This window comes from Ruegeria sp. D6, from assembly GCF_056534365.1.
The window spans coordinates 677908-793250 of record NZ_JBQFPH010000002.1 but is presented as its reverse complement, the minus strand read 5'-3'; the positions used below and the strand labels follow the sequence as shown (position 1 = coordinate 793250).

The following is a 115343-nucleotide window of genomic DNA, read 5'->3' as shown; positions in this document are numbered from 1 at the left end:
GGTTCATCACAAGAGGTGTAATGGTTTGTTGCGCTGTCGCGTTCGTCGCGGTTGTTGTGGCATGGCTTTTCCTGTCCTCTGCGTTGTTTTCTTCTGTCAGAACCACTTTTGTTGAAAACCTGATCTCGAAGAAACTTGGTCAGGACGTGTTAATAGAAGATGAAGTGCGTCTAGGCCTTGGTCGGCAACTGCAGGTATCCGCAGCGGGATTGGTACTACCCGGCGCGATCAAGACCGAAGCGAACCTGGCAGCAATCGACAAACTTGAGTTCAAAATTTCCGCCCGTGACCTTTGGAACAGCAAATTGTCGCTGAGTGAGCTTTCTCTCTCGGGTGTCCACCTCAACTTGATCACGGACAAAGACGGTGTCGGAAACTGGCAGCCCACTTCCCAAACGGGCGCTAAAGCCGGGGATCCGGCCAAACCTGCAAACCTGTCTGTTGCTGGAATCCTAACGGACCACAAAATTGACCTGACCGATGTCACAGTTCTTTACCAGAACGATCTAAACGGGCTTGGTCTGGATCTGCAGCTTCTTGAGCTGAATCTAAAGCGTGATACGGAAACCGACGTTGTAACCGCGGTTGGGGCTGGTTCACTAAATGGAGAGAAGTTTGATCTGAACGCGAGCATTCCCGCGGACGACCCGTTTCAGGTCGCTGTGAATTTCGAACAGATTGCGATTGCCGCCGAAGAAGTCCCTCAAGAGAACGGGCTACAAGTGAATACGACCATAGAGGTTGCCGAACTTGGTCAGCTTCTTGATATCCTGAAACTCAATCGCGTTCTGGAGGGTTCAGGAAGCATTGGTGCAACATTCAAATCAGTCGACGGCGTAGCCCGGATTGATGACCTGGCTGTATTGACTGAATTGGATGGTGGGCAAAGCCTTTCGCTGACGGGACAAATCGGAGAGTTGGGAAACCCAGAAGACGTATCCCTGACAACCCGCATTCGGTTGTACCCTGAAGATGCTGAACCCGCCCCAGCCGCGTCGCGGTATGATCTAAAACTAATAGCAGTTGACATGGTTATCGATAGCGTACCCGGGCAGGTCCCGCAGCGGCAAATGGTCATTGAAACCAACGGGTTCACATTGGATACCTCTGGTGAAGGGCCGCCCCCGATTAAGTTTTCCGAGCTTTCCAGAACACCCGAAGGCGCCTTGAGTGTTGGAAACATCAATTTGAGAATTGGGAACCCTGCTGATCCATTTATCATTTTGGACGGTTCGGTCGAAGACGCGTTGCAATTACAAGGCATATCGGCCGACGGGTTAATGGATATACCCGCAAGCAGCTTGATCTCATCAGAGCTTCTGGGACCGGATGATCAACTTGGTCGATTTTCTGGTAACTTTCATTTGAACGGCGACATCAATCAGCTTTCGCTGACAAATTTGGATGGCCAGACAAGCGAAACGGAACTTTGGAACCTTGAGGTGCATGGCTCTGTCAAAAATGTGCTCAAATTCGAGAACCTGGACTTGGCAATTCAAGTAGAAGTCCCCTCCGGAGCGGACCTGTTAGAAGCCCTATCGCTTGAACGGGTGGAAACTGGACAGGCTATCTTTGAAATTGGCCTTGCCAGCGAAGGAACCGATTGGGATGCGAATGCCAAAGTCAAGGTTGCCGACTCTGTCCTGCAAATTATGGCCGATCTTGATGATGCAACGAGTGATCCTGTACTGCAGGGTTCCATAGAGAGTGACTTGATAAAGATAGATCAGATCCGAACCATCGTTCAGGCCGCTGCACAATTGAGGAAAATTGGCGGTCCAGAGCCCGACGAGGAAGACGTCATTGAGGAATCCGGCGACACTAGTCCTCTAAGAGACGTAACACTTAAACCTATTGGGCGTTCAATTCTCTTGTCCGGTATGGATATGGATGTCGACGTTGATCTTCGGCACATAGAGGGCGCCAAAGGCATCAGCAGTTTGCAGAGTGAACTGACGCTCAACGAAAATGAACTCAAGGCCGGACCTTTGAATTTTGAATACGGAGGTGCTCATTTCGATGTCAGCGGACAAATGGATCTATCGAACGACGCGCATCTGCTCACGCTGACCGGCACAGCAGGCGGCTGGCAGCTGGATGAAATTCTTCACAACCTGAACTTCAAAAAGGGCGCAAGCGGTACCATCTATGCAGATTTTTCGGTGACCGGCGGAACCGATTCACCTAAGCATTTTGCCAACAGCATGAACGGCAATGCCACGGTCTCAATGCGTGACGGCTCGATCGAGACCCAGCTTTTGGATCTGGCAGGGCTAGGGATACTACCTTGGGTGTTTACCAAAGAGAAACAAAAGGTTGCTCCGATCACATGTTTGCGTGCACCGATTAGTATTTCGAATGGAAATATTTCGACGAAACAAACCACATTGGAGACAGATCATGTCCAAGTCGTCGTCTTTGGCGGTGTTAATGTAGCGGGCAAGGTTTTGGACCTAAACCTGCAGCCCCGCAAGATTGGCGAACCGCTTTCGAAGAGTCCCTGGCCCGTGACCTTGAAGGGCCCACTAGCAAAGCCGAAGATCAAGGTAAAAGACGGTCCCAAGCGACTGAAACGATCGGATGGTGCGGACAAAATGCCGGCAAAAAGAAAACTTTGCGTTCCGGATATTTTACAACTGCAGTAGTGGCGAAGGCAGTCGACAAAAGAACACAAATAAAGTTCAAAAGCTTAGTTAAGCGTGACCGACACATAGTTCTGCCACCAGTGACAAAACTTTGCCATTTTCGCCTCACTTCTTTCATCTGGTATCCAATTCAACTTCATCTTTTGGGATTACTTCCGGCGGAATGCGGAAATTCGCAGCAGGTGAGAGGGATATCCGGCGAACTTAAGTAGCAAGCATTCAGGCTTAGGTGACTGTGCAGGCTGTACTCTGACGAGCCGACCACTCAACCAGAGAACGCCTCACATAACTCCCACAGGACGCTCGTGTTTCGACGTTTTTAGTAAACAACCAATGGTTTTGTATCCCGCCAATGAAGGCTTCTTTTAGCGATGATGTCGTTTTTCCCAAGCCTTGTAGCCAAGCGTTCCTTTCGACCTATCTGATCATGGAAGATAGATTACTGGAGCTTAAAATGAATCGGCACCGGTAGACTGAGGGTTACGACGAAGCGATTAAAACACAATGCGCGCTTCGCCGTACACTGTAGTTACTTCAGATAAGTGTTGAGCCAATCAAAGGTGCGGTACCAGGCTAGGTTTGCCATTTCCTCGTCATAACGAGGCGTGCTGTCGTTATGAAAACCATGGTTGGCATTATCGTAGATGTAGGCTTGGTAAACCTTTTCGTTGGATTGCAGGGCGGCTTCAAAATCCGGCCAACCTGCGTTGCTGCGCTCATCAAGCTCTCCCATCTGAATCAGCAACGGCGCCTGAATTTTGGCCACATCCTCAACTGCTGGCTGGCGACCATAGAATGGCACGCCCGCCGCCAATTTTGGGTAGGTCACGGCAATTGCGTTGACCACACCACTGCCATAGAAGAAACCCACAACTCTTCCCGCCCTGGCTCTGAAGCTTCACTAAGCCTTTGATAAAAATTGACACTTTGATCACTGGCGTAGATGCGGGCTGTCGCAGAAAGTTGATCCGCATCCAACTCAAGTTGGTCATTCAACTAGACAAAATAGTCTAGTTTCTCCGTATCATTCAGGGTGTGGCAGCGCCATAGGATCGTAGACGCGAGCATGAAGCCTGAAACTTCACCTTCGGCAGACAATAGCGCTTCGCATAGTTCGGCAATGGACCGTTTGTCATCTTGGCCACGCCTATTTCAGTACGCTCCAGAAATTGGTTCAATAGATCACCCAGAAACCAATTCCGCTGCATTTCAGGGCTCCATCTGACTACTCAGGTATTCGCCTGTTCGACGATAGTGATCAACCAGGTGCCGAGTTGCGCTGTCCGCGTCGTGGTTCAGTGCGGCGTCCAAGATTTGCTGGTGCTCAGCGGCAATGTCCCGCTTCTTGTAGCTCGAACCGCCAGCCGCCAGATAGCGATAGCGAATGTTCAGGTCGTAAAGCTGCGAGCAATACCGCATCAGCAACGGCAGATTCGAATTGTCCAACAAGGCCATATGAAACTCCTTGTGAGCGTCTTCAAAGTCACGCGCGCCGTTCTGGCCGGCCTTTTTCATATGATGGTGACGCAAAACAAGCCGATCTTCCCAGGCCTCATCCGCGTTGGTGATAGAGGCGCGCAACGCGGTTTCCTCAAGGTTGCAGCGCAACAGAAGTATTTCTTCGAAGTTACACTTGCTGACTGGTGCTGCCCGAAATCCGCGCTGATCAATCCGCTCGACCAACATGTCCGAAGTCAAAAGGCTAAGCGCTTCGCGAACCGGACTAGCGCCGGTGTCCAAAAGCCCCCGAAGCTGCTCGATCTTGAGTTTTTGTCCCGGAGGTAATTCTCCGGTCAATATCATGTCGCGCAGCCTTCGATACGCGCCATGCGTGGCAGATGTCTCTTTGCCCTCAGTATCAAGCATGGCGTCCATATCCGACCGTTCCTTTGTTCGCGGCAAAACTTTTGATTGCTCTTAACTGAGGGCACTCGTTCCAGTCGATAGGCCAACTGAAAGGCTCAGCGAGCCTTCGTTGATCATCCAGCGCCGAAGTTCAAATTCGCGCGCACCGCTTTGGTGCATCGGATCGTCCTCGGCCAGTTTTCGGGCAGCCTCAAGACTGTCAGCACGATAGATAATCAGGCCCATTCCTTGCATGTGCTCACCAGTCTCATCAGAAATTGGCCCTGCAAAAGCCAGCTGTCCCGCGCGTTCAAGCTGTGCCTGATAGGCCAGGTGGTCAGGTAGCGACGCCTTTACATCTTCGGGTTTTTTGGCAGGCGTGCTGAGTACTACGTAGAGTTCCAAAGCAAGTGCACCACGGCTTTTTGCTTCTGATTTGTAGTTCGCCCAGGCAACCATTTGCGTTCTCCAAAAATATCGATATTATTTGACATATGACAAAATAGTCGGCAAAAATCAAGCGAACTGACATGGATGGTGAAAATGAAATACCTGGTGGGAGAGACTTCGGAAGGCACAGCGGTTTTTGCTGTAGACGGTGAAAACGCAGTGAATCTAACGGCTTTGAACCCTGTCGTCGGTTCGGATTTGATGGGTTTGATAGCCAAGCCTGAACTGGCCGACACACTTGCCACCAAAATTGACGCGGCAGACAGTGTGCCCGTGTCTTCCATCACTCCGGCATTGCCCGTTGCCGCTCCTGGAACGATCATTTGCATGGGGTTGAACTACACGGACCACATCAAGGAAGGCGGGTATGATATCCCGGAGTATCCGACGCTGTTTATGCGTGGGAAGAATTCGATCATGGCGGCAGGGCAACCTATGGTGCGGCCTACCTGTTCCGAGAAACTCGACTACGAAGCCGAGCTTATGCTGATCGTTGGAAAACGCGGCCGTCATATCTCGGAAGAGGACGCATTGGATTATGTCTTCGGCTACACCGTGTTTAACGACGGGTCGCTGAGGGATTACCAGCGTAAAACCGTTCAATGGACGCCCGGCAAAAACTTCGATGACACAGGCGCGATCGGCCCTTTCACTGTAACGCCGGAAGACTTGCCGGAGGGAGCATCCGGCCTGAAAATCGAAAGCCGAGTGGGGGACGAAATCCTGCAAAGCTCGAACACCGCCAACATGATCTGGGGGGTTCGTCAGGTCATCGCGACGATTTCGGAATATACTACTCTCGAACCCGGTGATCTGATTGCGTTGGGTACGCCGCCGGGTGTTGGTCACGCCAAAAAGCCCAATCCACGTTGGTTGAAGCCGGGTGAAACCGTCGAGGTCGAGATTGAGGGCATCGGCATATGCGCCAGCCCCGTCATCGACGAAAAGGACGCCGAGACTAAGGTTGCCGCAGCATGAGCGCACCAACCGGGGCAGAGCTGGAGGCACTTCGCGCAAAGGCGCAGCAAGATCATCGCGATCTGCGCGAGCGCATCCCACGTCTTTCAGACGACGCAATTGCCCTGATCCTCCGCGGATCCAGATCTCATTACGCCTGGACCGACAAGGCTGTTTCTAACGAATTGCTTGAAGAGATCTATGACATCACGATCAACGGCGCGACCAGCATGAACACGCTGCCCGCCCGCTTCGTTTTCGTTAAAAGTGCGGAAGGTAAACAGCGCCTAGCCAAGTCGTTAAAGCCGAAGAACGTGCCAAAGATGATGGATGCGCCGGTCACTGCGATCATTGCTTATGACATGGACTTCTGGAAGGAATTACCATTTCTTTTCCCGCACGAAGATCGACGGCCACTTTTCGAAAATAATCCCGAATATGTAGCCGATACAGCGTTTCGCAATGGAACGCTTCAGGGCGCTTACTTTATGATCGCGGCCCGGGCTGTCGGGTTGGACGTCGGCGCCATGTCTGGCTTTTCAAACAAGATCGTCGACGAGGAATTCTTCGCGGGCACGACGCTCAAGTCGAACTTTCTTTGCAATCTGGGCTACGCAGACGAAACAGGATTGTTTCACAAGCTGCCTCGCTTCTCATTCGAAAAGGTTTGCTCTTATGCATGAGGAGGTGACCCTGTGGCGATGAAAGTCAAACCTGTCGTAACCTACCGTACGACAGCTCAATGCCCGACTCATGCGCGGACTGAGATACCAATTCGCGATCTTGATGTTGTTGTCGATGAACCCGTCGAACGCGGCGGGACAAATCTTGGTCCGTCTCCGACCGAAACCGCAATGGCAGCCCTGATCGCCTGTACGAATGTCATCGGGCACAAGAACGCACATCGGTTGGGAGTTGACCTGGGCACTGTGACAATCGACGCGAAATGCAGGCTGGACCGGCGCGGTGTCCTGATGGAAGAGGAGATCGATGTTCCGTTTCCCGAAATCGAACTCACTGTGAAGTGCGATACGCCCGCCAGTCAGGAGGATCTGACACGCGTGGGCGAGGAGACAGCCAAGTATTGCGCCATCGCAAAACTGTTTCAAGCGGCAGGCACGGACCTGACCGTCAACTGGGTCAAAACCAACCAATAAAAATCGACAGGACCCGACTTTCTGGGAGGAGAGAAATGAAAAACTGGACTAAACGCAGCCTAATGGGATTTGCTCTGGCAGGCACCATGGCGTTGCCTCTTGCAGCAGAAGAGACCATTTCCGCCGTCGTGATTGATGGCTATCCCGATCGGGCCTTGTGGGTGAAAGAATTCACCAATTTCTTCATTCCAGAAGTGGATAAGCGGCTGGCCGACTCCGGCAACTACAAGATGAACTGGCAAGAGAACTATGGCGGTTCGATCGTAAAGCCGAAGGGCGTGCTGGAAGGGATCCAGCTTGGCCTTGGCGACATCGGCATTGTCACAACTATCTTCCATTCGTCCAAGTTGCCCAGTCAGGGGATATCGGGGTCGACCCCCTTCGTGTCATCGGACTCTCGCGCGGTAGCCAAAGCCGTGGATGAGATCGCGCGCGAATACCCAGCGATGCAAAATGAGTTCGCTGCGCAGAACCAAGTCTATCTGGCGACCGGTGTAGTGCTCGATACTTATCAGGTTTTTTGTACAGAGCCGGTCTCGGCTGTTTCTGATCTGGAAGGCCGAAAAGTGGCAGGGGCGGGACTGAACCTCCGATATCTCGAAGGTATCAAAGATGCAGCGGGGGTTCGCGGTGGCCTGACCGATTTCTACAATATGCTGCAAACCGGCCTTGTTGATTGTGCGATGCTGTGGCCTGAAGCCGCCAAGACCTTCAAGATCGCCGAAGTGGCTCCCTACATGCTCAAAGCTGACTTGGGTGCCGTGAACTCCAAGACGATCACGGTGAATTCTGACTATTGGGCAAAGTTGCCGGATGAAGTCAAAGGCGTTCTGCAGGCCGTCGCAATTGACTACCGTGATCATGTGGCCGGCATCGCTATGGACCGGGCTGCGGCCTCAAGGGACGCATACACCGAAGCCGGCGGGACGATTGTCGAAGTTTCGGACGAAGACCGAGCGGCCTGGGCCAACGCAATGCCAAATGTAGCACAGGAATGGGCAGCCACGCTGAATGAGAACGGTGAACAAGGCGACGCGATACTGGCCGCTTATCTCGGCAAGCTGCAGGACGCCGGTTTTACCGGAGTGCGTGACTGGACGGCCGAGTAACAGTCTGGCGATCCACGAAAGGGGCCTTTCATGCTGAAGACCGCAGTTGCTGGCTTGTCGCGGGTCGCCAATTCGCTTGCTATCGCCGCCAACGCATTGGGTACGCTTGTCGTCCTTGCGTTGGTGGTCATTCTGAATGTCGACGTCATTGCGCGCGGTCTGTTTTCGGCACCTCTGCGTGGCACCTATGAAATGGTGCAGTTTTCGGTCGTGATGATCGTTTTTTTGCAGCTGGCCGACGTAGTCAGAGTGGATCGGCTGACGCGCTCGGACGGGTTTCTGAACCTGCTACACCACCGCCGTCCTGGGCTAACGGCCAACCTGAGGCGCATTATCAATGCCATCTCCGCAATCTTCATGGGTCTGATTGCTTATGTAACCTTTCCCGAGTTCCTGCATATGTGGGAGACACAGGACTACTTCGGAGTTCCGGGTCTTTTTACTCTGCCATGGTGGCCGGTCAAACTGGTCATCGCGTGCGGTACTGCGCTTGCCTGCGTGATCTTCCTTCTCAAGGTTGTCACGGCGCAGGACCGCCCGCATCTAATTCGCACCCCTGAACATGACGAGGCCGCAGAATGACGCCGATTGAGATTGGCCTGATCTCGGTCATAGCCATCGTCTTTCTGATTTACGCAGGCGTTTACATTCCCATCGCATTGGGCGTGGTCTCGTTCGTGTCGATCTGGCTGATGCGGGACAATTTCACGCTTGCGCTCAACCTGCTGAAAGTGGCGGTCGGCGACAGCGCGATGGAATACAGCTTTGCAACAATCCCATTGTTTACTTTCATGGGGCTCATTGTCTCAAAAGCCGGGTTGGGCAGGGACATCTACGAAGTCATGACCATGCGATTTCGCAAGGTCAAAGGCGGTATCGGTATGGCAACCGTTGGAGCCAACGCCGTCTTTGCCGCAGTGACTGGGTCGTCAATAGCCTCCGCATCCGTGTTCACCAAGGTCTCGGTCCCGCAGATGATGGCGCAGGCTTATAACCCACGCTTTGCTGTTGGCGTGGTCGCCGGGTCTTCGGTTTTGGGGATGATCATCCCGCCCTCGGCGATGCTGATCATCTATTCCTTTGTCGCCGAGCAATCTGTAGGGGACATGTTCCTTGCGGGGGTTATTCCGGGGATCATGCTGGCGATCGCTTATGTAGGCGCGATTTGGGTTATGGGTCGTTTCACCCCTGCATTCGTCGGTGGCCGCGTTGTCGAAGACACCGAGTGGATGTCAGGGCGCGAGATAGCTTCCAAAACACTGCCGACACTGTTCATCATTACCATCGTCCTTGGTGGTATCTACACAGGTTGGTTGACTGCCGTAGAAGCAGGGGCCGCCGGAGCTCTCGTTGCGCTAATCATCGCGGTTGCCCGCAAGTCGATGTCTCCACGCGCATTCTGGGACGCGTTGCTGGAAACCGGTCACATCACAGCGGCGATCCTGTTCCTGATCACGGCCGCTTCAATCTACAGCCGCATGCTGGGACTGGCCGGGCTACCCAATCAACTGCAGGATCTGCTTGCGGGGAATTCCGCATCTTTCTGGTCGATCATGCTGCTCTATGTTCTGTTGATGCTATTTCTGGGAACATTGCTCGACACCGCGTCGATCATTCTGATTGTAGTACCGCTGTTCTTACCCATGGCCGAAGCGCTTGATATGTCGCTGATCTGGTTTGGCATTATCACCGTGGTTGGGGCTGAAATCGGTCTTTTGACACCACCTTTGGGTATATCCTGCTTCGTTATCAAATCCACGATTAACGATGACCGCATATCACTTAAGGACGTGTTCATGGGCGCGCTTCCCTTTGCGTTCGTGATGCTGATCGTTCTGTTCATTCTGATCGAGTTCCCGATCCTCAGCCTTGCCCTGATTTAAGGAGGACAAGATGCGCTCTGTCACCAAAGACAATATCACCGACGTCTTCATGGGGTACCTGTCCAAAGATACTGATCCACGGATGCGTGAAATCATGGGCTCCCTGGTCAAACACCTCCACGACTTTGCGCGGGAAACCAACCTGACGCATGACGAGTGGCGGGCCGGGATTGCGTTTCTGGAAGGCTGCGCTGCGGTGGAAACCGAGGATAGGCATGAATTCGTGCTAGCCTCGGACGTGTTGGGCCTGTCGTCATTGGTTGATATGCTGCATTCCAGTGCCGATGCGACCAGTTCGTCCGTTTTAGGTCCATTTCACGTCTCGGGCGCCCCCCCGCTGCCAATCGGTGGCGATATGAAGCGTCACTACGGCGGGCCGGTTCTACTTGCAGAGGGCGTGATCCGCGATACCGAAGGTAACCCTATTGCCGGGGCAGAACTGGATATCTGGCAAACGGCACCCAACGGCCTCTACGCCAGTCAAGATGAAGAACAGGACACCTATTCTTTCCACGGGCTGATGTCAGTTGGCGATGATGGCAGATATGCGTTCACCACAGTTAAACCAGTTGAATACACCGTGCCGTCTGACGGGCCAGTCGGTGATATTCTGCGCGCTTGTGGTCGCCATCCATGGAGGCCCTCACACTTGCACTTTATCGTCAAAGCCCCCGGGTATCGCTCACTCGTGACGGAGATTTTTCCGGACAATGATCCCTATTTAGATCAGGATACTGTCTTTGGCGTTCGGGACGATCTGGTAATGACATATGTTGAACGACCTGCATCAGAATTTCCCGATGGCATGGAGCTTTCTGGTAAGATCGCCGAACCTTTCTTGCACGTGAATTTCGACGTGACGCTTGCCAGGGTCTGAATGATATTGAGGAGGCTTGAGGTGCTGAAACATATCTCCATTTTAAGTGCAGCGTTATTTTGCAGTACCGCCGTCGCAGAACAGCGACCGATCTTTGACGCACATATTCACTACAGCCACGATGCCGTCAAACTGGTTCCACCTGAACAGGTGGTCGAAATCCTTCGAGATGCAGGCGTGCGTAAAGCGCTGATTTCCAGCTCGGATGACAATGGCACTCAGCTATTGTTGGCCGTGGCACCGGACATCGTTGTTCCGGCGCTTCGCCCCTATCGTCGTCGCGGTGAGATCAACACCTGGATGCACGATGAAACTGTAATCGAGTATCTGGAAACAAACCTGGCAAAAAACAACTACGAGGCCATCGGCGAGTTTCACGCTTACGGAGATGACATCAAAACGCCGGTCATCCAACGTATGATTGCACTGGCGAAAGAGCGGAACCTAATCCTGCACCACCATGGTGATCGCGAGGCCGTTGATTTGATCTTCGAAACATGGCCGGAAGCTCGGGTATTGTGGGCCCATTCTGGGTTTGACGATCCAGCTAGTGTGGTCGATGCGCTAGACATCTATCCCGGGCTATGGGCCGATCTGGCATTTCGTTCGGACATGGTTTCGCGAGGCCGTGTCGACCCGGATTGGAGGGCTGCGTTCCAAGCCCATCCCGATAGGTTCATGGTCGGTACGGATACGTTCGCACCTGAACGTTGGTACTACGTAGGCCCTCATGCCGATTTTTCGCGTGAATGGTTGGATTTGCTGCCGGACCAGATCGCAGACAACATTGCCTATGCTAACGCAGAACGTTTGCTGGCATCAGAATGACCCACTGCGCTGCTTGGTTTCTTATATGGTCCAGCGCGGCGGTTGCTTGTGAAGCGACGGGGCAACGCATGAATTCGGAAGTTCAAAACGCACCCAAGGTTTATCTGGCGGTCGACGAAATTCCGTTGGCCCAACCGTTTTCGGTGTTGGTTTCAGTTTGTAGTGAAACTGCTGTGGGCCAAATGCGTGTGGATGCAATCATGCCTGCTCATCAACATGGTATGAACTATACTCCCAAGGTTACTGCATTGGACCGCGGAGTGTTCCGAATTGATGATATGTTGTTTCACATGCCGGGTTTGTGGGAGCTGCAAATCGATGTCGACGTCAGTGGCCAATCGGTGTTCTACACGTCAGAAATTGCGCTGAAATGAAGCTGTGGATGACAGCTGCGCTAATTTTTCTGACCGGGGCAGTACGTGCAGATGTCTTGTTGACCGAAGACGAAATTGAACAAACGTTGTCCTTTGGGCCGTGGCCACCATCCTTACAGTCGGATCCAAGCAATAGATTTTCCAAAGACGCCACGGCAATCAAGCTCGGACAGGCTTTATTCAACGATCCGGTGTTGTCAGTCGATGGTGCATTTTCTTGTGCAAGTTGTCATGATCCTGATCAGGCATTTACGACGCCGGAGGCGCGGGCACTCGGTCGTGATTTGTTAAATCGAAACACACCATCACTGCGAAACCTTGCCGGGCTGCGCTGGTATGGTTGGGGCGGCAAAAGCGATAATCTTTGGGCAGCCAGCCTGCATCCGATCATCGAAGAACAAGAGATGGCGCATAGTGCCGAAAGCCTAAAGATAGCTATCTCTGAAAGTACCTACATTGATGATTTTGAAGCCATATTTGGTCACCTCCAGGATCAAAGCCCTGAACTTTTTCTGGTGAATACTGCAAAAGTTCTTTCTGCTTACTTAGAGACCTTAGCCACCGACCGGACGATATTTGACGATTTTCGCGATGCTTTGGAGCGCCGAGATATTGCAGCGGCTAAGGAATACCCCGAAGCAGCTCAGCGAGGTCTTCAGCTCTTTTTAGGGCGCGGGAAATGCGTATTTTGCCACAACGGTCCGAGGTTTTCCAACAACGAGTTCCATGACGCTGGTGTGCCATATTTTCTGAATGAAACCGAGGTTGACCAAGGTCGGTTCGGAGGATTGAACAATTTACTCTCAAGCCCCTACACACTGGACAGCGACTGGAACGACGATCCGGAAAAGAAAGATGCCTGGGCCGTGCGAAATGTACGCAGGAGCCATTCTGATTTTGGAACCTTTCGGACGCCCAGCCTGCGGGGAGTGGCTGAAACCGCTCCTTACATGCATGACGGCAGCTTAGATGATCTGAAATCTGTGATACGGCACTACAGCAAAATTGATACTGAAAGGCTGCACGCCGACGGTGAAGCCATTCTTTCGGAATTGAATTTGTCTGAGCAGGAGATTGCAGACTTAGTTGCGTTTTTGGTCACGCTCTCCAAGGATTCTTAATAAAGCACTGGTGTAAAGGGCTTGGGAATGGGCTAATTGGCGAGCTATCTTAGCCTTTTCATCTCTGGGTCCAATTCGCTTCCGAAATTCTTAAACCTCCGCCTTTCACAAGCAGATCCACAATTGCGTCGACCCCGCTTCTGTGACGAAGTGACGAAAACAAGAAGGGCTTTCCTTTACGCATCATTTTCGCATCACGTTCCATAACCTGCAGCGAAGCGCCAACATGCGGTGCAAGGTCGGTCTTGTTGATTACAAGGATGTCTGATTTCGTAATCGCCGGCCCGCCTTTCCTGGGTATTTCTTCGCCTGCAGCGACATCGATCACGTAGATGGTCAGATCCGCCAGCTCCGGGCTGAATGTGGCTGATAGATTGTCGCCTCCGCTTTCAATCAAAACAATATCGAGATCCGGATGACGTGTCTGCATCTCGGCGACGGCGGCCAAATTGATCGAGGCGTCTTCGCGAATTGCTGTATGCGGGCAACCGCCAGTTTCGACGCCGATGATCCTGTCCCGCGGCAGGACCTGCATGCGCATCAGCGCTTCGGCATCTTCCTGCGTATATATGTCGTTAGTAATAACTCCCACCGAACAGACATCGCGCAGCGCTTCAGACAAGGCGGCGGTCAAAGTGGTTTTTCCGGCTCCTACTGGGCCTCCAATACCTACGCGAAGCGGGCCGTTAATACTGGTCATGTGCGGAAAATCCTCGAATATTGTGTTTCGTGCCTCATGGCCGCAATGTCCCCCAAGAACGCGGTAGAGCTTAACTCGTCCAGGCTCGCCTTTTTTGCCCTTTCAGCAATCTGGGCGCACAACGGTGTCAGCTGGCGGATCAACCGCTGCGCATCGGTCTGTCCCAGTGGTACAAGGCGCGTCGCACAGGCGACAAGGTTGCTTGCGAATGCTTGCAGAAACATCTTGGTCGTCAGCAGCAAGGGAAGGTTTTGAAGTCTTGCAGCCCGTCCAATTGAGACGGGGTAGGTGAATTGCCCAAGGTCCAATTCCCAGACACCTTTGGTGACATTTCCGAAGGCCTGTCCCAGCAACTCGGTTTCCATGAGCCTTTCGGATGTCGCACAAAAGGCGCGCGCCGCGATATCGACGTCGATCAGTTCTTCTTTGTCATGCGCGTTGAAGGCCGCCACAACGAACACAGCATCATTCCACCCAGAGCCATGTTCAAGCACATCTGAAATCCAGGCTTCAGTATCCCGAGAATTCGCGACAGTTCCCCCGTCAATCGCAGCTTCAAGCCCGTGAGAGTAGGCAAACCCCCCAACAGGATAGGCAGGGGACAACCATTGTGTCAGCGTCAGGATATTGGCGTCAGTGGGTGTGGCCATGGGTCCTGCCGTGGCCATAGGCCCCGCCTTCGGGGTTGAATGGTTCATTCACCTCTCGCACCTTTGCTCCGATTTTAAGAAGCATATCACGGATGACGTGATCGACTTGGATCAACAGGCGGGTCTTTTCGATCTGACAAGGCGTGTGCCGATTGCCGATATGCCAGGCGATACGTGTCAGGTCCGGTGCTTTTACCTCCAGCAACACTTCCGGTGCTGCCTGTATTTCCACTTCGCGACCGTCGTCCAAAACCAACGCGCCACCGTGGTTCAGTGAGGTCGTTTGCGCGAGATCGATGAGAATCTGTTCGCCGCTTTCGCAGGTAAGAACCTTACGCCGCAAAAAACGGTCGTCGTAGGTCAACGAGAGACAGTCTGCCGGATCGCCATGCGTGTGATCCGAATACTGGCGCGCAGTGCAGAGCAGGGCGGTCATACCATCACCTCCTCTGCAGCGGGAATAGTCAGAGCCAGATTGAGTCCGAGAACACCCGATGCACGATCCGTTCGCGCGTCAGACCGCGGTTTTTCAGCTCTTCGTCGCTGAGCGATTGCAGGAATTCGACTTGCCGGACGCGAGATTGAGCTTCGGCTACGCTGATCAGGGCCGAGTAAATTGACGACCCAATGGATACGATTAAACCGGCCAGCGAAAAGCGCGTGTTTGTATGTGTTGCTGAGTGTGCCATTTGGACCCTCGTAAACGTTGGTCCTCCCATGGGTTTTTATATCTGTCATATTGGCCTCACTTAGAAGTGCGTATTTGGTCATTGCTGCCTTGCACGCGCCGCAACGCAGCACATTTTTTGATCAGAACAAAAAATATCGTTGCGCCATCGGCAGCGTTTCGGCGGGTTGGCAAGTCAGCAATTCGCCATCCGCACGCACCTCGTAGGTTTCCGGGTCGACCTCGACATGCGGTGTCGCGTTGTTCAGCAGAAGATCCTGCTTGCCAATTTCTCGTGTGTTTTGGACGGCGACGGTTTGCTTTGCCAATCCCAGTGTATCACCGATCCCATCCGCATGGGCCGCCTGCGAGACAAATGTGATCGCCGAGTTTTCCACCGACCGTCCGTAAGCGCCAAACATCGGCCGACTATAAACCGGCTGCGGTGTAGGGATCGACGCGTTGGGATCGCCCATTTGCGCGCAGGCTATGGTGCCGCCTAGCAGAACCATCTCGGGCTTCACGCCGAAAAAGGCCGGGTTCCAAAGGACGAGGTCAGCGCGTTTGCCTTCCTCGATGCTCCCGATCTCGTGGCTGAGCCCATGGGCAATAGCAGGGTTGATCGTATATTTGGCGATATAGCGACGGACGCGAAAGTTGTCGTTCTCACCGGTTTCTTCGGGCAGGCGCCCGCGCTGTTTCTTCATCTTGTCAGCGGTTTGCCACGTGCGGATCAAAACCTCTCCGACCCGACCCATGGCCTGACTGTCAGACGCGATGATGCTAAATGCGCCCATGTCGTGCAGTATATCCTCGGCTGCGATTGTCTCACGCCGGATGCGGCTTTCGGCAAAGGCCACGTCCTCGGGGATGGATTTGTCGAGGTGGTGGCAGACCATCAGCATATCCAAATGTTCCTCAACCGTGTTCACGGTGAAGGGCCGCGTGGGATTGGTCGAGGACGGCAGAACGTGGTTCTCGCCGCAGATCTTGATGATATCCGGAGCATGGCCTCCGCCTGCGCCTTCGGTGTGGAAAGCGTGAATAGTGCGACCCTTCATGGCCGCCACGGTGTTTTCAACAAAGCCTGATTCATTGAGCGTGTCAGTGTGAATCATCACCTGCACGTCCATCGCGTCGGCCACCGACAGGCAGCAATCAATGGCGGCCGGGGTGGTTCCCCAGTCCTCGTGCAGTTTCAGGGCACAGGCTCCGGCTTTGACCTGTTCTTCGAGCGCGGCAGGCAGCGAAGCGTTGCCCTTACCCGCAAAGGCCAGATTCATCGGGAAAGCATCCGCCGCTTGCAACATCCGCCCGATATGCCATGGACCGGGGGTGCAAGTGGTGGCCAATGTCCCATGCGCAGGACCTGTGCCACCGCCCAGCATGGTGGTCAGGCCGGAATGCAGTGCGTCTTCAATCTGTTGCGGGCAGATAAAGTGGATATGACTGTCGAACCCACCTGCCGTCAGGATACGACCCTCGCCAGCAATGGCCTCGGTTCCGGGTCCTATGATGATGTCGACACCGGGTTGTGTATCGGGGTTTCCCGCCTTGCCGATCTTGGCGATCCGCCCGTCTTTCAGGCCAACGTCGGCCTTGTAGATGCCCGAGTGATCAACGATCAGAGCATTGGTGATGACCGTATCCACAGCGCCTTCGGCGCGCGTGGTCTGAGATTGCCCCATCCCGTCGCGGATTACCTTTCCGCCACCAAACTTGACCTCTTCGCCATAGCTGGTCAGATCACGTTCGACCTCAATCACAAGATCGGTGTCGGCCAACCGCAGCTTGTCCCCTGCGGTCGGGCCGAACATCGCGGCGTAGTCTGAGCGCTTGATTTTTGCTGGCATCAGAGTGCCCCCATGACCTTTTGATTGAAGCCGTAGACCCTGCGCGCACCACTGATCGGGATCAGCGAAACTTCGCGGGCCTGCCCCGGTTCGAACCGCACAGCGGTGCCTGGCGCAATGTCCAGGCGCAGGCCACGCGCGGCAGTTCGGTCAAAGTCGAGCGCCGGGTTGGTTTCGGCGAAATGGTAGTGTGAGCCGACCTGAACCGGGCGGTCGCCGGTATTGGCGACCATCAAAGTGATCGCATCAGTGTCGGGGTTCAGGGTAATTTCACCATCAGCCGGGAACAGCTCCCCGGGGATCATTTGTTCAGCTTTGTGATCAGCGCGACAGCAGCCAGCGCAACAACCGCCAGCCCAACGCCCATCGCCGCATAATCGGTGCCGTGCGCGTGGATATGCGTTCCGTTATGGGCGGCTGCCGGGCCAGCGAAGATCAGGGCGGGGAAAAGCATGCGTGTCATATTGGTTTCCTTTTCAGCGAATGGGGTTGTGGACGGTCACCAGCTTGGTGCCATCTGGAAAGGTGGCTTCGACCTGAACTTCGTGGATCATTTCGGGCACACCTTCCATGCATTGCTCTCGGGTGATCACCTCGGCCCCGGCTTGCATCATGTCAGCAACTGAACGCCCATCGCGTGCACCTTCGACCACGGCATCGGTGATCAGGGCGATCGCCTCGGGGTGGTTCAGTTTGACGCCGCGGTCCAGGCGTTTGCGGGCGACTTCGGCGGCCATGGCGACCAACAGTTTGTCTTTTTCGCGAGGGGTCAGGTTCATGTCAAAGCATCCAGCATCGAGGTAGCGTGTCTTTGTTTAACCGTCGCAAGATCGGCATCAATGTGCCACGGAGGGCAAAGCTGTTTTCGGCAAGAACACGAGCAACCAACAGGTCATTGCGGATCATAGTCGCACCTGCGGTGTCGGGCAGCATCTGACGAATGGCATTCAGATGGCCTTCGGCTGACTCCGATACAAAGACGATCAACGCCATCGCACCCGCGCCGTTTGCAATATGCGGTTTGGACAGATGTTTGTGCCAATCACCCGAGAACTGGATCGCGTCAAGGAACACCTTTTTTCCTTGGTACCGTATCTCGATCCGATCGTTTAGACGGATATCGGTCAGCGTCTCGCCCATCGCAATGCGGCCGAAGACCAGCGGCTCTACCATCAGCATCTCGGCATCTGGCGCCATCTCGATTTTCAGGCGTCGCTCCAGAGCGCTGCCATTGAACAGAATAGTCTCTTGCGGCAACCAGTTCAGCCGGGCTTCAGTCTCAACAGTCAGATGATTGGTAATCTGGCCACATTCTTGCGGCTTGGCCTTGTAGGCGCGCTCGCACGCTTGTGTTGTCAAAGTCAGCGCCGTTCCTTTTGCTGCCTTACCGGAAAGTCGAAATGAGTCGCCTCCGGTTACGCCGCCTGCCGTGTTAAGAAGAACCGCGTCAAGATCAGGTGTGTTGGTTCTGGGGAACAGACATTTATAAGACCCGGACTGGCGAAACTTGTTCAGCACCGTTCTGTCACCCAATTGCTTGGTACTCAAACTGACGGCGCCTGCAGCGCGCGGTGGAATAGCACTGTGCATAGGCAATATGGCTGCAACGTGGGTAATAGGGCACCTTTGGAACTTTGATTGGTGCCACTTGTTTCTCTGTTGAAGGGGCGGAACACTAATCTACAGAGTCGAAATCTGCTTAATTCGACATCGCGCGGCTAAATTTTAGACAGCGACCTCGGTCTTGGATGAAAAAATAGGCGCATCGCGCCGATTTTTCGAATTGGGTTAAAGGTAAGTTGCCAAGCTTGCTGCGATGCAGAAACCGTATGGGTGCCACCGCGGAGATGACCCGGGGGTGTGTGACGGCTGCGCGAATTGGACCTCGAACACAACCGCCACACGGAACGCAACAACAGTTGCGGGGATCAGGTAGAAGAAGAGTGTGCCTTTGTGCAAGCCCTCTCTCCCGGCCCCGCCAGGAGGATCACATGAAATCGCTCAAATCCACACTCGCCGGATCGGCAGTATTTGCTGTCATGGCCACCGCCGCCTTGTCGACCGAAGACACGATCAAGGTTGGAGTGCTGCATTCGCTTTCCGGTACGATGGCGATCTCGGAAACGACGTTGAAAGACACCATGCTGATGCTGATTGACCAACAAAACGCCAAGGGCGGTCTGTTGGGTAAACAGCTTGAAGCTGTCGTGGTCGACCCGGCCTCTGACTGGCCTCTGTTTGCCGAAAAAGCGCGTGAGCTGCTAACCGTCCATGAGGTGGATGTAATCTTTGGCAATTGGACTTCGGTGAGCCGCAAGTCGGTTCTGCCAGTGATCGAGGAACTAAACGGTCTTCTGTTCTATCCGGTCCAGTATGAGGGCGAAGAAAGCTCTAAAAACGTCTTTTATACCGGTGCCGCTCCGAACCAACAGGCCATCCCCGCCACGGACTATTTCCTGGAGGAACTGGGGGTCGAGAAATTCGCTCTGCTCGGCACAGACTATGTCTACCCCAGGACCACCAACAATATCTTGGAAAGCTATTTGAAGCAAAAAGGTATCGCGGAAGCAGATATCTTCGTCAATTACACGCCTTTCGGCCATTCCGACTGGTCCAAGATCGTGGCGGACGTGGTCGCGCTGGGCGCGGATGGTAAAAAAGTCGGTGTGATCTCGACCATCAATGGTGACGCCAATATTGGTTTTTACAAGGAATTGGCAGCGGCTGGTGTTTCGGCAGATGACATTCCGGTCGTGGCCTTCTCGGTCGGTGAGGAAGAACTGTCCGGTTTGGACACCACCAACCTCGTCGGTCACCTCGCCGCTTGGAACTACTTCCAGTCGGCGGATACTGAGGCCAACGCGGAATTTGTGGACACCTGGAAAGCCACCATGGGTGATGAACGCGTGACCAATGACCCGATGGAGGCGCATTACATCGGCTTCAACATGTGGGTAAACGCCGCGACCGAGGCCGGTTCGACCGAAGTCGATGCTGTACGCGCCGCGATGTATGGGCAGGAATTCCCGAACCTGACCGGAGGCACCGCTGTGATGCTACCGAACCATCACCTCGCGAAACCGGTTCTGATCGGTGAAATTCAGGAAGACGGTCAGTTCGATATCATCAGCGAAACCGACGTCGTGCCGGGTGACGCCTGGACCGACTTCCTGCCGGAGTCGGCTGTGCTCGTCTCGGATTGGAAAGAGCTGGGTTGCGGTATGTACAACACCGAGACCAAGACCTGCGTTCAGACCCTGTCGAACTACTAACAGACCACGCAAGGCGGGTTTGTTTGCCCGCCTTGCCACAAAAGACATTCGGGTTTCACCACATGGTACGACTTTTCCTTGCGGGCCTCGCAATCCTGTGCGCCTGCCTGACTGCCAACGCTCAAGAGGTCGGTCTACAACCGATCCTGCAAGAGCATCAGGAGATCATCGCCAAAAGCTCGCGCAAGACGATCAAACCGGCGATTGATGCGATTGCGTCAAGCGGCTTGCCTCAGGCGCAGGTGATGCTTGAGACATGGGCAGCCAAGAACATGTGGATGCGCAAGTCGGACGGTCTGTTCTTTTCTGGCCAGAAAGGAGAGGGGCGGTCGTATGAATTGACCGACTTCGATACCGGAGAAGTCGTCGGTACGTTTGAGAAATCCGAGCTTAGGCAGCTGAAGCCCAACAGCGGTATCCGCGCGATGATCGGGACCGCTCTGGTCCAGTTTCAATTGACCGATCCGGATCGCGCAAAACGTCTGGCCGCATTGCAATCCATCCAACGTGATCCCGAAAGTGCACTCTTGGAACCACTTCGCGCTTCGATAGGGGATGAACCCGAAGCAGAGTTGAAGGCGCAAAAGCAGCGGCTGGAACGGTTGCTGACGATTGGTTTTGACGAAGATACCGCAGCCCGCGTGGCGGCGATCAAAGAAATGTCCGGCGATCTGGGCGTAGACGTTCGTGCGGCTCTGAACCCGTTGCTCGTCACTGCCCGCCAAGCCGCTACCGAATTGCCCCAGGACCTGAACGTCGCCGTTATTCTTGAAGCGGGCTCAGACGCCTTAACGTCTGACGAAGCATATGACTTGCTCGTTGCAGGAAACCTGGCCGCACCGCGTGTTTCGGCGGAAGATATCAGATCGGCACTGGCGGCCAATATAGAAGGTGGTCGTGTAGGTGGTACTCCCGTCGCACAGCTGAATTCAGATGCAATGCGCGCGCGTGCGTATACCTCTCTGGCAGAGGCGGGGACTGTGCCAGCCTTGGTCACGAAGGCGGATGTCAACGCTGCAGTTAACACGCATGTATTCTTCGAAACCTACAGTGAGCCATCTGCCGAGGTCACTGAAGCAGCAGAGAAAGCCCTGCAACAGATCGAACTGAAGGTCGGCCTGAACCAAACACTCGACCTGACGCTGGACGCGATCTCACTGGCGTCGATCTATTTCCTCGCCGCCATCGGTCTGGCCATCACCTTCGGCGTGATGGGCGTGATCAACATGGCCCATGGCGAGTTCATCATGATGGGTGCTTATACCGGCTACGTGGTGCAGCAGATTATCCCTGATCATACGCTTTCGATCATGGTCGCTATTCCCATGGCTTTTGCTGTCACCTTCGCGATGGGCGTCGCTATGGAGCGGTTGGTGATCCGCTGGCTTTACGCTCGCCCATTGGAGACGTTGCTGGCGACGTTCGGCATCTCAATTGCCCTACAGCAGCTGGCCAAGAATATCTTTGGCACGCAGGCGCGCCCGCTGACTGCTCCCGATTGGTTGGATGGTTCGTGGATGCTGAATGACGTGGTTTCAATCAGCTACATCCGCATTGCGATCTTCGTTCTGGCGCTTATTTTTCTGGGACTTTTCCTCTACATCATCAAGCGGACGAGGCTAGGGCTTGAGATGCGTGCAGTAACGCAGAACTCGCGCATGGCGGCGTCAATGGGGATTAATCCCGGGCGAGTGAATATGCTGACCTTTGGGCTTGGCTCCGGCATTGCCGGCATCGCCGGGGTCGCGATTGGCCTATTCGCCAAGGTCACGTCCGATCTGGGCAGCGACTATATCGTGCAAAGTTTCATGACAGTGGTTGTGGGTGGTGTTGGTAACATCTGGGGCGCGCTTGCAGGTGCGGGCATGATCGGCTTCTTGCAGAAGGGGATCGAGTGGATGAACCCGTCGAACACCCTCGCGGCCCAAACCTACATGATCATCTTCATCATCATTTTCATCCAGTTTCGGCCGCGGGGCATTATCGCCCTCAAGGGTCGCGCGGCGGGGGATTGAGCCATGGAACGCAGCTTTATCGCCAAGAACCCATCCGTGCTGGTCTTTCTTGCCATCCTGTCCCTGTTCACCCTGAGCGTGACCATCCTGTCCGAGGGTTTCGGGGTCGGTGTAATCTCGACCAGTTTCGTCAAAACGCTGGGCAAAACCCTGTGCCTTTGCTTGATCGCAGTGGCGATGGATCTGGTCTGGGGCTTCACCGGCATCCTGTCACTGGGTCACTTCGCCTTCTTCGGGCTGGGAGGCTACATGATCGGCATGTGGCTGATGTACGAACGCACCCGCCTGATCGTGGTCGACTCGCTGGCACAGGCCGAAATTCCACCGACGTCGTCCGAAGTGGTGGACGCGATTGGAACACAAGTCTTTGGCGTTGTCGGATCGTCGGAGTTTCCGTTGATCTGGGCGTTCTCCCACAGCCTGACCCTGCAACTGATCCTGGTTGTGCTGGTCCCGGGTCTGTTGGCGCTGGTCTTCGGATGGTTGGCTTTCCGGAGCCGTGTCACCGGTGTATACCTATCGATCCTGACACAGGCGATGACGTTGGCACTGGCACTGTATCTGTTTCAGAACGACAGCGGGTTGCGTGGGAACAACGGCTTGTCCGGCCTGCAGAACCTGCCGGGTGTCACCGCCTCGCAGGACGTGGTGTCGATCTGGTTCCTCTGGGCCTCGGCGCTGGCCTTGGGTCTGGGCTATATGCTGGCAGCGTGGATCGTTTCGGCCAAGTTCGGCTCGGTCATCCGCGGCATTCGCGATAACGAGGCACGGGTGCGCTTCCTTGGCTATTCAGTCGAGGTATTCAAGCTGGCTGTCTTCACCCTGACTGCTTGTATCGCAGCCATTGCCGGCGCGCTTTATTACCCGCAAGCAGGCATCATCAATCCCGAGGAAATGGCCCCTATCGCCTCGATCTATTTGGCCGTCTGGGTCGCCATCGGTGGACGAGGCCGATTGTACGGCGCGGTAATTGGCGCAGCTTTTGTCAGTCTTCTGAGCACGTGGTTCACGGGCGGACAGGCCCCCGATATTCCGCTTGGGTTTTACACGATCAAATGGGTCGACTGGTGGCAGGTGCTACTGGGCGTAACTTTTGTGTTGGTTACGTTGTTCGCTCCGCAGGGCATCGGAGGATTGTTCGACTTGTGGACCGACAGCCGCCACCCGGACAGGCATGGGGCAAATCTGGGACCGGATGACGGCGCTCTGCGCGAGAAGGAGGCCATCGAATGAGCACTTTGCTTGAGGTTAGCGGCGTTTCGGTCACTTTCGATGGTTTCCGTGCTATCAACAACTTGTCGTTTCAGATCGGCGAGGCCGAGCTTCGCGCCGTGATCGGCCCAAACGGGGCAGGCAAGACCACGTTCATGGACATCATTACAGGTAAAACCCGGCCCGATGAAGGACGTGTCATCTGGGGGGAGAAATCGGTATCTTTGTTGGGGCTGTCCGAGGCAAAGATCGCGCAGGCTGGGATCGGAAGGAAGTTCCAGAAACCTACGGTTTTCGAAGACCAGACCGTGCAGGAAAACCTGTTGATGGCGCTTCAGAACAAACGTGGCTGGCTTCACGTGCTTTTCTATCGAACCTCCGCTGACGATTTGCAAAAAGTTGAAGATCTGGCTGTCGAAATCGGTCTGAATCAGAGTTTAAGCCGCAAAGCTGGTGAACTGAGCCACGGTCAAAAGCAGTGGCTGGAAATTGGCATGCTGCTGGCTCAGGAGCCACGACTTTTGCTGGTGGACGAGCCTGCCGCTGGCATGACACCGCAGGAGCGCGAACACACCACCGACTTGCTAGTACAAGCCGCCAGAACCCGTGCCGTTGTTGTGGTGGAACACGATATGGAATTTGTCCGACGCCTGAATTGCAAAGTCACCGTTTTACACGAAGGGTCCGCCTTGGCTGAAGGCAGTCTTGATCACGTGACATCTAACCAGGACGTCATCGACGTATATCTAGGGCGCTAAACAATGCTGAAGCTAACAGATCTGACTTTGCATTATGGGCATTCGCAAATCCTCAACGGGATTTCCATGGAAGCCAGACAAGGTGAAGTGACTTGCGTGATGGGGACCAATGGTGTCGGGAAAACCAGCCTGATGAAAGCAATATCAGGTACGCATCCGCGATCGGGCGGCAGTCTGGAACTGGACGGGGAAATTCTGGGCGTCCTGCCTGCTCATCAAATGGCGTGGAAAGGTGTGGCCTATGTCCCACAAGGTCGTGAGATATTTCCTTTGCTCACAGTTCGCGAAAATCTTGAAACGGGGTATGCCTGTCTGCCTGCCAGCGAACATTTCATTCCAGGTGATATATTTGATATGTTCCCGGTCCTCAAACAGATGCAAAACCGTCGCGGAGGTGACCTTTCTGGCGGTCAGCAGCAACAGCTGGCGATCGCACGGGCATTGATAACACGACCAGGCCTGCTTCTGTTGGACGAGCCGACCGAAGGTATTCAGCCCAACATCATCCAACAGATAGGCGAAGTCATCCGACACCTCAGAACCACGAGAGGAATGGCAATCATTCTAGTGGAGCAATACTTTGACTTTGCCTATGAACTTGCCGACAGATTTATCGCGTTGCGACGAGGAGAAGTCATAATCAACGGCACCAGGGAAGACGTGACACGCGATGAGTTGCTTCAGGCTGTAACAGTCTAGTGCTGATACTTGAAATTGCTTTCGGTATTGAAGGATGAAATCCAAAATTTGGCACAATCTAAGCTCGGCACATGGTGTGATCATCTGAACAGGTTCAATTGAAACTGTATTTTCTTCTGAAACCCGATCGTGCGATGTCTTCCGGCTTGAAGTGCAAATATTTTTTGATCAGATGACGAACTTCATTTCGTCCTAAGGCTCGACGTGGACGCTCCTCCAACTTGCACCGCAATTAACGTAGTGACGGCTTTCTAGACGCACCTTTGTTGTGGAAGGCTTTTGAGCCGCAAACGGCAAAACCTGTACGCCGAAGAATTGCCAAATGACTAACAGTCAATGACTTAAGTGTCATTGGAGGGTAAAACTATGTATCGCACAACTTTCCTGTTGAATGTCACACAAACCTGATCCAACCGTCATAGTCAGACCAGAAAAGCAGGGTACTTTCGACATCGGAAGGCGCTGCCAACGTTGGGCATCAGTTGAATTTGACCTTTGCGTCCTAAGCTTTCCGCAATAGCGGGGGCGCTGCAGCCGGAGGGCGGCCCGGTTACGCGAATCTACTCCGTCCGAGGCAGGAGCAAAGCAGTGCATCTTGATGGACTGTAAGAAGCCGCATCGCGTTACAACAATCTAACCTTTGTCCTGCGCGAAACATCCAAAGTGGACCGCCTCGACGCATCGGCCTTTTTCGGTTTCGCGAGAGACATGGTAGAAAAACCGTTTTGCATTGCGGACCCGTCACCCTTCGGGATGCATTTTGGAAAGGCCTTAAAGAAAAAGGCCAGTTCGCCCGACGCTTTCACTACGCGTTGTTCGAGATCCGACAGGTATTCAACGTCCGTTTTTGTTGTTGGCGGTGTAATCAAATGCTGCCTCCAGCTCTACACTCAGACTTGCGGCCAAATCAAAAAACCGTCGTCGGACGGTCTCGGCGTAGGGATTGGCCTTCTCAATCGCTTCGAATACCTCTGGCGCATCGTGCTGAACCATGGAAATCGCCTCAGACAGCAAGTCAAAACTCTTCGTGGTCATGCGCGTTGGCAGCGGTCCCATTCGCAGAAGCACTTTGGCGATGAGGTGCGTGAGCCCTTGGACTACTGCCGCTTCTTGGTCGTGATCTTCTGGAGTTGTCATGATGACAGTCAGACCCAGTGTCTTGCGCAAAAACGCAGCAAGTCTGGCATGTTGCCTTCCCTGAATGGGGCAGACGGCAATTTTCAAACCCTTAATACCTGTCGCAGCACTCTGAGGACCAAACAAGGGGTGGGTCGCGATTATGTCTACATCGTTCGGTAGCCGCCGCCGCATGATTTCCGAGGGAACTACCTTTACTGAGCCTACATCAACAATCAGCGCGCTGGGCTTACAAGCAGCCGCGATCTCGCTGACAACTTGCTCAAATGAGGACACTGGTGCAGCAATGAGGACCACGTCAGCCTGCGATACTGAGTATAATGATGACGGACGTACTCCGAGTTGCTTTGCGGCCTTGGCAACGTCTGGGGACGGATCGTAAGCAGATATTTCGAAGTGCTGGCTAAGATGAAGGGCTGCAAGCTGTCCGAACGCACCAAACCCCACGATACCTAGTGAAGTGTTTTGATTTCTTCTGTTGTTGTTCATTTTTCGACCTTTAAATTTGCCGCCCGGCACAAGGTCGATTGTTTGTTGACCGCTGTCAGGGGCAGCGGAAACTAATGATGAAGCACCCGCAGCTATCGAAGCTGAGGATAATAGTCCTGGAGTGCAAAGAACGATTTCATCATGACAACAGCGATAAGACACCCGAGAGAGCAGAGTCAACGATATTGCTGCATAGCGGCAATCGGCTAGGGCGCTGCGTTTTAGAGTTTTGGATTCTATGCGGCCGTACGACCAACTCGATTTGAAGCCCGCATTGCGGGTAAAGTAGATGTTGCTTTTGACTCAGACTGTCCTTCTGGCAGCCGATTACTCGGCTGCCAAAGCCTTGTGCCGGCAATAACATGATGCTTTGATTGGCACTTCGGCTCGGGCAGCGGCCTTGTCCAGTTGTAGTTTTATTTGGGGCGCTTCAACCGTTTCACCGCGCCGAGTCAGGCATTCGTACAAGCCGTGCAAGCTCCAGACATTGCCTGGGTGCTGGCAGGCCCGGCTAAGCGTTGCATCCAGACCAAGGTCGGCGCGATAGACGCTTTCCGCTTCCACCATATGGCCTTGCTCCAATAATAAAGCGCCGAGCGCATGCCGAGTGGGCTGCATCCAACCCCAGGGTTCGTCATAGGGCAGCGCATCATCAATCTCGACCGATCTGCGAAGATGCTCGAAAGCGCTCTCGTGCTCTCCCTTGTGATAGGCTAGCTCACCTAGCATCATTTGCTCAGCAACCTTCAAGATGTCGAGGCACGTGTTGTTGAACAGCATTCTGGTTTCAGGCACCCGATCCAAATCTTCATAAAACTTTACCTTTTCACCATCGGCTTCAGTGATCTTGTGCTGGTTCGCCAAGGCAACGGTTCGCGCGTACCGCATCATGGCGGTAGTGACGCAGAAAAGCTCTTCATCCACTGGCAGGTCCTGATCGAGTATCTCTTGCCAGCGTCCGAACCGGATCAGAACATGTTGCTTCATAGGGATGAAACCTTCGAACCAGTCGGCCATGGGGCGAAGGGTCTCCGCAGGTAATGTCGCAATCAATTCTTCCGCCGCTTCTATCGCTGCACTCGGTTGTCCGAGGAACATCGCCCCGTAGATCTTGAAGTGGTAATTGTGGCAGCGATAAACGGAGTAGAAGTTGTCGGGGCCTTCGTGCTTCAGAAACTTCCTGTCGGCAACGATGGCCGCTTGATTGCGAAGCACCACGTTCATGTAGTCACCGCACAAAACGTCGACATGAGTAGGCATATGCAGTAGGTGCCCGGCGTCCGGAATCAGTGTGCTGAGCGCATCGCCATGGCGCAGCGCCCTTTCGGGGTGTGGGGACATTTCCATCAGATGGATATACATGTGTAGAAGCCCAGCATGTTCCCATGCGCCAGGAAGAGAGGAGAACGCTGTGTCGAGCACGCCAATTGCCTCAAGCGTGTCTGCGCCTTCGGCTGGCTTCCCGGTCCGTAAATCCCAAAGCTGCCAAGGCGTCCGGTTCATGATAGCCTCGGCAAGGACGGCGCACACGTCCAGATCATTGCTGAATTCGGCATGGACTTTGCGCATTGCGGTAGCAAAGGCATCATTCCAGGGTCTGAAATCCTCTACGTCTGGCGAACTCGGATAGCGGGATGGGATCGCCTCGATCAAGGCACGTTCAATTGGTGTCAATCGATCTAAAAGCGCGTTAGCGGCTTCGATTGATGCACTTGCCAATGCGATGCAGTCGGGCTTCTCGTCGTCCTCAAAAGTTTCCCAAGGCTTGTTGTAGTTAGGTCCGATGCAATACGCGATGCCCCAATGCGCCATCGCACAATCGGGGTCGGCGGCAAGAGCCTTTTGAAAGCAAACTATCGCCTCTTCGTGATTATAGGCATATGTCCACGCCAAGCCCCGATCAAACCATCTCTGAGCGTTATCTGACGACGTTGAAATCTTACGAGTGTAGTCGCCGAGGTCGTAGTACTCCATCGGGATTTTCCCCCACTAAATTCGCTAAGTTTATCATGGAACGCCTTGAGTCGATAGCGACGCCGCAATTTGGCGAGAAATGGAGTACCTGCTCATTCTTTTAGCTGATTTGCGCTCACTGTTGTCATGTGGGCGCTTCTGTCTGATGACGCCTGTCTTCGCTATGCGGTTCTTGGCTGTCTCCGGTTCGAGGTTTCAGTCTTTCAGGTCCGGTTCTTCCGTCTGCGTAAGCTCATCAAGATCGAGGCAAGGACAGAGACTCGGACAAAACGGCCTTTCGCAAAAAGACGTATCTGCAGGCACTTTACGTGACTGTATCTCCGATTTTCCGACTTTTAGAGACCTTGCGAACGGTAATCTCGAAGCAAAAAACACGCCTTCTGACAAGTTATCGATTCTAACATCTTATGGGCGTGGTAGAGTTTTCGAGCAATCTTGCGGGAAATAACCATGAGCCAACGTCGCCTTGCTGCAATCCTGTCTCTCGACGTCGTCGGCTTCAGTCGGATGATGCAGGGTGGCTCAAAGGCACTGCTCAAAACACTGAACACGCTGTACCGCGATTTGGTGACACCAATCGTCGGACAGCACCATGGCCGGGTGGTCAAACTTCTTGGCGATGGGGCACTAATAGAATTTCCGTCAGCGAGTCACGCACTCGAAGGGGCAATCGCGATTCAATCCCACCTTAGAGAGCCAGACCATCCATATTTGGTTCCAGAACGCATTCAGCTTAGAGCAGGCTTGCATGTAGGCGATGTCACTGTGGACGGTGAAGATATCTTCGGAGGCGGCGTAAACATTGCGGCACGTCTCCAAGCGGCAGCTGAACCCGGTGGCATTCTGGTCTCAAAAGTACTCTGCGATCTTGCCGGGTCGGATTATGCCAACCGATTGCACAGAGAGGGACTGCGGACACTCAAAGGTATTGCACAGCCGATTGAGGTATTGTCGATTAATTTCACTGATGAAGGTGTATCAAAGTCACGAGTTGATTTCGCCAAAACACAAGAAATCCGCTACTGTCAAACTGATGACGGCATTAGTCTGGCTTGGAGCGTAGTGGGTGACGGATCCCCGGTTGTTAAAGCACCAAGTTGGATTGGACATCTAGAACTGGACTGGCGCAATCCTGCGGTGGCTCCAATTTGCACTTCGGTTGCGCAACATCACCGACTAATTCGATTTGATGCACGGCTCAACGGTCTTTCCGACTGGGATGCAGAAACTTGCACGTTCGATAGGTTCGTTGATGACTTGGAAACCGTTTACGACGCGGCTGGTTTAAAGCGCGCGCCAATCCTTGCGATTTCACAGGGGTCTGCTGTAGCCGCCGCCTTTGCAGCCCGTCGACCAGACCGGGTCTCGGCAATTGTTATGATCGGTGGTTTCCCAGTAGGACGAGCAAAACGGAAGTCTCCGAAGGATGTGGCGCGGGCTCTGGCTATGAAACACATGATGACTGCAGGGTGGGACGACGAGTATCCGTCTCTACGCGATTTGATGGCGCAGATCATTGTGCCTAGCGCGAGCCAAGAAGCCCGGCGGCAATATGCAAAAGACATGAGCCAAATGATCTCGCCCGAAAACATGGGACGGTATCGCGATGTGATCGACCAAATTGATATCCGGCAAACATTGTCAAAGGTTGAGGTGCCGTGCCTGGTTTGTCATGCGACGGGAGACAGGATGCAACCGGTCGATCAGGGACGGCTGTTCGCAAAGGGATTGCCCAACGCGAAGTTCATCGCCTACGAAAGCTCTAACCATGCCATGCCGGACAACGACCCAGAGTGGCCGCGTTTCGAGAGAGACGCATTGGCTTTCTTAGCAGAGCACAACTGAAAGGTTTTGTCAGATTAACTACGCTTCACCGTGGCGCGGGATGGCGTTTGGGAATGACCAGACCAAACTCCGTCAAGTACTTCAAAAGCATTCCTGGGGTCATTCGCCCAATCGTGATCCTGGTAGGCATCGACCTCTATCCGGCGATTGAAGTAATGGTTTGCTTGGTCCGCAGGAGAACTGACCACTCAACCAAAGATCGCTTCATATTAAACCCGTTAAACATCGCTTGTCGTTTGTTTTATCCCATTTATGGCGAGCGGGTTTGAAGGTGCTGGCTGAAGTATGCGTACCCGATCCGCAGTTTGTACAGGGAGCAACTATGGCCGCTTAGGTAAACAAACGTTGGGCATGCGATGAAGTGGGCTTTTGTTCGCAGCCTATTCTGCGCGGTTGCACCTGCATCCGGTCAATTTGCGCGCTTCGCAATCGACTAGTGCCTTGAGCCGATCTACCACCTCAACGACATCGAGGTTTCGCGCTTTAGAACCCACTTATGCGTTCTATGAGCCAGTACATCGATACTGACCCGATGCCATAAGCGGCAATCACAGTCGCCCTTGGGCTAACTGGACGTGCCATCAATCGCCAGATCGCGACAAGAAGTGCCAAAGCTCCGACAAAGCTCAACTGCCCAGCTTCGACGCCTAGGTTGAAGGCAAACAAGGCTGCGGGAATATCGTTAGAGGGAAGTCCTATCTCGGCCAAAGCGCCTGCAAAACCAAGGCCGTGCAAAAGCCCAAACCCGAAACAAACGATCCAGGGCTTTTGTTTTGAAAGTCGAAAACGCCCGTCGCCGCCCTTAACAATTTCCATCGCCAAAAAAACGATAGAAAGCGCAATGACGGCCTCGACCGGCGGGCCGGGGACATTCAGAAATCCCAGCGTTGCCAGTGCCAGTGTTATTGAATGTGCCAAGGTGAATGCCGTGATTGCTCCCGCCAGTCTCCACGGATCAGGGACCAAAATAAATAGGGCGAAGACGAAGAGCAGATGATCCCAGCCTTCTAGTATGTGTTCATAACCCAACTGAAAATAGGCTATGAAAACAGACCATGTTGTCTGTTCAAAAGGTATATTTTGGATGGCAGCATCCGGGGTGAAACGAAGCGTGGCAGGCTCGGCGTGCAGAGGATGCACACGGACCAAAACGTCGTTCTTTTGTGCCGCCAGTCCGTCGATCTCGATGGATTGGCCCGCGATCTCAGCACGGCATTCGACAACCCAGGAAGAAACCCACGCTCGCCCATCGGAGATTGGGTCAGGGCCGTGTGAGGGTGTACAGCCATCCGGTAACACCGCATCAATCGCCATTGGTTGACCATAAACATCTGGTTTTCGCCAATGAACACTCCAAGTGTCCGTAGTGATTTGTCGAATTTCCAAGTATCCCGGATCAAGCGCATGCGCGTTGGCGTACCCCGTGGGCCACCCGAACAGCAGAGCAAACATCAAACTGAGTATGAAATTCATTTGACCTGACCTGTGAGATCGGGTGCTGTGATCTCATAATTGTCGGCAAGAGCCTCGTATTGCGCCTGCGCCAAATCTTCGCTCATGGCGCGACGCCAATCACGAAGCACCACACTGTGGATCTCTTGCAAGCGAGGTATCCGGCTTGGTTCAATGGCAAGCACTTTCACCAGATGGATGCCGTAACCTGATTGGACCGGCCCCATCCACTGACCTTTTTCGAGATTGGCGAGACCATTGGAAAATCCGGTTCCAAAGACCGAGTCGATTACCCGTGTCGCGGTTAGGGGCATTGATGCAGGCAGCAGTGTCGCGCTTTCCAAGCCGGAAGTCTCTTGCTCCGCAAGCAAGGCGGCCAGTGCCCTTTCAATCTCGGTCTCACTTGGTTCTTCACCAAGAAAAACTTGAGTGAACGCGACCTTATTGGGTGTCGCGTAGCGGTCCGTGTTTTGTTGGAGAAAAGCCTCTAGATCTTCGTCTTCTGGAATAACTGAAGCGGCGATGGCTTCGGTCAGAAAATCCATCTTTTGGCTCAGCCGCGACCTGATCACGCTATCTCCGCGTTCCAAGCCAAGTTTTCTTGCTTCCCTAACTAAAACTTCTTCGCGAATTGAAGCGTCGACCAACGCTTGTAGCTCAGAACCGCTTGGCTGGCGTTTCCACCTTGCTTCGAACTGTGAAGCTAACAGCGCGGCATCACTTTCGCTTATCGCTATCGTCTCCGGATCTGCAGCGGCGTCGTTATCTGGTGATATTATGTGGAACCAAATGAATATGGCAGCTCCGATCAAGAAGAAATGGAACAGAGGTTCTTTCACTATTCGCATGAAGGCTCCTGCGTGAAACGCGATACGGCATTATGTTTTATGCTGGCATCAGGCAGTTGAATAACACAAGGAATTGCAACTCAAGGTGCGCCGCTTATCATAAGAGCGTCCCGAGTTAGTGATTGCGACCTGGGTCCCCAAATCTGCACGAAGTAAGGTCACTCTGCCGGCGTGTACCAAATCGGCGAGGAATACGCGCGCTCCTGATGCGTAAGTACCGCATCTTCTGGCAGCTCCGCACCAAACCTCAGTTTGTCGTACAACACCCAGCGTGGGGTTGGGATTTCGAGCGCACGTACGTAATAGAATGCCCGCGCATTTGGATCGAAATCAGGATCAGACCAAACGGTTACCAGTTCGGCGGTTCCAATTGTATTGGTCCAGCTGGCGGTTTCCAGATCCACGGTATTCCCAACCGCAGGGATCTTGCCGTTTTGATCAGCAACACGGTTGTCCGACCATGCCACGTCATAGACGTTTTCCTGCAAAGCACCTTCGGAATCGAGCCATCCCTTTATCACCTGTACGCGATCCAGGTTGGCCCCGACCGGGTCGCGCAGAGCAGCGATCAGGAATGTGGGTGGACCTTCACCCTCGCGAGGTCGCAGATCCGAACCCATTGGAACACCTTTTGTGTAGCCCACATCCGCAAGGAAGCGAGTTTCGACATCAGCGTCGAGGAAATCCCATCCGCCAAAGAACCGTAGACCAATCCGCGGTCCAGTGCTCGCGTAGGTTTCGCGCCGCTTGAACGCATCGAAGATCGCAGCGCGAGTATTGTCGGTCGCCCAAACGGCCGTGTACCCGGAAGCTACAAGGAGGTCGCCAGGAATTTCGCCAAGATCGTTGGCGATGAAAGGATGCTTTATTCTCGTGGCCGAAGGTTCAACGCTGACGGATTTTCCGAAGAAGTTGTCTTCCTCAGCAGTTGCCAGAGACGTATGGCTGTCCGTCGCGCCACCCATGCCAAACTTATATGGATTCACGCCGAACTTCTCTTCCAACAACAAACCGCGCTTCAAGGCTTCTCGGGCGTACTCGCCGGCCAGCATGTCATCGGTTTTCAGCTCGGTTATGTCGAGGTTGCCAACGTCCCAGTTTTCGTAATCCGCGAATTCGTCGTCGGGGCTCAGATAGGGGTGCGCTTCGCCATCGCCCTTGATCTGAGTGACTTCGTAATGGGGTTCCCATTTTGCGCGGGCAGCCACATATTCCTCGTCGACCTTGCCACCGTGATAGGTGTCTTCGGTCGGGAACATCCATCCGTTCGAAAGGTTGCCGTTATGGGCGAAAGCTACCGCGCGACCGCCCGTTTTTTCTTGATAGTCATCTAGCCATGAATACAGCGTTCTTGGGTCGGTATCACCAAAGGGCGGTTGCGTGACCGGCGGCACCATCTGAAGCGCCCTGATGGGCCCATCGCGTAGCATAACATTCCGGTGCAGGTTGAAGCCCTTGGGTACAGAAGTCCACTCGAACCCTATGAACGCCGTGAAATTGCCGGGGTCGTTATGTTCTTCCGCAGCCAGAACGATTTGCTCCCATGTAAAAGCAAAAGCGTCAGCACCCGGGCTGTAGGAGTCCAGAAGGACTTCTGGCAGGGTCATTTGCGAGAAATTGGTAATGATATCGAACGCCGCTTTGCCGGCCTCTTCGCCGCCTGCCTTGTAACCTTCGTACCATTCCAAACCTTTCGGATCGGCAAGAACGCCTGGCTTGCCAGCCTGAAGGTCCGGGGCGAATCCCATTAGGTCAGTGTGATCCGTGAGAACCATCCAGTCCAGAGGCCGGGCCAGTCTTACTGGTTGACCCGTTGAAGAAGTAACCTGTTCACCTTTTGCAAAACGCCATGCTTCATCAGGCAACAGAGTGTTCCCAAAAGCACCTGCGTCCAGCGAAAGCCCGGTGTGAAGATGCGTGTCTCCCCAAAGCGGTCGCTCGGGGAAAGTGCGCTCGGCATACGGGGAATACGGTTGATCTGAGAACAAGCCTGCCGCGGCTTCTTCACTTGGAACAGCATCTGCAAGGACAGTCGATGATGCCAGCCCTAGTGAGATAGAACAAACAAAAGCTCGAAGCATATGGAACTCCTAAATCAAGATAGCGCGGTGGTGCCGATGACCTACAACTCAAGAATTAATATTCCTATTTCTCTATATAACATCAATTTTCCGTTTGTGGGGATATTCCGCTCTTGGCATTGTCACGATGGTACACTTAGGAGTTTGTCTGAAGAAGTTGGTCTAACGATAACTCCATAAGCCATCTCCTAGATTGTTGTGCTCAACATCGATAACGGAAGCTTTAGAGAAATTGCTATTCAGCACCGTTAGGATTGGCAAATGCTCGGCCGCCCTCCATTGCAGCAGCCATCTAACTTTAAGATGAAGGCCTGAGATGGATCTTGGGATGATTTAAGATCAGCAACTCGCCTCAGCCCAAACCAGGCCTTCAAATCCGCGCTTTGCAATTCTAGCTTTGCAGACTTTGCCGCTATTAGCGATTAACTGTTTAATATCCGCTCTCAGATCAAAGAAGAAAGCGAAAAAAAGCGGTCAGGCTAAGGAAAGCTGACCCTCGACGACCCGGAGCTGAAGGCCCCGCTTGCGGACAAAGCAAGGGTAAATTTCAAAACTGAAACGCGGTAATTTAAGTTGCTAATAGTATCAAGATATTCAACGCTGTGCATCAGATGGGCGCGCGTGCATTGCTCGGAAGCTTGCTTGAGGGTCCCGTTCAGCCAATCCCTGCATTGGCGAGGATCAATGTTTGCACAATGATTGGATAGCCCCATGGCCTTATCATTTCGCTTCCTGTTAGCGCCCGTTGCATTAATCGCCCTTGCGACGACGGCAGTACACGCTCAAACCGCAGACACCATATACACCAATGCGCAGGTCTATACGGTCGACCCTGAACAAGAATGGGCCCAGGCGTTTGCGATTGAGGATGGACGTTTCATTGCTGTCGGTTCAGCAGAAGAAGTCGTTGCGCTGGCTGGGAGCGAGACTGAAACGATCGACCTAGCGGGTGCGATGGTATTGCCGGGCCTTTATGACATCCATGTTCATTTCCGCAATTGGTACGTTGCTGCGGCATTGTCTGACGAGGTGATCCTACTCCCGGGCGATGCCGACCCGGAAGCGGCAACGGAGTTGATTCGCGAATTTGTAGCTGCGCGCCCAGATCTCGAATACCTTTTTGGATCTGGATTGGCCAACGAGCTGTTTGATGGAGAACCGAACACTACTTGGCTTGATGAGGCAGTCTCTGATATTCCGGCCTATATTATCACTGCAACCGGGCACGAGGCAGTGCTGAATACACCGGCGATGATCGATAGCGGTATTGATGTCGATACACCGGACCCACGGAACGGGATCATTGTGCGGGATCCAGAAACAGGAGAAGCAACAGGCTACATGAAAGAGGCCGCGATGGGTCTTTACGCGATGCCATTTCTACGCGGGCTGGATATCGAAACCCACGTTGATGGCGCAAGGGACGTGCTACACTTGCTTGCCTCAATGGGTGTGACATCTGCCAGAAACATGCATAGCGAATTGATAAATGTGCAGGCGCTACATCGGCTTGCAACGACCGAGGGGCTTCCGATCAGGGTTAGTGTGGCGTGGACCTACGATTCTCCGACGCGGGCATATCAATCCGTGGAAGACCAACGTGCTGCAATCGACACGTTTCAAGACTTGATCGCGCCACGGCTGGACCCAACCTTTATTAAGGTCAATATCGATGGCATTCCGACTGAAACCGGTGCGATGCTGGAACCTTTCCTAACGAACGCCTCGAAAGCGGAACAGTCCCAATCTGACGCGGTTTCAAAGTATGATCCTCTTGCTTCTGGTCAGGGCGACTATGGGCTAATCTTTTTCACCGAAGAGGAACTTGTGGCCGACATTATCCGGTTTGAAGAACAAGGTATGAAAGGCATGGTTTTCCACACTGTGGGTGATCGCGGTGCTAGGCTTGTTCTGGACGCAATGGAAATCGCACGAAACCAACTGGGCGAGCTGAAAGGCCGCTACCAGCTTGCCCATTCGTTTTTCATATCGGAAGATGACATGCCAAGACTGGTAGAACTCGATCTGACACCGGAATTCTCGCCAGTACTATGGTTTTCGAACCCCCACAACGATGTCGTCAACCGCGTGGTTGGCCCGGAACGCGCGCAGAGGGTTTTCCCAATGCGCTCTGTGGCTGACGCCGGAGGACGGGTCGTTATAGCTTCTGATGGTCCGTTGTTCATGCAGACCCCATTGGCATCGATCGAGGCGGCCGTGACCCGTATCGATCCTGTGGCTGACACGAGTCCACCCGATCCTGCGGTGGGCCAAGCGATCACGCTGAAGCAGGCAATTGATGCCCGCACAATCAACTCTGCATACTTGGATTTTGCGGAAGAAGAGCTTGGCTCAATCGAAACCGGCAAGCTTGCCGATTTCATCGTGCTTGACCGCAACCTATTTGAAATTCCGATCTCGGAGGTCAGTGAGACGCAGATATTAAAGACGTTCGTCGAGGGCGAGATGGTTTTTGAGGCCAAATAACGTTTTGATCCGAGTTTATTTAACTCACTGGCACCAAGGCTTCCGAAAGAGACGCATGGTCCAGGCTCTCTTGGGGGTTACAAGGCTATGCGCTTGTGAACGCACCGGGTTCAATTCGGCAAGGCCGAACGCCTGTACAAGTGTTTGTTTCAAGGCACGCCTTCAACCATGTAATTCTCGCTTTCCGTGCTTCTTTTTCATTGGCAAACCTTGCGTCATTGGGCGCGATGGGCTCGAGGCACGTGTTTGGCAAACTTGAATAATTGGCTGTTAAGCAGACAAAAGCTGCCGTTGATCGTTCAGTACGATCGGTACTCAAAAAACTATTCGGTGGGCATTCTGAGAAAGCCGCTATCGCACCTTCTTCACTTTCTGGGTTGTGCTTTTGATCTCAACGAGTGTCTCATCAGCTTGTAATGTGTTCGTTGGATCTTAGCCGTGTTCGAAGCGCCGACATACCTCGCGATAACATCGATTGCAGTCATCGGTACTGTTCACGTCTTCTGCGTGTCTTTTTTCCGCAGATTCCCGGCCCAGGCAAGCTGGCTATCTGATTTTTCATCAGGGATCGGACTTGGCTATGCTTTCCTTTTCTTGCTGCCAAAAATCGGTGAATTGTCAGCCGGTTTAGCTGCAACCGGGAAATGGGAACACTCGCTGTATGGTTACTCTCTGCTAGGATTTCTCGCTTACTACTTGTTGGAAGCCGGTCGCGAGATAGGGGTCGACAACAGGTTGTCTCTTGGCTTGGATACTGTGGCACTCGGAACCTATAACTGCTTGCTTGCCATTACAGTCATGCAAGCAACCGCAACTTCGCCTGAACTGTACGTCATAGGAACGTTGGCCTATTCGCTGCATTTATTTGGAGTGAATATTTATCTCTATAAAACCCACCCCGGGCATATGTCTGGATGGTTACGTACATATTTTGTCGCTTCACTTACGGTCGGCATATTAATCGGTCTCAACGCGGACAAAAGTAGCATGCTCTATTCAATCGCGACCGGGTTAACGGGGGGCGTGATTATAGCTCTATCTCTTCGGGTTAAACTGCCCGATCGTTCTTCAATGAATACAAAGGCTCTTTTGATTGGTGTGGCGTTCGCTGCGGTCGCAGTCGTTGTAACCCGGTACTGATCCGAGGACACTATTGGACTTTTCTTTTTATTAATGCACCGGATGTTTCTCAGCCTTTTTTGAGAGGTATGGGCAAAGCATCGGATTGCTCTTCAGGCAGCGCCCTCTACCAATTGGCTTTGAAAACACACTTAGAACTTCAGTCGGATGATCGTGCGTTTGCCACAATTGCTATTTTCTTCCGGCCACAATCCGATCCAAGATTAACGCGCAGAACAAGATTGCCAAACCGGCCAGAATTCCTTGTCCCGCCGCTGCGTATTGCAGTGCCTCTAGCACGTCCTCGCCCAAACCCTTGGCACCGATCAGCGAGGCGACAACAACCATTGCCAGAGACATCAGGATAGTCTGGTTCACACCTGCCATGATGGTTTTGTGCGCCAAGGGCAGGTCTACCCGCCATAGCAGGTAACGAGGCGTTGCTCCAAAGGCCAAAGCGGCTTCCCGCACAGTTTCAGGGACTTGTTGCAGGCCAAGTACGGTAAAGCGGATTACCGGAGGGCTACCGAAAATCATAGTTGCAACTACGCCTGCAGGCTTTCCAGATCCAATAAAAGCCACCACCGGGATCAAGTAGACGAAGGAGGGCATTGACTGCATGAAATCTAGAATGGGCCGCACGATGGCAAAAGCACGTGGGCGACGGGCGCAGTAGATACCCAATGGAATGCCCAGCGTGATCGAAATCAGCGCCGCGGCGCCCAACAGGGCGATTGTAGTCATCGCCTTTTCCCAAAAATCCAGCAGGCCTAGATAGGCCAGCGCGGCTCCGGTGAAGATCGCCACACGGGGACCAGCCGACAGGTAAGCCAGCATGATGATCACCAAAGCTACGACCGGCCAGGGGGTATCGACCAGCACAACCTCGATCCAGTCCAGCAGGGTGCGCATCCCATAGGTCAGCCCATCAAAGAAGCCGCGCCCGGCAGTCTTGGTCCACTCGAACACCGCTTGCACACCATCGCCTACGTTCAGACGCCAGTCCCGGTTGGTTGGGAAGGTCTTGAGCACAGCCACCGCGTCCGGTTGTGCAAATTTGATCATGGACAGGATCACCACCACAGCGGTCAACGCCGTCGCCACAATCAGCCGAGAGATAGACCAGCCATGGGCTACACTTGGGTCTGAACGCCAGCGCGCGAATTGACCTTCAAGCGTCCAGTTGGCCAGCGAAGCAGCTAGAAACTTGACTGCCAGCAGAAGGGCGATCCCAATGATCAGATACGTGACACCGGTAGAGTCCGCTGTGCGCGCGGCCTCCTGCGCGCCAGCCAGAGCTCCTTCAAGTGATTCCGCCGCGCGTTTCAACGACTCCAACGTGGTCGACCCGGATTGCTCCGCCGCTGCAATCTGCTGTCGGCGCAGCTCCAGTGTCTGCTCGATCTGTATCGCCCGCTCGCGGAACTCGCGCCCAAGATCACCAAACAAACCCAGACCGATCTGGATGTAGGCCAGCGTTTCCAGAACCAAAAACCCGAGAAACCACGACCACAGCCCGCGTGCACCAAACCAGATCGGCCCGAGGATTGCTGCAGCTGTGTTTAATGTAAAGCGATAGCCTGGGGCCTGCATCATATAGGCGAAGGTCTTCTGGTAATAGGCGTTCCCCTGACCGACAAAGTCTCCTATTAGCCCATTCAGGCGGTCGGCGGTTTCCGGTTGGATCTGTTGCGTATCAACATGTTTCATATCGTTGCCCTTACGCCTGACTGTCCTGAATAGCGCGGATCAAACCCGCACGGTTAATAACACCTACCGTCTTGCCATCCTGCGTCACAGCTACGACTCCATGTCCGTCCACGCAGAGGTTCATCAGGTCGGACAGATCCATATCTGGGTGAGCCTCTTTGGCATCCTCCGGGAGTTCGCCGTGATGCGCCTCGAACTCATCGACCGGTTTCATGACCGCATGGGCGAAGATCATATTGAGTTTCGAAATTCCCGCCACAAAGTCGGCCACATAGTCGTCGGCGGGGTTGAGTATGATCTCTTCCGGCGTGCCGATCTGCACGATGCGCCCGTCCTTCATGATCGCGATGCGGTGGCCGATGCGGATTGCTTCATCCAGGTCGTGGGTGATAAACATCGTGGTTTTGTTCAGCTTGTGACTGAGGTCCATGAACTGATCCTGCAACTGCTTGCGGATTAGCGGGTCTAGGGCCGAGAACGGCTCATCCATCAAAAGGATTTCAGGGTCTGCAGCGATCGCACGGGCCAGTCCCACGCGTTGTTGCATACCGCCTGACAGCTCATGTGCGTATTTGTCTTCCCAACCGTTCAGCTCGACCAGCTCCAGCACCCGGTCCGCCTCTTCCCAGCGGCGTGCTTTTCCGGTTCCGCGAATTTCCAGCGGCATTGCTACATTGTCGCGGACTGTGCGGTGAGGCATCAAGCCAAAGTTCTGGAACACCATCGCAACGCGCCGGTTACGCAGATCGCGCAGACCTTCATCGTTCAGGCCCATCACATCCTCGCCATCCAGATAGATATGGCCGTCAGTGGGCTCCAGCAGACGGTTCACATGACGCACAAGGGTCGATTTACCCGAACCCGACAGGCCCATGACGCAGAACAGTTCACCTCGTTCGATCTCAAAGCTGGCATCAGCCACGCCGACAACGCAGTTGAAACGCTCCAGCACCTCAGCCTTGCTCAGGCCCTCGCTGTGGATAGCGTTCAAAGCCTCCTGGGAGCGAGTACCGAAAACTTTCCACACGCCTTTTGCGTCGATTGCTATTTCCGCTGTCATATTGGCCCCATTGGAATTGTGTTGGTTCGCGCCCCCGATAGTCAGGGGCGCATGGGCTTTAGTTGGTCGTCAGTCCCAGCCAACCGTCGACGATATCGCCGTTGGCGGCGATCCATTCGGCTACGACTTCATCCGTGTCACGGCCCTTGACTACGACTTCATAAGTCAGACCGCTTAGCTCTCCCGCATCCATGTCGATATTGGCAAGGAAAGAGGCCGCTGCCGGGTTGCGCTGTTCCAGCGATTTCGAATGCGCCACTGTCACGGTTTTGACCGGTTCACCCGTGCTGACATGGGATTTGTTATACCAATCGGCATCCTGATCGGGCTGAACCATCTTGTAGGTGGCCGCGTCGTGCTCGGGCTCTTCCAGAATGGTCACATCATATAAGGCGTGCACATAGTGTGGCGCGTAGCAGTAGAAGGCCGCGCCTTTCTTCTGGTCGATCTGATCTTTCAGACGGGAATAGAACACGGTTTCGTCTTCGGTGGTCGGCGTCAGAAATGTCTCGATCCCATAATCCCGCACCCGCACCTTGAACGTGTTGGTCGAGGCCCAGCCCGAGGCACCAACCCAGACCTCACCCATGCCGTCGCCATCGGAGTCAAACAGCTCTTGCGCGACGGGTGTCGCCAGGTCGTAGATCGAACGGATGTTGTGATCTTCGACCATGTAGTTTGGCACGCAAATCCCGGCGCGGCCTTCGTAACTGCCTGAGGATAAACCTACGGTGCCTTTCTGATCGACATATTCATCCGTGAAGGACGACTGGTTCGGCAGCCAAACATCCGGGTGTACGTCGATGTCACCACGACCGCCATCCATGGCGGCAAAGATCACCGCGTTTGCTCCGGGGGCATAGCCAGCTTCTCCACCCAAGCGGGTCTCAATGATCTGGCCGATCACACGGCTCATTATTTTGGCACCGGGCCAGCTGGGCTCGCCCACCATAACCTTTTCTTGTGCCATCGCCGTTGTTGCGCCGAAAGCAAAGGTCAAGGTTGCAATAAGTTTCAGTTTTTTCATGTACTTTCTCCCGTTGCGTTGAGTTGCATGCGCCTTCAGGCGCGCGCCCGCTTACGTTGCGGGTCTATGAATGGAATATCCGAGACGGTGGCTCGCAGGCGTTTCATCCGCCCGTCGAGTTGACCGATCTCAAGTTGAGTGCCGTTTTCCGCGTGTTCGATGGATAACCGTGCCATTGCGATTGCGTGTTCCAGCGTCGGTGATCGGGTGGCAGACGTTACCACACCTACTTGCCGTTCACCTGTATAGACGGGTGCACCGTGCGCTGGCACATCATCGCATCCGATTAAAAGTCCTTTGAGCGCCCGACGTGGCTCGCGTAGGTTGCGTTCCAGTGCGGCTTTTCCAGTGAATTCGGTTTTTGTCAGATCGACGGCGAAGCCAAGACCAGCCTCAAAGGCATCGACACCCGGCGCAAACTCGGCATTGGCCGCGGCCAGCCCCGCCTCTATCCGGATGACGTCCAGGGCGGCCGAGCCCATTGGCGTGATCCCAAACTCTTCCCCAGCCGCCATCACCGCATCCCAGATCGCAACGGCGTCGGATTTGGAACAGAAGACCTCATACCCCAACTCACCGGTATACCCCGAGCGTGACAGCATAAACGGCGCACCCTCGCGGTCACGTAGCCGCGCGACGGTGACGCCGAACCATTTCAGATGATCCAAGCCTGGCACATGCGGTTGCGTAAAGGCGATCTTGCGTAGCAGTTCGCGCGACTTTGGCCCTTGAATGGCCAGGTTGGGCATTGCTCCACGCAATGCATGGATCCGCACTTGCAGGCCACGCGCATCGGCCAGTTCTTGCAACGCGCGCCCGCTTTCTTCGGTGCCGCAACACCAACGGAAGATTTCGGACGCAATTCGGAACAGGGTGCCATCGTCGATCACCGAGCCGCTCTCGTCACACATCAATGTATAAGACCCGCGCCAGACCGGTAGCTTCGCCACATTGCGCGTGGTGGCCAATTGCATCAGAGCCTCGGCATCCGGGCCGACAATATCAAATTTGCGAAGTCCGCTCATGTCCTGAACAGTCACCGCCTCGCGACACGCCCAGTATTCACCCAACGTGCCGTGGGCAGGGTAACTGACGGGCGCCCATAGGTCGCGCGCAGGTGCGAAATGCTGGGTTAACGGGGCCAGACGGTCGTGAAAGGCCGACTCCTGACTGATCGACATGGGCGCGTCTTCCTTTTCACGATAGGCAACCGCACGGCGGATGGGCGTTTCGGGGCGGTAGATGCGTACATGCACATCGGTCGGGTTCCAGCCATTGATGGGATCAATGTCGTCCGGGCAGGCGGTCGAGACGCAAACCAGATCCTCAAGCGCGCGCATGGCGACATAGTCACCGGGACGCGAGTGGGATTCCTCGGTTAGAATGTGATGGTTTGTCGGGTCGATCCATGTATTCCAGAAGAAGTTGATTGCAGGCCACGCAGCCCGCTGTGAAACACCGTGAGGGGCCAAGGCATTTGACATATTATCCGAACAGTTCAGATGGCCGGGGAACCCTCGCTCCTCATACCCGCGAGCGGTACAGGCTAGCCCGAATGTGTCATGCCGACCGCAGGTATCCTGAACCACATTCAACAGCGGGCGCATCTCACGATCAAAGAACTTGTCCAGCAAGCCGGGGCCGGGATAGGCACGGCGCACCATCGACCGAGTGGCAGTTGAATCGATCATCCATTCCTGGCCACGATCCAGCCCATCAGTTCGCAGCGCCATGAAGTCAGAACACTGCTGGCCTTCAATGTCGATGATTTGAACAAATTCTCCAGCCTTCAGTTCATAGGCCAGAGCGCTGCCGCGTTGCACGGTGAATTCGTCCCGTGTATCACCCAGCAAAGGTGGCAAAGGCGGCCCTTTGACCATTGCTGGTTTGTGCAAGACTGTGATGTTCCCGGTCGCACTGCCTTCAATCAACCCTGTAACCCCGGTTGTACTTATCACCCAGACAGTAACCGTGTGGTCTGCGCGGAGAATCAGCGGCTCGGGTATGTGGTCCAGCCTGTGACAGGGAACCTGCCGACTGCCGCCATGCGCCGTAACCCAAGTCAGGAGCTGTGTACTATCAAAATCGTCCCATTTGACGTGCCCGGTTGCTGTCAAACTCAGCGCCGCCAGTCCCGACTTTCCATCATTGGTGAACGCCACAACATCCAGTGCTTGCTTTGGACCAACCCCTTCTATCGAAAGCAAATCACCGTGCTTTACGACCAGTCGAACAGCCTCACGTGGGGTAAGGATGTGCATGCGGGTGTCAGAAGCGTTCTGAAACCCAGGAAACAGGCGGCCAGGGCTGTCAAACCCCGAGTTGGTAAACGCGTGTAAGACGGATGACCCCTGCATATCGCTGCTGAATTCCCAAAATGTAACTAGTTACAGAGGTTGATGAAACTAGTTACATATGTCAACTCTTTACTCAGAAATCCGCGAAATGGACACCAAATCCTACGATGCAAAAAGCCCCAGAGCCTAAAAAACGCGCAAATCTCAGAGATGTAGCAAAGGCTGCGGGCGTGTCTGTCGCGACGGTGTCGCGCGTGTTGAACGAACCGAGTGTGGTTAAGAAAGATACTCTGGAAAAAGTTCAAGCCACCATCGCTGACCTCAAATTTGTCCCAAGTGCGGCCGCGCGCGCGATCAACTCCGGACGCACTAGATTTGTCGGCGCATTGGTCCCAACTCTGGACAACGCGATCTTTGCCCGCTTTCTTGCGGCGCTAGAGCGCAAGCTGTCGGACCACCAATTGTCACTGATCGTAGCAACCACCGAGGCAAATCTGGATATCGAAGCCAAGAAAGCCAAAAGCCTGCTGGATATCGGAGCTGAGGGGCTGATTGTCACCGGAGCCACACACAATGCCGCGCTGCTCGATCTGATCGAGCGCACTATGCTGCCAACAATCATTACGTCTTTCTTTGACCCCGAAAACCCGTTGCCGACCATCGGGTATGATAACGCAGCCGCGGCGCAACTTGCATTGCAGCACCTTGCAGATCTCGGACATCGTGACATTGCTGTCGTACATGGCCCGGTTCACGACAATGATCGCACACGAGCTCGCCTTGCAGGCATTACAACCTTTCCCTTCGCTGGAAATCTTTCAACCTTCGAAACCGAGATCAGCCATCAGGGCGGAGTAAACGTTGCAAAACACCTCGGCGGTCTAAACACCAAGCCAGATGCAATTTTATGCCTATCTGACGTCGTTGCGCTTGGGGTTTTGCTTGGTCTTCAAGCGCAAAACATCAGGGTCCCGGACCAGATTTCTATGATGGGCGTTGACGACCTTCCAATTTCGTCCGTGACCGTTCCGCCTCTGACAAGCGTGCATCTACCTGTTTCTAAGATGGGTGAACGAGCAGCAGACGCGCTAGCCGATTGGATCGCTTCTGATCAGGCACCTAAATCCGAAGAGCTCGCCACACGACTCGTTGTTCGGAGCTCTACAAAACGAATTTAGACGACCTGGACATCACGATTTGCGAAACGAACAACGCTATGGATGATGCCGAAGGCCTAGTGCGGGCTCTGATCGCCAGTCGGCGCAAACCACGGTGGATGTCAGCGAGAAGCGCGTTTGCTCATTAGTCGAGGCGCAGCGAATACCTGAGAAATTCTAAGAAGGGCGCTGACTAACCGGAAATGCCTTGACTTGCGAATGTTTATGTCTGCGCTCCTCTGAGGAAAAATAACATATAAAATCAGTAAGCTAATATCTATCAAATGGCGAAGCTGTGTGTCTCACCACACTCCTGTTGTTTAAAGTCAAACGAACCCGATCTAACCGTCATGGTTGGACCAGAAAAGCGGTGGACGTTCGTCATCAGAAGACGCCCCCAATGTTAGAAATTAGTTGAATTTGACATTTGCTTCATAAACTAACCCACCGCCCCCAGTTCATGCTCCGACGGACTGTTTGGTTTGATCTGACTTCCCTTTCGGAAAATCAGGGCTGATTTGTAGGTCAGGCAGCGAAGCTGTCTTTGGGACGAGGTAATGCTATTCGGCAATAGTGCTGCAGCCCGCAGACGCAAGCTGAGGACACGGTTTTATCCAATGGAGTTGCCTTAGAGGTCAGCCGCGCCTTTTGCGACGTTCGTAACCGTAATGATCGCGCGCTTCCTGCCACCGGACGAAACCCTTGAAGGCCTGAAAGCGTACAGTCCGCCTGAGCGAGGGCGCGACTTCCCGTTGTTCTCAGCGGCAGAGTGTTTTGTTGGCTATGCGATCAACCAAAGCTCGTTGTACAATGGCAAACCTCGGAGTGTGTGCTATTTCATCAAGTGTCGCGACCCACAGTGGAACATCAATTCCAGGATCCATCTCGCTCGATAGCTGAAGCCGAGGGTCCGCGTTCCCGATGAACAAAGGCAGAAACGCTCTGCCCACCCCAGATGCAGCCATCTGCTGAAGCACTAAGAAGCTATCTGCTCCGTTGGTCATTTCATCCGCACTGACATGATCGGCAAGCCATTTTGCTGGAAGAGAACGACTCAATGCCCCATCAAGCCGCAACCATTTTCGATTGGTGCCGCCGTCGTCGAAAACTCCAAATGACAGCGTACCTGCGCGTTCCCCAACAAGCCCTTCTTCAAGTTTTATGGAGGGTCTTACGGCGATGTCCGCAGTTAATCTCGATAAATCATGATGGCTGTTGCCGCTCAATAAAGTCAGCTCCAAGCCAGGGTATAACTGGGATATCTCTTTAAGTATTTGGGGCAAAACAAGCTGGCAAAGGCTGTCAGTTGACGCGATACGTACGTGACCTACCGGAGACCGGTTTGCTCCTACAAGCGCACGTTCGACCGATAGCACCGCATCTTCGACGCTTTCCATAGCCGACAGAACTGCTCTGGCCTCGGGCAGGGCGGAGTATCCCGAAGGGCTTTTCTGGAAAATCACACAGCTATTGCGCTCTTCGAATGCGGCCACCCTTCGCAACACGGTCGCATGCGTGACGCCCAGTGCCGCTGCCGCTGCATTGAGTGAGCCGTATTTGCTTACGGCGAGCGCGAACCGAATATCATCCCAGTTTTCGTTGTTCATAAATTAACAAGTGACGACCAATAACAAACAATTACAAGAAAAATTGTTCAAGCTAACATTCGGAGCATTAAACAGGGAGACACATCATGAAGAAGAAGTTCTCAGTATTCGCGGCAGGTCTTTTGTCATTGGCCGCCATTGGCACAGCCATCGCCCAAGAAAGTGAAAACCCAGCTGTGAAAGCTCGTACCTCAATCATGCAACTCTATGCCTTCAATCTTGGTACACTTGGCGGAATGGCTAAGGGAGAGGTCGATTATGATGCCGAGGCCGCAACTCGGGCCGCGAATAATCTTGTTGTACTGACACAAATCGATCAATCCGCGATGTGGCCCCAGGGATCTGACAATGCGTCCGATCCGACCACCCGTGCATTGCCTGCGATCTGGGAGAGCTTCCCTGACGTTGGTGCGAAAGGGCAGGCCATGGCAGACGCCGCTGTTGCGATGCAGGCTGCGGCAGGTCAAGATGTTGATGCCCTAAAAGCAGCGATGGGCGATCTGGGCGGAAGCTGTTCGGCATGTCACAAAGCATACAGAGCTCCAAAGAACTGATTGGGCACTGACGGTGCGGCGCTTTCTTTTCTTTGTCGCAATCGTCATTGTGTTGGTCGGGTTGGCCGGTTTGGTGCTGACCCGACCTCAACGAATGGAGCAATCACGACTCGACGGTTTGAACCCAGATCTTGCCCGAGGTGAAATCGTGTTCCACGCGGGGGGATGCGCATCCTGTCATTCATCGCCGGATGCGGTCGGTGAAGACAAGCTCGTGCTCGCTGGTGGTCGCCGGTTTGAGACGGAATTCGGTACGTTCATTGCCCCCAACATTTCCAGTGACCCGGAAACTGGTATCGGATCCTGGTCTGCCCTGGATCTGGCCAGTGCCTTGATCCATGGAACCGGACCCGAAGGGCAGCACTATTTCCCAGCGTTTCCCTATACCTCTTACGCCAACATGTCGGCCGAAGACGTGGTTTCGCTACACGCATTCCTCGGCACGCTGCCAGCGGCCGCAACGGAAAGTGTTGCGCATGACGTAGGTTTTCCTTTCAGCGTTCGGCGCGGATTGGGGGGATGGAAGCTCTTGTTCATGTCATCAGGCTGGGTGGTTGAAGGTGATCTGACCGACCAACAAAAACATGGCAGGTATTTGGTCGAGGCGCTGGGTCATTGCGCTGAATGCCATACCCCGCGAAATGGTTTAGGGGGCCTGAAACGAGACCTTTGGCTGACGGGTGCACCAAATCCAAACGGGAAAGGTCGTATCCCCGGCTTAACCTCAGACCAGCTTGATTGGTCAGAGGCAGACATTGCCGAATACCTAAAATCTGGCTTTACACCAGACTATGACAGTGCGGGTGGTGAGATGGTGGAGGTCATCGAGAACACCTCACGGCTGACGGATGAGGACCGTTTGGCGATTGCCGCCTACCTCAAGGCTGTTCCTGTTTCGTCGACCGGGCTTTCATCCGAATAACAGTCGTTTGGCGCCACGCAGCGGCGACCAGATGCTGTCGCCAATAGGATGCCGTAAGACCTATTCCCTTTTCGCCAAACACCTGTTTTACGTTTTGAACATCGGAGCTCACCAATCACCCGAGTTTCTGTTCATGATTGACTGAGGGTCGCGGCCAAATGACACAAAAATTCGCTCTTTGGTCTATCCCGATATCCATTGCGGTACTGGCCCTGAAACTGTTGGCTTGGTGGCTGACAGGTTCGTTGGCTTTGTTGTCAGACGCAATGGAATCAACCGTGAATGTTGTCGCGGCTTTGTTGGCGTATTTCGCAGTTCGGGTTGCCAATAAGCCTCCTGACCAAAACCACCCCTTTGGTCATAAAAAAGCGGAGTATCTTTCAGCCGTGGTTGAGGGCGCGCTGATTGTATTGGCGGCGTTCTTGATCATCAAAGAAGCTGTACTGGTGCTCCCGAACCCGCATCTTGAGGATGCGCCGCTGCTTGGAATTGCCGTCAATATCGTTGCAACGGGTGTGAACGGTGCATGGGCCTACCTCTTGCTTAGGACAGGTAGGCGCGAGGGATCGCCCGCCTTGCAAGCGAGCTCCCGCCACATTTTTACGGATGTTATGACTTCTGTTGGTGTCGTCGCAGGACTGATACTAGCGCTTGTCACCGGCTGGTTGATCCTTGACCCGATCCTGGCAATTCTTGTTGCGCTGAACATCTTGTGGGAGGGCTGGAAAGTTATTCGGGCATCCGTCGATGGCCTGATGGATGTGAGCCTGTCGGAACATGACTTGCAGACTGTTTCTAATGCAATCGAAGCAAACCTCGGCGCAGCCTTAGAGTATCATGACCTAAAAGGGCGCAGATCCGCGAATGTTATCTTTGTAGAGTTTCACCTTGTTGTGGACGGCACAATGCCAGTCAGCGCAGCGCACGATATATGTAACGACATAGAGGAAGAACTAGAGTGTCTGTACCCGGGTTCCGTCTTTGTCATTCACCTCGAACCTGATGACGAGTTGAAAGGCGACGGGGTTAATCCCCACTGAACTGCTCATTTGGATCTGCAAAGAATCTATTGGTTTGACTGATCTGATTAAGACGTTCGGCTTGAAATTCGTCAGACCTAAGCCCGATGTGGGAAAGTCGGGCCGGTAGTAGCCTGTCTCCAATGTCATGAAGCGTGACGATCAAAATTGGAGGCGAAAATGAAAATTCAAAGAAAGCTGGGTCAACTTCTAGGTACCGCGGCGTTGGCTTCGTTGATTGCCGCGACGCCTTATGTGCCAACCTTTGATAAGGATGGTCGCCTACTTTTTGAACCGTCATATGCCTTTGCCAAAAGCGGCAAAGGGAAAGACGGGGATGATCGTGACGATGACAGGGATGATGATCGTGACGATGACAGGGATGATGATCGCGACGACGATCGGGATGATAATTCGGGGTCGGGTAATAGCGGCCGTGGTGGCGACCGAGATGATGATCGTGATGACGATAGAGACGATGATCGAGACGACGACAGAGATGATGACCGGGACGACAATTCGGGATCAGGAAAAAGTGCTCGCGACGACGATGATGATGACGATAATGACGATGATGACTCCAAACGCTCCAATAAGGGCAGCGGAAAGAAGGATAAGTCTAATTCAGGGGGTAAATCGTCGGGTTCGGCTGGGATAACAAAGGTCGAAACGAACGCCAACGGCATTGAAGTGCGTTACGCCGACGGAACCAAGGAAGAGATCGAACACGGGCGGTATGAGAGAAAGAATGCTCAGAACCGGACTGTTGAGGAGCGCGCCGCGACCGGTGCTGACGTTTCAAGGCTTCGGTCCTTGGCGAATGGTATCTCAATCGACAATGTACGCTCATCTGGGCAAGGCGGCACTGCTGGAAGTCGACCCACGAAAATCGAACGCCAAGGCAACAATATCGAAGTAAATTATGCCAATGGTTGGAAAGAGGAGATCGAGTTTGGGCGTTACGAGTTGAAAGACCCTTACAACCGGACTGTTGTTGAAAGAAACGCAACGGCCTCTGATCGCCGGAGGTTACAGTCGGTCGCCAACTGAGCTGCAATTCCAGTCGATAATCCGTTGGCGGCTTCTTTTTGGTGAGGGGCCGCCACCGTCGTCAAAGAGACCGCAGCTATTCTCCCTTGTTCCAAACATCATGTGCAATGAGCGCGGCCTCTACCCGATTTCGCGCATGAAGCTTGGACAGAACTGCGGTCATGTAGTGCTTCACGGTCTTTTCCTGGAGGTCTAACTCGTCAGCGATTTCACGATTACTCAGTCCTTTGGCCACACGTCTCAGTATTTCTTCCTCACGATGTGTAAGGTCATCTAGAATGCTGCTGTTAACAGACATGCCGGTGTCAGCGTTGATTTGAAGAAGTACCCTCGAGGCCAAGCCAGGAGAAACGAACCCTTCACCTGCGGCGATGCTTCGTAAAGAAGCGGTTAGTTCGCTCGCGGTTACTCCCTTCACAATGTACCCAATCGCACCCGCCTCCAAGGCGTCCGCGACATCGCCGCTGTTCTCTGAGACCGTCAAGATTGCAATGACGGGTGGATTTGCCATTGCCGCGATTTTACGTGTCGCGCTTATCCCGCCACCGGGCATCGAGAGGTCAAGAATAGCTATGTCCGGCTGATGCGCGCCGACCAGCGATACTGCCTCTTCAGCACTGGACCCAGCGGCTAAAACTTCGAAGCCATCAGCTTCATCCAACGTGCGTTGCAAACCATCCCTGAATATCGGGTGATCATCGGCTATTACGACAGATGTGGTCATGATGTGCCTAACTTTCTGGGAAATAGTGTCATAGCTATGGTGGTGCCTTCGCCCGGCCTCGATGCGACGTCGAACCTGCCACCAATACTCTCGACCCGATCTCGCAAGCCCATAAGCCCCTGGCCACCATTGTCTCGCAACGCGGTTTCTTCTGACCTGTCAAATCCTGGTCCGTCGTCTGTGATCTTTACAACTATGCGGTCGTTCTGCGCCTCAGCGATAACAGTGCACTTGGAAGCTGGAGCATATCTCGCCGCATTGGAAAGCGTTTCCTGGAGGAACCGAAAAACGCACAGTTTGTCGGACAATGACAACTCCGGAGCCTGGCTACCCAGGAATGAAATATCCGGTCGCAACGGGCTGTGTTCGGCGTGATCCTCTACGGCTCTCTTCACAACATCGACGAGTGGCAGGCTATCGATATCTGGCGCGGACAGCCCTCGCGAAATTGCACGAATTTCAGCCAGCGATTTTTGCAAAGACTGCTGAATTTCCACTGCCTCTTTAGGCCTTTCCGACTCTTTGGAAAACGCCGCCTCCAGTCTAAGGGCGGCGAGCGACAGGTATTGCGCAGGGCCATCATGTAGCTCAGCTCCAAGATTCTTGAGGAACCGATCTGTTTGCGTGGTATATCTTTCTGACGCCTCGACCACACGCGACCGCAGCAGCGCATTCTGCTCAGCCATCTTCTCACTTTCTTTCAACCGCTGTTTAAGAAGAGACCCCTGTCGTCGAATTGTTTTGTCGCCAATTGCGACGATGGAATACAAAACAATTGTACTTGCCAGAAATGCGGAGCCGACGACCAACCAACTTGTTCGCCTAGCCTTGGCTAAGTCTAACTCAAGCTGGTCAGCTCTTTCGTAGAACTCCGCAACTGCGATGATTTCGCCGGACCAGAGTTCGCGGATGGGGCTGTAAACTTCAAGCAGTGGTATCCCCAATGCCGCCTCGGCGGCGCTCTCGGCATGATCAAGCTCTTCGAAAGAGCCGGAGATATCACCGTTCCACGCTCGCCTTAAATCATCCGTTGGATTGAAACGGTTTCCTATGATGTCTGTATCCGAGGCATGCGCAATCACACCACCTTGCTTCCAGAATTTGTAGGAAACGATACGGTCACGCATTGGCTGGGTCATGAATATCTCATCCAGCGCCAGGCTCGCCTGCTCAGAAAGGCGGTCGCCATGTGCCAATTCCTGGCTGAGCGGGGAAACTACGCTTTCCATATACAGCGCTGCGGAGTTGGCGGAGTTTTGCACGACTGCGTTCTGAATTCGATTAGACACCCAGACCCCAACGATTGCGGTAGCAGTACCCATCACGAAGATACTTGCCGCAAGAAAGACTCGCGACAACGACCAATTGCCAATCGTCAGGTCAGTTACTTTCGCTCTCATCGTGAAATCGACTATGAACTACAATCTGTTACCGCACCACAGACCTTGGTCTGAGGTGATCTGGCTAAATCTCAGACCCTGAGTTTCCGCCCAGTGTCCAGAGTCAGATATCATCCATCGTTCGCAGACTTTGCAGCATCGGGCAGTGAACGTTACCACTATCACAATTGGCAGTAAGCTCACTCAAGGCGTGCTCCAGACGTCTGAGCTCATCAATCTTGCTTCGAACGCTAGAAATATGCGCCTCGGCCAGCTCTTTCACCGACCGGCAGTCTTCGGCACTTCCTTCTGACAGCTCTAAAAGCGCCTTTGCGTCTGGGAGAGGAAATCCCAGGTCGCGGCACCTCTTCAAAAATCGAAGTCTTCCCACATCGCTTGCTGCATAGAGGCGACGATTGTTCAGAGCTCGCACAGGTCTTGGTACGATACCTTCGCGTTCGTAGTAGCGGATGGTTTCTATGCCAACCCCGGATTGCCGGGAAGCCTCACCTATCGCAATCATGTGAAGTGCCTCCACTTGATCCTGTAGTTACTACAGGTGTTATACGCTCTGAATACCGGTGCTTCAACACAATCAAATCGAGCATCTCGGGAGCAAAAGATGAAGAAATACGTGAACCTCAGCTACTTGGGATCGGTTTCAGCTCTGGGCGTCGCAACATGCTGTGTTCTTCCAATGGCCATGATGTTGTTAGGCTTGGGCGGCAGTTGGTTGGCAGTATTCGGAAAAATAGCGGCGGCAAGCTACTGTGTTCTCGCCGTCTCAACAGCGCTGGCCGCGGTTTCGTGGTTCTTAGCGCATCTAAACGGGACGTTGGCAAATCTGAAATGGTGGCTTGTCGGAAGCACGGCGACTACCGCGTTGGCATGGGTCATCGTGTTCAATGAGGCTCAAATCAACGACTATCTAATCATGCAGATGTGAGACAATGACAAATCAAACTGTGGTGCTCGATAGCATTTTGACCTGCCCTCGGTGTGGGCACGTTGAAACCGAGAAAATGCCAATTGACTCGTGCCAGTGGTTTTATGAATGCAAATCATGCGAGGCAGTTTTGAAACCGCTGGCAGGCGATTGCTGTGTCTTTTGTTCCTACGCAACTGTACCATGTCCGCCAATTCAGTTGGGGGATAGCTGCTGTAGTAAGGCCACTGCGGCTAAAGGTTTCGACCCCCAATGAAAATAAATGAGCTAGACCGATTTTTACCTTGGCTGCTAGGGAAAAGATTCAATCACTAAATCCGCTCATTTTTCACTTTTCAGATGCGACAAGTGTTCTTGCGGGGCTAGTGTAACGGCTCAACAAAGGTTTAAGAGGTCTTAGTCTTTCTAAAACTAAGAGTGTCAGAATTCGCCAGCACAACTTAGGTTTTTTTGTTTCTACTTTGTTTCCTCAGTCCGCCCAACGAACCCTTTAAAAACTGCAAGGGTCTCTTCGCTTACATGATGCTCAATGCCTTCAGCGTCATGCTCTGCGACTTCCGGTGAAACGCCCAAGGCGATCAGGAACTCCACGACAATCCGGTGACGCCTTCTACAAGCTTCCGCCAATTGACGCCCGGCATCGGTCAGTTGAAGTGAGCGGTAGGGAATTTGTTCTATGAAACCTTCTCGTTTCAAACGGGCCAAATTCTTCGAAACCGTAGGTTGGGTTACGCCCAACCGCTCGGCTATTTCGACCGGGCGCGCCGTGCCATTCTGATGGATCAACTCCGCAATAAGTTCAACGTAGTCCTCAACCATTTCGCTTTGGTGCGCCTGTCGCACAGCCTCAAACCCGCTCGCCTGGGTATCAATACTACGATCTGAATCTTGCGGTGTCGTTTCAGTCATCGGCTCACGATTAGGTCGTTAATCCAGTCACTAGTGTATGCACCTGAAAGCCGAACTTGACAATGAGCATGCCTTCATCAATAAATTAGACAAGGCTAACTTTAATAGACAGTGCTATGAAATATCTGATAGCGTCCACACTTCTTTGTGCATTGCCAGTGATCGCGGATGCCACGGCGATTGAAGAATCTCCTTGGGCTCCGCGCGCTGCCGCGTATCGACTGACCTTGTTCATGGGAAATCTAACCCCGGTTCCCTGGGATGAAATTGAGAGGAGTTGGACCTCGCCCGCACCTGGCAGTGACATTCAGGTCGCTCCATTGTCACGCGTTTCCGACAAAGAGGCGCTTGCGATCAACCAAGCTATGGAAGCCGAAGATCTCCAGGCGCTGTTCGAAGCAAGCACAATTGCCATTGCTGAGGGAATTCTGCGCCATCTGGATGTCGCAAAGACCGCGCTGGGTCAGCCTGAGGCGGCCCGCGAGGTTGCACAAGCGGCAGCTCTGTTCCGCGCATTCGAAGATGGTATCAAGGCTGCGGATGCGTCGGCGGCTCGCGATCTGGGCCGGGCATGGCTGGTTCTGAACTCCACCCTTGGCAGCGCAGGAGTACTGGGCAATGGTGCACAAACGGTGGATGTCGACCAATTTGCGGAGGCTCAGGCCATTGTCGCTGCCTATATTCGTGCCAACTATCTGCCATCCGAGTATGCCCAACGCGACAAGTTAACACCGCTGCCTGAAACAGTTGTGCTTTCCGGCGAACAAATCACAATGCCCGCCACGCTGCCGCCAGGGTCGAACATCGGAGATCAGGCGCAGCTGCCGCAGCTGGTTCTTCAGTTTGAAGAGGCGGGTGAGGATGAAGCCAATCTACCGCTGGTGGCCTATGGCGATATGCTGTTCGATAGCCCTGAAATCTTCGGCGGCCCGGCGCGCGAGTTAGGCATCGCCTGCTCGACCTGCCACAACCGCTCCGACGTGAACCGGGATTTCTTCATTCCGGGCCTTTCATCCCATCCGGGTGGGATGGATGTGGACGGATCGTTCTTCAATCCAATGTTCAATGACCGGACCGATGATCACTTGGACACGCCTTCCATGCGTGGCATCCGCTTTACCGCACCTTATGGCCGCGACGGGCGCGAACCCAGCCTGCGCCGGTTCATCCGAAATGTGATTGTGACCGAATTCGCGGGAAAGGAGCCAACGCCGTTTCAACTGGATGCGCTGGAAGCCTATGTCAAACAGTTCGACTTTCTTCCCAACCCTAAGATCGATCGGTCCGGCAAGCTGACCGATCTGGCGTCAGACGCCGCCAAGCGCGGGGAGGTGCTGTTCAACTCAAAGTTTGCCGGACTTGGTGACAAATCCTGCGCTTCGTGTCACAGGCCTGACCGTCAGTTCCGCGATGGTCTGACCTACGACATCGGCAGCGCTGAACCACCATTCCCCGGCGGCACGGCTTCTGCGTTCGAAACCCCGACGCTGCGCAACGTCAATTTCACTGCACCTTACATGCATGACGGATCGCTGCCGACGCTGGCCAGCGTTGTTGACTGGTTCAATGACACCAAAAATTTGGGTTTGGACGAAGCACAGCGCGCAGATCTGACGGCCTACGTCGAAGCTGTTGGAGACGGTGAAGACCCCTATCAAGTATTCGAAGGTCGCAACAGCGTATTCCGCTTGTCCTGGGAGGAGCTGACGACATTCGCCAGCACGCTCGATACCCTGCTGCCGATGCAGGATGCCGAAAACATAGCGGTTCTGATCGACACGGTAGCTCCTGATCTGGCCGCGGATGCCAGTGTCATGGTCAATCAGAACGCCAAGCCCGAAATCTACGAATTCGCCGCGATCCTGCGAGCGGTTGGCGATGCCAGCGCCGAAGGAAACTGGACCGAAGCCATCCGCCAGTGGGAACTGTTCAAGTCCATGCAGGCCGAAATTGACGAGAGGATGTTCTGATGTTGTCGCGCCGCAATTTTCTGGTCGCTGCAGCCGCATCTGCAGCCCTGCCCGTAATGGCTGCAACTGATCAGGGGCTGAAGCTGGCCTTCATCCCGCAGGAGAACCCCGAAAAGCTATTGGGTGACATCAACGTCATCACCGGCTGGTTTTCAGAGCAGATGGGCGTCCCGGTCACGGGGTTTGTCACGTTCGACCACGCTGCTGCCGTTGAGGCGCTGCGCAACGGTGATGCCGATATCTCGTTCATGGGAGCGTTGCCCTTTGTGTTGGCCGAAGACCAGATCGGCGCCGTACCGCTTTTGTCCGAGGTATATCGCGGGCAACCCAGCTATTCGGGCCGGGTCTTCGTTCGGCGTGACAGCGGAATCGAAACGTTGGCCGATCTCCGGGGACGTGACATTGCCTTTTCCGATCCGGTCTCGGAATCCGGTTACATCTATCCGCTTGATCTGTTTGTGCGCGCCGGGCTGTTCTCGGGCACGGGCGATGCCGACAGCTTTTTCGGGCAGAAATTCTTTGCTGGCGGATATCAGCAAGCGATGCAGGCCATGGCCAACGGACTGGTCGATGCGGCAGGCGCGAGCCAGTATGCAGATCTCTATCTGACCCCGGATCAGCAGGCCGAGGTCAAGGTGCTGGCGGAATCAGAACAAATTCCCAGCCACGCAATCATTGCCCGCCCTGATCTGGACGCCGGGCTGCAGGCAAAGTTCATTGAAACCATGCTGCGCCTCAACGAGAGTGAGAACCGTCATCTGTTGGCCTACCTCTATGGCCCAGACGGCTATCTTCCTGCTGACCCGTCGGTTTACGAAGGCGTGCGCGAGACTGCGCGGCGGTATGGGTTTCTGAAATGAACCCTATAGTTTCACTCAACGCGGTATCGCAGCACTTTGCCAGTGCGGCAGCTCTTTCAGATGTTTCGCTGTCGGTGCAGCCTGGTGAAAGCGTCGCGCTACTCGGTCCTTCGGGTGCGGGCAAATCAACGTTGCTGGCGTTGTTGGATGGTCGTTCGAGCGGTTGGCAGGGCGAGGCCCAGGTGCTGGGCAAGTCACTTTTGGCAACAGGAATTCCATCCCGCGAGGACCGTGCCAATACTGGCTTTGTCTTCCAGGAATTCGCATTGGTTGATCGGCAGAGTGTTTATCAGAATGTGATGAACGGTCGGATGGGCCGGATGACTATCTGGTCCTCACTTTGGGGTCGGTTTCGGGAAGAGGACCACATGTGCGTGACACGAGCGCTTCAGGATACGGGGCTGTCAGACCTGGCAAGCCGCCGTGCCGATCAGTTGTCGGGTGGACAACGGCAGCGCGTTGCGATTGCCAGATGTCTGGCACAAGAACCCGAGTTGATCCTTGCGGATGAGCCCGTCAGCAATTTGGACCCTGCTCACGCCGAACGCATTCTGAGCTTGATCACCAGCTCTGCACGTAGTCGCGAAATCGGCGTCATTTTCAGCTCGCATCAGCCCGACCTGTCACGCCGCTTTGCTGAGCGCATCATAGGCCTGCGAGACGGCGTGGTATTGTTCGACAAACCGTCGGCTCAGTTGACCAGCGGGGACATCGACGAGCTGTATCACGGCGCCAGTGTAACATCGGGACTGCGTGTAGTCAGTTGATGTGCCGATCTGTCATTTGGATCATGCTGGTACTGGCGATCCTGTGGTCGCTGACCAGCGGGGATATGGGATTGGGCAAGCTGCCAGGCGCAGGGCCCCGTCTGGCAGAGTTTTTGGGGCGTATGATCCCACCTGACCTGTCCGTTTGGCGCGAGGTTCTGACCGGGCTGGCGGAGACACTGAGGATCGCCATTCTGGGAACATTGTTCGCTGTGATCCTGTCGGCGGGACTGGCCGTTTTGGCCTCTGAAACTATGGTGCCCGCAGCGATCTGGCGTCCCGTCCGTGCCTTGCTTGCGGTTATCCGGTCGATCCCACTGATCCTGGTCGCTATGCTAATGGTGGGCGCTGTTGGGTTGGGCCCGCTTCCCGGTATACTGGCAATCACATTTCACGCGACCGGCATGTTGGCAAAGTTCTATGCAGAAGCCATCGACAATGTTGCCACCGCTCCTGTGGCGGCGCTTGAAAGCGCAGGGGCCAACAGAATTCAACAGTTGCGTTGGGCAATCTGGCCGCAGATGGCGCCTGTGATCATGCGCGATACCGTATTTCGGTTTGAGCTAAATCTGCGCGAAAGCCTGATACTGGGCATTGTCGGTGCCGGTGGCATCGGGTTGTATGTACAAACCTACGTACGGTCGTTTCAGTATGAAAAGGCTGCGACCGTGACGTTGGCAATCATCGTTTTGGTTTTATTGTCAGAGGCACTGAATACGGCCTTGCAAAAGCGCTTCAGTTGAAGCCCCGCTATGCATTTCCGTGTGTATGCGTGGCGGCCATTCGAGCCTTCAGCTTCCCATTGCGGAAGGAACGTACGCGCGCGTTCATCCAGTGGCGGAATATGAAGCGATAGAGCCAACCACGAATGCTCCCGAAACTTTGCGCATGGTCAGCATAGAACGCATCCGGAGTATCAAAAACGCCAAAATCCTGCACGATGCCGGTTTTCTGAATGTACGTGTCACGACCTTCCCATTCGACCTGAGGGTCGCTCAAACAACCGGTGCCCGCCCCGTAACCGCACAGGCTTTCTGTTTCTGCAAAGTTACGCTGCAACGCCTCCAGGTATGGCTGATCCAGAATAAATCCCTCGAGGTTGACCCAACGATCGCCTACTTCAACTTCGACCCACGAATGCAAGATTTCTTCTGGCGCCAGCGGATAAATCAATTCGGGGACCACACCCCTCTGCAACTCTTTGTGGATCATAAAGCCATGCAAACGGCATCGAATACCGCTGCCGCGAAACAGTGCCATCAAAAGCGTGCCCTTGGTATTGCATTGCCCAAAGCCGTTAGCGAGCACCTCTGAAGCCGGGATATCGTCAGCACGGTTGTAACCAAAGGCAATCTCGTTACGCACGAAATCATAAATAGCGCCAATTCGATCCGAGACAGGCAGATCGGGCCAGCGCCGTTCCGTTATGAGTCCCAAAATTGCGGGTGTTTCAAAATCAAGCAGAGGTGTGGCGGTTAACAACGGGTCTCGGTTCAGCATTTGGTCTCTCGTCGAATCAACTCAGAAAGACTTGTAATTGCTACAGTGACTGTAGCTTCAAGAGGCTATTTCCAGTTCGCAACAACGCTGCCCACGGTTACGCGCCGATGTCTTCGTGATCAGTAAGACATTCGGAATGATCGCGTAAAACTTCGAGTACACGACAATCCGAGGTGTTGCCGCCACTGCATTCATGCACCATGCGCTCCAGTTCGGTCCGCAACGCTTCTAGCCGCGCCATTCTTTGCTCAATTTGTTTGAGTTGTCGGCGCGCAATACTGTCGGCTTCATGACATGGGCGATCCGGATCGTCGGACAAATCAAGCAGTTCGCGTATCGCCTCAAGCGAAAACCCCAATTGGCGGGCGTGACGGATAAAAGCCAGGCGATCCAGTTCGGTATGGCCATAACGCCGCTGGCCACCTTCGGTGCGCCCCGGTTCCGGCATAAGTCCGATCTGCTCGTAGTAGCGGATCGTCTGAACCTTGGTTCCGGTCTTTTTTCCAAGCGTTCCGATCGTCAGCATCTGGGTCTCCTTTCAAAGCTACAGCTTATGTAGGCTCGGGTTGACGCCGCACAATAGCACCTTCCAGACGTTGGACCTGTGACACCCAGCCGCAGGCTCAAAATCCCCTTTGAACCTCTAGCAGGTAGAGGGTGTACATGCCGTTCTGAACCAAGAATCACAGGCGGACGGCTAACTTTGAAACTGACCGTATTTCAAAAAATCTTATGGGTACTGGCTGGTGTCGCAACGGCGGCATTTGCCTATCTGATGCTGTGGTCAGAGTATAGACCTGCGCGGATTGAGGAGGGGTCTGTCCCGTTCGAAGCCAGGTTCGAACTGACAGATCACTCTGGCGTTGTTCGTACTCAGAACGACTTTGCAGGCAAGTGGATGTTGGTGTTTTTCGGGTTCACCAACTGCCCGGACGTATGCCCGACAACACTGTCTGAGGTAGCAGCAGTGCAGGAAGGGCTGGGAAGCCAATCAAACCAAGTGCAACCTATCTTCGTATCCATTGACCCCGAACGCGACACCCCGGCAGTCCTGGCCGAGTATGTACCACTTTTCGATGCGGGGATCATTGGGCTTACAGGCACGCCAGAACAGATTGCGCAAACGTCCAAGACCTTCCCGATATTCTACGAACGGATCGAACAAGCCACTGCGCCGGATGGATATACGATGGGGCATACCTCTCATCTGTTTCTGTTCAACAAGGACGCTGGATTCGTCCAGTCCTGGTCATATGGCACGCCTGCCGAAGAAATTCTTGCGGATCTGAAACAGAGACTCTGAGCACCATGACCCGGTTTTCCAAAGATACACTTCTCGGCTTGGCCTGGGCGATTGCCTTGGTTGCTTCTCTTTCTGTTCTGTTCATTGGAGAGATCCTGGGGCAGACGCCCTGTGTGCTTTGCTGGTTCCAGCGTGCGTTCATGTTCCCATTGGCGATCGTACTGGGGCTTGGCCTGTGGTGGCAGGACCAGAACGTGGGCCGCTACGGAATAGTACTGGCATTGGGGGGCGCTGCTGTCGCCTTGTGGCACATGGGCCTGTATGCTGGCCTGATCCCCGAAAAAATCCAACCATGCTCGGCGAGTGGTCCGTCCTGCACCGACGCAAATCAATCTGTTTTGGGCATCCCGATTCCGCTGATGGCGCTCGTTTCATTCGTGCTAATCGGCGTTCTGTGCGCCCTTTCACTCAAGGAGAAACAAGTATGAACAGACGAGGCCTGATTTTGTCCGTTCTCGCATTTGGTGGTGCCGGTTTCGGAACTGCCGCCTGGTACGTGAACCGAACGACTGCTTCAGGCAATACCGAGCCTGTCGCACCCGAAATCGCTGAAACACTTATCCGTTCTTACTCGCCTGTTCTCGGCCCTAAAGACGCACCGGTTACAATTGTCGAATTTTTCGATCCGGCTTGTGAAGCCTGCCGTGCCTTTCATCCGGTCGTGAAGGACATAATGGCTCAGCATGGAGACGCCGTGCGTGTTGTGATCCGGTACACCCCTTTCCATGGCGAAGGCTCAGAGGAGGCGATCCGCGTGCTTGAAGCGGCACGCATGCAGGGGGTCTTTGAACCGGTCCTGGAAGCCGTGCTGCGAGAGCAGCCCAAATGGGCCGCGCATGGTGCGCCTGAGCCTGGTCTTATTATTCGAATTGCAGCAGCGGCGGGACTGGATGCCGAGGCAGCGCAGGCACAAATGCTTGCGCCCCAGACAGTTGGTGTTCTCAATCAGGATCGCGCTGATGTCGAAGCGGTCGGTATAAGGCAAACTCCGACATTCTTCGTCAATGGCAAATCTCTGGATCCGTTTGGTGAGGCTGAATTGAGACGCCTGGTCGCTGCAGAAGTTGCAGCACTGCAAAGCTGAGCAGTAGCGAGAGGTACTATGAGACTCACTGCAAAAAATACACTTCTGGCAGGTATGCTTGCCGCATTCGGCACCACTGCCATTCTATCGGCACCTGCACTGGCAGGGGGCGGCGATGTTGTCGTTGAAGGTGCCTGGTCGCGCGCGTCTATCGGCACCAACCGGCCGGGGGCCGCTTACATGACGATCCGCAACACCGGCAATGAGGCCGTCACGCTGACGTCTATCCGCACCGATCTTGCGATGATGCCCGAGATCCATCAGACATCGACCAATGCAGAGGGCGTCAGTTCCATGGCACCAGCTGGCGAGCTGGAAATTGCGCCGGGTGGTTCCGTAGCGCTTGAGCCGGGCGGGCTCCACGCTATGCTCATGCGGCTGCAACGCCCTATGACCGAAGGCGAGAGTTTTGCGCTGACTCTGATCTTTGCTGATGGCACAGAAAAGACCGTCAACGTGCCGATATTTGGTATTGCTGCGCGAGGCCCCGAGAACTGATGCAGCGGCGACGCGTTCTCACATTCGGGGCTGCGGGACTTGGTGCAGTCGGCCTGACACTCTTTGCTGGATGGTGGCAAGTGGATGGGCCGGGAGCGGCTCAATCTGATCGTCTTCGTCCCCTTGCGTTGTCGGAGATGAACTTTCGCATGGTTGATCACGAAGGGACCCCCGTCACCCCGCAATCGCTGGTTGGACGTGCAACAATGGTGTTCTTCGGCTTTACCTACTGCCCGGATGTTTGCCCGACGACTCTTTCGGATATTTCCCTCTGGCTGGATGATCTGGGCAATGACGCGGATGAATTGAACGTCGTGTTCATAACCGTAGACCCTGAAAGGGACACGGTCGATGCCATGGCCGATTATGTCAGCTACTTTCATCCGGCTGTCCGTGGGTGGGTCGGCGTTTCGGACCAAATCGCTCAGGCCGCAGACGATTTTCGCGCCACTTATGAAAAAGTTCCAATGGAAGATGGCGACTACACAATGAACCACACTGCAAGTGTATTTCTGTTTAGCCCCACAGGCGAATTTGTCAGCACCATCGACTATCATGAGCAGAGAGAATTCGCTGTGCCCAAGATCCGTCGTGCTTTGAAAAGTGGAGCGGATAAAACATCATGAACGCACGGTTTCTAGCAACCTCGGCAATAGCGATCAGCAGCGTCTCAATTGCTTCGATCGTGTTCATTGCCTCGAACCGGTCTGAAGTGACGGCGCCTGCGCCCACGGTCTTTCCGGTGCCCAAGCTTCCTGCGGAATCGCAGATCACATCGGCTCCGTTGCTGAACGTACCATCAGCAGAACTCGCTCCAAGCCCCGTTTCGTTTCGACCTGCTCAACCGGAACCCATTCAGGCAGAGGAACCTTTGCCACCTGTTGAACCGCCTTCACGGACATGGACGCGCGAACTTGCGTTGGGTGACACGCTCGACAGTTTGCTGTCTAAAGCCGGGATCAACGCAACCGATCGGGCCGAAATCGCACTTGCGCTTGGCGCTGAATATGATTTGCAGCGTTTGCGCCCGGGCCACTCGATAACAGTCGTTACAACCGCAGCGGATCAACCGCAGAGCGTGGAGCTTGCGGTGGAAGATGGTGTAAGAATCGAGGTGATTCTCAGCGAAACGTTGTCCACGCGCGTGGTCTCGCCAGAACCCGACACCGTCATTCTGGCCCGCAAAACAGAGATCGAAACTTCGATTTCAGATGCGCTGAGTAGCGCAAAGATTCCGGTTCGTTTTGCGGTGGATCTGGCGCAGATGCTGAGCGGGACAGTGGATTTTCGGAGGGACCTGACAGGTGGTGAAGCTCTCCGTCTTCTCTGGCGCGAAAAGAGCATCGATGGCGAGAGAACAGGCCAGCCAGAACTCATTTTTGCGGCGCTGGAAGTTGATGACCAACTTTATGAAATAGCATGGCCAGATGCCGAAAATGGCCGCGCCACAATTTATGTCGATGGTGAGCTTCTTCGCGTCTTCTCGCAGCCAGTCGAGGGCGCGCGCCTGAGTTCAGTCTTTGGTCGGCGGAAGCACCCGGTCTACGGAAATGTTCGGATGCATACAGGTGTCGATTTTGCTGCCGCACGTGGTACTCCGGTGCATGCGACGGCCCCGGGCCGCGTGTCTTATATTGGTTGGCGCGGGGGGTATGGGCGTGTGGTCGAAATCGCTCATGGATCGGACACGGTCACGCGATACACGCATCTTAGCGCAACCGCCGATGGTCTGACCAAAGGTCAGCGCGTGGAGGCGGGCCAGGTAGTTGGTCGTGTCGGGTCGAGCGGCACCGCGACCGGCCCAAATCTTCATTATGAAGTATTGGTCGACGGGCGCCCTACAGACCCGCTTTCTGACGATCGACTTGCTGCCGCTGCGAATGACAAGGTAGAAAACGAAGCAGCGCAAAAGCGATTAAGTATTGCACGGGCACAGCTTGAGAAGCAGCTGGGCGATCTCACTGCCAAGAGACGCGAAGCTAACTCGTGAGAGTTCTTTCAGAACGCCTTCAGACGCGCGGCTATCAGTTTGACCGTTTGAACGCCTGAAGTGAACTGCACCGCAAATGAACAAAATCAGAGGATGTAAGATGATGGCAATCGCGGGTGCCTTGGTTGGCGCCGTTTGGGGTGGGGTCCTGGCAAAGCGCCGGAATGGCAACAGCCTTGATATTCTTCAGTATGCTGCAGGATACGCCATCGTTTGTGGCCTGATTGCGTTCTTTCTGTCGATCGTAGTTGTGCGTCTGGTGTCCTAGGCTGATCCGATTGGTGGTTGAAATTGAAAGCGCTGCTCAGGATTGTGCTTGGGTTGGTTCTGGCAGCCCTGTTCATCGCTACTGTCTGTTTCAGCACGGCTACATATCTCATGCTGGCTTCTCTTCCGGACTATGAGGAAGATTTTAGGTTAGAGGGTTTGAAAGATTCTGTGGACGTCCTGAGGGACTCTATGGCGATCCCACATATCTCGGCTTCATCCCCGTCCGATGCCTATTTCGCACTTGGTTTCGTTCATGCGCAGGATCGATTGGGTCAGATGTTAAGGGAACGGCGGTCCGCTTCGGGCAAAGTACCGGTTCCGCGATATCGCGATATGGATCCAGTTTTGTCCGAAATGCTGATTGCCTATGCAGCTGGCGTCAATGCCTGGATCGGGGAGGTGTCAAAAGACCGGCGTGGCCGGGAGGCACCAGAACTGTTGTTGTACGATGAAAAGACCATCATGGCCTGGCGGCCAGAGGATAGTCTCAGAATAACTCAACAGTTCTTAGGCAATCTGCGGCAGGCCGAGAGTGGCGGCGCGTCAATTCCAGGCGACAGACCGAAAACACCTGGATTGCTCAAGAGCACGCCAAAAGCTCGGCTTGGTGCCTGGGCATTGACCAGTGAACGAACGGTTTCCAATTCCCCAATTCTCGCGGTCGAGACTAGCGGGCCGCTTTCGCTCCCATCAACCTGGTACATGGCTGATCTTCAATTTCCCTCGGGGGCAGTAGCAGGGGTGACTTTGCCCGGCGTTCCGTTCGTTGTTCTGGGTCGTTCAAATGACGTTGCTTGGGCCTTGGACTCAAATGCCGGGCAACCTGAATTGCAAAACGGCACATCCGAACGGGTAGATAGCGATATCTTTTTGAAAACTCTTTACCGACTGACACAGGTAGTCACCGCAAAAGACGCCGTGAAGTTGATCTCTGAAATGCCTCTGTTCGGGTTGGAGACCGTCGTTATTGACAAAGAAGACGTCATGACCTGGCCGGGCATCTCCGATGAAGATGCAATCCTGCTTCGGCAGCAAAGGCTCAAAGAACTTGATGCGCGCCAACGCGTTTTTTCAGTTGATGGTGTTATGGCGGTACAACAAGATACCGTTAGTTCAGCAGCGCGTAGCTTGTTGCCTCTGATGGCAGCGGACTTGTGGCGTTCTGCACCCATGATCCCCGCAACCGACGACCCGCTCGATGGAATCCGACAGGATGCCTTGAACCGCTTGGCTGAATGGAACGGTGAAATGGATCGTTTTTCACCGGAGCCATTAATATTCTGGGCATGGGCGCGTGCTTTGCAACGCCGATTTCTACAGGATGAATTTCCTGCGGCGCGTGATTTGTGGACAAATCCGAATCCATATTTTCTTGCCGCGGTTCTTTCAAATAGAGACGAGGCCGCGATGTGGTGTGACAATCGCACCTCAACTCGTGTCGAAACCTGCGACGAGTGGATCGTTCTCGCACTCGACGATGCGCTCGTCTGGATAACCGAGCGCTACGGTCCCGACCTTTCTTCGTGGAGCTGGGGAGCTGAACACATTGTGAATCTGGATTGGTCTGCGGTTAGCCCAGCCGGATTCCTCAATGGGTTGTTATCTGCGCGGGAACCGAAGTCCGGAGGACCTTATTCATTGCTCTCGTCTCAATTCGGGATGTCTGACGAAAAACCGTTTGCAACAAATATCGGCACGAATTTTCAGGCCGTCATGTCTGTTTCAGAAGACAAAGGCTTCTTTTTTCTGACACCATCCGGGCAGTCGGGACACCCGCTTTCGCGGTTCTACAAGAACTTGTTTTCTTCATGGATGCGCGGTGATTACAGGATGATGACAATGGATCTGGCAGTAGCAGAGGGTGGGGCAGTGGGGCGATCCAAACTAACCCCCCTCATTCAGGATGAAGTTGACTGATTAAAGTGCGGCGCCGGGAAACCAGATCAGTGTCAATGTCCCTCATCTTCAGGATGAAATGCCACACAAAGCCCAGGACTGATTGATATATCGGGCACCACGCCACAGTGATAGATTGCGAAAATCGGCTGTGGGTTGCTGATTTCAATGGGCATCCCACAGCACACGCGATCTTAGGTTCCGCGCGCCTGATTACTGCCCATGCGCCAATTCAGCATTTTCACCTGGCGTTCCAACGGTTTCTGTTCCTGTTGAGTGTATGTTACCCTCCGAGGCTTTCAGAAGCCGCAAGGCGTTAGCCACGACCAGCAAGGACACTCCGACATCTGCGGCGATTGCACCCCACATTGATGCCAATCCAAAACCGGTAAGGGTCACAAACAGTGCTTTGGTCGCAAGTGAGAAGCCGATGTTCTGACGGATGATCGACATGGTTCGACGTGAATGATCGATCAGCCAGGGTACTTTGCCGATGTCATCAGTCATCAGAGCAATGTCTGCAGTCTCAATAGCAGCATCAGATCCAACTGCACCCATCGCAACTGCATAATGTGCCCGAGCCATCGCAGGCGCGTCGTTGACGCCATCGCCGATCATCGCAACCATCTCGTGCTGTTCTGCCAGTTCCTCAATCGCAGCGACTTTGTCCTCCGGCAGAAGTTGGGCCCGGACTTCGTCGATGCCGACTTCGGCTGCTACCGCTCTCGCTGTTTGTTCGTTGTCACCAGTCAGCATGATGATTGACTCCACGTCCTGCGCATGAAGCCGGGCAACGATGCTTCGGGCTTCGGGTCGAATGCGGTCCCGCAGCTCAAGCAAACCGGTTAACCCGTTCTCATCCCCGACAACAACAAGTGTGCTTCCCGCGTTTTCGATTTGGTTGCGCAACTCGGCAGGGATGGACGCGCCAAAGCCTTTCTCTACAGCGAAGCGGTCGGAGCCAAGCCAGATATCTCCACGCTCGGTACGGCCTTCCAGACCACGACCGGGAACGGTTCGGATGTCTTCAGCCGCCGATATCAAAATGTCGGTCTGTTCTGCCCGGGTCAAAATGGCGCGGGCCAGCGGGTGTGAAGACCGAACCTCGAGGCTTGCAGCGTTCGCCAACAGCTCCTGCTCGGATGCGGCGCCCAGCGGATAGACATTGGCCACTTCAGGCTCGCCCATGGTGATCGTGCCTGTCTTGTCCATGGCCAGTGCGGTGGTACGCCCGGGGGCCTCGATATATGCGCCGCCCTTAATCAGAACCCCAGCCCGGGCCGAAGCGGTCAAAGCCGCAACGATTGAAACCGGTGTGGAAATGACGAGCGCACAGGGGCAGGCGATAACCAGCAGAACAAGTGCATTGTAAAACCAGAAGCCCCACGATGCGCCAAATACAAGCGGTGGGATCAGGGCGATGGCCACTGCGACGACCATAACGATGGGCGTATAAATCCGCGCAAATTTTGTAACCCACTGCTCAACCGGCGCACGGCGAGCATGAGCATCACCGACCATCCGGATGATCTTGGCAAGCACGGTGTCTGACGCTGTTTTCGTCGCACGTATTTTGAGGGTGCCTTCACCATTGATTGTGCCGGCATAGACCTCATCACCCAGCTCTTTGGGAATCAGCGCGCTTTCACCTGTGATTGGAGCCTGGTCAACGGCACCGGCCCCTTCGATGACTTCCCCGTCAAGTGGAATGCGATCCCCACCGCGAACGATGAAGCTGTCACCGACAAAGACATCCGCCGCCGGGACCGTTGCCTCAGAACCGTCAGCACGAACCAGCCGAACCGTCGGGGGGGCCAGATCAAGCAGCGCGGATACCGCGTTCCGAGCACGTCCGACACTCCAGCTTTCCAGATAAAGAGAGAGCGAGAAGAAAAATGCTACAGTTGCGGCTTCAAAAAACTCACCCAGAGCGATGGCACCAGCGACGGCAACAACCATCAAAAGGTTCATATCCGGCGAAAGTCGACGCGCCGAAGACCAGGCCTTAGGGGCCACCAGCCAGACGCCAAACAAGATCGCGACCGCGAACAAAGCTGCCTCGGGCAAAGGCATCGGAACCTCACCATGTCCCGAAAACAGCCCGAGCGCACCGCCCATGCCTGTTTCGAAAATGTGCCAGCCAAAACCCGCTGCCCAAAACCCTCCGCTGAGGGTGGTGAACTGCCGCTGACGCGCGATATGCGCCGCCTGGTCCTGAGCGGCATTTCCGTCATCCCATGGTTTGGCGGTCATACCAGTACTGGCAACCAGCAGCATGACATCTTCGTCAGATATCTTGGCAGCACTTTCAAGAAGCGTCATTCGACCGTTGATGACATCAAATGCGAGATGCTCTTCACCACCAACTTTCGGGCCGATAACCCGGTTCAGGATCGCAACCTCTTCGGCGCAATCAAGGCCAGAGACCTGAAAGCTTCTGCCACCTTCAGGAATTGGACCGGCGGGGGCGATGTCGCCACACCCGCCGCTACCGCATGCGTGGTGACCATGTTTGTTTCCGTGGCCATGGTCGTGGCTATGGGTATCGGATGACATGATTGGACCTCAAGAATCTCTATGGTCCTTTGTAAATAGTTCCTACAGTAACTAGAGCTTCAATACCTTTTATTTTTTTTCATCCGGGTTCTTTGCCTGCGATATTGTTAGTTCATTTCGTCTTGCGGGCCGGCCGTGTGGATGCAATCTAATTGCAGATGACGCAAAAAATTTGGAACAGATCAATGCAGAAACGGATCGCAATTACCATCACGTTAGTCTCGATTACGGCTGGTTGCTCAGCCCAGTTCACTGGGGCCAAAAGCAAAGCACTTGAACCAGGCAACGTGCCAGATTCGGTCGTAGCGCTGGCAGGGCCGGCGCAGGATTTGACCACAGCGCGCCTCCTGCCCGAAGACAATTGCTTTTGGTATGAGCACAGCGGACCCGTCGAGACGACATTGGTACCATTGCGCGCGACGAATGGCGCTCCGATCTGCATTGCGCGCGACGCCTGATCGAAATGAGGGCAGCGACGTCCATGTACGCTGCCCAATATTCATGAGCGGGCTGTGACGCTATCTTCGGCAGAGTATAGGAAAGCGGTCGAGCCGGTTTTCACGTTTGGGTAGAGGTCATTGATATGAGCCATGATCATTCGCACACATCCAGAACTTGCGCGACCGCCGATGCTTCTTGGCTCAGGCGTGCCGTGAATTCTGAGATATGTGTCTCGGTCTCCAACGTATAGATAAAGGGCACGAGAGCCGAGAGCATTATTCGGCCCGGGCTCCATGCCATTCCGGAATTCCGCGTATTCGGGGTTGCGCTCGATCATTGAAGCGGTTGGTGTCCAGTGTGGCCATTCGACCTTTCGGCGGATAACATAGGTGCCGGGCTCGTAAAGATTCCCACGCGCGATCGCTACGCCATAGCGCATTGCGGTCCCGCCTTCTTCGATATGATAGAGATAGCGCGCGACGGCATCCACATGGATGTCACCTGGAACCAAACCATCATTTGCCGCGACGCGTCTTGGTAAAAAACGGTCATGAACACCCCACGGATTTGAGGTCATTGGATCGTAACCAATTGGCGTGACCTGACTGTCCCAATAGGTCTTCTGCGATGCGGTTGGCCAGGTTTTGGCGATCAATGGACTGGCCGCAGACGCCGAGAACAGCGCTGTGGTGGATTGAATGAAATGGCGCCTTGTAAGCATAGGTCTCGTCCTGGTTCACAAGTTTAACGTATTTGGATCGCACTATCGCGAATTAATCCGAATCTTAAAGCCTCTAGCAGCTAGAGCTTCAAGAGGTTTCAGGTAACGCTTGGTTTACCCTGTCGATCAAGTGACCGGTTGCGTGAATCCTGCTTCGGTCGAGTTTACATTGGAATAGGTCGCAAAGACAATTGACACAGGCGAAGCCGCCATTGTAGCGGTGAATTGTTTTCGGTTCCTGATGGCTGAAGCCAAAAGGATTAAAAGGGAATACGGTTCGGTGTTTTCAATGGCGCCAATTCCGTAACTGCCCCCGCAACTGTGAGCGGAGAGCGATGCCAAGACACCACTGGTTCGTAATGGAACCGGGAAGGTTGGCGGAGCGAGCACCCGCGAGTCAGGAGACCTGCCGTAAAGCGCCGGGCTATGCCCAGACTGAACCTGTCGGCCTTACGGTCGATTCAACCTGACAAGCCGCCGGGTGAGGCGGTAGGGAGAAAGAACATGCATATCGAACCGGGCATCGTGAATGGTGCCAAAATCGCGCTTTCCTATGTTACCGCCGCAGGTGCGGCTATTTACGCAGCGAAAGAAACGTTTTCCACATTGCGTGCGAATGGACCTGCATCTTTTGTTATGCGCTCGGTGCTCGCCACCGTTGGGGTTTTCCTTTTCTTCGAAGTCCTGCCGCATTTCCCGGTTGGTGTCTCTGAAGTCCACTTCATCCTGGGGTCGACGCTGTTTCTGCTTCTCGGTGCTGCACCCGCGGCTTTTGGATTGGCAGCTGGTCTCCTGATTCAGGGTGTGTTTTTTGCCCCGTTCGATCTTCCGCAGTACTTCATCAACCTGACCACTCTGCTGGTGCCGCTATTTGCGCTACAAGCACTGGCCAGCCGCATCATCGCACCCGGCACAGCATATGTTGACCTCAAATATGGCCAAGCTCTTGCCCTAAGTGCGACGTATCAGGGAGGAGTAGTCGCATGGGTTGGGTTCTGGGCCTTCTACGGCCAGGGTTTCGGCGCAGAAACCATGGCGTCGGTTCTGTCCTTTGGCGGTGCTTATATGCTGGTAATTGTCATTGAGCCGATTGCTGATCTGGCAGTGCTTGCGGCAGCCAAGGCGATGCGCGGTTTGAACACTACAGGTCTGGTGACTCCGCGTTTGTACAACGCTGCGAAAGCTTGACCAAAGTTTGAAGCGGTGTCCTAAACTTGGGTTGCTGCGAAACAACCAGTAGCCGCAGGACCAAAATTTTATTGTGGCGCGTCTCTAGGGCGCGCCACATTGTTTTTAGCCGCTAGAAACCTGTACCCAACGATCAGGGTGATTTGGGTCCTGTATTCGTAGGAAAAGATACCTCGTTTCCTTCCACGATTTGATCCTGTTGGTGACATTGTCCAGAATCAAATCGCCTTCACTCGAGCGATAAACTAAAACTGCATGGCCACTGCGATTGGTGTCTAAGACAGTCGCAATAAGTAGCTTCGTAGGATCCAAGCCGTTCTGCATTAGTTCAAACTTCTTTTGCAAAGCGAAATCTTCGCAATCCCCTGACCCCTGCATTGGTAGTGTCCAGTATTCCTTTGTCCCGTATTGGTTTTGATCCGAAACGGCGCGGATCCTCCGATTGACGCGCAAGTTAATCGCTTTAACGATCTGTTTCTCCCGCGCTTCTGGCAGACCAGAAGTACGAGTATTCGCGCACGCCCACGAATAATCTTTGCAGAGTGATTTGGCACCCGATGGCGCCTGAACCTCTCTATCTAGTTTGATCCAGGGAAGCTCAGAAGCTTGCAATGAAGCGGCGGAGACAAGGTAGCTGCATATGATACAGGCCAACGATAGATAAACTGGTAACCTTTCCGAGATTTTTTTCTGAGCGGAAGTAGGTTTTGTCATATCTGCTTTCCCCATACTCGTTTCTCCTGGGTATCTGAAGCTACCGAGCCAAGAGAACTCTATTTCAATCTTTTATGTTCATCGACGCATTACAACAGCTTATTCAATTTAAAATGCAGAGCAGCAAAGTTCGCGAGCGCGCAGTTTTTAGTCGTGATTGTGTGCGTGAGCTTAATTGAGATTCTTGCAGCGGCATAGAAGAAAGCCGGCTAGTAGTTCTGGGTTAGAAACGCTTGAGGTTTGGGACGGATTTGGATGACGCGTCAAGCTGAACATCTTTGTGCAATGACATGGGTATCAACCGTTCGCCGGGGCGCACCCTAACAGTGTATCTGCGATTATATGTTTCATGCGGCCAGATGTAACTGGCAATTGCAGATTTCCCCTGACCAAGGTGTGCAGGTTTTGATTGGAAATTCTAAAACAATGACTTCGTCGCTACACTCAGTCCTCTGTTAACGCGCACAGCGACGGGAGCGATGAGTTGGGCAGGCTCAGTGGCCTACGAGCCATATTGCGTCAGGTTTCTATTATGCGTGTAAGTTTCGTACGATCGACTTTGGAGGCATGACGCTTGTCCATAGGAATGTGCTTAATCGAAATCACATTTGGAACGTCAAAACCAAGCGCAGATTTAGTCCAATCGTCGATGTGATCCGCGGAACCTTGGACGCAAAGTGTGGGGCCTGCTTTGGTATTGACGAGCGCGCATCGATCTACACCTGGCCATCGCTGTGCGGCGACTTCGATAGCAAAGGGGAAGAGCGTACCTGAAAAGACTTCAATTTCGGACCCGACGCGCCCCCATAACCATAAACGCCCGTCATCATCCAGCGCGCCAGCGTCACCGGTCCGGTGCCAAATGACGTCACCTTCCTTGATTTTGTTGTTCTTTGAGTGGGTCGGGGTCAAATACCCGTCATTCACATGTGCGCCGGCGACCTGAATTTCATTGTCGCGGATGCGGAGCGTGATTTCGGGCACCGGGTATCCCACAAGAAGACCCCTTCCAACAGCCATGTCGCGGTGATCCTTCACCGAGATATCCGCGGCGTCGAGATGGGCAATCGGTTCAGCCTCGGTCGACCCATAAACGCACACAACCGACAGGCTGTGCCGGGTTCTCAACGCCTCGACAAGATTCGGAAACACCGGGCCGCCGCCGGTGAACACCGTGTGCAATGGCCCGGTATCCTCGGATTGAACCAGTTTTTCACATAGCGATGGTGGGATGAGGGCCCGGGTGATCTGTTGCGTTTGAAGCCAGCTTTCCAACTGCACCGGCGACAATTGGTCCAGCTTGCTGAACCTCCAGTTGGGCAGAACACTTGTGCGCCCGGCCGCCAGATTGATCAGGGTGAACACCGGAAAGGCCACCAGATCGCGCTCGGCCTTGCGGCTGTCGAGGAGGGGTGCGATGGCATCGTGCTGCGCCATCAGAAACGCGTGCGAGCGCGGAATGGCCTTGGGCTGGCCGGTTGTACCAGAAGTAAAGGAAATAAGGGCGATATCGTCCGGTTGTACCTTTTGCGCCACCGGGTTGCTGCGGCTTTTACCAGGCGTCAGCAGGGGCAATGCCCAGAGATCCGGAACCAGAAACTTCAGCAAAGAATACGCACCCGCTGCACAGAACGCTTTTGGCTTCGTTGTTCGGGCGGCGTGGCGCAGACCGGCCAGCCCCAAGGCTGGCTCTGGTAAGACAACGGTTGCGCCAAGGGTCCAAAGCGCAGCCAGACTTGCATATAGGTCCGCGTTGACTGGCATGGCCAAAAGCACACGATCACCTGACTGGATACCCTTGTCCTGCCACCGACCTGCCAAGTGCTGAACGCGCGTGTGCAGGGTTTGAAAGGTGATCTCGCGGCCCTTGCTGTCCACTATGGCTGTCCGGTCAGGAACCCGTTTAACCGCCGCGGCGAATTGGGACAGTAGGTCAGTCATTCAGTTTCCGTCCAAGCAAAGTATAGCGCCGGAATATTGTCGCGCCTTCCGCTGCACTGCGCTCGGCGGAGGTGTTGTCATCATGGATCAGCGCATGAATGGCGGTTTCGTACCCCATCTTGAGCGCCGCCTTGTGAAACCGGTGAGCCAGATGCCGTCCGGCGCCCGGTTCGAGACTTGCATAGGTCTTGAGGATTGCGGATGCCGGATTGGGGCCTTCGGCATAATTGGGAATGCCAAACAGAAACCCGGCCAATGTCCCGTCATGGCGGCGCGCAAAAAGGATCAGGTCGGGCTTCATCATCGGCACAACTGGCATATACATGGCCAGAAAATCTGCCTCGGCAATCGGCTTGTAGAACGCGTTGTTTGAGAACGCACGGGTTGAAAGTTTAAAGACCTGACGAAACAGGGCCTCGGGGTCTGTTCCATCCCATTCTTCCACGACAAAACCATTGGTTTCTGGCGGTGCTGATCCAGCGGCGGTCCGCAACGGCACCCGGGCCGAAAAATACCGGCTGATCTCTGTAAATCCTGCCGACTGGAAAACCCCCGGCTCATGAAGTTTGTTGGTAGGCTCCATCAGGAACGGAGCGGACCCGTCGCTATCCGAGACGAACCGGTAACTGTGCCAGGTATCGCCTGACATCGGCCCGATGATGCGATCCAGGCCTGCGTCTTGCACCCTCTCGATCCCTTTGCGCAGGATTTCGGCACCGGCTTCGGACGTTTTGCAGGAAAAATCGCCGAAGGTCGCAGCGGGAACGCCGTCCCAGTTCGGACCGTTCAAATAAACGGTCAGCTTTGCATCCGCTGTTTTGATTGTCTCTTTGGTCATGAAACGACTCCGGTAAAGTACCCTGCACCAAGCGATCCAGCAACGATCCAAACGTAGTAAATCAAGGGCAGGGTGAGGGCCAACAGTGTCAACCTGAGCACTCGGTCTTTTTCGAACCAATGTGGTCGGAGCAGCGGCACTGCGACTGTACAAAATAGCGACAACAGGGCCAGAATCGTCAGTGGTTCGGCCCAGTTCGACTGTTCAGAATTCATGGAAACAGCCCAAGCCCGAATGAAATAAAGGACAGCCGCAGCAAGCGGCATCAAAATAGGAATAGGACGCAGCGCCACAGCAGTGAGCCCCATAGCCAACCCCATCGCACTGAGCCCAAAAAAGGAAACTGCATCCCATCCCGTTGCATTTCCCACCGCAAGCCAACCAAATCCCAAAAGCCCCAAGGCGGCTATGATATCCAGATCGGGGTACTTACTGTCACTAGGAGAAGCGGTACGCGCCCAGCCATGTGCGGCAAGAACCATGATCGGCAGTACTGTGTTCTGCAGCTTTGCGGCGGCCAGCAGCAAAAAAACCGCGACAACATAGACACGGGTCGCATGTTTGGTCAGGCCCAGTTTGGTTCCCACTACGCCGAAACTGGCAAGGGCGGCAAAGAACATGGCGGCCAACAGCGCGAGCTCTGCCAAAGAGCTGAAATAGTGGCCGTTTAGGAAAATCAACAAGCCAAGCGGCAGGAACAGGTTGTCAAACCCGCGCCAGCTTTGTGCCTCGACTAATGTACCAAAAGCCGCAACCATAAGGCACAACATCATGATGTTAGATGGCGGGAGTTTCGATAAGAACAAAAAGCAGATGATCGCAACCAATAGTGTTACGACAAAAAACACCACTGATCCTTCTAAGCTCTTGTCGCCATCTTCTACCACGTAGCGTTTGGTTCCATACGTGGTCCCGGCAAGCGCAGCGGCTGCATCCGCGAGTGTCAGAACGGCGATTGGCAGTATGTAGAACAGCGTGTTTTCCCCGGCTAGCAGAAAGCAAAGCCCAACTGACAGGGCGAGCAGAAAGTCGCCGTAGGACGTACGATCCACACCATGCAAAGTTGCACCCAGACCCGACGAAAAACGAGGCAGGCGCAGCACCAGCATCACCAGGATTGTGGCCGCAATCAGCATGTAAACCGGCCAGCGATCGGGAAACAACCAGGGCAGCAACAACGCAAAGAGGCCGGTGCTGACATGCATAAGCTTGCGCTGCACTTCGGGTTTCAGGCCCGCTGTATTAGCCAGATTGCGTATAATCATCATTACGCCGACCAGAGCCAGCACCGACCCCGCCGCCAGCAGAATCTGCCCAATAACAGTCACGGTTGAAACTCTTCGACGACGAAATCCGAATAGAAGAATGCCATGTCGCGGGCCTTCTGCTGTGTTTCGATGTCGGTCAGGGTTTCAACCTTGTTTCTGAATTCCGGCGGAACCCTCCGGGGTGCCATCATGTTCCAATAGACTAGTCGGGCATTTGGCTCTGCAGCGGTCAGGATCGACCCGTAAACCTGATGGAAGGTCTCGGGCGACATGTACTCGAAGATGTCGGACAGGTTGAATCCTCTGGCTTTTTCGTCGGTCGACACAAAAGCCTCAAGCGATCCAAGGCGGATGTCGAGACGATCCAACCGGGATCGGATTGTCTCATAATGCTCGGAACGCCACGCCATCGGCAGCGCGTCGCCATGATCGCCTTTGAGAATCCAGTGCAGATAGGGATTTTGCGAGGGATCGGTGGTGACTCCCGCATGACGGATGCGGCGGGCGACATGTTGGGCCGGGCTACCCTCTACATGGTCGAAAAACGCACTGTCCCGGCCCATGCGGCCCATGACGAGGCGAGAGAAGAAGATGTTCAGCAAAAGACGCCATCGCACCGTGTTGAACCGCGTGTCGAAGAATGTCAGTCGCTCTGCGGGCGAGCGGGGAACAAACACTGCGTCGATGGTTCGGCGTGAATGCACAAGAGGCAGTAGCCAAGTTCGAAAGATGCGAAAATAGCGCTCGAACTTGCCGACGCCACCGATGCCGTGTTTTTCGACTTCCGTGATCAGAGTCCGCCAGAAAGCGCGCGTTTCGGCATCTGTGGCTTCCAAAACCTGGTTCAGCAATGCGCCCCGTCGGGTACTTCGCCGCGAGCCGGTGAGTTCAATGAATTCGGGATGGGTCAGCACTTTATAGGCCGCGATCCTGAGCTTAAGGCAGGCGATCTGGGCCGGTGAAAGATCCAGAACGACAATGCGCGCGGGATCGAGTGTCAGCATTGCCAGCGCATTATCCCCGGCAGAGCAGATGGAGACCAATGTCTTGCCCGCACAATCGCCCAGGGCGGAGGTGAGAACATCCGCGTCTTCCCACAGTTGGGCATAGCGGATATGGTCGAAATCCGCCTTTTTCTCAATCTCACTGCTATCCATCGCACCGCTCCACCGCGCCGCTTGCCCCGTCGACCCGGATCATCTCACCATCTTCGATCCAGTTGGTTGCGCCTTTCAAACCAACCACGCAGGGGATACCCAGTTCGCGTGCGACAATCGCAGAATGTGACAACAGAGACCCCCGTTCGACGACGATGGCGGATGCGTTCGAGAATACGGCGATCCAGCCCGGATCGGTGTGGCGCGCCACGAGTATATCTCCGGGGTTTAAGGCCTCGGTGCGCGGGTCGCGGATCACGCGCGCGCGCGCCTTGATCTGACCTGCAGAACAACCTGTGCCGTGCTTCATCCGTGCAGTGTCCGCCTCCGCTTCTGCGTTCTCGGACCAAACCGGGGCGATGGCGGGGCCACGGATTTCGATGCGTTCCGGCGGATCTGGGCGTCGGGACGAGGCTTCGTCTTCCAGTTTGCGCTGCGCAACGATGCCTTTCAGATCAGGTGACAGGCTATAACCTTCGACTGCTCCGAGAACTTCATGTGTTGTCAGGAAGAATACATCCTTTGGCGATGAAAGCAGGTCACGGGCAGCGAATTCGCGGCCGATGCCCAGAAACACGCGCCGCGCATAACCAAATATGCGCGTGCGTTCAAAGCGCAGGTTTTCACGGTCGCGCACCCGCGCCTTGGTCCAGCCTAAAATCCATTTGGCGAAGTACCGTTGGAGTGGGTTTGACGGAAACAGAGCCTTCCAGTCCGGTTCATCGCCGTCCTGACGCCCGGAAGGTGGACGTTCAGCGCTGGCTGCAATGGCCAGCAACAGACTGGTCGGGTCATCGCGTAACGGAACGCTTTCCAGCTTGAGCTCTTCCGTACACCGGTCGCCGAACTTCTCAAGATACGCATCAACCTCGGCTTCGATTTGCCGGTGTCCTGACAAAACCGACAGATGTGCATTGGCCTTCAAAGGAGCGGCAAGCCCTGCCTGCCGAACCAACTCTCCCATCCGGGCGATGCGTTGCGCGGGTTCCGCCGAAACGATATCACCTTGCCCGATCATGAGGTCGTTGTGCAGGGTCAACCCGGCCTCGCCCAGCCACTTTTGCAACAGGTTGCGCGAGCCGCCAAAGGCAATCATGCACAGGAAATCGTTGATCAGCGGGGCATCCCACCGATCCAGCAGAGTGCTTTCAATGCGCCGGTATTCCGCAGCCAGTTGGGTCGCGTTAGAGGCATCCACGTTCAGCCCCGTCTGTAATATGTCGTTCAGCCTGCGGTAAAAATCACGCCGGGTCTGCGGTAGGCGGATGGCCTGCCAGATCAGGCCGCCCGCAACCTTGGCCAGTTTCGCGTACTCCACGATCTTGTGCCAGCCGGTGGTGGGGGGTGGGGCAAGAGCATCCGTGACCTCACGCGGCATCGGTTCAGAAACGCCCATCATCGTTTCCATATAGTCGCGGTTCAGTGAAAACCCGGGCAACAGTGCCAGCGCGCGATACCAGTTGATCAGATTGTAATAGGCGCGCCCGTCCACCCGCCCCAGTAAATTGTCAAACACAGTGGGGTTCAGCGCGACCGTGTGCCGGGACACGCCCAGCAGCCTAACGAAAGCGCGATATACCTGAGAATACACGTGCAGGGCAAAGGAATAAGTCAGCGGGCTGACGATGCCCGGATAGCTTTCGACGATATTGGAATTGTCGAAAATGGTAAGCGTCTGATCTTCGAGCGGGGCAGGGCGCAGGGCCGTGGTGATCGGCCGGGCCTGCAGAATATGCAGCCCTTGCGCATCAATGGCCCATTCGATGTCCTGAGGAGAACCGAATAACGCCTCGGCCTTTCGGGCGAGGGCCGCGATGGATCGCGCCTCCGTGACGGTCAAATGTGCAGGGGCGTCAGGAGCGCTTTCCGGTACGCCATCTGCATCGATGACCCAGTCTTCTCCGTCCGCTTCCCCTGACACAAGCTGCTCTGCAAGCCCGTCAATCGCTGAGATCACGACCACATCGCGCCGGCCACTGACCGGATCGGCGGAAAAGGCTACCCCGGCCGCTTTGGCATCGATCATGCGTTGCACGATGATCGCGGGGGCCTCGGCCTCGCCGCCGGATTTGACCGCGCGGTAGGTTTCGACCGTTGATGAGAAACCGGATTGCCAAACCTGCTTGGCCGCCGCGATCACACTCTTGCCGGGAACATTCAGGACCGTTGCGAACTGTCCCGCATGGCTGTGGTCCACGGCATCTTCGGACTGGCCAGAACTGCGTACCGCGTAAGGCCCGGACCCGAGTGTTTCAAGCGCGCTGGACACAGCCAGTCGCAGGCCTTTTTGCGCGATCGGGCCCGATTGCCCCATACGAAACGCGTCATTTGTGATGACAAAGAATGCGGGCGGGGAAAACCCGTGCTGTGTCAGATGCGACAGGGCTGCCGCTTTGCCTCCAACCACAGAGATGTCATTGGCATCCATTTGGTCGACGATGAAAGTCATGCTACGGCTCCGATCAGGTAGGGTAGGAAACCAGCCGTGGCATAGCAAAAAAATACCCACAGACCGGAAACAGTGTCCATCCTGTTTTGTGCTTTCACAGTGGGTGTCTGACCGTAGTGGAATACAGCAACCCCGCAGGGAACCAGCGCCAGTGTGCCGATCAGGGCGCTTGGCCAGCCAACCCCGCTGGCGCTGCCTGTGCCGACGAGAAGCGCGTAGGATAGCAGAATGCAGCCGATCCAGATACGTCCTGCTAGGCGCGGACCCCATTTGGAGGAATAGGTGTCGACCCCTTCAATCTCGTTTTCGGGCGCCCACAGTTTGCGCCCGATCTCAAGGACGCAGCCATTCACAAAGGACAACGCCAGGAACAGCCATAGTGAGGGTGCTGCGCCGCCTGCCGGCAGCCATTCGAGGCCAGTCAGCAATAGATCGATCAAGGGCATGATTGCCATGTGGCTTAGCAGGTACAGAACCGGCCGGGCCTTCAGCCAGGCCGGGACACCGAATTCAACTGTCATCGCAGCGAGCCAGATCCAAACCGCGCCCAACAGCCACAAAACCGACGGGTGCCAGAACCAGGAAGCCGCAAGTGCAATTGGAATGGTCAGTAAGCCCAAGCTCAAAACTTCGCCTGGTGAGACCAATCCGCGTGGGATTGGCCTGTTGGGTCGGTAACGTCGGTCATCCTCGGCGTCTTTGAACTCGTCACAGACCCGCATCTGGAAGAACAGCGCCATGGCCAGCACAAAACCGGCGGCAAAGGCAGGCCACTCGGGCAAGGGGCGGTCTGCCAGACGGGCAGACACACAAATGCTGGCCGAGGAAAACACCAGCAGCAGGGGGACGGTTTTCTTAAGCGGAAAGCGCTCGGATTGGTAAATCCAAAATCGGTTCTGAAAGCTCATCTGTGGCGGGCCAGACTTTCATGGGCGCGGGTGAAATGACCGGCAGCAATCGCGGCGACAATGGAGATTTCGCCGCATAAGCACGTGGCCGCAGCAACTTCGGCCAAAGCCGTGCCACACCCGCTGCCCCGTAGACCGAGTATGTTCAGCGCTGCTGCCTGGCTTGGCAAACCGGTTCCGCCGCCGACCGAGCCGACAAGGATATTCGGAAGCGTAACCGAGCAGAATAGATCGCCGCCCCTAGGTTCCATACGCGTGACGCCCATTGCACTTTCGGCAACGCAGGCCGCGTCCTGTCCGGTTGCGATATAGAACGCAGCCAGCCCGTTGGCATAATGCGCCTGTGCGCCAAACTGGCCAGACAAATGTGCGCCCAGATTGGCGACACGGCCATAGTCCAGCATCGCCTCGACCGTCGTTCCCAGTGTCTTTTCGACAATCTCAGCCGGAAGCGTAACCGAGGCGCTGACTTTCCGCCCGCGCCCCGTCACCAACCCCAGCGCCGAGGCCTTTTTGTCGCCCGAGAAATTACCTTCGACATACCAGTTCTCAATCGCAACAGGACAGCTATCCGTGATTGCGTGGCAAAGGGCGTCGGTGGCGATGGTCACCATGTTCTGACCTGCAGCATCACCAGTGGTATAGCGGCAAATCAGGAAAACGACGTTGGTGTCAATGAATGGCTCCAGCGATACAAGCTTGCCATGACGGGTCGTCGCTTCGGCCGCAGATTTGAGCCTGTCAACATTGGTCACCACCCAATCCACAAATTGCCCCGCTCTTAGCAGGCTATCGAACACAAAGGCCGGGGTCCGCAGCACGCCTTCGTATAAAACAGCGGTACTGATACCGCCCGACCGAGCGGCGGCGTAGGCGCCCCGGGCATAAGATGCGACCAGCGCTGCCTCGGTTGTTGCGAGGGGGACATGAAAGTCGCCGTTGGCGTTCATTCCGTTCAGGCGTAAGGGGCCAATAACCCCGACTGGAAGCTTAACCGTCCCGATGAAATTCTCGATATTGGCGCCATAGGTTTCGGCATCTTCGATAGCCGCCGAATCTGCAATTTGTGCCTGATCCTTGTCGCTGGCCGTTGGTTTCAACTTCTCCCAGAATCGTGCGACCATCTCCTTGGTCGGCTTGCGAGATGGGCGTAAGGTTGAAAACTCTGCATCGCTTGGCGCCATCTGCTGAGGTATCTGGTCAGCATCAAATCGTGCTTTTATGCGTTGAAGCATTTCCCGGACATGAAACGGAATTACCAATAGCGCGCTCCAATAGATTTTCTGTGCAACGCTGTTGCAATCAAAAACCGCTGCGAGGCAAGTTATCAGTCGTTTGATCGAAATCCAGTCAAATGTTCATCGATCAAGTGTTTGATCCTAAAGGGTCTCGCATTTGTCGCAGTTGAAATTACCGGTAGGCCTGAGGACGATGATCTTGGCACGACACGCATCGCCAATGCGGGCCCCCAACTCACGCGGGGCCGGCACGTTTAGTGAACATCTCAGTCGCAGCAAAAAGGACGCGGAAAACCTACATTCGCAGCAATTTTAAATAATGTATTTCAATCCTGATAGGGGCCGGATTTGTCAAAAACGAAACAATTCAAAGAATTATCGGAAGCTCAAGCGTAACGCTCGCTCCTCTTTCGACCTGGTTGATTAAGACTGATCCGTCGTGGCGCTGCGCCACCGCAGAGACGATTGACAAACCCAGACCACTGCCTTCGGAATATTCCAACTGGGAGAACCGACTAAATGCAGCTTCGCTTTGGTCGGGCGAAAGGCCAGCGCCGTCATCAGCGACAGTAAGCCTAACGTTTCCGCCGTCAGAACGCAGCACGACTGAAATGCGGCTCAGTTTAGCGCCACCGTGCTTAACAGCATTGTCTAACAGGTTCTTTAGAGCTTCAGTTAGAAACACCTGATCACCTGATACTGTGACCGCCGTCTCTGGCATCGTGACATCAAACTCGATGCCTTTTGCAAGAATGTGAACTCCCATTTCTGCGCAGGCTTCTTCGACAACCGAGCGGAAATCAATTTCAACCATTTGATCTTGGTGCGTCGGTTGCCTGAGCCGTTCAAGTGATAGCAGTTGTTCAGCGACTGTTGCTGAGTTCTTTGCCGCTGCAACAAGCTCGATGATGCGCTTATCTCGGTCTTTATCGGTTTTCGCATCTCGAAGCGCTTCGGCCATCGACTGAACGGCGGCCGCCGGGTTCCGTAGCTGATGTGCGGCTTCGGATATGAACACCTGATGGGCATTGATACTTTTTTCCACCTGTCTAAAGAGTCGGTTCAAGGTTTTGACGACACCTTGAACTTCGGCCGGTACAGGGCGTTTTATCTCACTCAGGTCATCTGGGGAGCGCAGGTCGATTGCGTCCTGTAAATCCAGGAGGGGCCGCAGGCCGCGAGCAACTCCGAACCATACCACAAATGCCAGAGTGGCAAGTAGGATTCCCATGAGAATTCCTGCGCGGATTGACAGCTCATTTGCAAACGCGTTGCGATCCGCCATACGTTGCCAAACTGTGACCGTCGCATCTCCTATCAAATTTTCTATGGTCACACGTTCTGTCAGCTTAAGAACTCGCACCGGCTCGTCGCGATAGAGTGCTTCGAAAAACTGCGGCCTGTTCGCCTCTTGTGTAGACGGGTTCGCGGGTGCCGGAGGGTATGCATAGCCAGTCACGTAGATGCCACCCGGGCCCGTAACATGATAAAAGATCTCTCCGCCCGACGCGTCGCGGATCAAGCTGCGCGTGGTGGGCGAAAGTGCGTCACCTCCTGAAATCGCGACATCTCGTGAAATTGCAAGACCGGCAGATAGCAGGCTGTCGTCAAACAGCTCCTGAGCCGTTTCCTGGGCAATCATAAAGCGCCAAAGCCCAAGAAGGATCGCAAGCAACACCAAGGGTGTCAGGATAAGAATGAAGAGTCGTAGCCTGAGGGAGCCGTGCCTGATCACTTCTGCACCTCAAGAAGGTACCCCAGACCGCGCGCTGTCTTGATCTTAATGCCGAGATTCTGAAGGCGTTTTCGTAACCGCGACACATGAGGTTCAACAGCTGAGTCATCGACATCGGCCCCAACGCCATAGACATAATCTGTGAGTTGGCTTTTAGGAACAATTCTGCCCCGACGCTCCAACAGGCATTCAAGCACCGCTATTTCCCGCCGTGGTATATCAATGACTTCGCCCTGAACACTAACCTGACGCGATGCGCGGTCGAATTCGAGGCTACCGATGCTCTCCCGCGCTCCGTAGTCAAGCTCTTTGCGCCGAGAAAGTGCTCGGACGCGTGCTTCTAACTCGTCCATTTCGAAGGGTTTGACCAGATAGTCATCTGCGCCCATATCCAAACCGGTCACCCGGTCGCTTGTTTCGGTGCGCGCTGTTAGCAGGATCACGGGCGCACTGTCACCACGTTCGCGAAGCGACCTCAGGATGTCCAACCCTGACCGGCCGGGTAGGTTGATATCCAAAACGATCAAATCCGCGCCTTCTTGTTGAAGGTAAAGGTCAGCCGCATCTCCGTCAGTCAGTATATCTGCCGCATGACCTCGGTCACGAAGGCGATAAGCAATGGCATTGGCGAGTGGCTCATTGTCCTCGACTATGACGATCCGCATTAGGTCTCCTGCAAGTTTCGCGCAAGGTTGGCGCTCCATGATTGCCAGATGGGAGGGGGAATCAACCCCACAGTTCTATTTGCGATCACGGTAGCGCCGGGGGCGATGACGTGATTGTCTGGTCAACAGGGAGGAACCAATGACCATTTCCAACTTCACCCGTCGCGCCGTCGTGGGGCTGATCGCCGCCGCCGGTATCGCTGCACCTGCCGCTGCCGAGGTTGATTTCTCGGGCAAGACCATCGAATGGGTCATCCCGTTCTCGGAAACGGGTGGTTCGGCGAAATGGGCCAACTTCTTTGCGCCGCTTCTGTCCGAAGCTCTTCCGGGTCAACCGACCGTGGTCGTGAAATTCATGCCGGGTGCTGGTTCGACCAAAGGCGCAAACTGGTTCCAGGAACAAAGCCACGATGATGGAACCTTGTTGTTCGGCACTTCCGGTTCAACTCAATTCCCTTATCTGCTGAGCGATCCGCGCGTGCGTTATGAATACAACGACTGGATCCCGGTTATGGCGTCCGGGACGGGTGGTGTCGCCTATCTGAACGCAGAAGATGGTGCCAAGTTTGATGGCTCCGCAAATGCGTTGAAAGACACGAACTTCATCTACGGCTCGCAGGGCGCAACGCGTCTGGATCTCGTGCCGCTGTTGGCATGGCAAATGCTGGGTATGAACGTTGAGCCAGTCTTTGGCATCAAAGGCCGTGGCGATGGTCGTCTGATGTTCGAACGTGGCGAAGCTAACATCGACTATCAGACCTCATCCGGTTACTTGGGTGGATCGGCCCCGCTGGTTGAGGCCGGTCAGGCTGTGCCGATGATGACCTGGGGGGCGCTGGATGCCGATGGAAACATTGTCCGTGATCCGACCTTCCCTGATATTCCAACCTTCAAAGAGGTTTGCGAGGCAACGGATGGCTGTGAAACCAGTGGCGAGGCGTGGGACGCTTGGAAAGCGTTCTTTGTCGCGGGTTTCCCGGTTCAGAAGTTGGCTTTTCTGCCGGGTGATACACCACAGGAAGTGGTTGACGCCTACACTGCAGCGTTTCAGGCTGTGACCGAGCGCGGCGACTTTGCTGATATTTCGTCCAAACGCGTCGGTAAGTACCCGGTATTTGTGGGCGACGGTTCCAAGGCGGCGCTGCAAACCGCAACAAACGTCGACGACAATGCCAAAGGCTATGTTCTGAACTGGCTCAAAGAAGCCTATGGTGTCGAGCTGAACTAAGCCCACACACCACAGCGCGCACCCCAATGTCGGGTGCGCGCTTTTTCAAACACAAGACAGTATATGAAAGGCGGCCGCTATGGAGGTTTTCGCCACCGCTCTTCCTGCGTTCAGTGATGCGTGGGGTCTGATCCTGCAACCTATTGTTCTGGGGTATCTTGTTCTCGGTGTCGTTATGGGACTGGCCGTAGGTGTTTTCCCGGGACTTGGCGGTATTGCCGGCTTGTCCCTGTTGCTCCCTTTCATGTTCGGCATGGACCCGATCCTTGGGTTGGCGCTGATGATCGGGATGGTTGCTGTTGTTCCAACCTCTGACACCTTCGCATCAGTTCTGATGGGCATCCCCGGCAGTTCCGCCTCACAGGCTACGGTGCTGGACGGCTTCCCGATGGCGAAAAAAGGTGAGGCCGCGCGAGCATTGTCAGCAGCTTTTGCTTCATCACTGTTTGGCGGTTTGGTCGGCGCAACTTTTCTGACCATGTTCATCCTGGTCGCGCGTCCCATCGTTCTGGCGTTCGGCCTGCCCGAGATGCTGATGATCACAATTCTTGGCCTTTCGATGGTCGCCATTCTGGCTGGGCGTATCCCCTTAAAGGGCGTCGCAGCTGCTGGGCTTGGGTTGATGGTTGGCACAATTGGTGAGGCGGACGCTGGCGGTTCGCTCCGTATGGCAACCTATGATATTCCGTATCTGACAGATGGTTTGAAGCTGGTCATCGTTGGATTGGGCATCTTTGCCGTTCCCGAAATCGTCTCGCTGCTGCGGCAGGATCGATCGATTGCCAAAGGGGCTTCGCTGGGGGCGGGTTGGCTGGACGGCGTCAAAGACTGGGCCGCGAATATCTGGCTGTCTGTTCGCTGCTCGATCATCGGGGTGGTCGTTGGCGTCATTCCCGGCCTAGGCGGTTCGGTCGTCGACTGGATCGCTTACGGCCATTCGGTTCAATCGACCAAAGATAAAAGCAACTTCGGCAAGGGCGAAGTGCGTGGCGTCATCGGGCCGGAAAGCTCAAACAACGCCAAGGAAGGCGGCGGGCTGGTGCCTACGCTACTGTTCGGCATTCCCGGCTCGGGCTCGATGGCGATCTTCATCGGTGCAGTGGCTCTGTTGGGATCTGGTGACATCGAGGTCGGTCCAAGCATGCTCAAGGACAATCTCGACATCACCTATTCGATCGTTTGGCTTTTGGCGCTTGCCAACGTCGTGGGCACCATCCTGTGCATCGCGGCTTCCGGAGGCATCGCCAAGCTGACAACGATCCGCTTCACCTATCTGGCACCTTTCCTGTTCATGCTGATCAGCTTTGCAGCCTTCCAGTCTGGTCAGAACTTCGAAGACCTTCTGGCGCTGTTCGTGATCGGCCTGATCGGGATCTTCCTGCGCCGGTTCGATTGGTCGCGCCCGGCCTTTCTTATTGGGTTCGTGCTGTCGAACCCGGTTGAGAAGTTTACCAATCAGGCATTCCAGATTGCCTCATTCCGATTCCGCAAAAGCTTTGGCGAGGGCATGGAGTATGTCTTCAGCCCGATCGTGATTGTTCTGATCTTGGTTACTGTGGCTTCGGTCATTTTAGGAATTCGGCAGGCTAAAATGATCATGGCCGAAGGTGAAGTCCAGTCTGGCAGCAAGCGCGCGCCGTTGATCTTCCTGCTGGTGATCATGGCCTACCTAATCGCGGCATTGATCAACGCCAACATGATCCCAGACTACAACATGACCGACAAGATCATCCCGTTGGTGATTGGCAGTGTGTCCTTGTTCTGCTGCGTGATCCTGCTGATCCAGATGATGCGGAGACCCGAGGGTGATGCAATCTTTGCCGATAAGGAAATTGCCGGTGAAGATGCGAGCGCTCCGCATGGGCTTTGGTCGACGTTGGCGTGGTTTGCTGGTCTTATCGCGGCAACGTGGGTTGTTGGTTTCATCCTAGCCCTGATCGGGTTTCTGATTGCCTTCTTCCGCATTCGAGCCGGTTCAAGCTGGCAGATGACGCTGATCCTGACAGCCTGTGGCATCGGTTTCATGTGCGTCATGGCAGGCGCTCTGAACCGGGATTTCCCACCGGGACTGTTGCAAGACATGGTGAGCCTGCCATGGCCACTGAAATGAATGCTCCACTGAGGTCCTGCCTGCGAAGCAAACAGGTCGGACAAAGCTGAAAACACAACAGTTTTTGACGGTTTGTAGAGGAGGGGTTCGAGATGACCCAGACAGCAATCCCGTATATTTTCATGCGTGGCGGCACTTCGCGGGGGCCCTATTTTCGTCGCTCTGACCTGCCCGTGGATATGGACACGTTGGCTGATGTGCTGGTCGCTGCCCTAGGGGCCGGGCAGGCGTTTAACATTGACGGAATCGGTGGCGGTAATGCTGTGACGACCAAGGTAGCCATGTTATCTGTCAGCGATGATGAATGGGCCGATATCGATTATTTCTTCGCGCAGGTTTCGGTTGAGGAAAAGCTGGTCGACTTCAAGCCAACTTGCGGAAACATTCTTTCCGGCGTCGCTCCGGCCGCAATTGAAATGGGTTTGTTTCAGCCTCAAGGCGATGAGACCGTGGTCCGGATACGCGCAGTTAATACGGGTGCGCGAGTGGTTGCCAAAGTGCAGACCCCGGGTGGTGAACTGGCCTATGAGGGCGATGCCGAGATTGCCGGAGTTCCTGGGCAATCTGCACCGGTACAACTGAGTTTTATGGGAGTTGTGGGTTCGGCAACAGGTGCATTTCTGCCCACCGGAAATCTGCGCGATACGGTGCAAGGGGTCGAACTGACCTGTATGGATGTCGCGATGCCTATGGCTATGGCCCGCGCCACCGATTTTGGACTAAATGGGTATGAAAGCGCGGAAGAACTGGACGCCAACCGCTCTTTCTTTGCCCAGATGGAGGCAGTTCGGATCGAAGCCGGGGAACTGATGGGTATGGGGGATGTATCGAAATCGGTAACCCCCAAATTCGGGCTGTTGGCACCAGCCAAAGAGGGCGGAACCCTTGCAGTTCGGTATTTCATGCCATGGAAAACTCACCCGACAATGGCCGTTACGGGTGCGCAGTGCATGGCGTCTTGTGCTTTGACGCCCGGAACCGTCGCTGATGGGTTGTTGGACCGACCTAAGGCAAGCCCGGCTGAAGTTGTGCTGGAACACGCTTCTGGGAAGATTGATGTGCTGGTGGACTTCTCGAATGACGGGGACTTCAACGTAAACTCTGCTGGTCTGGTGCGGACTGCGCGAAAGCTTGCAGATGGGCATGTCTATATACCCGGATCTGTGTGGAGTGGCAGTTGAAACTGGGGCCTCCGTTATGTATACTAAGGTATACAATATGAAGGTGCCACGATGAACAATTATTCTGAATGCCTCGATATTGCGCGTCAGGAACTCAGGCTGGCGCAGTCGGTCCTGCGGCGGGACATTGCGGAATACCCGACACCGATCGCCGGGTGCGATGAGCAGTTCAACCATTTGCTGGATCAAAGCGAGCGGGTCCGCAATGCGCTTGCAGCACTCGATACGCTGCATTTTGTGCCGACGCCAAGAAAACTGAATACCGGGCAGGGTTTGGAAAGTCGATGAAGGTTCACATTCTGGATGATTGGTTTGATACACTGCAGGGCTTGCCTTGTTTTGGAAAGCTATCCGACCACGAAGTGAAGATCTGGACAGATCATGTCGAGGATACCGATGAATTGGCGGCACGGTTGCAGGAGGCCGAGGCGTTGGTTCTGTTTCGCGAACGCACCAAGGTAACCCGCGACTTGATCGAAAAGCTGCCGAACCTGAGATTGATAAGTCAGCGCAGCGTGTATCCGCACGTTGATGTGCAGGCATGCTCGGACAACGGTGTTCTGCTGTGTTCAAACATGCATGGTGGAACGCCTTCGTATGCTGCAGCCGAACTCACTTGGGCGCTGATCATGGCCGGGATGCGCGATTTACCTGCGCAGATGGCCTCGGTCAAAGCGGGGCGGTGGCAGGCCGGAGTTGGCAAGACGCTGAGAGGGCGGCAGCTGGGACTGTACGGCTATGGCCGTATCGCACGCGTTGTCGCGGGCTACGCCGAGGCATTTGGAATGAATGTAGTCTGGTGGTCCTCAGATGAAGGCCGGGTTCGGGCGCAGGCAGATGGTGTTCAGGTCGCCGCGAACCGCGAAGCTTTCTTTGCCAACAGCGATGTTGTCTCGATCCATGTTCGCCTAAAGCCAGGCACAAACGGCATCATTACTGCGTCAGACTTCGCGCACATGAAGCCGGGATCACTGTTTGTGAATACATCTCGTGCTGGCCTTATTGCAAAAGGGGCATTGCTTGGGGCGCTGAATGCCGGCCATCCCGGGAAGGCCGCAATCGATGTCTTCGATTCCGAACCCCTCAATGATCCGAAAGACCCCTTGCTTTCGCATCCAAATCTGATTGCGACGCCGCATATCGGCTTTGTGACCGAGGATGAGTTTGATCTGCAATTTTCGGACATTTTCGATCAAGTGAACGCCTACGCTGCAGGCGCTCCGGTTCACATGATCAACCCCGAGGTTTGGACCAGCGCAGGATAAGGTTGGCCGCTATCGGCGCACCGATGATTACCAACACGATCCTTGTCAGATGATGCGTGATCACAAAGCCCAGATCCGCGCCTGAGACGATGGCCAGAACTGTCATTTCTGCCTGCCCGCCGGGGGCAAAGGCCAAAAATGCCTCGACCGGTTGGCCCAGCCCCAAGGTGGTGACAACGGCAGTGAAAGCGGCCGCCAGAACGGCGAGGACAATGACATAGGCGAAGCCCGCCGCCACCACACGGCGTAGTTCGACCCATGTGACACCTACGAATTTCACGCCGATTCCGCAGCCGATAAAGAACTGAGCCGCAAGGATGGCCTCGCGAGGCGGTCGGGTGTGAATGAAGTCGCCTAGTGACAACGCAGCCGTCAGGATCATTGGCCCTAGAATCGACGCTCCGAACAAGCCGATCCGCTCACCGCCTTTCCAGCCGACAAAGGCAGCAAGAACCATCAGCGCCAATTCATGTATCGGCAGGTTGCGCGCGGGCTCTCCGATTGGGTTGGTGAGTTGGGCGTCGTAAAACACCGTAAGAAACAGAGGGGCCAGCGTTACAATAATCAGAACGCGGGTTCCGTGGATCAGGGACAGCGTTCGCGGGTTAGCGCCAGCCTCGGCCCCGAAGATGATCATATCCTGCAATCCGCCGGGCATGGCCGCGTAAAACGCGGTCGTGGTATCAAAGCCCCAGACCTTGCGGAAGAATGGCACTCCGACCAGCGCGATCAGCAGGATAAAGAACGGGATCAGTGCAATCGACGCTGCCATCTTCGGCAGTTCTGCAAATAGGGCTGGGGTAATCGAAGCCCCCACAGCCACGCCAAGTATGGTGCGCGCCGCAATCGAGACCTGACCAAAGCCTTCCATTGGCGCATGAGCCAGAGCCGCAATCAGACACACGCTCATCGGGCCGAACAGAAAAGGTAATGGCAGATCCAACGCCCAGAATAGCCCTGTGCCAAGAAGTGCCAAGCCCAGTGTTAAGGCCCGCTTTGCGAGGAGAGAAGGTGTTTTGTTCTGGGTGGGCAAAGTGCAGCTTCCGACAATATTGACTCACTATGTATCCAAATGTATACAAATGGACGCAAGAAGACAAGTGAGCACGCGATGACCATTCAGGACGACCCCTTACAGCCTGGCCCGCAAGGCAATTCGGCGTATCAACGCCTGTTGGATGAGATTCGCGAGGGCACCCTTTTGCCCGGCGAGCGCCTGCGCGAGATTGAGCTGTCTGAACGGTTGGGTGTCAGCCGAACACCGGTGCGCGAGGCGATCCGGCAGCTGGAGACCGACGGCCTGGTCACGCATGTACCACGGCAGGGCGCGACCGTCCGCAGTCTGGATTACGCCGAGGTGATGGAGCTCTATGAGATGCGCGCAGTGCTCGAAGGCACTGCGGCCCGTCTAGCAGCGCGTGCGGCGTCGGATGTCGAATTGGACGAGTTGGACGTTTTGAATGATCGTTTGGCCGAGGCTGGCACAGGTCCCGACGCGGCTCGGATCAACCGGATATTTCATGCCACACTTTTGGATGCAGCCAAGAACCGATTTCTCGCGAAATCCATGTTGTCCTTGCAGAAGGCGCTGCTGATCCTTGGGCCGTCGCAATTGTTGGACGGAGATCGGGCCGAAGCGGCAGTCGCTGAACATCGGCGTATCATGGCCGCGCTGAAGGCACGTGATGGCGCGGCGGCCGAGACAGAAATGCGCGGGCATATTCAGGCCGCACAACGAATGCGTATCCGGGCGTTGCAGGAACGCGATCGGACAACCGACGAAAATCACTAGGTAGACAGGATATGGCCACCCAAAAGGAAGCTTACGATATCGCTGTGATCGGTGGCGGGAACGCTGCTTTGTGCGCCGCGATGACCGCCGCGGAAGCCGGTGCCCGCGTTCTGATACTGGAAACCGCACCAAAACCCTATCGCGGAGGAAACTCGCGCCATACGCGCAATTTTCGCTGCATGCATGGTGGCCCTTTGGGCCCGTTGATCGAAGAGTATAGCGAAGACGAATATCTCGCGGACTTGATGAAGGTCACCGGCGGCAAAACTGACGAGCATCTGGCCCGCCTCGCGATCCGCACTTCCGAGGAATGCCTGCCATGGATGGAAGAGCACGGTGTCAGGTTTCAACCCTCTCTTTCCGGAACACTTTCTTTGGCGCGGACAAATGCCTTTTTTATGGGAGGCGGGAAGTCTCTGGTGAATGCTTATTACCGAACTGCGGCGGGTTTGGGTATCGATGTTTTGTATGAAGCCGCCGTCACGCATTTGGAGCTGAACGGGGATCGGATCGAATGGGTCGACTATACCTATGAAGGTCAAAACCACCGGATAATGCCAAAGGCAGTCATCGTCGCCTCGGGCGGGTTTCAGGCCGATACGGATTGGCTGACCCGTGCATGGGGTGAGCCTGCAAAAAACTTTCTGATCCGAGGCACTCCTTATAACCGAGGCGTGGTCCTGGCTGATCTTCTGGACCAAGGCGTCGAGAGTGTTGGCGACCCGACCCAATGCCACGCCGTTGCTATTGATGGGCGTGCACCGAAATTTGACGGTGGTATTGTCACCCGTCTGGATTGCGTGCCGTTTTCGATCGTCGTGAACAAGGATGCCGAGCGCTTCTACGATGAGGGCGAGGATGTCTGGCCCAAGCGCTATGCAATCTGGGGGCGCTTGGTGGCAGCCCAACCAGATCAAGTTGGCTATGTGATCATCGACGCCAATTCGTTGAATCTGTTCATGCCGTCGGTGTTTCCACCGCTGAAGGCAGATACGTTGGAAGAACTGGCCGGGATGATGGGCCTGCCTGCCGGAAAGTTGACCGCAACAATCGCTGAATTCAACGCCGCCTGCGGAGATACAAGCGCCTTTCATCCGACAGAGCTGGACGGCGTTTCAACATCTGGCTTGAACCCGCCCAAGACCAACTGGGCGCGTCCGATCACCGAGCCGCCATTTTACGGTTATTCGCTGCGTACGGGCGTAACCTTCACCTATTTGGGCCTCAAAGTCGACGATGCCGCGCAATGTTCGAGCGCCGACGGCAAGATCAAAAACATGTGGGCGGCTGGCGAAACCATGGCGGGCTCGATCCTTGGGCAAGGCTATCTAGCCGGTTTCGGCATGACCATCGGAACCGTCTTTGGACGCATCGCAGGACGTGAGGCCGCCGCTTATGCAAACTGAATTGATACAGGAAGCCCGCCGTCAGGCTGAAATTTGCAACGCCTGCCGCTATTGCGAGGGCTATTGTTCGGTCTTTCCGTCGCTTCATGCGGAACGCGCGTTCTCGGATGGGGACATCACGCAACTGGCCAACCTGTGCCACAACTGCCGCGGCTGCTACTACGCCTGCCAGTACACAGCCCCGCACGAGTTCGACCTGAATTTGCCGAAGGCTCTGGCCGAGGTACGGAGGGACAGCTGGGAAAGCTTCGCATGGCCGCAGCCGCTGGCGCGCCGATTTCACACCCAGGGCGGGGCGATTGCGCTGGCACTTGTGGTCGGATTTGCCCTGTTGTTCTGGGCAATTCGCGCGATAGGTTCTAGCGGAGGGGACGGGTTTTATGCCGTTCTGTCGCATAATGCGATGGTTGCGATTTTTGCTCCGGCATTCTTGCTGCCACTCTTTAGCATTGCCATCAGCCTAAGGCGCTATTGGGCCGAGGTGGGGGGAAAACCCATCAAAATGGCGGACCTGCTGGCCGCCTTCAAACGAGCGGGTAGAATGCAGGATCTTGCCGCAGGTCATGGTGAAGGCTGTAATTTTGAAGAAGAAGACCGGTTCAGTCAGGCGCGACGTCATATTCACCACGCGATCAAGTATGGCTTCCTGCTTTGCTTCGCGTCGACCTCGATTGCAACGGTTATGCATTATGGCTTTGGAATGCATGCGCCGTACGGGTTCTGGTCTTTGCCCAAACTATTCGGAATCTCCGGCGGTGTGTTGTTGACAGTGGGTTGCTGCGCCATGGCAATTCTCAAGCAAAGGTCCGATCGCAATCTCGGTGATGCTTCGGCATGGGGCGGCGATATCGGTTTCATCCTGTTGCTGGGATTCGTCGGTTTTAGCGGACTTGCTCTTTACGCTTTCGGATCAACGGCTTTGATGCCCGCGTTGCTTGCTATTCATCTTGGATCGGTCCTGACATTCTTCCTGCTAACGCCCTACACCAAGATGGCCCACGGTTTCTATCGGCTTGCTGCTCTTATCAAAGATGCGCAACGGAAAAGAGATAGTTACTAGGCTGCGGCGACCCTGTCGCTCCTTGGGAAACGGTGAAAAAGTAAACTTAAATCGCAGCTTGAGGTCTGACTTTGGGATCAGACAGGGCGGTCCCACCTTGGTGTCGTTGAAGCAAATTGCCCTCCCGTACGTAGAGCGCAATCACGATCATGATGCAGCCTTGCGACCAGCACCTCTAGATCGCGCAGCCCGGGCCGATAATGGCCCGGGCCACTCCCAGTTTGCTTTAGCTGGCCAGGCCGCAGGAGGAAGAGTCGCTGTTGTTGGTGGTGTCTGTCTCCGTCACACCATCGGCCGGATTGGCATTGACGGTGATCTTGAAGGGGATCTGCTCGCCACCTTTGACCTCGTCCGGGAATTCGAGCGATAGTGTGGTCTCATCCCCGTTTGGCCCCAGTGCCGGTGTCGGCAGATCGACCACCACGCCGCTCTGGAAGAAATCGACCCGCGTGGTCGAAGGCCCGGCAGCCCCTGCACCAATGTTACGCACGATGATCCTCAACTTGCGCGGCTCCTCACAATACCAAGCCGGGAAGGGTGGCGGGCCGGGAGGGAAGGGCTGCACCGGGATCAGGTCCGGTTTGTCCTCGGGTGGAGGCGGCGGCGGAGGTGGCGGTGGCGGGGGCGGTACCTTTTTGATCAGCCGAGGCACGACTGGTTCGACATCGATGGTTTCCACTTCGCCTTCACCATGGGCGGCGGTGTAGACCGCGACCACGTCCAGCGGTGTTTCGCTGTCGATAAAGACAAACCCTTTCAGGAAACAGCATTCGGCCACCCGCAGGTGTCGTGCCACATCCTCGCAATCGATCTCCATCGATTCCCAGGGACCGAGTTTATTCTTCGTTCTGGCCGAGACATTACCCGGTTTTTCGTTTGGCAAGGCCGACGACACCCGTTTACGAAAACGCACAGCATCTCCGCTGCCGTTTCCGATGTTGATTGCTGTGTGATAGCGGCCCTGGGACAAAATGCGGCCCTTGGAACAGCCGCAGACGAACTTGACAGCGTAACGATAGGTCATCTTCGGTTCTTCCTCCTCGCAGCAAGGGGTGTCATCTTCGGCGCGGTTCACCTCCATTCGGCGAAGGGCGACGTTGTTGTCACCAAGTGCCAGTCGATCGACAGGCAGACTGCCTGCGATCGTCTCGACATTGCTGCGGTCTTCTGGCGTATCCACGCTGGCAAGAATGTATTCCTCGCACAGGTCCTCGGGGCACCATGGGATCGGGCCGACGATCACTTCGTCGCCACAATGCACTGATTGGCCGATAGGTTCGCCTACGATCAGCGGATCCCAGTCATCCGGCCATGTGGTGCCCTTGCCTTCGGTCGCGCGGGCTAATGACAAAGTCACTGATTGGGCTGGGTAGTTGCCGCGATTGCCGATCCGGACATACAGATAATTCTCGACGCAGCGGCGCGGAGTCTCGTGGTCGGTGCCGCCGTCAGGACGGTGCCGATTCCAGATGCTGGGAGCATTGTTGCCCGGTTGGTGCCAAGGGTATTCACCCTGTCGTCCGTCATCAATGAAGACGTCAACATCAGGCGGGGATCCGTTGTAGAGCGCCTGCTTCTCAAAGCCCCAGCGTACCACTTTGTGTGCCCAGCCTCCGGCTGCACCGTCGAATTGAGCAGTGTTCTCGTCTGATTCCTGCAAGGCGCGGGAAAAACCTTCGACTGTGTTGGGCACGATCCCGGCCAAAAGCGGCACCGCCTGCAGGATCAGATAGATCGTGTAGCGGCTGGCATGCAGCCTGTCGTCCAGTTCTGTGGAATCACCTCCGAGAGATCGATAGATTCGGCCCAAAGTAGTGGCATTGATCTCGGTCGACCGATATCCGCCCACGTCCATCGTGCCACCCCAGCCCCAACCCGAGGCGACCGACCGATCCCATCGCCGGGTGATTAGGTTGCTGAAGGGGAAGGTACGGAAACGATCCGGCGCAATACCTTGAGGATCGTAAAGTATTGCCGCCAGCGCGTCACCAAAGCCATGACAAAAGCCGAAATTGGGCCAATTGAGATGATCCCATAGCACTGCGTGCCCGAATTCATGCGCCGATACGCGCGAGTCTGTGGCCATGCCGACTGTGGAGCCATTTGCCGCAAGCGCATAACGAAAGCGTAGCACACCATTGCCTATGGCATTGCCTGGCGCCTGAGCATTCACCGGTCCTGCAATGGGATTGAACCAGCGGTGATCAACATCCACCGGGAAGGTCACCCCGTCGAAATAGCTGGGCAGATCGAAGCCCAAAGACTGGACGAAGCGATACAGGAAATCATGGTTGTAGTACGCACAGACCGCCGCGAAATCGTCGCTGTCGGCGGGATAATCAAAGATCGATGCGGCACCGGCGTTTTCAGTCGGTGGGGCGATGTTCGGTGTGTCAAGATCCCGTACCGCCACCAATTCGCCGCTTAGTTCCACCGGTGCGCCACCGCCCGGTAATATCAACCGTTCCAGCGCCACCAGTTCGCGTTGCGCATCCAAAAGCGCAACCGGGGCCGTCGGATCAAGCTCTGAATCTCCTGAAAGTGATATCGGGTCATCTGTGAAGACGTAGCCCGAAACACACCCCACCAATGGCCGGATGTAAAGCACCGCGCCGGTCTCCCAATCGACCAATGCTCGCCAGTTCAGCTCTCCGTAGTCGGGAATTTTGCAGCCAAAATGCACAAGGCTTACGAAACGCCATTCGCCGTCCTTGATGCCCTTTGGTACACGACCAATCTCTGGCAGCGGGGTTAACTCGGCCCCTTCGATCTCGCCCGGTTCTTTGTGTGGCAGGCGATGTTCTGCGTCGTAGCGATAGACAAAGTCCCGGGTGTCATTAACCTTGAATTTTGTGAACTTGGCCCCTTTCACAGCTTCGCGCAGAACCGTGCCAGCTTGTTTGTCGCGGCCAGCAGGCGGAGTAGGGGCGTTGCTGAGTTCGATATCGGCAGCAACACTTGAGGACGAACCGGTGACCACATTGTCTGGGCCGGCCATGCGCAGTGTCAGACCGCGCTCCCAGACCGGGATGCCGTGATGTGTCTGACGAAATGTGTAGACCAGAAAGGACTGTACTGCCTTGGCTTCTTCCAGCCGCAGCTTGCTGCCCTCCTCGCGATTATACTTGCCTGAAACACTCTCGCCGAGCCTGTCAAGAAAATCAGGCTTTATCCGGTAAAGCCCCGCCACTTCGGCGGCATAAGCCTGCGCCACATCCAGCGCACTGGTTCCTGTAGAACGCCCTCCAAGAGGGTCGCCATGATGCTGAAGTCCAATGATCGCGCCGTCTGGCGCGCGTTCAAATACTGTTTCGGGCATGTCTGCCTCCGTTCAAAATCATTCTAAAACGCTGGGCAAGAAGCCCCGGATCGCCCGGCCGAACGGCAGAAAAAAAGAACTTGTTGTAATAAAAAAGAATAACGAAGCGCGATGGCCGGAGAGACCCAGCGGCGATCCTGCCAACAAAGCTATCGTAGCATTTATTGCCGATTCCCGCAAAAATCTGCCAGCTAAGCCGGAAGGCGCGATCACCTTTGTTTTGCTATCGCCGCTCACCCGAGGCTCTCGGTCAAGGCGGAGCTGTAGCTGTAGGTATGTAACGGTTAGCGCCGTACAACTGGCATCGAATTAGTAACGCCATTGCGGATGTAATCACTGTGTTGCTGAAGAAGAGGGTCATCAGACTAGGAAGCCATGAATATCCTCTACGCGGACATTCACATTGATGGCCTAGAATGGTGCGACCGGATTTTCGGGAAATACCGTCCTATCGCACCGCTGCATTGCCTGACCAGTCGTTCGCGACAACGCTTGGCATTTTGGGCGCTATTTGAAATGGTGGCGCGGAATTGCGAGCGCGGCGAGATGAGTTTTCCGCATTCCTGTTGCATAAGCTACATCAGCTCTGTTTGGGCATACCCAAGCAACCATCTTGGGTTGGAGCACAAAGATGGTAACCTGATCTGCAAGACGATTGCAGGAGAAATGCCATGAACAATTCGTCGCAGCTTTGGGGCACCATGTCAGTGCGCGATCACCTTCGACCGAGCGCTTTCGTCGCCGAGTTGGTGCTTTTCGAGACACTGGTGATCCCCCGGCCACCGCAAGGAGCGACCTGGCCTGCAAAATGGAACCCGGAGCGCCAGGACAAGATACTAAGCTGGATTCCCAGAGATCTTTTGATGGAGGTTTCCTGGGACAACGCGCACCACATGGAGTGGAAAAAACGAAAGATCGCTACGGACGCCGAAATGGATGTGGCCGATCTTCAGCAACAGCCCGGATTCGAAGCAGCGCAAAAGGAAGAGGATTTCGATGCGCCTGCGTTTCACCTAACCCGTCGGGTTCTTCAGGATTTCGTGGATGCCAAACGGAACCGGGCGCTGATCAAGGGAATACCTCTCACCGAGGTCGCAGTTATCCCGGCCTATGATGGCCCTCAGGCTTTCCTTGATGACACTCCAGAGCAGGAACCTTTGCTGCGCGCGTTTGGTTGGGAATTCCTGGTTCCTCATCACGAAACTGCTGAGGGCAAGACCCGCTCTCATCAAGACCAGATCAAGGCCGCGCTTGATCTTTGCGCAATGCCTGAGGTGCAGGAACACCGCAACGCCTTGCGTGCCTGGACATCGGTCGAAGCTTTGAGAGGAACCAGCAAACAAGAGGCGCGCGAGCGCATGGAGACGCTGGTTAAGGCCTACGCAAAGGCTGTTGCAGCCACCAAAATACCAGTCAGATTGAAATGGGGCGCGGGCATCGCTGAATTCATTGGTGCGATTGCAGCACTGTCGATCAATCCTGCATTCGCACTGCTCGGGCCCGCGATCAAATTGGGCGAAACAGCAGTCGAGCCCCATGTTGAAAAGGCGGCAGAGATTCCCGATGCCATAAAACCCGCAGGATTAATCCATGCCATGCGAGAAGAGTTCACAAATGCTCAGGTCGCACACCTGAACTTTGACGACGCTCAACGGACCAGGATTGAAGATCACTGGCCCAATGGTTCCCCATATCTGTTCCTTTAGCGGATTATGAGAATCCCATCATCAGCATAAAGGCATACGCATTGGGCGTAATCACTGGTCAGTTGCGATAACTCGAAACAGACGAATTGGACTGGTTGACCAGTTTGAAATGCGACCAATCAAACGTGATATTAAAGACAACGTTCCAAAGCATCGCTGCCAAGGAGAAGAACACCCCAAGCATCAATGATTTCTGCGCGTCGATATGTGTGAGTAGCGGAAGTATTAGGGCAATACTTATAAGCGCAAAGATCTCGAACAACACCGCGTGCACAATCCGACCGGCAAAGCTCATGAAAGTTCTCCTCAATTCATATCGTTGGGCAAGTAACGGACTGTTGTTGCGATCCATAAAGCTGCCTACCATACTGATAATAGATAGATGGAAAGAGGGTTCTGATGCGCGCGTCATTCGAGCAGTTGGCGGCGTTCGTTACTACCCATAACGAAGGTTCCTTTTCCGCCGCAGCCAGAAAACGCAACAAAGCACAATCGGTGATCAGCACTTTGGTCGCCAATCTGGATGTCGAGCTTTTCGATCGCAGCTTAAGATATCCCTCGCTTACCAAAGCAGGAGAGGCGTTGATCTCGCCGGCCGAAATTCTGTTGGAACGGCGCAGCCGTTTTCTAGCGGTCGCAGATGCCTAGTCCATGACATTGGAAAACCGCGTTACCCTCGTCATGGCGCCGCACACCAAACTGGCCAATCTGGGAGAGATCATTCGCAGCTTCAGTGAAGAATTTCCTTCTGTCGATGTGGAGATACGTGCCTTTACTGCCGCTGAGATTCAGCGATTGATCGTCGATGGTGTGGTGGATTTGGGGGTTATTCTGGAACCTGAGGGCATCCCCCAGGCACTAGACTTTTGCTCATTGGGCACGCTCAGGCTGGTGTGTGTCAGCCATCCCGAAGGTCCGCTTGCTCAAATGTCGTCAGTCTCTTGGGAAGAATTGCGACTACATCGTCAGATATTATTGAAGGAAGCCGATAATCCCAACAGCGCTATCCTTAAGGCATCGTCGTCTATTTGGCAGGTCAGCACTGCATCGGAAGCCATTGATCTTGTGCAGGCCGGCCTAGGGTGGTCGGCGCTGCCATTGCACGCGGTGGACGTCTTTGTTCAGACCGGAGCGTTAAAAATCCTGCCACTGCAATTCGAGACCAAGAACTACGCCGAACGCTCGGTGGATATGATCTGGTCTTTCGAAAGGCCTATAGGTCGAGCGACGGTAAGGCTTAAGGAGTTGCTCGCTGAAAAAGCCGTTATTCAAAATTCCAACGTGACTTAAGCCTCATTTCGAAGCTCCTCGGCGAATGAGGTAATGGTGTGTTTTGGCGCTCCAAGAATCCCACGGGTTTCTCTGTCCACTTGCTCTTCCCGCAACTGTTGCACAAACGTCAAAACGTGTTCGATGAAAACGGCCTGCTCTTCCGGCAGCCCCATTTCATCAAGAGCATCCATGGGTAACTCAACCACCTCCGCCTCCGGGGCGAAAGAAGCGAGAAATTCTTTGGCCGCTTCGGTATACGTGACGGCCTGTTGACCCTGCACGGCAAATTCCATGTTTTTGGCAGCATCGTTACCGATGGCATTGTGGACGAGTTCTGCAAGATCGCTGGAATTGGTGAACCAGATTGGATGAATGTGATTTCCGATTACGGCCAATTGATTGTCCATCAATAGCTTGGGCAATGAATCCAAAAAGAAGGAGCAAAAGAAAAGAGTATAAGGAATGCCAGATGCTTTGATGGCATTGATCCCGCCCGTGCGTATCGCGTTGGTGCCATAGGCCATGCCCTCGGTCGAAAACTGCGGATACGCGTAGTCGACCCCTGCAATTTGCATGATGTGCTGAACATCGACCTCTTTTGCTGCCGCGATAATGTTAATTACGCCTTCCCGCTCTGTGTGGAATGGTGCGGTGGTGTCCAGAGATTCGGTATTCAGCGTAATGTACAGCGTCTCAGTGCCGTGAAGGGCTGATCTCAGGCTGGCCAAGTCCGACACGTCGCCCTGGATAAGCCGAACCTGCGTGGGAAGCATTGATTTTGCCGCCTCAGGATCACGCACGATGGCAGTTACTTCTGCACCTTTCTCAACAAGTTTCGCGGTCACGCGATGCCCCAAATGGCCTGTGGCACCGATGATTGTGATCTTCTTGGTCATAGTGGCATCTCCTGTGTTCTGCCACGCTTCGACAATTCAGGATGCGATGTGTTTAGTTATGATCTATCTAGATGATAGATACTATTCACAGGGCGATAAGACGAAACCAGCAGCGCCATCGCGTTAGTATCGGTCACTAAACTCTTGAACATCCGTTCCGACCAATGCAGCGCGCCGGAAGTCAAAAGAAAGACCTCGGGAACAACGATCCATTCCCCAATCCAGACGCCACCCGATCGTTCATGCTCATGATGGGTCAGTTCACCTATTTGTCCGGCCCGTTGGCGTCCCAGCCGAGCGACGGCCTCCCCAAATTCCGATGCGCGTTGATTTCGTTTGTGGGCCATCGCTGAAGACGATCCTTTGCCAGGTTCATGAACTTCGGCGAATTCACCGATGTCGGATGATGACAGTTGATTGACGTTGTGGGCGATTTTGCACAGCGTCCCGCAAAGCGAGCCAAGGGCGGTGACGATGTCAGCGATACCGTCACGAGCGTTCTGCCAGTGCGGTTCGACGACGTTCAGACCGAGTGAATGAGCAACATCCTGTTTAATCTGGCGACCAATGCCATTTTCATATTCGCGCAAGTCTCCGACGGGGCCACCAATCTGAACATTCAATCCACGTTTTGCCGCCTCTTGAAGTGCCTCAGACCGCCGACCCAGTTCAGATCGCCAGACTTCAAGCTTCGTCGCAAGGCGAATGGGCACAGCATGCTGACCATTGGTTCTTCCCATCATCATTGTGTCTGGATGGGCGGAAATATGATGAGCGATCGCAGCCATGACATCGCCGAGGGTGCTTTGTATTTGCTCAAGCCCCAGTTTCATCTGCATCGCCAACGCCGTGTCCATCACATCCTGCGTGGTCGTACGATAGTGCACATGGGCCGAGTGTTCTGGCAATAGTTGGCGCAACTGTTTGGCCAGTCCTACGATGGGGCGGCCAACAAACATCATCTCTTTCCGCAATTCCTCATGGTTCAGATCGCAGATCGAAATCTCCTCAATTGCTTCAGCAGCCTCAATCGGGATTAGAGCAGCCGCAGCTTGATGCGCCGCAAGAACCTGTTCGACCTTAAGCCAGGCGGATATCGTGGCGTGCTCGAACCAGATCGACCGCATATCGGCGCTGGAAAAGCAATCTCGGTAGATACTGTATTCAAGCATCTTCGAGCCCTCCACGAGAGATGCGGCGTTCTTTGACGATACCTCGGATTCGGAACGCCATGGCAGCAAAGCCGACGATGATGAACGCAAGAGCTATGGGGCGTTCGACAAATATCAGTGCGCCGCCTTCGGACATCAGTAGGGATTGGCGAAAGGTTTCCTCGGCACCCTTAGCCAGCACAAAGGAAATTACGAACGCTGCAACGTTGAAGTCGTATTTCCGCATCAGCCAGCCGGCGAACCCCGCTACGGTCATGACGGTTACGTCAAACATCGATCCACTGGCTGAATAGGCTGCGACAAACGCGGTTAGGAAGATCAGTGGATACAGCACATTGGTCGGAATCTTCAGGATCAGGCGGGCAACTTGTGTGGCGCCGAAATAACCGATCAAGCCATAAGCCAGAATACCCAGCATGCCGCATGCGAAAAGTTTGTACACCAGCTCCTTATCCGTCAGGAATAAGGTCGGACCAACCTGAATGCCGTGGATCAGGAAAACGCCCAGCAATATTGCCCCGATGGTCGAACCTGGAATGCCCAGCGTCAGCAATGGAGCCATTGATGGACCGGACACAGCATTATTGGCAGCCTCAGGTGCGGCAACGCCTTCTAGTGCCCCCTTGCCCCACATCTCGGAGTTGTTCGCGTGGCGTTTGCCTTCTCCATAAGAGATGAACGCCGCGATCGCCGATCCCAGGCCGGGCAATACACCGATGCCTGCGCCGATGAACCCACCACGCAATGCGTGCGGAAGACAGGGTTTGTATTCCGCCCAGGTTAGACTGTTGCCATCCGCTGTGGTTTCATTCTCTTTGGTCTCTCCGGTAGCCTTGCGGCGGGATTCTAGCTGCGCGAATACTTCGCCCAATACAAAAACACCTATCATCAGGGGTACCAAGCCGATGCCATTGGATAGATCGAACGATCCGAATGTATAGCGCTCTTCGCTCGAAATCGGGTCCAGCCCGACCATGGCGATCAGGATGCCCATCAAGGCCGATGCCAGACCCTTGACGATGGAAGTGCCAATGACAGAACCTATTACGACAAAAGCGGCAAAGTAGATGGCGAAAGTCTCAGGCGGGCCGAGTTTCAGTGCGACGGCCGCAATGAAACCTACACCGATGACCAGCAGGACATCCCCCATCAGGTCGCCGATGACGGACGAGATTGTCGCCACTTTCATAGCTTTTCCTGCTTTGCCCGCTCGTGCCAACGGATAGCCATCGATCTGAGTCGCTGCACTGGCCGCTGTTCCGGGTGTGTTGAACAGGATTGCTGCGATCGAGCCGCCGTACCGACCGGACTTGCCGATCACATACAGAAATGCCAACGCAAAGATCGGCGACATATAAAAGGTGATTGGAAGCAACATCGCGATAGCCGCAGAGGCAGTCAGGCCAGGTGTCGCACCAACCACCATCCCAACCGCCGCTGCAAGTACGATGGCAAAGAGCAATGTAGGGTCAGTCACCACCGACAGAAGTGCAGGAAAGATCTCCATGATGTTTTACCCCTGAATCCAGCTGAGAAGGTCGAAAACTTCGCCATATGGCGGGTACACACCCAGCAGGACAAAAAAGATGAGATGGAAGACCAGCGGGCAAAGAACGATCGACAAAACCAATCCGATCCGACTGCGTACGCCGAAAATGTAGAGGACGATCGGCGTCACGATCGCAGTCGGCAGCAGGTAGCCGAACCAGCGGAACGACTGCTGGTACAGCATAGCGATGATAAACAGACCTATGATCTGTAAAGTCGCGTTGCTGTCTTGATCGTCACTTGTATCACCCGCCGTCTGGCGCGTTGCGCTCAACACCATAACACCGGACAGAGCAAGTAGAGCGAGAGCGGCGGAGAATGGCACAATCCCGGCCCATGTATCGCCCGGAGATGCGGCCGGTACTTGCCAGGCCTCCCAGATTGCAAAGATTGAGATGAGGGCAAGCACCAGACCTTCTGCATAGGCACGCATGTCTTTCCTCCGAGATATCAACATGAACAAGGGGGTCGGGTGACCATTGTTCACCCGACCATGAGGACATTAGTTGGTCAGGCTTTGGACCAAGGGAGTGGCGTCCTCTTTCATTGCGGATAGGGTTGTTTTTGCGTCCGCTCCATTCTGGTAGACCGGGCCGGTTCCGCGTGAGGCAAGGAGTTCCGCAAATTCTGGCTTGGCGGCAATTTCTTCCAGCGCGGTCTCCAACGCAGCAATCACTTCTACCGGTGTGCCCTTAGGTGCAAAGACGATCACTGGGGATGATACTGCAGCGAATGGAATGCCCAGCTCACCAAACGAGGGGACATCAGTCATGATCCCATCCCGCTCCTGACTGTTGACGGCCAGTGCCCTCAACTGCTCTTGAAAACCAGCAAGTTGCTGAACGCCAAGGAACCCGAAATCAGCCTGCTCGCCGATCAGGGCAGCCCGGGTCGGCCCGCCGCCTTTGAACGGCACATCCTGGGCGTCAATCCCGTTACTGGCCAGAAAGCCCAACCCACCGACGTGGTGGAATCCACCACGCCCCGAGTGTGCCCAACGCAGCTCGCCGGGATTGGCCTTGGCCGCGTCAATTAAATCCTGAACGGTCTGATACGGACTGTTGACTGGTACGATAAGCGACGTCTGCAATTGTCCTACCTGAGCGACAAAATCGAAGCTCTCCAATGCATCAATGTCAGTATCTCGGGTCATCGTCGACAAAAGGAACGATCCTCCGGATGTCATCATCAGAGTATACCCGTCGGGCCGTGCGCCAACCACCGCATTGGCCCCATTCAGGCCGCCCGACCCCGGCTTGTTGACCACAACAACGGGCACATCCAGCGTGCCTTCCGCCGCGGCCGAGATGGCGCGGGCATAGGCGTCAGTACCGCCCCCGGCCTTGTAGGGAACAACCAGGTTGATTGGTCGTTTTGGCCAATCCGCTGCAAAGGTTGCGGTGGCAGTCGTGGTGACGGCTATGGCGGCAATAACAGCACCAAGAAGCGTTCTGCGTTTCATGAGTAACCTCCCAAATTCGCTTGGGATCAAATTACGCGAAAACATCAATTGTAAAAAATGCAAATATGTTATCTACTCTTGCAAAAATTGAAAGTATGGATTGATGAACATCAAGGCCCTACGCGCCTTTCGCGCAACATTGTCCGAAGGCTCGCTGGTTGCCGCATCCGAGATTCTGCACCTTAGCCAGCCTGCGATCAGCCGCTTGATTTCGGGGCTCGAGGCCGAACTCAAGCTGACGCTGTTTGACCGCAGCGGCCGCAATCTGACCCCAACACCCGAAGGGTTGGCGTTCTACCGCGAGGCAGGCCGTATCCTGGACAACCTTGATGAAGTTCCTCGGATCGCTGCCGAAATCCGGGCAGGTCGCACGGAAACTCTGAGGATTGTAACCATGCCCCGAATTGCGCAGTCGCTGTCAGCCCCGGCCGTAGCGCGATTCATGAAGGCCAGCCCCGGCACCAATATCAACCTTGATGTCCGGGCAAGACGTGAAGCGGGGAAATGGTTGGCCGGACGAGAATACGATATCGGTATTGGTGCTTTGCCCGTCGATCATCCGGGCATTGTCACTAAACCTTTGTTGAGAGTGAGAGCACAAGCGGTCTTACCATTGGATCATCCTCTTTCCATCCGAGAAGAAATTACGGCGAGTGATCTCGCGGAAGAAACTATCATACGCTTGATGCACGGTCTGTTGTTGCGCGACCAGTTGGACGATATTTTTCACTCTGCTGGTGTCACACCAAAGCAAACTTGCGAAGTGGCAGCATCTCAACTCGCGTGCTCGCTTGTTGCAGAGGGTGCTGGTGTAACTGTTGCGGACGAGTTGGTCGTCGCCCAAACCAATTCGGACAAACTAGCACTTGTACCGGTGACGCCTGAACGCTGGATGACGTTTGGCCTGCTTTACCCGATCGTGGATGCGAAGTCCGATGCCTTGCTTTCATTCGAAAAAGAGTTGTTTGGCGTGGTCAACGCGTTGGCTCAACTAAGCCCGACGCTTGAACGTGTTCAATGACCCTGTCTGCCGGATTCCATGTTTCGACAGATTAGGAATTGCGGGAAAGATGTAATGATTGCAGTTTTCTACCCATTATTTCCCATCAGTCAGCTCATTGCTGCCTATCGTGGCGTAAGTAAAACTATGACGTGGTTGATCAAATCAGACATTGCTGCAAGGCGCGATACTGTCCGCAAGAAGACTGCTCACAGCAAACGAAGGACTTTGAAACTTCGGCGGCACCTGACTTCAGCCGCTCATTTCGACCAGAAAATCGATCATAGCGCGGGTCTTTGCGGGCAGGTTGTCGCGGCTGGCATAGATCACATGGACTCCGATAGAAGGCGGGCTGAAATCGGGTAAGATCGCCACCAATGCCCCGGCATCCAGTTCAGCCTGACAGGAAAGCTGAGGCAGACGTGTAATCCCACGACCAGCAAGGGCCAGCACCTTTTCGGTATGACCATCGTTGCATCGAATACGAGGAGCGATTGGAACCGCGATTGCCTCACCATCTGGTCCTGGGTAGGTCCAGTTTTGGGTGGCCCCGTGAAACGAAAAATCAATTAGTTGATGCCCCTTTAGGTCATCGGGGTGGCGGGGCGTGCCGTTTCGGTTCAGATAGGCGGGGGAAGCCACTGTAAGACCTTGTGTGCGAAAAAGTTCGCGTGCAATCAAATCGGACGGAGGCAAATCACCGATGCGCACCAGCAGATCGATGCCTTCACCGATCATGTCGGCCCGGCGCTCGGATATGTCAATGTTCAGATCAACTTCGGGGTATCGCTGCAGAAATTCGGGCAACCGATCGTTCAGCCATCCATGTGCAAAAACCACAGGAACGCTCATCCGAAGCTCTCCAAAGGGTCTGTCGCCGATGGAATGCAACCTGTTTTGTACGGCGCGGGCGTCATCCACAATCCGGCGGGCGTTTTCATAGTATATGCGCCCGGATTCCGTCAGGCTGATCCGACGCGTGGTCCGATTCAATAACCGGGCGCCAAGCCGGGCCTCAAGCCGTCCGATTTCTTTACTGACATGGCTAGGCGTATGGCCCAGCAGTTTTGCGGCAGCACTCATGCCTTCCTGTTCCACTACTGTGCAGAACAGAACCACGCCGTCGAACAAGTCTTTATTATGATCCATTTGGAATAAATTACCTTCCAGATGAGATATTAAGCATCAACGCAAGTATAGTTACATTGGTTGCAGTGTAATGAAAGGCCAAACCATGTTGGATATAAGAAACTTCGATCACATTGGCATCCGCATCAGCGACCGCGATACATCAGTCGCCTTCTATGAGTTGCTGGGATTCGAGTTGATCGCGGATGGCGGCTATGACCATGGCCATCCGTTGGTGATGCTGCATCCGTCCGGGATCAACATCAACCTGTTAGGCCCCGCTACAGCAAAAGCTGGTGAAAACGTCTTGATGGATGAGGTCGAGAAGTTTCCCGGCATCACGCACCTGGCCGTCAAGGTAAGGGACGCCGAAGCAACCGAGGCCTTTGTTACCGAACACAGCATAGCCATCACAGGCCGTCGAGAATTTCGCGGTACCAAGACAATTTTCATCCGCGATCCGGATCGTAATGTCCTGGAACTTGTTGGTCCCGGACCATCTGTCGCGCGACTGATCGCCGAGCATGTGCACGGTTGAACCCCCATCATTAATGGAGATGCACCCATGACCACTTTCATCAAACCGTTCGCCGCAGCCCTGAGCTTGACGATCAGCGCCGTAGCACTCCCAGCAACCGCAGAAATACCTATGATCAAAACAGTGGATGGTGTCGCAACATACCCAGACGGCTATCAAGGCACGCCTGTCCGAGCCGCAGATAATGACCCGTTTCTGTCACCGACCAACTCGGCGCTGATCCTTATCGACTACCAGCCGCCGATTTTGGCTGGGGTTAAGAATATCAACCACGAAGAGCTGATCAACAATACCACGGGTCTGATAAAGACCGCCGTGATCTACGACATCCCGATCATATTCAGCCATGTAGCCGTAGGATTGAACGGCTATGATCCTATGATCGAAGATTTGCGCGAACTGGCCCCGAACGCGGTATTTGTTGACCGGACCAATGTGAACGCTTGGGAAGAGCCTGAATTTGTAGCTGCAGTTGAAGCAACGGGCCGAAAGAAGCTGATAATGGGCGGTCTTTGGACGGATGTATGTCTGGCTTATCCCGCGATTGAGGCCGAGTTGGCCGGATATGACGTCTACGTTCCGGAAGATGCCGTTGGATCGATCACTCAGACCAGCCACGCAAACGGCATGCGCCGCATGATCGAGGCTGGTGTTGAACCTATAACATGGAATGTGGTTCCAGCCGAACTGCAACGCGACCACGCGCGCACCGATAAACTGCAGGCCGTCACTCGCGTGTTTATGGAGCATCTTTTCAAAGTTGACCCGGACTCAACCTGGTAAATTCAACATCTGTCAGGGGCTTCGGTCCCTGACGAATTCTGCTTGAAATCAGGCTTTGCCTGTTTGCACTTGAGCAATTTCTAGAAAGCCGGCGTCGGTTACTATGGGGAACCTGATTGGGACAGCTCCCCGCTGCTGATTGCGGTTCAGCAACAATTTGTCCTTCCGGGCACAAACACCAAAATCGAGAACAGCCCGAACCCACCATTTGCTTGAGGTTGCCATTGTGACGGTTGGGTCCGTCAAATCAGGCATTCGCGACATTGGCAATTTAATGGTCCGAACTCACACCATAGGCAATTTTGCGCACCCTCGGGGCTGTATTCTATGTCGGCTGAATGGCGGAAACAGCTGAGCCCTCCACAGTTACTCGATGCATCAGGCGTCGAAATCCGTGATAGTCGTTGATGGCCTTGTGCCATGTCGCTCGGTTGTCCCACATGGTGATGTCTCCAGTCCGCCATCGGACGCGGCATTGGAATTCAGGTTGTTTGCAATGTTCATAGAGCATGGCAAGGATTGCATCGGACTCCTCACGGGAGAGGCCCTCGATATGCGTGGTAAACACCGGGTTCACGAATAATCCGCGACGCCCACTCAAGGGATGCGTGATGACTACTGGGTGGCGTGCGTCTTGAATGGCGTTTTCTGCGTTGCTCAGACGCCCGCTCGTTGCAGCCTCGCTTTCTTGCGCAGCTGCACCAAAGACATGCCGCGATGAATGAATGGCTGTAAGCCCATGCAGAAACTGGCGCACCGGCACGGACAGTGCGTCATAGGCTGCGCCCATTGAAACAAAAAGCGTGTCCCCGCCGTATGGCGGCATTTCGATGGCATGGAGAATAGAACCCATGGCGGGTTCTTGATCGTACGAATGGTCGGTATGCCAACCTTCGCCGACCGCTTCTCTTTGATCCTTTTCCTTAAGCACCATGGCGATCTCAGGATGGCCATCGACAGGTCTGAAGAATCGATTGACATTGATCGGACCGAAGCGACGGGCAAATTCCAGGTGATCGTCTGGGCTGACTTGCTGATCTCTGACGACGATCACAGAGTACTTTGCAAACGCGGCGTGAATATCTTCAAACTGGGTACTGTCGCGGATGTCAGCATCCATGATCTCAGCTCCCAAACCGCCTGTCAGTGGTCTTATGTCCATTATTCTGCTCCTTGCTCTAGTGGCGGAAGTTTAAGGGTGGCCAATGATCGGAGAAACTGAACTATCTGGACACAGTTTTGTTGGTGCTGCGTAAAACCTGCATCTGAACTGGCTCGATCATTTCGTGTACAGTGCGCTGGTTCAGCATAAGTGCGTTTACGTTGTTCAAACTTCACCTTCGATAACATCGGTCCCCGCATTTCGATCAACCTGCACTACGGATAAGCCTGCCTCTTACTGCAGCGCTAGCACGTTGGTCAGACGAATGCTATTTGCGCGGTCAAATGGATTTTGGCGAGCAAGGATTAGGAAGCTTGCAATTGATGCTCCTTTGCGAAATTTATGGCTGTTTCACTGATCATGGCTGAATGGGTGTGGATCGCTTTGGTGCTGGATCCGGATGATGCCCAGAGGTCTCAAAACTCTGATGTTTCTTATGCAGAAAGGGGTAGGTGATTTGTCGGCAGCGCAAAGGCTCTTTCATGTGCCGTGGTTTTTTTGACGGGCTCATTGGGCTTTGAACGGTTTTAAGCTTTCTTGAAACTGTTCGATGAATTCGAGTGTCACCAGTGACGGTTGTTTCAATATTGGGCGCACAAGCGATAGTGTATGTGGAAGCAATGGCTTGAACGGCCTATAGCTCAATCCACGCGTTGAATACTGGATGGCGTCCAACTCGCTTACCACGGAAACTCCGACACCTTTTAGTGCCAACTCACAAGCTGCGGTGAACTGCCTGACTTCGATGTGGGAATTCAACTCTACGTTGGCGCTCTGAAACGCTTTGGAAAGCCGCCCAAAAAAGTCGCTGTCGCGTCGTGTATGGATAATTTTAGCATCTTTAATATCCGCTGGTGTCACCTCAGCGAGGCTTTCCAATTCATGCCCGGTGGGAAACACGCAAACTGTGCGGACATTGATGTTTCTGCTTTCAACGGCCGGGTGACCGTTAAAGCTGTCCGTGATCCCGAAATCATACTGCTCACCTATCATCCACTCGAGAATCCGTTCCGGTCGATCTGGTTCAATCGTCAGGGTGACGCCGGGCCGATCCTGCAAAAACTTGGCGACGACATCGGGAAGATGACTTGTGGCGAACCCCGGTAAGCAAGCGACGCGGATGTGACCCGCTTTGCGCTGTGTGATGTCCTGACTGACATCCGAGATTTGCTTCATCAATTCCAGAACGCGCTCTACGCTGGGTTGCAGATATCGTACCTCCTGTGAGGGCACCAAGCGACCTTCGCGGCGATCAAAAAGCTGAAAGCCAAGTGATTTTTCCAAATCAGAAAGCAGTCTGCTGACTGCGGGCTGACTTATCCCAAGATCCGTTGCTGCAGCAGTGACCGACCCATTGGTGGAAACGGCCATGAGCGCTTCCAATTGCCGGATCCGCAAAGTTTGACTCATATTTTGAACCTGGTTCGTTGTTTCCCTAGTTGGTTTATAATGTAATGTTATGTTTTTCTCAAAAATTAAATGCTTGAATTATAAAATTGTAACGTTAACGTCGTGAAATCGTCATGTGTGCTGATTACGCGTTGCGGTCGGTATTCAACGAAGCATCAACCCCTGATGCATGGGAGGAATCATGAAAAAGAATTTTCTAGGCGCTCTCGCCTTAACAACTGCTCTGTCGCCGGTGGCGGCTATGGCGCAAACCGAAATTCAGTTCTGGCATGCCTTCACCGGTCGACTAGGCGATCTTGTGAAGGCTCAGGTTGAAGAGTTCAATGCCAGCCAAGATGAGTTCACTGTAGTAGAAAGCCATAAAGGCAACTATTCGGAAACCTTGAATGCGGGTATTGCTGCTTTCCGAGCAGGTGAACAACCACATATCCTGATGGTTTTCGAAGTAGGCACGGCAACGATGATGTCGGCCGAAGGGGCTATCAAACCAGTGTATGAAGTGATGGCTGAAAGCGGTGCATCATTCGATCCTGATGCCTACATTGGTGCCGTCAAAGGCTACTATACGACCACTGACGGGGACATGCTGTCGCTGCCCTTCAACTCGTCCACACCCGTTCTCTGGGTCAATCGCGATGCTATGGAAGCGGCGGGTGTTGACCCTGACACGGATTTGTCGACCTGGGAAAAGGTTGGTGACGTTCTTGACCAGCTTAAGGCTGGGGGTGAAGACTGTCCGCTGGTCACCGCTTGGCAAAGCTGGATCCACCTTGAGAACCTTTCGGCCTATCACGACGTCCCATTCGCATCGAAGGACAATGGATTTGCCGGTCTTGATACCGAACTGATGTTGAATGGACCGACGCAGGTGGCGCACCTGACCGCGATGGGTGACTGGGCCAAAGATGGTAAATTCATCTATACCGGCCGCAGAAATGAAGGTGGCGCGAACTTCCGGGCAGGTGAATGCGCACTATTCACCGAAAGTTCGGCAGGTTATGCCGGCATTAGCTCTGAGGCTGAGTTCGAATTCGACGTGCGCCCATTGCCCTATTGGGAGGCGGCCGTAAGCGAGCCGCAAAATACCATTATTGGTGGCGCTTCGCTTTGGGTGATGGAGGGTCACGACCCTGAAGAATACAAAGGTGTCGGTGAATTCCTGAGCTTCCTGTCATCTTCGGACGTTCAGGCGAACTGGCATCAGAACACAGGGTATCTTCCAATCACCGCCGAAGCTGGCGTCGCGACCCGAAATGCTGGTTTCTATGAAGAAAACCCAGGTACTGACATTGCTGTCATACAGATGACCGCCAAAGAGCCGACTGCGAATTCGAAGGGTCTGCGTCTGGGGTCGTTTGACCAGATCCGCGGTATCATCGACGAAGAGCTCGAGGCCGTCTGGTCCGGTGAAAAGACCGCTCAGGAAGCAATGGACAGTGCGAAAGAACGCGGCGATGCCCTGCTGCGCCGGTTCGAGTCTGCCAATCAATAAGTCCTAATTCGATGCGGGCCTGTTTCGGGCCCGCATCTTCTCTATTCGGTGGTTTATCGGGATGGAAAAACGCGTCACCTTTCGCGGCTGGCTTCTGCCATTGGCTCTGATCGCCCCTCAGGTCATTATCTCCGCCGTTTTCTTTTTCTATCCGGCCGGTCAGGCGGTTTGGCAGTCTTTGTTCATACCTGATCCCTTTGGGCTGTCGTCCCAATTCGTGGGGTTCGGCAACTTTGAATTCCTGCTGAGCGATAAATTTTACCGCGCTTCTTTCGTGACGACGGCGGTGTTTTCGACGCTCGTCACTCTGTGTTCAATGATCCCGGCGTTGTTTCTGGCGGTCATAGCGGACCGCCTGATCAAAGGATCGGGTGTTTACCGGACGCTGCTGATCTGGCCCTACGCCGTTGCCCCCGCTGTTGCAGGCGTGCTGTGGCTGTTCATGTTCAACACGCGTGTTGGTGTCGTGTCGTGGTACCTCGGCCAGCTTGGTTATGACTGGAACCACGTTCTGAACGGCACCGAGGCCATGGGCCTGGTGGTTGTAGCCTCAGCCTGGGGGCGTATCAGCTATAACTTCTTGTTCTTCTTCGCAGCGCTGCAGTCGGTCCCAAGATCGGTGATCGAGGCTGCGGCAATTGACGGCGCGCGCTTCTGGCGCCGGTTCTTCACAATCGTGCTGCCGCTTTTGTCACCAACCGCGTTCTTCCTGTTGGTGGTGAATGTTGTCTACGCATTCTTTGAGACCTTTGGCGTCATCCACACGATCACTGGCGGTGGCCCACAGCAGGCGACGACCATTCTAGTCTACAAAGTCTTCTCGGATGGGTTCGTTGGACAAGATCTCGGTTCGTCCTCCGCTCAGTCCGTCATCCTGCTTATTGTCGTTGGTCTGCTGACCGTCATCCAATTCAAATACGTGGAAAAAAGGGTGCACTACTGATGGCAGCCCAACAACACGGAATGGTCGAAAAACGTGGCATGGGGATCTGGTTGACCCATGCCATGATGATCCTTGGCGTCTTAATCATCTTTTTCCCGATCTGGCTGGCGTTCGTAGCATCGACTGTGACCCAGCCGGAAATCGTGTCGCCGCCCATGCCCATTCTTCCCGGCGATCAATTCTGGGAAAACTATAAGGCCGCGCTGTTTTCCGGCGTGAACGTCCCGGTCGCCACAATGTTGTTCAACAGTCTCGTGATGGCCATCGGAATCGCAGTGGGCAAGATCATAATTTCGCTGCTGTCAGCTTTTGCGATCGTCTATTTCCGTTTTCCCGGGCGAACGACGTTCTTTTGGCTGATCTTCCTAACGCTGATGCTTCCGGTCGAGGTTCGTATTGTGCCGACGTTCGAAGTTGTCGCCGGGTTCGGCATGCTCAACAGCTACTATGGGCTGATCTTCCCCTTAATCGCCTCGGCCACGGCAACGTTCCTGTTCCGGCAGTTCTTTCTGACGATCCCGGATGAACTGGCCGAAGCTGCACGCGTCGATGGTGCCCGCCCGATGCGGTTTTTCATTGATATCGTGGTCCCCATGAGCCGAACGAATATCGCGGCGCTGTTCGTGATCCTTTTTATCTACGGGTGGA

109 protein-coding genes and 1 riboswitch (2 of these 110 only partly in view) are annotated in these 115343 nt (G+C 54.5%); of the genes, 57 read left to right on the top strand and 52 right to left on the bottom strand.

Annotated features, from left to right (window positions below):
- Nucleotides 1-2645, top strand: partial view of an AsmA family protein gene (locus ACR0A1_RS11425; RefSeq protein WP_480867550.1) — the 3' portion only. It extends 4 nt beyond the left edge of the window; only the last 2645 of its 2649 coding nucleotides appear in the window; its start codon lies off the left edge, out of view; the stop codon is at nt 2643-2645.
- Nucleotides 2646-3174: 529 nt separating this feature from the next.
- Here ACR0A1_RS11425 and ACR0A1_RS11420 read toward each other — a convergent pair.
- From ACR0A1_RS11420 to ACR0A1_RS11405, 4 genes are all read right to left on the bottom strand, one after another.
- Complete coding sequence (locus ACR0A1_RS11420; protein ID WP_480867548.1) at nt 3175-3516, bottom strand: dienelactone hydrolase family protein; 342 nt, start codon at nt 3514-3516, stop codon at nt 3175-3177.
- 157 nt (nt 3517-3673) lie between these two features.
- Nucleotides 3674-3853 (bottom strand): hypothetical protein, encoded by a 180-nt coding sequence (locus ACR0A1_RS11415; RefSeq protein WP_480503682.1) that lies wholly within the window; start codon nt 3851-3853, stop codon nt 3674-3676.
- Between the two features lies 1 nt (nt 3854).
- Nucleotides 3855-4511, bottom strand: coding sequence for a GntR family transcriptional regulator (locus ACR0A1_RS11410; RefSeq protein WP_255611858.1), 657 nt, complete (start codon nt 4509-4511; stop codon nt 3855-3857).
- A gap of 51 nt (nt 4512-4562) precedes the next feature.
- Nucleotides 4563-4949: a YciI family protein gene (locus ACR0A1_RS11405; RefSeq protein ID WP_223117020.1), complete on the bottom strand. Its 387-nt coding sequence runs from the start codon at nt 4947-4949 to the stop codon at nt 4563-4565.
- Between the two features lie 84 nt (nt 4950-5033).
- On the opposite strand from ACR0A1_RS11405, the gene ACR0A1_RS11400 reads away from it, so the two are divergent.
- From ACR0A1_RS11400 to ACR0A1_RS11355, 10 genes are all read left to right on the top strand, one after another.
- Nucleotides 5034-5918 carry a fumarylacetoacetate hydrolase family protein gene (locus ACR0A1_RS11400; protein WP_480867545.1) on the top strand — a complete coding sequence of 295 codons (885 nt, stop codon included), beginning with the start codon at nt 5034-5036 and terminating at the stop codon, nt 5916-5918.
- Nucleotides 5915-6580 carry a malonic semialdehyde reductase gene (locus ACR0A1_RS11395; protein ID WP_480867543.1) on the top strand — a complete coding sequence of 222 codons (666 nt, stop codon included), beginning with the start codon at nt 5915-5917 and terminating at the stop codon, nt 6578-6580. Before ACR0A1_RS11400 ends, ACR0A1_RS11395 begins: the two co-directional genes overlap by 4 nt.
- Before the next feature lie 18 nt (nt 6581-6598).
- On the top strand, nt 6599-7054 hold the full coding sequence (locus ACR0A1_RS11390) for an OsmC family protein (protein ID WP_170597805.1): 456 nt from the start codon (nt 6599-6601) through the stop codon (nt 7052-7054).
- Between the two features lie 35 nt (nt 7055-7089).
- Nucleotides 7090-8163: a C4-dicarboxylate TRAP transporter substrate-binding protein gene (locus ACR0A1_RS11385; RefSeq protein ID WP_170392798.1), complete on the top strand. Its 1074-nt coding sequence runs from the start codon at nt 7090-7092 to the stop codon at nt 8161-8163.
- A gap of 30 nt (nt 8164-8193) precedes the next feature.
- On the top strand, nt 8194-8745 hold the full coding sequence (locus ACR0A1_RS11380) for a TRAP transporter small permease subunit (protein ID WP_170565459.1): 552 nt from the start codon (nt 8194-8196) through the stop codon (nt 8743-8745).
- Nucleotides 8742-10046, top strand: coding sequence for a TRAP transporter large permease (locus ACR0A1_RS11375; protein ID WP_170565456.1), 1305 nt, complete (start codon nt 8742-8744; stop codon nt 10044-10046). The genes ACR0A1_RS11380 and ACR0A1_RS11375 overlap by 4 nt, the downstream gene beginning before the upstream one ends.
- Nucleotides 10047-10056: 10 nt before the next feature.
- Entirely contained in the window at nt 10057-10923 is an 867-nt protein-coding gene (locus ACR0A1_RS11370; protein WP_170392795.1) for a dioxygenase family protein, read from the top strand.
- A gap of 21 nt (nt 10924-10944) precedes the next feature.
- A complete protein-coding gene (locus ACR0A1_RS11365; RefSeq protein ID WP_170392794.1) occupies nt 10945-11751 on the top strand; it encodes an amidohydrolase family protein in 807 nt (268 codons plus the stop codon).
- 68 nt (nt 11752-11819) lie between these two features.
- Nucleotides 11820-12125 carry a hypothetical protein gene (locus ACR0A1_RS11360; RefSeq protein WP_480867541.1) on the top strand — a complete coding sequence of 102 codons (306 nt, stop codon included), beginning with the start codon at nt 11820-11822 and terminating at the stop codon, nt 12123-12125.
- 8 nt (nt 12126-12133) lie between these two features.
- The gene (locus tag ACR0A1_RS11355; protein WP_480867539.1) at nt 12134-13246 is read left to right on the top strand and encodes a cytochrome-c peroxidase; all 1113 of its coding nucleotides are present in this window, start codon (nt 12134-12136) and stop codon (nt 13244-13246) included.
- 58 nt (nt 13247-13304) lie between these two features.
- On the opposite strand, the gene ureG is transcribed toward ACR0A1_RS11355, so the two are convergent.
- From ureG to ACR0A1_RS11310, 9 genes are all read right to left on the bottom strand, one after another.
- A complete protein-coding gene (gene ureG, locus ACR0A1_RS11350) occupies nt 13305-13946 on the bottom strand; it encodes an urease accessory protein UreG (protein WP_480867537.1) in 642 nt (213 codons plus the stop codon).
- Nucleotides 13943-14596: an urease accessory protein UreF gene (locus tag ACR0A1_RS11345; protein ID WP_480867535.1), complete on the bottom strand. Its 654-nt coding sequence runs from the start codon at nt 14594-14596 to the stop codon at nt 13943-13945. The genes ureG and ACR0A1_RS11345 overlap by 4 nt, the downstream gene beginning before the upstream one ends.
- Nucleotides 14580-15032 (bottom strand): urease accessory protein UreE, encoded by a 453-nt coding sequence (locus ACR0A1_RS11340; protein WP_170392789.1) that lies wholly within the window; start codon nt 15030-15032, stop codon nt 14580-14582. Before ACR0A1_RS11340 ends, ACR0A1_RS11345 begins: the two co-directional genes overlap by 17 nt.
- A gap of 28 nt (nt 15033-15060) precedes the next feature.
- Entirely contained in the window at nt 15061-15285 is a 225-nt protein-coding gene (locus ACR0A1_RS11335) for a DUF1127 domain-containing protein (RefSeq protein ID WP_170392788.1), read from the bottom strand.
- A gap of 121 nt (nt 15286-15406) precedes the next feature.
- A complete protein-coding gene (gene ureC, locus ACR0A1_RS11330) occupies nt 15407-17116 on the bottom strand; it encodes an urease subunit alpha (protein WP_170513224.1) in 1710 nt (569 codons plus the stop codon).
- Complete coding sequence (locus ACR0A1_RS11325; protein WP_170402578.1) at nt 17116-17421, bottom strand: urease subunit beta; 306 nt, start codon at nt 17419-17421, stop codon at nt 17116-17118. Before ACR0A1_RS11325 ends, ureC begins: the two co-directional genes overlap by 1 nt.
- A complete protein-coding gene (locus ACR0A1_RS11320) occupies nt 17418-17579 on the bottom strand; it encodes a peptidase M23 (protein WP_170392785.1) in 162 nt (53 codons plus the stop codon). Before ACR0A1_RS11320 ends, ACR0A1_RS11325 begins: the two co-directional genes overlap by 4 nt.
- Before the next feature lie 13 nt (nt 17580-17592).
- A complete protein-coding gene (locus tag ACR0A1_RS11315; RefSeq protein ID WP_170392784.1) occupies nt 17593-17895 on the bottom strand; it encodes an urease subunit gamma in 303 nt (100 codons plus the stop codon).
- A 1-nt stretch (nt 17896) separates the two neighbouring features.
- Complete coding sequence (locus ACR0A1_RS11310) at nt 17897-18664, bottom strand: urease accessory protein UreD (protein WP_480867531.1); 768 nt, start codon at nt 18662-18664, stop codon at nt 17897-17899.
- 443 nt (nt 18665-19107) lie between these two features.
- Between ACR0A1_RS11310 and urtA the strand changes: the two genes are divergently transcribed.
- From urtA to urtE, 5 genes are all read left to right on the top strand, one after another.
- Nucleotides 19108-20388, top strand: coding sequence for an urea ABC transporter substrate-binding protein (urtA, locus tag ACR0A1_RS11305; RefSeq protein ID WP_170392782.1), 1281 nt, complete (start codon nt 19108-19110; stop codon nt 20386-20388).
- A gap of 62 nt (nt 20389-20450) precedes the next feature.
- Nucleotides 20451-22403 (top strand): urea ABC transporter permease subunit UrtB, encoded by a 1953-nt coding sequence (urtB, locus tag ACR0A1_RS11300; RefSeq protein WP_480867529.1) that lies wholly within the window; start codon nt 20451-20453, stop codon nt 22401-22403.
- 3 nt (nt 22404-22406) lie between these two features.
- Nucleotides 22407-23636 carry an urea ABC transporter permease subunit UrtC gene (gene urtC / locus ACR0A1_RS11295; RefSeq protein ID WP_480867527.1) on the top strand — a complete coding sequence of 410 codons (1230 nt, stop codon included), beginning with the start codon at nt 22407-22409 and terminating at the stop codon, nt 23634-23636.
- Nucleotides 23633-24373, top strand: a complete 741-nt coding sequence (gene urtD, locus ACR0A1_RS11290) for an urea ABC transporter ATP-binding protein UrtD (protein WP_480867525.1) — start codon at nt 23633-23635, stop codon at nt 24371-24373. The genes urtC and urtD overlap by 4 nt, the downstream gene beginning before the upstream one ends.
- A 3-nt stretch (nt 24374-24376) precedes the next feature.
- Entirely contained in the window at nt 24377-25072 is a 696-nt protein-coding gene (urtE, locus tag ACR0A1_RS11285; protein WP_480867523.1) for an urea ABC transporter ATP-binding subunit UrtE, read from the top strand.
- An 834-nt stretch (nt 25073-25906) separates the two neighbouring features.
- Here the strand turns inward: urtE and ACR0A1_RS11280 are convergent.
- Both ACR0A1_RS11280 and ACR0A1_RS11275 read right to left on the bottom strand, forming a co-directional pair.
- Nucleotides 25907-26878 carry a prephenate dehydrogenase/arogenate dehydrogenase family protein gene (locus tag ACR0A1_RS11280; protein WP_480867521.1) on the bottom strand — a complete coding sequence of 324 codons (972 nt, stop codon included), beginning with the start codon at nt 26876-26878 and terminating at the stop codon, nt 25907-25909.
- A gap of 147 nt (nt 26879-27025) precedes the next feature.
- Nucleotides 27026-28672 (bottom strand): hypothetical protein, encoded by a 1647-nt coding sequence (locus tag ACR0A1_RS11275; RefSeq protein ID WP_480867519.1) that lies wholly within the window; start codon nt 28670-28672, stop codon nt 27026-27028.
- Between the two features lie 450 nt (nt 28673-29122).
- Here ACR0A1_RS11275 and ACR0A1_RS11270 point away from each other — a divergent pair, with 450 nt between their 5' ends.
- Nucleotides 29123-30517: an alpha/beta fold hydrolase gene (locus ACR0A1_RS11270; RefSeq protein WP_170392776.1), complete on the top strand. Its 1395-nt coding sequence runs from the start codon at nt 29123-29125 to the stop codon at nt 30515-30517.
- A 483-nt stretch (nt 30518-31000) separates the two neighbouring features.
- Here ACR0A1_RS11270 and ACR0A1_RS11265 read toward each other — a convergent pair whose 3' ends face one another.
- The 3 genes from ACR0A1_RS11265 to ACR0A1_RS11255 form a co-directional block, all read right to left on the bottom strand.
- Nucleotides 31001-31990, bottom strand: coding sequence for a HupE/UreJ family protein (locus ACR0A1_RS11265; protein ID WP_480867516.1), 990 nt, complete (start codon nt 31988-31990; stop codon nt 31001-31003).
- A complete protein-coding gene (locus ACR0A1_RS11260; protein WP_170613830.1) occupies nt 31987-32817 on the bottom strand; it encodes a peptidyl-prolyl cis-trans isomerase in 831 nt (276 codons plus the stop codon). The genes ACR0A1_RS11265 and ACR0A1_RS11260 overlap by 4 nt, the downstream gene beginning before the upstream one ends.
- 158 nt (nt 32818-32975) lie before the next feature.
- Nucleotides 32976-34898 (bottom strand): DUF3604 domain-containing protein, encoded by a 1923-nt coding sequence (locus ACR0A1_RS11255; protein WP_170625024.1) that lies wholly within the window; start codon nt 34896-34898, stop codon nt 32976-32978.
- 711 nt (nt 34899-35609) lie between these two features.
- On the opposite strand from ACR0A1_RS11255, the gene ACR0A1_RS11250 reads away from it, so the two are divergent.
- A complete protein-coding gene (locus ACR0A1_RS11250; RefSeq protein WP_480867513.1) occupies nt 35610-37385 on the top strand; it encodes an amidohydrolase in 1776 nt (591 codons plus the stop codon).
- Between the two features lie 438 nt (nt 37386-37823).
- Nucleotides 37824-38525, top strand: coding sequence for a hypothetical protein (locus ACR0A1_RS11245; RefSeq protein WP_480867511.1), 702 nt, complete (start codon nt 37824-37826; stop codon nt 38523-38525).
- A 171-nt stretch (nt 38526-38696) separates the two neighbouring features.
- On the opposite strand, the gene ACR0A1_RS11240 is transcribed toward ACR0A1_RS11245, so the two are convergent.
- From ACR0A1_RS11240 to ACR0A1_RS11225, 4 genes are read right to left on the bottom strand one after another with little or no spacing between them, the layout of a single operon-like run.
- Complete coding sequence (locus tag ACR0A1_RS11240; protein ID WP_170392769.1) at nt 38697-40214, bottom strand: ABC transporter permease; 1518 nt, start codon at nt 40212-40214, stop codon at nt 38697-38699.
- Nucleotides 40215-40224: 10 nt separating this feature from the next.
- Nucleotides 40225-41274: a quaternary amine ABC transporter ATP-binding protein gene (locus tag ACR0A1_RS11235; RefSeq protein WP_170392768.1), complete on the bottom strand. Its 1050-nt coding sequence runs from the start codon at nt 41272-41274 to the stop codon at nt 40225-40227.
- Between the two features lie 58 nt (nt 41275-41332).
- Entirely contained in the window at nt 41333-42301 is a 969-nt protein-coding gene (locus ACR0A1_RS11230; RefSeq protein WP_170392767.1) for an ABC transporter substrate-binding protein, read from the bottom strand.
- Between the two features lie 35 nt (nt 42302-42336).
- Nucleotides 42337-44562 carry a DUF1989 domain-containing protein gene (locus ACR0A1_RS11225; RefSeq protein WP_255611844.1) on the bottom strand — a complete coding sequence of 742 codons (2226 nt, stop codon included), beginning with the start codon at nt 44560-44562 and terminating at the stop codon, nt 42337-42339.
- A 203-nt stretch (nt 44563-44765) separates the two neighbouring features.
- Between ACR0A1_RS11225 and ACR0A1_RS11220 the strand changes: the two genes are divergently transcribed.
- Nucleotides 44766-45776 carry a LacI family DNA-binding transcriptional regulator gene (locus ACR0A1_RS11220; protein ID WP_480867508.1) on the top strand — a complete coding sequence of 337 codons (1011 nt, stop codon included), beginning with the start codon at nt 44766-44768 and terminating at the stop codon, nt 45774-45776.
- A gap of 737 nt (nt 45777-46513) precedes the next feature.
- Here the strand turns inward: ACR0A1_RS11220 and ACR0A1_RS11215 are convergent.
- Nucleotides 46514-47362, bottom strand: coding sequence for a LysR family transcriptional regulator (locus ACR0A1_RS11215; RefSeq protein WP_170392764.1), 849 nt, complete (start codon nt 47360-47362; stop codon nt 46514-46516).
- A gap of 86 nt (nt 47363-47448) precedes the next feature.
- On the opposite strand from ACR0A1_RS11215, the gene ACR0A1_RS11210 reads away from it, so the two are divergent.
- The 4 genes from ACR0A1_RS11210 (at nt 47449) to ACR0A1_RS11195 (ending at nt 50907) form a co-directional block, all read left to right on the top strand.
- Nucleotides 47449-47916, top strand: coding sequence for a c-type cytochrome (locus ACR0A1_RS11210; protein WP_480867506.1), 468 nt, complete (start codon nt 47449-47451; stop codon nt 47914-47916).
- Between the two features lie 13 nt (nt 47917-47929).
- Nucleotides 47930-48838: a c-type cytochrome gene (locus ACR0A1_RS11205; RefSeq protein ID WP_480590372.1), complete on the top strand. Its 909-nt coding sequence runs from the start codon at nt 47930-47932 to the stop codon at nt 48836-48838.
- A gap of 158 nt (nt 48839-48996) precedes the next feature.
- Nucleotides 48997-49878, top strand: coding sequence for a cation diffusion facilitator family transporter (locus ACR0A1_RS11200; RefSeq protein ID WP_480867504.1), 882 nt, complete (start codon nt 48997-48999; stop codon nt 49876-49878).
- A gap of 159 nt (nt 49879-50037) precedes the next feature.
- Nucleotides 50038-50907, top strand: a complete 870-nt coding sequence (locus ACR0A1_RS11195) for a hypothetical protein (protein ID WP_480867502.1) — start codon at nt 50038-50040, stop codon at nt 50905-50907.
- Between the two features lie 76 nt (nt 50908-50983).
- Here ACR0A1_RS11195 and ACR0A1_RS11190 read toward each other — a convergent pair whose 3' ends face one another.
- The 3 genes from ACR0A1_RS11190 to ACR0A1_RS11180 all read right to left on the bottom strand — a co-directional run bounded on the left by ACR0A1_RS11190 (nt 50984) and on the right by ACR0A1_RS11180 (nt 53533).
- The gene (locus ACR0A1_RS11190; RefSeq protein WP_480704811.1) at nt 50984-51631 is read right to left on the bottom strand and encodes a response regulator; all 648 of its coding nucleotides are present in this window, start codon (nt 51629-51631) and stop codon (nt 50984-50986) included.
- On the bottom strand, nt 51628-53031 hold the full coding sequence (locus tag ACR0A1_RS11185) for a sensor histidine kinase (RefSeq protein ID WP_480867500.1): 1404 nt from the start codon (nt 53029-53031) through the stop codon (nt 51628-51630). Before ACR0A1_RS11185 ends, ACR0A1_RS11190 begins: the two co-directional genes overlap by 4 nt.
- A gap of 103 nt (nt 53032-53134) precedes the next feature.
- The gene (locus tag ACR0A1_RS11180; RefSeq protein WP_170597574.1) at nt 53135-53533 is read right to left on the bottom strand and encodes a MerR family transcriptional regulator; all 399 of its coding nucleotides are present in this window, start codon (nt 53531-53533) and stop codon (nt 53135-53137) included.
- 99 nt (nt 53534-53632) lie between these two features.
- On the opposite strand from ACR0A1_RS11180, the gene ACR0A1_RS11175 reads away from it, so the two are divergent.
- Together ACR0A1_RS11175 and ACR0A1_RS11170 are read left to right on the top strand one after the other, a co-directional pair.
- Nucleotides 53633-53956 carry a hypothetical protein gene (locus tag ACR0A1_RS11175; RefSeq protein ID WP_480867498.1) on the top strand — a complete coding sequence of 108 codons (324 nt, stop codon included), beginning with the start codon at nt 53633-53635 and terminating at the stop codon, nt 53954-53956.
- Between the two features lie 4 nt (nt 53957-53960).
- On the top strand, nt 53961-54212 hold the full coding sequence (locus tag ACR0A1_RS11170; RefSeq protein WP_480734790.1) for a GDCCVxC domain-containing (seleno)protein: 252 nt from the start codon (nt 53961-53963) through the stop codon (nt 54210-54212).
- A 200-nt stretch (nt 54213-54412) separates the two neighbouring features.
- Here ACR0A1_RS11170 and mntR read toward each other — a convergent pair whose 3' ends face one another.
- Nucleotides 54413-54865 (bottom strand): manganese-binding transcriptional regulator MntR, encoded by a 453-nt coding sequence (gene mntR, locus ACR0A1_RS11165; RefSeq protein ID WP_480734789.1) that lies wholly within the window; start codon nt 54863-54865, stop codon nt 54413-54415.
- Between the two features lie 116 nt (nt 54866-54981).
- On the opposite strand from mntR, the gene ACR0A1_RS11160 reads away from it, so the two are divergent.
- Genes ACR0A1_RS11160 through phnE form a run of 4 tightly spaced genes read left to right on the top strand, consistent with a single transcriptional unit; the run spans nt 54982 to nt 59205 of the window.
- A complete protein-coding gene (locus ACR0A1_RS11160; protein ID WP_480867496.1) occupies nt 54982-56835 on the top strand; it encodes a cytochrome c peroxidase in 1854 nt (617 codons plus the stop codon).
- Nucleotides 56835-57695, top strand: a complete 861-nt coding sequence (locus tag ACR0A1_RS11155) for a phosphate/phosphite/phosphonate ABC transporter substrate-binding protein (RefSeq protein ID WP_480867494.1) — start codon at nt 56835-56837, stop codon at nt 57693-57695. Before ACR0A1_RS11160 ends, ACR0A1_RS11155 begins: the two co-directional genes overlap by 1 nt.
- Nucleotides 57692-58462, top strand: a complete 771-nt coding sequence (locus ACR0A1_RS11150) for a phosphonate ABC transporter ATP-binding protein (protein WP_480867492.1) — start codon at nt 57692-57694, stop codon at nt 58460-58462. The genes ACR0A1_RS11155 and ACR0A1_RS11150 overlap by 4 nt, the downstream gene beginning before the upstream one ends.
- Nucleotides 58462-59205 (top strand): phosphonate ABC transporter, permease protein PhnE, encoded by a 744-nt coding sequence (gene phnE, locus ACR0A1_RS11145; RefSeq protein WP_480867490.1) that lies wholly within the window; start codon nt 58462-58464, stop codon nt 59203-59205. The genes ACR0A1_RS11150 and phnE overlap by 1 nt, the downstream gene beginning before the upstream one ends.
- Before the next feature lie 7 nt (nt 59206-59212).
- On the opposite strand, the gene ACR0A1_RS11140 is transcribed toward phnE, so the two are convergent.
- Nucleotides 59213-59962, bottom strand: a complete 750-nt coding sequence (locus ACR0A1_RS11140; RefSeq protein WP_480763718.1) for a transglutaminase-like domain-containing protein — start codon at nt 59960-59962, stop codon at nt 59213-59215.
- 97 nt (nt 59963-60059) lie between these two features.
- On the bottom strand, nt 60060-60488 hold the full coding sequence (locus ACR0A1_RS11135) for a MerR family transcriptional regulator (protein WP_170392752.1): 429 nt from the start codon (nt 60486-60488) through the stop codon (nt 60060-60062).
- Nucleotides 60489-60665: 177 nt separating this feature from the next.
- On the opposite strand from ACR0A1_RS11135, the gene ACR0A1_RS11130 reads away from it, so the two are divergent.
- From ACR0A1_RS11130 to ACR0A1_RS11095, 8 genes are all read left to right on the top strand, one after another.
- Nucleotides 60666-61265 carry an SCO family protein gene (locus ACR0A1_RS11130; RefSeq protein WP_370644311.1) on the top strand — a complete coding sequence of 200 codons (600 nt, stop codon included), beginning with the start codon at nt 60666-60668 and terminating at the stop codon, nt 61263-61265.
- Between the two features lie 5 nt (nt 61266-61270).
- Nucleotides 61271-61693, top strand: coding sequence for a disulfide bond formation protein B (locus tag ACR0A1_RS11125; RefSeq protein WP_480867487.1), 423 nt, complete (start codon nt 61271-61273; stop codon nt 61691-61693).
- Nucleotides 61690-62349 carry a DsbA family protein gene (locus ACR0A1_RS11120; protein WP_480867485.1) on the top strand — a complete coding sequence of 220 codons (660 nt, stop codon included), beginning with the start codon at nt 61690-61692 and terminating at the stop codon, nt 62347-62349. Before ACR0A1_RS11125 ends, ACR0A1_RS11120 begins: the two co-directional genes overlap by 4 nt.
- Nucleotides 62350-62367: 18 nt before the next feature.
- The gene (locus ACR0A1_RS11115; RefSeq protein WP_480867484.1) at nt 62368-62847 is read left to right on the top strand and encodes a copper chaperone PCu(A)C; all 480 of its coding nucleotides are present in this window, start codon (nt 62368-62370) and stop codon (nt 62845-62847) included.
- Nucleotides 62847-63473 (top strand): SCO family protein, encoded by a 627-nt coding sequence (locus ACR0A1_RS11110; protein ID WP_480867482.1) that lies wholly within the window; start codon nt 62847-62849, stop codon nt 63471-63473. Before ACR0A1_RS11115 ends, ACR0A1_RS11110 begins: the two co-directional genes overlap by 1 nt.
- The gene (locus ACR0A1_RS11105; RefSeq protein WP_480867480.1) at nt 63470-64837 is read left to right on the top strand and encodes a peptidoglycan DD-metalloendopeptidase family protein; all 1368 of its coding nucleotides are present in this window, start codon (nt 63470-63472) and stop codon (nt 64835-64837) included. The genes ACR0A1_RS11110 and ACR0A1_RS11105 overlap by 4 nt, the downstream gene beginning before the upstream one ends.
- Before the next feature lie 100 nt (nt 64838-64937).
- A complete protein-coding gene (locus ACR0A1_RS11100; protein ID WP_480867478.1) occupies nt 64938-65105 on the top strand; it encodes a hypothetical protein in 168 nt (55 codons plus the stop codon).
- A 23-nt stretch (nt 65106-65128) separates the two neighbouring features.
- Nucleotides 65129-67024: a penicillin acylase family protein gene (locus tag ACR0A1_RS11095; protein WP_480867477.1), complete on the top strand. Its 1896-nt coding sequence runs from the start codon at nt 65129-65131 to the stop codon at nt 67022-67024.
- Between the two features lie 192 nt (nt 67025-67216).
- On the opposite strand, the gene ACR0A1_RS11090 is transcribed toward ACR0A1_RS11095, so the two are convergent.
- Complete coding sequence (locus tag ACR0A1_RS11090; protein ID WP_480867475.1) at nt 67217-69559, bottom strand: heavy metal translocating P-type ATPase; 2343 nt, start codon at nt 69557-69559, stop codon at nt 67217-67219.
- Nucleotides 69560-69744: 185 nt separating this feature from the next.
- On the opposite strand from ACR0A1_RS11090, the gene ACR0A1_RS11085 reads away from it, so the two are divergent.
- A complete protein-coding gene (locus tag ACR0A1_RS11085) occupies nt 69745-70017 on the top strand; it encodes a hypothetical protein (RefSeq protein ID WP_170392939.1) in 273 nt (90 codons plus the stop codon).
- A gap of 41 nt (nt 70018-70058) precedes the next feature.
- Here the strand turns inward: ACR0A1_RS11085 and ACR0A1_RS11080 are convergent, their stop codons facing one another.
- Nucleotides 70059-70721, bottom strand: coding sequence for a L,D-transpeptidase (locus ACR0A1_RS11080; protein WP_170402530.1), 663 nt, complete (start codon nt 70719-70721; stop codon nt 70059-70061).
- Nucleotides 70722-70936: 215 nt separating this feature from the next.
- Nucleotides 70937-71149, top strand: a riboswitch (cobalamin riboswitch).
- 76 nt (nt 71150-71225) lie between these two features.
- Between ACR0A1_RS11080 and ACR0A1_RS11075 the strand changes: the two genes are divergently transcribed.
- Nucleotides 71226-71909: an energy-coupling factor ABC transporter permease gene (locus ACR0A1_RS11075; RefSeq protein WP_480867472.1), complete on the top strand. Its 684-nt coding sequence runs from the start codon at nt 71226-71228 to the stop codon at nt 71907-71909.
- A gap of 105 nt (nt 71910-72014) precedes the next feature.
- On the opposite strand, the gene ACR0A1_RS11070 is transcribed toward ACR0A1_RS11075, so the two are convergent.
- The 10 genes from ACR0A1_RS11070 to ACR0A1_RS11025 all read right to left on the bottom strand — a co-directional run bounded on the left by ACR0A1_RS11070 (nt 72015) and on the right by ACR0A1_RS11025 (nt 84822).
- On the bottom strand, nt 72015-72638 hold the full coding sequence (locus ACR0A1_RS11070) for a transglutaminase-like cysteine peptidase (RefSeq protein ID WP_480790560.1): 624 nt from the start codon (nt 72636-72638) through the stop codon (nt 72015-72017).
- A gap of 504 nt (nt 72639-73142) precedes the next feature.
- Nucleotides 73143-74564 carry an AMP-binding protein gene (locus tag ACR0A1_RS11065; protein WP_480867470.1) on the bottom strand — a complete coding sequence of 474 codons (1422 nt, stop codon included), beginning with the start codon at nt 74562-74564 and terminating at the stop codon, nt 73143-73145.
- Complete coding sequence (locus ACR0A1_RS11060; protein ID WP_480867468.1) at nt 74557-75402, bottom strand: hypothetical protein; 846 nt, start codon at nt 75400-75402, stop codon at nt 74557-74559. Before ACR0A1_RS11060 ends, ACR0A1_RS11065 begins: the two co-directional genes overlap by 8 nt.
- Nucleotides 75399-76730 carry a hypothetical protein gene (locus ACR0A1_RS11055; protein WP_480867466.1) on the bottom strand — a complete coding sequence of 444 codons (1332 nt, stop codon included), beginning with the start codon at nt 76728-76730 and terminating at the stop codon, nt 75399-75401. Before ACR0A1_RS11055 ends, ACR0A1_RS11060 begins: the two co-directional genes overlap by 4 nt.
- Complete coding sequence (locus ACR0A1_RS11050; RefSeq protein ID WP_170513244.1) at nt 76727-77827, bottom strand: DUF3419 family protein; 1101 nt, start codon at nt 77825-77827, stop codon at nt 76727-76729. Before ACR0A1_RS11050 ends, ACR0A1_RS11055 begins: the two co-directional genes overlap by 4 nt.
- A complete protein-coding gene (locus ACR0A1_RS11045; protein ID WP_480867464.1) occupies nt 77820-80276 on the bottom strand; it encodes a PEP/pyruvate-binding domain-containing protein in 2457 nt (818 codons plus the stop codon). The genes ACR0A1_RS11050 and ACR0A1_RS11045 overlap by 8 nt, the downstream gene beginning before the upstream one ends.
- Entirely contained in the window at nt 80273-81184 is a 912-nt protein-coding gene (locus ACR0A1_RS11040; protein WP_480867462.1) for a UbiA family prenyltransferase, read from the bottom strand. The genes ACR0A1_RS11045 and ACR0A1_RS11040 overlap by 4 nt, the downstream gene beginning before the upstream one ends.
- A complete protein-coding gene (locus tag ACR0A1_RS11035) occupies nt 81181-82419 on the bottom strand; it encodes a hydroxymethylglutaryl-CoA reductase (RefSeq protein ID WP_480503650.1) in 1239 nt (412 codons plus the stop codon). Before ACR0A1_RS11035 ends, ACR0A1_RS11040 begins: the two co-directional genes overlap by 4 nt.
- A 370-nt stretch (nt 82420-82789) precedes the next feature.
- Nucleotides 82790-84100 (bottom strand): sensor histidine kinase, encoded by a 1311-nt coding sequence (locus tag ACR0A1_RS11030; protein ID WP_480503648.1) that lies wholly within the window; start codon nt 84098-84100, stop codon nt 82790-82792.
- Between the two features lie 53 nt (nt 84101-84153).
- A complete protein-coding gene (locus tag ACR0A1_RS11025) occupies nt 84154-84822 on the bottom strand; it encodes a response regulator transcription factor (RefSeq protein WP_170392736.1) in 669 nt (222 codons plus the stop codon).
- A gap of 139 nt (nt 84823-84961) precedes the next feature.
- Between ACR0A1_RS11025 and ACR0A1_RS11020 the strand changes: the two genes are divergently transcribed.
- The 5 genes from ACR0A1_RS11020 (at nt 84962) to ACR0A1_RS11000 (ending at nt 90606) form a co-directional block, all read left to right on the top strand.
- Entirely contained in the window at nt 84962-86050 is a 1089-nt protein-coding gene (locus ACR0A1_RS11020) for a type 2 periplasmic-binding domain-containing protein (RefSeq protein ID WP_170402506.1), read from the top strand.
- 79 nt (nt 86051-86129) lie between these two features.
- A complete protein-coding gene (locus tag ACR0A1_RS11015) occupies nt 86130-88160 on the top strand; it encodes a tripartite tricarboxylate transporter permease (RefSeq protein ID WP_170662980.1) in 2031 nt (676 codons plus the stop codon).
- Between the two features lie 92 nt (nt 88161-88252).
- Entirely contained in the window at nt 88253-89341 is a 1089-nt protein-coding gene (locus tag ACR0A1_RS11010; RefSeq protein WP_480867458.1) for a 4-oxalomesaconate tautomerase, read from the top strand.
- 51 nt (nt 89342-89392) lie between these two features.
- Complete coding sequence (locus ACR0A1_RS11005) at nt 89393-89629, top strand: hypothetical protein (RefSeq protein ID WP_170513062.1); 237 nt, start codon at nt 89393-89395, stop codon at nt 89627-89629.
- Nucleotides 89626-90606: a D-2-hydroxyacid dehydrogenase family protein gene (locus ACR0A1_RS11000; RefSeq protein WP_480867456.1), complete on the top strand. Its 981-nt coding sequence runs from the start codon at nt 89626-89628 to the stop codon at nt 90604-90606. Before ACR0A1_RS11005 ends, ACR0A1_RS11000 begins: the two co-directional genes overlap by 4 nt.
- Here the strand turns inward: ACR0A1_RS11000 and ACR0A1_RS10995 are convergent.
- On the bottom strand, nt 90575-91639 hold the full coding sequence (locus ACR0A1_RS10995) for an AbrB family transcriptional regulator (protein WP_170662974.1): 1065 nt from the start codon (nt 91637-91639) through the stop codon (nt 90575-90577). The two genes, ACR0A1_RS11000 and ACR0A1_RS10995, sit on opposite strands and share 32 nt — an antisense overlap.
- Nucleotides 91640-91717: 78 nt before the next feature.
- Between ACR0A1_RS10995 and ACR0A1_RS10990 the strand changes: the two genes are divergently transcribed.
- The 3 genes from ACR0A1_RS10990 to tcuB are packed head-to-tail and all read left to right on the top strand — an operon-like array spanning nt 91718 to nt 94864.
- Entirely contained in the window at nt 91718-92398 is a 681-nt protein-coding gene (locus ACR0A1_RS10990; protein ID WP_170392730.1) for a GntR family transcriptional regulator, read from the top strand.
- A gap of 11 nt (nt 92399-92409) precedes the next feature.
- Complete coding sequence (tcuA, locus tag ACR0A1_RS10985; RefSeq protein ID WP_170625053.1) at nt 92410-93804, top strand: FAD-dependent tricarballylate dehydrogenase TcuA; 1395 nt, start codon at nt 92410-92412, stop codon at nt 93802-93804.
- Nucleotides 93794-94864 carry a tricarballylate utilization 4Fe-4S protein TcuB gene (gene tcuB, locus ACR0A1_RS10980; protein ID WP_480867453.1) on the top strand — a complete coding sequence of 357 codons (1071 nt, stop codon included), beginning with the start codon at nt 93794-93796 and terminating at the stop codon, nt 94862-94864. Before tcuA ends, tcuB begins: the two co-directional genes overlap by 11 nt.
- A gap of 226 nt (nt 94865-95090) precedes the next feature.
- Here the strand turns inward: tcuB and ACR0A1_RS10975 are convergent, their stop codons facing one another.
- A complete protein-coding gene (locus ACR0A1_RS10975) occupies nt 95091-98183 on the bottom strand; it encodes a hypothetical protein (RefSeq protein WP_480752206.1) in 3093 nt (1030 codons plus the stop codon).
- Nucleotides 98184-98854: 671 nt separating this feature from the next.
- Between ACR0A1_RS10975 and ACR0A1_RS10970 the strand changes: the two genes are divergently transcribed.
- Nucleotides 98855-99889, top strand: a complete 1035-nt coding sequence (locus ACR0A1_RS10970) for a hypothetical protein (protein WP_170565269.1) — start codon at nt 98855-98857, stop codon at nt 99887-99889.
- A gap of 58 nt (nt 99890-99947) precedes the next feature.
- Here the strand turns inward: ACR0A1_RS10970 and ACR0A1_RS10965 are convergent, their stop codons facing one another.
- Nucleotides 99948-100184, bottom strand: a complete 237-nt coding sequence (locus tag ACR0A1_RS10965; protein WP_480752210.1) for a chlorhexidine efflux transporter — start codon at nt 100182-100184, stop codon at nt 99948-99950.
- 104 nt (nt 100185-100288) lie between these two features.
- Here ACR0A1_RS10965 and ACR0A1_RS10960 point away from each other — a divergent pair, with 104 nt between their 5' ends.
- Nucleotides 100289-100537, top strand: coding sequence for a LysR family transcriptional regulator (locus ACR0A1_RS10960; RefSeq protein ID WP_480752212.1), 249 nt, complete (start codon nt 100289-100291; stop codon nt 100535-100537).
- A 3-nt stretch (nt 100538-100540) separates the two neighbouring features.
- The gene (locus tag ACR0A1_RS10955) at nt 100541-101179 is read left to right on the top strand and encodes a substrate-binding domain-containing protein (RefSeq protein WP_480752215.1); all 639 of its coding nucleotides are present in this window, start codon (nt 100541-100543) and stop codon (nt 101177-101179) included.
- Here ACR0A1_RS10955 and ACR0A1_RS10950 read toward each other — a convergent pair.
- From ACR0A1_RS10950 to ACR0A1_RS10930, 5 genes are all read right to left on the bottom strand, one after another.
- Nucleotides 101176-102057 carry an NmrA family NAD(P)-binding protein gene (locus tag ACR0A1_RS10950; protein WP_170625055.1) on the bottom strand — a complete coding sequence of 294 codons (882 nt, stop codon included), beginning with the start codon at nt 102055-102057 and terminating at the stop codon, nt 101176-101178. The genes ACR0A1_RS10955 and ACR0A1_RS10950 overlap by 4 nt on opposite strands.
- Before the next feature lie 56 nt (nt 102058-102113).
- The gene (locus ACR0A1_RS10945) at nt 102114-103229 is read right to left on the bottom strand and encodes a lyase family protein (protein WP_480867450.1); all 1116 of its coding nucleotides are present in this window, start codon (nt 103227-103229) and stop codon (nt 102114-102116) included.
- Nucleotides 103222-104736, bottom strand: a complete 1515-nt coding sequence (locus ACR0A1_RS10940) for a tripartite tricarboxylate transporter permease (RefSeq protein ID WP_170392722.1) — start codon at nt 104734-104736, stop codon at nt 103222-103224. Before ACR0A1_RS10940 ends, ACR0A1_RS10945 begins: the two co-directional genes overlap by 8 nt.
- 6 nt (nt 104737-104742) lie before the next feature.
- The gene (locus tag ACR0A1_RS10935) at nt 104743-105210 is read right to left on the bottom strand and encodes a tripartite tricarboxylate transporter TctB family protein (RefSeq protein ID WP_480752226.1); all 468 of its coding nucleotides are present in this window, start codon (nt 105208-105210) and stop codon (nt 104743-104745) included.
- Nucleotides 105211-105279: 69 nt separating this feature from the next.
- Nucleotides 105280-106239, bottom strand: coding sequence for a tripartite tricarboxylate transporter substrate binding protein (locus ACR0A1_RS10930; protein WP_480867447.1), 960 nt, complete (start codon nt 106237-106239; stop codon nt 105280-105282).
- Nucleotides 106240-106342: 103 nt separating this feature from the next.
- Here ACR0A1_RS10930 and ACR0A1_RS10925 point away from each other — a divergent pair, with 103 nt between their 5' ends.
- Nucleotides 106343-107260 carry a LysR family transcriptional regulator gene (locus ACR0A1_RS10925; protein WP_170818911.1) on the top strand — a complete coding sequence of 306 codons (918 nt, stop codon included), beginning with the start codon at nt 106343-106345 and terminating at the stop codon, nt 107258-107260.
- A 231-nt stretch (nt 107261-107491) separates the two neighbouring features.
- Here the strand turns inward: ACR0A1_RS10925 and ACR0A1_RS10920 are convergent, their stop codons facing one another.
- Entirely contained in the window at nt 107492-108388 is an 897-nt protein-coding gene (locus tag ACR0A1_RS10920) for a LysR family transcriptional regulator (protein ID WP_480867445.1), read from the bottom strand.
- An 85-nt stretch (nt 108389-108473) separates the two neighbouring features.
- Between ACR0A1_RS10920 and ACR0A1_RS10915 the strand changes: the two genes are divergently transcribed.
- Together ACR0A1_RS10915 and ACR0A1_RS10910 are read left to right on the top strand one after the other, a co-directional pair.
- Entirely contained in the window at nt 108474-108905 is a 432-nt protein-coding gene (locus tag ACR0A1_RS10915; protein ID WP_480562545.1) for a VOC family protein, read from the top strand.
- 27 nt (nt 108906-108932) lie between these two features.
- A complete protein-coding gene (locus ACR0A1_RS10910) occupies nt 108933-109688 on the top strand; it encodes an isochorismatase family protein (RefSeq protein WP_170597516.1) in 756 nt (251 codons plus the stop codon).
- A 325-nt stretch (nt 109689-110013) separates the two neighbouring features.
- Here the strand turns inward: ACR0A1_RS10910 and ACR0A1_RS10905 are convergent, their stop codons facing one another.
- A complete protein-coding gene (locus tag ACR0A1_RS10905) occupies nt 110014-110850 on the bottom strand; it encodes a TauD/TfdA dioxygenase family protein (protein ID WP_480867442.1) in 837 nt (278 codons plus the stop codon).
- A gap of 507 nt (nt 110851-111357) precedes the next feature.
- Nucleotides 111358-112260 carry a LysR substrate-binding domain-containing protein gene (locus ACR0A1_RS10900; RefSeq protein WP_223116970.1) on the bottom strand — a complete coding sequence of 301 codons (903 nt, stop codon included), beginning with the start codon at nt 112258-112260 and terminating at the stop codon, nt 111358-111360.
- A gap of 181 nt (nt 112261-112441) precedes the next feature.
- Here ACR0A1_RS10900 and ugpB point away from each other — a divergent pair, with 181 nt between their 5' ends.
- The 3 genes from ugpB to ugpE form a co-directional block, all read left to right on the top strand.
- Nucleotides 112442-113752: a sn-glycerol-3-phosphate ABC transporter substrate-binding protein UgpB gene (gene ugpB, locus ACR0A1_RS10895; RefSeq protein WP_170513071.1), complete on the top strand. Its 1311-nt coding sequence runs from the start codon at nt 112442-112444 to the stop codon at nt 113750-113752.
- 61 nt (nt 113753-113813) lie between these two features.
- Entirely contained in the window at nt 113814-114695 is an 882-nt protein-coding gene (gene ugpA, locus ACR0A1_RS10890; protein WP_170513075.1) for a sn-glycerol-3-phosphate ABC transporter permease UgpA, read from the top strand.
- Nucleotides 114696-114715: 20 nt separating this feature from the next.
- Nucleotides 114716-115343, top strand: the 5' portion of a protein-coding gene (ugpE, locus tag ACR0A1_RS10885; protein ID WP_170392936.1) for a sn-glycerol-3-phosphate ABC transporter permease UgpE. It continues 209 nt past the right edge of the window; only the first 628 of its 837 coding nucleotides appear in the window; the start codon lies at nt 114716-114718; its stop codon lies beyond the right edge, outside the window.

Coding starts and splice junctions, on each gene's coding strand:
- ACR0A1_RS11415 (WP_480503682.1), bottom strand. CDS start 3,853: ATGCAGCGGAATTGGTTTCTGGGTGATCTATTGAACCAATTTCTGGAG.
- ACR0A1_RS11410 (WP_255611858.1), bottom strand. CDS start 4,511: ATGCTTGATACTGAGGGCAAAGAGACATCTGCCACGCATGGCGCGTAT.
- ACR0A1_RS11405 (WP_223117020.1), bottom strand. CDS start 4,949: ATGGTTGCCTGGGCGAACTACAAATCAGAAGCAAAAAGCCGTGGTGCA.
- ACR0A1_RS11400 (WP_480867545.1), top strand. CDS start 5,034: ATGAAATACCTGGTGGGAGAGACTTCGGAAGGCACAGCGGTTTTTGCT.
- ACR0A1_RS11395 (WP_480867543.1), top strand. CDS start 5,915: ATGAGCGCACCAACCGGGGCAGAGCTGGAGGCACTTCGCGCAAAGGCG.
- ACR0A1_RS11390 (WP_170597805.1), top strand. CDS start 6,599: ATGAAAGTCAAACCTGTCGTAACCTACCGTACGACAGCTCAATGCCCG.
- ACR0A1_RS11385 (WP_170392798.1), top strand. CDS start 7,090: ATGAAAAACTGGACTAAACGCAGCCTAATGGGATTTGCTCTGGCAGGC.
- ACR0A1_RS11380 (WP_170565459.1), top strand. CDS start 8,194: ATGCTGAAGACCGCAGTTGCTGGCTTGTCGCGGGTCGCCAATTCGCTT.
- ACR0A1_RS11375 (WP_170565456.1), top strand. CDS start 8,742: ATGACGCCGATTGAGATTGGCCTGATCTCGGTCATAGCCATCGTCTTT.
- ACR0A1_RS11370 (WP_170392795.1), top strand. CDS start 10,057: ATGCGCTCTGTCACCAAAGACAATATCACCGACGTCTTCATGGGGTAC.
- ACR0A1_RS11360 (WP_480867541.1), top strand. CDS start 11,820: ATGAATTCGGAAGTTCAAAACGCACCCAAGGTTTATCTGGCGGTCGAC.
- ACR0A1_RS11355 (WP_480867539.1), top strand. CDS start 12,134: ATGACAGCTGCGCTAATTTTTCTGACCGGGGCAGTACGTGCAGATGTC.
- ureG (WP_480867537.1), bottom strand. CDS start 13,946: ATGACCAGTATTAACGGCCCGCTTCGCGTAGGTATTGGAGGCCCAGTA.
- ACR0A1_RS11345 (WP_480867535.1), bottom strand. CDS start 14,596: ATGGCCACACCCACTGACGCCAATATCCTGACGCTGACACAATGGTTG.
- ACR0A1_RS11340 (WP_170392789.1), bottom strand. CDS start 15,032: ATGACCGCCCTGCTCTGCACTGCGCGCCAGTATTCGGATCACACGCAT.
- ACR0A1_RS11335 (WP_170392788.1), bottom strand. CDS start 15,285: ATGGCACACTCAGCAACACATACAAACACGCGCTTTTCGCTGGCCGGT.
- ureC (WP_170513224.1), bottom strand. CDS start 17,116: ATGCCAGCAAAAATCAAGCGCTCAGACTACGCCGCGATGTTCGGCCCG.
- ACR0A1_RS11325 (WP_170402578.1), bottom strand. CDS start 17,421: ATGATCCCCGGGGAGCTGTTCCCGGCTGATGGTGAAATTACCCTGAAC.
- ACR0A1_RS11320 (WP_170392785.1), bottom strand. CDS start 17,579: ATGACACGCATGCTTTTCCCCGCCCTGATCTTCGCTGGCCCGGCAGCC.
- ACR0A1_RS11315 (WP_170392784.1), bottom strand. CDS start 17,895: ATGAACCTGACCCCTCGCGAAAAAGACAAACTGTTGGTCGCCATGGCC.
- urtA (WP_170392782.1), top strand. CDS start 19,108: ATGAAATCGCTCAAATCCACACTCGCCGGATCGGCAGTATTTGCTGTC.
- urtB (WP_480867529.1), top strand. CDS start 20,451: ATGGTACGACTTTTCCTTGCGGGCCTCGCAATCCTGTGCGCCTGCCTG.
- urtC (WP_480867527.1), top strand. CDS start 22,407: ATGGAACGCAGCTTTATCGCCAAGAACCCATCCGTGCTGGTCTTTCTT.
- urtD (WP_480867525.1), top strand. CDS start 23,633: ATGAGCACTTTGCTTGAGGTTAGCGGCGTTTCGGTCACTTTCGATGGT.
- urtE (WP_480867523.1), top strand. CDS start 24,377: ATGCTGAAGCTAACAGATCTGACTTTGCATTATGGGCATTCGCAAATC.
- ACR0A1_RS11275 (WP_480867519.1), bottom strand. CDS start 28,672: ATGGAGTACTACGACCTCGGCGACTACACTCGTAAGATTTCAACGTCG.
- ACR0A1_RS11270 (WP_170392776.1), top strand. CDS start 29,123: ATGAGCCAACGTCGCCTTGCTGCAATCCTGTCTCTCGACGTCGTCGGC.
- ACR0A1_RS11265 (WP_480867516.1), bottom strand. CDS start 31,990: ATGAATTTCATACTCAGTTTGATGTTTGCTCTGCTGTTCGGGTGGCCC.
- ACR0A1_RS11260 (WP_170613830.1), bottom strand. CDS start 32,817: ATGCGAATAGTGAAAGAACCTCTGTTCCATTTCTTCTTGATCGGAGCT.
- ACR0A1_RS11255 (WP_170625024.1), bottom strand. CDS start 34,898: ATGCTTCGAGCTTTTGTTTGTTCTATCTCACTAGGGCTGGCATCATCG.
- ACR0A1_RS11250 (WP_480867513.1), top strand. CDS start 35,610: ATGGCCTTATCATTTCGCTTCCTGTTAGCGCCCGTTGCATTAATCGCC.
- ACR0A1_RS11240 (WP_170392769.1), bottom strand. CDS start 40,214: ATGAAACATGTTGATACGCAACAGATCCAACCGGAAACCGCCGACCGC.
- ACR0A1_RS11235 (WP_170392768.1), bottom strand. CDS start 41,274: ATGACAGCGGAAATAGCAATCGACGCAAAAGGCGTGTGGAAAGTTTTC.
- ACR0A1_RS11230 (WP_170392767.1), bottom strand. CDS start 42,301: ATGAAAAAACTGAAACTTATTGCAACCTTGACCTTTGCTTTCGGCGCA.
- ACR0A1_RS11225 (WP_255611844.1), bottom strand. CDS start 44,562: ATGCACATCCTTACCCCACGTGAGGCTGTTCGACTGGTCGTAAAGCAC.
- ACR0A1_RS11220 (WP_480867508.1), top strand. CDS start 44,766: ATGCAAAAAGCCCCAGAGCCTAAAAAACGCGCAAATCTCAGAGATGTA.
- ACR0A1_RS11215 (WP_170392764.1), bottom strand. CDS start 47,362: ATGAACAACGAAAACTGGGATGATATTCGGTTCGCGCTCGCCGTAAGC.
- ACR0A1_RS11210 (WP_480867506.1), top strand. CDS start 47,449: ATGAAGAAGAAGTTCTCAGTATTCGCGGCAGGTCTTTTGTCATTGGCC.
- ACR0A1_RS11200 (WP_480867504.1), top strand. CDS start 48,997: ATGACACAAAAATTCGCTCTTTGGTCTATCCCGATATCCATTGCGGTA.
- ACR0A1_RS11195 (WP_480867502.1), top strand. CDS start 50,038: ATGAAAATTCAAAGAAAGCTGGGTCAACTTCTAGGTACCGCGGCGTTG.
- ACR0A1_RS11190 (WP_480704811.1), bottom strand. CDS start 51,631: ATGACCACATCTGTCGTAATAGCCGATGATCACCCGATATTCAGGGAT.
- ACR0A1_RS11185 (WP_480867500.1), bottom strand. CDS start 53,031: ATGAGAGCGAAAGTAACTGACCTGACGATTGGCAATTGGTCGTTGTCG.
- ACR0A1_RS11180 (WP_170597574.1), bottom strand. CDS start 53,533: ATGATTGCGATAGGTGAGGCTTCCCGGCAATCCGGGGTTGGCATAGAA.
- ACR0A1_RS11175 (WP_480867498.1), top strand. CDS start 53,633: ATGAAGAAATACGTGAACCTCAGCTACTTGGGATCGGTTTCAGCTCTG.
- ACR0A1_RS11170 (WP_480734790.1), top strand. CDS start 53,961: ATGACAAATCAAACTGTGGTGCTCGATAGCATTTTGACCTGCCCTCGG.
- mntR (WP_480734789.1), bottom strand. CDS start 54,865: ATGACTGAAACGACACCGCAAGATTCAGATCGTAGTATTGATACCCAG.
- ACR0A1_RS11160 (WP_480867496.1), top strand. CDS start 54,982: ATGAAATATCTGATAGCGTCCACACTTCTTTGTGCATTGCCAGTGATC.
- ACR0A1_RS11155 (WP_480867494.1), top strand. CDS start 56,835: ATGTTGTCGCGCCGCAATTTTCTGGTCGCTGCAGCCGCATCTGCAGCC.
- ACR0A1_RS11150 (WP_480867492.1), top strand. CDS start 57,692: ATGAACCCTATAGTTTCACTCAACGCGGTATCGCAGCACTTTGCCAGT.
- phnE (WP_480867490.1), top strand. CDS start 58,462: ATGTGCCGATCTGTCATTTGGATCATGCTGGTACTGGCGATCCTGTGG.
- ACR0A1_RS11140 (WP_480763718.1), bottom strand. CDS start 59,962: ATGCTGAACCGAGACCCGTTGTTAACCGCCACACCTCTGCTTGATTTT.
- ACR0A1_RS11135 (WP_170392752.1), bottom strand. CDS start 60,488: ATGCTGACGATCGGAACGCTTGGAAAAAAGACCGGAACCAAGGTTCAG.
- ACR0A1_RS11125 (WP_480867487.1), top strand. CDS start 61,271: ATGACCCGGTTTTCCAAAGATACACTTCTCGGCTTGGCCTGGGCGATT.
- ACR0A1_RS11120 (WP_480867485.1), top strand. CDS start 61,690: ATGAACAGACGAGGCCTGATTTTGTCCGTTCTCGCATTTGGTGGTGCC.
- ACR0A1_RS11115 (WP_480867484.1), top strand. CDS start 62,368: ATGAGACTCACTGCAAAAAATACACTTCTGGCAGGTATGCTTGCCGCA.
- ACR0A1_RS11110 (WP_480867482.1), top strand. CDS start 62,847: ATGCAGCGGCGACGCGTTCTCACATTCGGGGCTGCGGGACTTGGTGCA.
- ACR0A1_RS11105 (WP_480867480.1), top strand. CDS start 63,470: ATGAACGCACGGTTTCTAGCAACCTCGGCAATAGCGATCAGCAGCGTC.
- ACR0A1_RS11100 (WP_480867478.1), top strand. CDS start 64,938: ATGATGGCAATCGCGGGTGCCTTGGTTGGCGCCGTTTGGGGTGGGGTC.
- ACR0A1_RS11090 (WP_480867475.1), bottom strand. CDS start 69,559: ATGTCATCCGATACCCATAGCCACGACCATGGCCACGGAAACAAACAT.
- ACR0A1_RS11085 (WP_170392939.1), top strand. CDS start 69,745: ATGCAGAAACGGATCGCAATTACCATCACGTTAGTCTCGATTACGGCT.
- ACR0A1_RS11080 (WP_170402530.1), bottom strand. CDS start 70,721: ATGCTTACAAGGCGCCATTTCATTCAATCCACCACAGCGCTGTTCTCG.
- ACR0A1_RS11075 (WP_480867472.1), top strand. CDS start 71,226: ATGCATATCGAACCGGGCATCGTGAATGGTGCCAAAATCGCGCTTTCC.
- ACR0A1_RS11070 (WP_480790560.1), bottom strand. CDS start 72,638: ATGGGGAAAGCAGATATGACAAAACCTACTTCCGCTCAGAAAAAAATC.
- ACR0A1_RS11065 (WP_480867470.1), bottom strand. CDS start 74,564: ATGACTGACCTACTGTCCCAATTCGCCGCGGCGGTTAAACGGGTTCCT.
- ACR0A1_RS11060 (WP_480867468.1), bottom strand. CDS start 75,402: ATGACCAAAGAGACAATCAAAACAGCGGATGCAAAGCTGACCGTTTAT.
- ACR0A1_RS11050 (WP_170513244.1), bottom strand. CDS start 77,827: ATGGATAGCAGTGAGATTGAGAAAAAGGCGGATTTCGACCATATCCGC.
- ACR0A1_RS11045 (WP_480867464.1), bottom strand. CDS start 80,276: ATGACTTTCATCGTCGACCAAATGGATGCCAATGACATCTCTGTGGTT.
- ACR0A1_RS11040 (WP_480867462.1), bottom strand. CDS start 81,184: ATGAGCTTTCAGAACCGATTTTGGATTTACCAATCCGAGCGCTTTCCG.
- ACR0A1_RS11035 (WP_480503650.1), bottom strand. CDS start 82,419: ATGCTTCAACGCATAAAAGCACGATTTGATGCTGACCAGATACCTCAG.
- ACR0A1_RS11025 (WP_170392736.1), bottom strand. CDS start 84,822: ATGCGGATCGTCATAGTCGAGGACAATGAGCCACTCGCCAATGCCATT.
- ACR0A1_RS11020 (WP_170402506.1), top strand. CDS start 84,962: ATGACCATTTCCAACTTCACCCGTCGCGCCGTCGTGGGGCTGATCGCC.
- ACR0A1_RS11015 (WP_170662980.1), top strand. CDS start 86,130: ATGGAGGTTTTCGCCACCGCTCTTCCTGCGTTCAGTGATGCGTGGGGT.
- ACR0A1_RS11010 (WP_480867458.1), top strand. CDS start 88,253: ATGACCCAGACAGCAATCCCGTATATTTTCATGCGTGGCGGCACTTCG.
- ACR0A1_RS11005 (WP_170513062.1), top strand. CDS start 89,393: ATGAACAATTATTCTGAATGCCTCGATATTGCGCGTCAGGAACTCAGG.
- ACR0A1_RS11000 (WP_480867456.1), top strand. CDS start 89,626: ATGAAGGTTCACATTCTGGATGATTGGTTTGATACACTGCAGGGCTTG.
- ACR0A1_RS10990 (WP_170392730.1), top strand. CDS start 91,718: ATGACCATTCAGGACGACCCCTTACAGCCTGGCCCGCAAGGCAATTCG.
- tcuA (WP_170625053.1), top strand. CDS start 92,410: ATGGCCACCCAAAAGGAAGCTTACGATATCGCTGTGATCGGTGGCGGG.
- tcuB (WP_480867453.1), top strand. CDS start 93,794: ATGCAAACTGAATTGATACAGGAAGCCCGCCGTCAGGCTGAAATTTGC.
- ACR0A1_RS10975 (WP_480752206.1), bottom strand. CDS start 98,183: ATGCCCGAAACAGTATTTGAACGCGCGCCAGACGGCGCGATCATTGGA.
- ACR0A1_RS10970 (WP_170565269.1), top strand. CDS start 98,855: ATGAACAATTCGTCGCAGCTTTGGGGCACCATGTCAGTGCGCGATCAC.
- ACR0A1_RS10965 (WP_480752210.1), bottom strand. CDS start 100,184: ATGAGCTTTGCCGGTCGGATTGTGCACGCGGTGTTGTTCGAGATCTTT.
- ACR0A1_RS10960 (WP_480752212.1), top strand. CDS start 100,289: ATGCGCGCGTCATTCGAGCAGTTGGCGGCGTTCGTTACTACCCATAAC.
- ACR0A1_RS10955 (WP_480752215.1), top strand. CDS start 100,541: ATGACATTGGAAAACCGCGTTACCCTCGTCATGGCGCCGCACACCAAA.
- ACR0A1_RS10950 (WP_170625055.1), bottom strand. CDS start 102,057: ATGACCAAGAAGATCACAATCATCGGTGCCACAGGCCATTTGGGGCAT.
- ACR0A1_RS10945 (WP_480867450.1), bottom strand. CDS start 103,229: ATGCTTGAATACAGTATCTACCGAGATTGCTTTTCCAGCGCCGATATG.
- ACR0A1_RS10940 (WP_170392722.1), bottom strand. CDS start 104,736: ATGGAGATCTTTCCTGCACTTCTGTCGGTGGTGACTGACCCTACATTG.
- ACR0A1_RS10935 (WP_480752226.1), bottom strand. CDS start 105,210: ATGCGTGCCTATGCAGAAGGTCTGGTGCTTGCCCTCATCTCAATCTTT.
- ACR0A1_RS10930 (WP_480867447.1), bottom strand. CDS start 106,239: ATGAAACGCAGAACGCTTCTTGGTGCTGTTATTGCCGCCATAGCCGTC.
- ACR0A1_RS10925 (WP_170818911.1), top strand. CDS start 106,343: ATGAACATCAAGGCCCTACGCGCCTTTCGCGCAACATTGTCCGAAGGC.
- ACR0A1_RS10920 (WP_480867445.1), bottom strand. CDS start 108,388: ATGGATCATAATAAAGACTTGTTCGACGGCGTGGTTCTGTTCTGCACA.
- ACR0A1_RS10915 (WP_480562545.1), top strand. CDS start 108,474: ATGTTGGATATAAGAAACTTCGATCACATTGGCATCCGCATCAGCGAC.
- ACR0A1_RS10910 (WP_170597516.1), top strand. CDS start 108,933: ATGACCACTTTCATCAAACCGTTCGCCGCAGCCCTGAGCTTGACGATC.
- ACR0A1_RS10905 (WP_480867442.1), bottom strand. CDS start 110,850: ATGGACATAAGACCACTGACAGGCGGTTTGGGAGCTGAGATCATGGAT.
- ACR0A1_RS10900 (WP_223116970.1), bottom strand. CDS start 112,260: ATGAGTCAAACTTTGCGGATCCGGCAATTGGAAGCGCTCATGGCCGTT.
- ugpB (WP_170513071.1), top strand. CDS start 112,442: ATGAAAAAGAATTTTCTAGGCGCTCTCGCCTTAACAACTGCTCTGTCG.
- ugpA (WP_170513075.1), top strand. CDS start 113,814: ATGGAAAAACGCGTCACCTTTCGCGGCTGGCTTCTGCCATTGGCTCTG.